The sequence below is a fragment of the Bacillus sp. SDLI1 genome (assembly GCF_001553895.1).
In the GTDB taxonomy this organism is placed as follows: Bacteria; Bacillota; Bacilli; order Bacillales; family Bacillaceae; genus Bacillus; species Bacillus siamensis.
In genome coordinates this window covers 3,037,192-3,152,534 of sequence record NZ_CP013950.1, presented here as the reverse complement: position 1 = coordinate 3,152,534, position 115,343 = coordinate 3,037,192, and the positions used below count along the sequence as shown (strand labels likewise).

At 47.2% G+C, this 115,343-nt stretch carries 106 protein-coding genes and 10 pseudogenes (1 of these 116 running past the window's edge); 31 read left to right on the top strand and 85 right to left on the bottom strand.

Going from position 1 to position 115,343, the window contains the following annotated elements; translation table 11 throughout:
* The 4 genes from AUL54_RS15315 to degQ all read right to left on the bottom strand — a co-directional run.
* A protein-coding gene (locus tag AUL54_RS15315) for a sensor histidine kinase (RefSeq protein ID WP_060964422.1) crosses the window boundary here: on the bottom strand, positions 1-2,048 show its 5' portion. It extends 259 nt beyond the left edge of the window; 2,048 of the gene's 2,307 nt are visible here — the first part of the coding sequence; its start codon is at positions 2,046-2,048; its stop codon lies off the left edge, out of view.
* Positions 2,049-2,066: 18 nt separating this feature from the next.
* Positions 2,067-2,243, bottom strand: coding sequence for a competence pheromone ComX (gene comX / locus AUL54_RS15310; RefSeq protein WP_044052947.1), 177 nt, complete (start codon positions 2,241-2,243; stop codon positions 2,067-2,069).
* 14 nt (positions 2,244-2,257) lie between these two features.
* Positions 2,258-3,133, bottom strand: coding sequence for a polyprenyl synthetase family protein (locus AUL54_RS15305; protein WP_060965112.1), 876 nt, complete (start codon positions 3,131-3,133; stop codon positions 2,258-2,260).
* A 151-nt stretch (positions 3,134-3,284) separates the two neighbouring features.
* Positions 3,285-3,425, bottom strand: coding sequence for a degradation enzyme regulation protein DegQ (gene degQ, locus AUL54_RS15300; protein WP_013353398.1), 141 nt, complete (start codon positions 3,423-3,425; stop codon positions 3,285-3,287).
* A 465-nt stretch (positions 3,426-3,890) separates the two neighbouring features.
* Between degQ and AUL54_RS15295 the strand changes: the two genes are divergently transcribed.
* On the top strand, positions 3,891-4,232 hold the full coding sequence (locus tag AUL54_RS15295; RefSeq protein WP_060964421.1) for a YuzC family spore coat inner layer protein: 342 nt from the start codon (positions 3,891-3,893) through the stop codon (positions 4,230-4,232).
* A gap of 4 nt (positions 4,233-4,236) precedes the next feature.
* Here AUL54_RS15295 and AUL54_RS15290 read toward each other — a convergent pair whose 3' ends face one another.
* From AUL54_RS15290 to AUL54_RS15215, 16 genes are all read right to left on the bottom strand, one after another.
* Entirely contained in the window at positions 4,237-5,460 is a 1,224-nt protein-coding gene (locus AUL54_RS15290) for an EAL and HDOD domain-containing protein (RefSeq protein ID WP_060964420.1), read from the bottom strand.
* Positions 5,461-5,589: 129 nt separating this feature from the next.
* Positions 5,590-7,056 carry a nicotinate phosphoribosyltransferase gene (locus AUL54_RS15285; RefSeq protein ID WP_101605399.1) on the bottom strand — a complete coding sequence of 489 codons (1,467 nt, stop codon included), beginning with the start codon at positions 7,054-7,056 and terminating at the stop codon, positions 5,590-5,592.
* A gap of 17 nt (positions 7,057-7,073) precedes the next feature.
* Positions 7,074-7,625 (bottom strand): cysteine hydrolase family protein, encoded by a 552-nt coding sequence (locus AUL54_RS15280; protein WP_060964419.1) that lies wholly within the window; start codon positions 7,623-7,625, stop codon positions 7,074-7,076.
* Between the two features lie 88 nt (positions 7,626-7,713).
* Complete coding sequence (locus tag AUL54_RS15275) at positions 7,714-8,112, bottom strand: YueI family protein (RefSeq protein ID WP_060964418.1); 399 nt, start codon at positions 8,110-8,112, stop codon at positions 7,714-7,716.
* Between the two features lie 65 nt (positions 8,113-8,177).
* Entirely contained in the window at positions 8,178-8,426 is a 249-nt protein-coding gene (locus AUL54_RS15270; RefSeq protein WP_047476977.1) for a YueH family protein, read from the bottom strand.
* Positions 8,427-8,498: 72 nt separating this feature from the next.
* Positions 8,499-8,720, bottom strand: a complete 222-nt coding sequence (locus AUL54_RS15265; protein WP_060964417.1) for a spore germination protein — start codon at positions 8,718-8,720, stop codon at positions 8,499-8,501.
* A 61-nt stretch (positions 8,721-8,781) separates the two neighbouring features.
* Entirely contained in the window at positions 8,782-9,888 is a 1,107-nt protein-coding gene (locus AUL54_RS15260) for an AI-2E family transporter (protein WP_060964416.1), read from the bottom strand.
* A gap of 136 nt (positions 9,889-10,024) precedes the next feature.
* A complete protein-coding gene (locus AUL54_RS15255) occupies positions 10,025-10,261 on the bottom strand; it encodes a DUF2642 domain-containing protein (RefSeq protein WP_060964415.1) in 237 nt (78 codons plus the stop codon).
* Positions 10,262-10,398: 137 nt separating this feature from the next.
* Complete coding sequence (locus AUL54_RS15250; protein ID WP_007613450.1) at positions 10,399-10,929, bottom strand: HD domain-containing protein; 531 nt, start codon at positions 10,927-10,929, stop codon at positions 10,399-10,401.
* Between the two features lie 165 nt (positions 10,930-11,094).
* Complete coding sequence (locus AUL54_RS15245; protein ID WP_060964414.1) at positions 11,095-11,826, bottom strand: (S)-benzoin forming benzil reductase; 732 nt, start codon at positions 11,824-11,826, stop codon at positions 11,095-11,097.
* A gap of 60 nt (positions 11,827-11,886) precedes the next feature.
* Complete coding sequence (gene essA / locus AUL54_RS15240) at positions 11,887-12,360, bottom strand: type VII secretion protein EssA (protein ID WP_082761682.1); 474 nt, start codon at positions 12,358-12,360, stop codon at positions 11,887-11,889.
* A 7-nt stretch (positions 12,361-12,367) separates the two neighbouring features.
* Positions 12,368-15,427 (bottom strand): type VII secretion protein EsaA, encoded by a 3,060-nt coding sequence (gene esaA / locus AUL54_RS15235; protein ID WP_060964412.1) that lies wholly within the window; start codon positions 15,425-15,427, stop codon positions 12,368-12,370.
* Positions 15,424-19,899 carry a type VII secretion protein EssC gene (gene essC, locus AUL54_RS15230; RefSeq protein WP_060964411.1) on the bottom strand — a complete coding sequence of 1,492 codons (4,476 nt, stop codon included), beginning with the start codon at positions 19,897-19,899 and terminating at the stop codon, positions 15,424-15,426. Before essC ends, esaA begins: the two co-directional genes overlap by 4 nt.
* Positions 19,900-19,953: 54 nt before the next feature.
* The gene (essB, locus tag AUL54_RS15225; protein WP_060964410.1) at positions 19,954-21,237 is read right to left on the bottom strand and encodes a type VII secretion protein EssB; all 1,284 of its coding nucleotides are present in this window, start codon (positions 21,235-21,237) and stop codon (positions 19,954-19,956) included.
* A gap of 14 nt (positions 21,238-21,251) precedes the next feature.
* A complete protein-coding gene (locus tag AUL54_RS15220; protein ID WP_016938101.1) occupies positions 21,252-21,491 on the bottom strand; it encodes an ESX secretion system protein YukD in 240 nt (79 codons plus the stop codon).
* Between the two features lie 74 nt (positions 21,492-21,565).
* Positions 21,566-21,859: a WXG100 family type VII secretion target gene (locus tag AUL54_RS15215; RefSeq protein WP_003152013.1), complete on the bottom strand. Its 294-nt coding sequence runs from the start codon at positions 21,857-21,859 to the stop codon at positions 21,566-21,568.
* A gap of 315 nt (positions 21,860-22,174) precedes the next feature.
* On the opposite strand from AUL54_RS15215, the gene AUL54_RS15210 reads away from it, so the two are divergent.
* From AUL54_RS15210 to AUL54_RS15200, 3 genes are all read left to right on the top strand, one after another.
* Entirely contained in the window at positions 22,175-23,404 is a 1,230-nt protein-coding gene (locus AUL54_RS15210) for a sporulation transcriptional activator AdeR (protein ID WP_060964409.1), read from the top strand.
* A gap of 103 nt (positions 23,405-23,507) precedes the next feature.
* A complete protein-coding gene (ald, locus tag AUL54_RS15205; RefSeq protein WP_060964408.1) occupies positions 23,508-24,638 on the top strand; it encodes an alanine dehydrogenase in 1,131 nt (376 codons plus the stop codon).
* Positions 24,639-24,754: 116 nt separating this feature from the next.
* Entirely contained in the window at positions 24,755-25,432 is a 678-nt protein-coding gene (locus AUL54_RS15200) for a YukJ family protein (RefSeq protein WP_060964407.1), read from the top strand.
* 51 nt (positions 25,433-25,483) lie between these two features.
* Here AUL54_RS15200 and AUL54_RS15195 read toward each other — a convergent pair whose 3' ends face one another.
* The 8 genes from AUL54_RS15195 to AUL54_RS15160 form a co-directional block, all read right to left on the bottom strand.
* Positions 25,484-25,699, bottom strand: a complete 216-nt coding sequence (locus AUL54_RS15195) for an MbtH family protein (protein ID WP_060964406.1) — start codon at positions 25,697-25,699, stop codon at positions 25,484-25,486.
* Between the two features lie 18 nt (positions 25,700-25,717).
* Positions 25,718-32,842 carry an amino acid adenylation domain-containing protein gene (locus AUL54_RS15190; protein WP_060964405.1) on the bottom strand — a complete coding sequence of 2,375 codons (7,125 nt, stop codon included), beginning with the start codon at positions 32,840-32,842 and terminating at the stop codon, positions 25,718-25,720.
* A gap of 13 nt (positions 32,843-32,855) precedes the next feature.
* On the bottom strand, positions 32,856-33,782 hold the full coding sequence (locus AUL54_RS15185) for an isochorismatase (RefSeq protein ID WP_060964404.1): 927 nt from the start codon (positions 33,780-33,782) through the stop codon (positions 32,856-32,858).
* Between the two features lie 18 nt (positions 33,783-33,800).
* On the bottom strand, positions 33,801-35,426 hold the full coding sequence (locus AUL54_RS15180) for a (2,3-dihydroxybenzoyl)adenylate synthase (RefSeq protein WP_060964403.1): 1,626 nt from the start codon (positions 35,424-35,426) through the stop codon (positions 33,801-33,803).
* 18 nt (positions 35,427-35,444) lie between these two features.
* Positions 35,445-36,641, bottom strand: coding sequence for an isochorismate synthase DhbC (dhbC, locus tag AUL54_RS15175; RefSeq protein ID WP_060964402.1), 1,197 nt, complete (start codon positions 36,639-36,641; stop codon positions 35,445-35,447).
* Between the two features lie 23 nt (positions 36,642-36,664).
* Positions 36,665-37,450, bottom strand: a complete 786-nt coding sequence (locus AUL54_RS15170; protein ID WP_060964401.1) for a 2,3-dihydro-2,3-dihydroxybenzoate dehydrogenase — start codon at positions 37,448-37,450, stop codon at positions 36,665-36,667.
* Between the two features lie 134 nt (positions 37,451-37,584).
* The gene (locus tag AUL54_RS15165) at positions 37,585-38,454 is read right to left on the bottom strand and encodes an alpha/beta hydrolase (RefSeq protein ID WP_060964400.1); all 870 of its coding nucleotides are present in this window, start codon (positions 38,452-38,454) and stop codon (positions 37,585-37,587) included.
* A 168-nt stretch (positions 38,455-38,622) separates the two neighbouring features.
* Positions 38,623-39,219, bottom strand: coding sequence for a sulfite oxidase-like oxidoreductase (locus AUL54_RS15160; protein ID WP_060964399.1), 597 nt, complete (start codon positions 39,217-39,219; stop codon positions 38,623-38,625).
* A gap of 98 nt (positions 39,220-39,317) precedes the next feature.
* Here AUL54_RS15160 and AUL54_RS15155 point away from each other — a divergent pair, with 98 nt between their 5' ends.
* Positions 39,318-39,911, top strand: coding sequence for a biotin transporter BioY (locus tag AUL54_RS15155; protein ID WP_060964398.1), 594 nt, complete (start codon positions 39,318-39,320; stop codon positions 39,909-39,911).
* 46 nt (positions 39,912-39,957) lie between these two features.
* On the opposite strand, the gene AUL54_RS15150 is transcribed toward AUL54_RS15155, so the two are convergent.
* The gene (locus AUL54_RS15150; protein ID WP_060964397.1) at positions 39,958-41,286 is read right to left on the bottom strand and encodes a Na+/H+ antiporter NhaC family protein; all 1,329 of its coding nucleotides are present in this window, start codon (positions 41,284-41,286) and stop codon (positions 39,958-39,960) included.
* A 132-nt stretch (positions 41,287-41,418) separates the two neighbouring features.
* Entirely contained in the window at positions 41,419-42,909 is a 1,491-nt protein-coding gene (locus tag AUL54_RS15145; protein ID WP_060964396.1) for a leucyl aminopeptidase, read from the bottom strand.
* A 149-nt stretch (positions 42,910-43,058) separates the two neighbouring features.
* On the opposite strand from AUL54_RS15145, the gene AUL54_RS15140 reads away from it, so the two are divergent.
* Positions 43,059-43,535: a divergent PAP2 family protein gene (locus AUL54_RS15140; RefSeq protein ID WP_060964395.1), complete on the top strand. Its 477-nt coding sequence runs from the start codon at positions 43,059-43,061 to the stop codon at positions 43,533-43,535.
* Between the two features lie 28 nt (positions 43,536-43,563).
* Here the strand turns inward: AUL54_RS15140 and AUL54_RS15135 are convergent, their stop codons facing one another.
* From AUL54_RS15135 to AUL54_RS15125, 4 genes are all read right to left on the bottom strand, one after another.
* On the bottom strand, positions 43,564-44,205 hold the full coding sequence (locus AUL54_RS15135) for a 3D domain-containing protein (protein ID WP_082761644.1): 642 nt from the start codon (positions 44,203-44,205) through the stop codon (positions 43,564-43,566).
* Between the two features lie 100 nt (positions 44,206-44,305).
* On the bottom strand, positions 44,306-44,626 hold the full coding sequence (locus AUL54_RS15130) for a YuiB family protein (protein ID WP_060965109.1): 321 nt from the start codon (positions 44,624-44,626) through the stop codon (positions 44,306-44,308).
* A gap of 68 nt (positions 44,627-44,694) precedes the next feature.
* Positions 44,695-44,820, bottom strand: coding sequence for a YuiA family protein (locus AUL54_RS21260; protein ID WP_007408708.1), 126 nt, complete (start codon positions 44,818-44,820; stop codon positions 44,695-44,697).
* Between the two features lie 174 nt (positions 44,821-44,994).
* Positions 44,995-46,215 carry an NAD(P)/FAD-dependent oxidoreductase gene (locus AUL54_RS15125; protein WP_060964394.1) on the bottom strand — a complete coding sequence of 407 codons (1,221 nt, stop codon included), beginning with the start codon at positions 46,213-46,215 and terminating at the stop codon, positions 44,995-44,997.
* Between the two features lie 310 nt (positions 46,216-46,525).
* Here AUL54_RS15125 and yumC point away from each other — a divergent pair, with 310 nt between their 5' ends.
* Complete coding sequence (gene yumC, locus AUL54_RS15115) at positions 46,526-47,521, top strand: ferredoxin--NADP reductase 2 (RefSeq protein ID WP_003151984.1); 996 nt, start codon at positions 46,526-46,528, stop codon at positions 47,519-47,521.
* A 40-nt stretch (positions 47,522-47,561) separates the two neighbouring features.
* Here yumC and AUL54_RS21745 read toward each other — a convergent pair whose 3' ends face one another.
* Positions 47,562-47,663 (bottom strand): hypothetical protein, encoded by a 102-nt coding sequence (locus AUL54_RS21745; RefSeq protein WP_439648248.1) that lies wholly within the window; start codon positions 47,661-47,663, stop codon positions 47,562-47,564.
* 259 nt (positions 47,664-47,922) lie between these two features.
* Here AUL54_RS21745 and guaC point away from each other — a divergent pair, with 259 nt between their 5' ends.
* Complete coding sequence (gene guaC, locus AUL54_RS15110; RefSeq protein ID WP_060964393.1) at positions 47,923-48,903, top strand: GMP reductase; 981 nt, start codon at positions 47,923-47,925, stop codon at positions 48,901-48,903.
* A gap of 58 nt (positions 48,904-48,961) precedes the next feature.
* Here guaC and AUL54_RS15105 read toward each other — a convergent pair whose 3' ends face one another.
* The 7 genes and pseudogenes from AUL54_RS15105 to AUL54_RS15075 all read right to left on the bottom strand — a co-directional run bounded on the left by AUL54_RS15105 (position 48,962) and on the right by AUL54_RS15075 (position 53,932).
* Positions 48,962-49,183, bottom strand: coding sequence for a DUF5970 family protein (locus AUL54_RS15105; RefSeq protein WP_045926054.1), 222 nt, complete (start codon positions 49,181-49,183; stop codon positions 48,962-48,964).
* A gap of 16 nt (positions 49,184-49,199) precedes the next feature.
* The gene (locus tag AUL54_RS15100) at positions 49,200-49,727 is read right to left on the bottom strand and encodes a stage II sporulation protein M (RefSeq protein WP_060964392.1); all 528 of its coding nucleotides are present in this window, start codon (positions 49,725-49,727) and stop codon (positions 49,200-49,202) included.
* Positions 49,724-50,428, bottom strand: coding sequence for an ABC transporter ATP-binding protein (locus tag AUL54_RS15095; protein ID WP_060964391.1), 705 nt, complete (start codon positions 50,426-50,428; stop codon positions 49,724-49,726). Before AUL54_RS15095 ends, AUL54_RS15100 begins: the two co-directional genes overlap by 4 nt.
* Positions 50,421-52,075: pseudogene (locus AUL54_RS15090) on the bottom strand (hypothetical protein). The gene AUL54_RS15095 and the pseudogene AUL54_RS15090 overlap by 8 nt, the downstream one beginning before the upstream one ends.
* An 82-nt stretch (positions 52,076-52,157) precedes the next feature.
* Entirely contained in the window at positions 52,158-52,493 is a 336-nt protein-coding gene (locus AUL54_RS15085) for an uberolysin/carnocyclin family circular bacteriocin (RefSeq protein ID WP_003151973.1), read from the bottom strand.
* Between the two features lie 65 nt (positions 52,494-52,558).
* Positions 52,559-53,131 (bottom strand): hypothetical protein, encoded by a 573-nt coding sequence (locus AUL54_RS15080; RefSeq protein ID WP_060964390.1) that lies wholly within the window; start codon positions 53,129-53,131, stop codon positions 52,559-52,561.
* Between the two features lie 262 nt (positions 53,132-53,393).
* Positions 53,394-53,932: pseudogene (locus AUL54_RS15075) on the bottom strand (GNAT family N-acetyltransferase).
* Positions 53,933-54,180: 248 nt separating this feature from the next.
* On the opposite strand from AUL54_RS15075, the gene AUL54_RS15070 reads away from it, so the two are divergent.
* The gene (locus AUL54_RS15070) at positions 54,181-54,942 is read left to right on the top strand and encodes an SDR family oxidoreductase (protein ID WP_060964389.1); all 762 of its coding nucleotides are present in this window, start codon (positions 54,181-54,183) and stop codon (positions 54,940-54,942) included.
* A gap of 113 nt (positions 54,943-55,055) precedes the next feature.
* Here AUL54_RS15070 and AUL54_RS15065 read toward each other — a convergent pair whose 3' ends face one another.
* The 4 genes from AUL54_RS15065 to AUL54_RS15050 form a co-directional block, all read right to left on the bottom strand.
* Positions 55,056-55,418: a HesB/IscA family protein gene (locus tag AUL54_RS15065; protein WP_060964388.1), complete on the bottom strand. Its 363-nt coding sequence runs from the start codon at positions 55,416-55,418 to the stop codon at positions 55,056-55,058.
* A 77-nt stretch (positions 55,419-55,495) separates the two neighbouring features.
* Complete coding sequence (gene dapF / locus AUL54_RS15060; RefSeq protein WP_047476942.1) at positions 55,496-56,350, bottom strand: diaminopimelate epimerase; 855 nt, start codon at positions 56,348-56,350, stop codon at positions 55,496-55,498.
* Between the two features lie 123 nt (positions 56,351-56,473).
* Positions 56,474-57,691 carry a NupC/NupG family nucleoside CNT transporter gene (locus AUL54_RS15055; RefSeq protein WP_060964387.1) on the bottom strand — a complete coding sequence of 406 codons (1,218 nt, stop codon included), beginning with the start codon at positions 57,689-57,691 and terminating at the stop codon, positions 56,474-56,476.
* A 133-nt stretch (positions 57,692-57,824) separates the two neighbouring features.
* The gene (locus tag AUL54_RS15050) at positions 57,825-58,061 is read right to left on the bottom strand and encodes a YuzB family protein (RefSeq protein WP_007408721.1); all 237 of its coding nucleotides are present in this window, start codon (positions 58,059-58,061) and stop codon (positions 57,825-57,827) included.
* Between the two features lie 266 nt (positions 58,062-58,327).
* On the opposite strand from AUL54_RS15050, the gene AUL54_RS15045 reads away from it, so the two are divergent.
* Positions 58,328-59,395: an NAD(P)/FAD-dependent oxidoreductase gene (locus AUL54_RS15045; protein WP_060964386.1), complete on the top strand. Its 1,068-nt coding sequence runs from the start codon at positions 58,328-58,330 to the stop codon at positions 59,393-59,395.
* A 37-nt stretch (positions 59,396-59,432) separates the two neighbouring features.
* Here the strand turns inward: AUL54_RS15045 and AUL54_RS15040 are convergent, their stop codons facing one another.
* Positions 59,433-59,759: a YuzD family protein gene (locus AUL54_RS15040; RefSeq protein ID WP_060964385.1), complete on the bottom strand. Its 327-nt coding sequence runs from the start codon at positions 59,757-59,759 to the stop codon at positions 59,433-59,435.
* Between the two features lie 79 nt (positions 59,760-59,838).
* Here AUL54_RS15040 and AUL54_RS15035 point away from each other — a divergent pair.
* Positions 59,839-60,174: pseudogene (locus AUL54_RS15035) on the top strand (NifU family protein).
* Positions 60,175-60,211: 37 nt separating this feature from the next.
* Here AUL54_RS15035 and AUL54_RS15030 read toward each other — a convergent pair.
* The 5 genes from AUL54_RS15030 to yutH all read right to left on the bottom strand — a co-directional run bounded on the left by AUL54_RS15030 (position 60,212) and on the right by yutH (position 66,799).
* Positions 60,212-62,194, bottom strand: a complete 1,983-nt coding sequence (locus AUL54_RS15030) for a S9 family peptidase (protein WP_060965108.1) — start codon at positions 62,192-62,194, stop codon at positions 60,212-60,214.
* Positions 62,195-62,295: 101 nt separating this feature from the next.
* The gene (gene thrB / locus AUL54_RS15025; RefSeq protein ID WP_060964384.1) at positions 62,296-63,225 is read right to left on the bottom strand and encodes a homoserine kinase; all 930 of its coding nucleotides are present in this window, start codon (positions 63,223-63,225) and stop codon (positions 62,296-62,298) included.
* Positions 63,222-64,280 (bottom strand): threonine synthase, encoded by a 1,059-nt coding sequence (thrC, locus tag AUL54_RS15020; protein ID WP_060964383.1) that lies wholly within the window; start codon positions 64,278-64,280, stop codon positions 63,222-63,224. The genes thrB and thrC overlap by 4 nt, the downstream gene beginning before the upstream one ends.
* Complete coding sequence (locus AUL54_RS15015) at positions 64,280-65,581, bottom strand: homoserine dehydrogenase (RefSeq protein ID WP_060964382.1); 1,302 nt, start codon at positions 65,579-65,581, stop codon at positions 64,280-64,282. The genes thrC and AUL54_RS15015 overlap by 1 nt, the downstream gene beginning before the upstream one ends.
* 201 nt (positions 65,582-65,782) lie before the next feature.
* A complete protein-coding gene (yutH, locus tag AUL54_RS15010; protein ID WP_101605378.1) occupies positions 65,783-66,799 on the bottom strand; it encodes a spore coat-associated protein CotNH in 1,017 nt (338 codons plus the stop codon).
* 154 nt (positions 66,800-66,953) lie between these two features.
* Here yutH and AUL54_RS15005 point away from each other — a divergent pair, with 154 nt between their 5' ends.
* Complete coding sequence (locus AUL54_RS15005; protein ID WP_029575315.1) at positions 66,954-67,454, top strand: phosphatidylglycerophosphatase A family protein; 501 nt, start codon at positions 66,954-66,956, stop codon at positions 67,452-67,454.
* Between the two features lie 27 nt (positions 67,455-67,481).
* On the opposite strand, the gene AUL54_RS15000 is transcribed toward AUL54_RS15005, so the two are convergent.
* The 4 genes from AUL54_RS15000 to lipA form a co-directional block, all read right to left on the bottom strand.
* Positions 67,482-68,252, bottom strand: coding sequence for a TIGR01457 family HAD-type hydrolase (locus tag AUL54_RS15000; RefSeq protein ID WP_013353455.1), 771 nt, complete (start codon positions 68,250-68,252; stop codon positions 67,482-67,484).
* Positions 68,253-68,285: 33 nt separating this feature from the next.
* Positions 68,286-68,720 (bottom strand): DUF86 domain-containing protein, encoded by a 435-nt coding sequence (locus AUL54_RS14995; RefSeq protein ID WP_045926045.1) that lies wholly within the window; start codon positions 68,718-68,720, stop codon positions 68,286-68,288.
* A gap of 25 nt (positions 68,721-68,745) precedes the next feature.
* On the bottom strand, positions 68,746-69,021 hold the full coding sequence (locus AUL54_RS14990) for a YutD family protein (RefSeq protein WP_060964380.1): 276 nt from the start codon (positions 69,019-69,021) through the stop codon (positions 68,746-68,748).
* A 218-nt stretch (positions 69,022-69,239) separates the two neighbouring features.
* On the bottom strand, positions 69,240-70,136 hold the full coding sequence (gene lipA, locus AUL54_RS14985) for a lipoyl synthase (RefSeq protein ID WP_003151923.1): 897 nt from the start codon (positions 70,134-70,136) through the stop codon (positions 69,240-69,242).
* A 202-nt stretch (positions 70,137-70,338) separates the two neighbouring features.
* On the opposite strand from lipA, the gene lytH reads away from it, so the two are divergent.
* Positions 70,339-71,316 (top strand): L-Ala--D-Glu endopeptidase, encoded by a 978-nt coding sequence (gene lytH / locus AUL54_RS14980; RefSeq protein WP_060964379.1) that lies wholly within the window; start codon positions 70,339-70,341, stop codon positions 71,314-71,316.
* A 37-nt stretch (positions 71,317-71,353) separates the two neighbouring features.
* On the opposite strand, the gene yunB is transcribed toward lytH, so the two are convergent.
* From yunB to AUL54_RS14950, 6 genes are all read right to left on the bottom strand, one after another.
* Positions 71,354-72,112, bottom strand: a complete 759-nt coding sequence (yunB, locus tag AUL54_RS14975; protein ID WP_076982791.1) for a sporulation protein YunB — start codon at positions 72,110-72,112, stop codon at positions 71,354-71,356.
* A gap of 138 nt (positions 72,113-72,250) precedes the next feature.
* On the bottom strand, positions 72,251-73,645 hold the full coding sequence (locus tag AUL54_RS14970; RefSeq protein ID WP_060964378.1) for a bifunctional metallophosphatase/5'-nucleotidase: 1,395 nt from the start codon (positions 73,643-73,645) through the stop codon (positions 72,251-72,253).
* 17 nt (positions 73,646-73,662) lie between these two features.
* Positions 73,663-74,484: a sulfite exporter TauE/SafE family protein gene (locus AUL54_RS14965; protein ID WP_016938058.1), complete on the bottom strand. Its 822-nt coding sequence runs from the start codon at positions 74,482-74,484 to the stop codon at positions 73,663-73,665.
* Between the two features lie 19 nt (positions 74,485-74,503).
* Positions 74,504-75,355 (bottom strand): DUF72 domain-containing protein, encoded by an 852-nt coding sequence (locus AUL54_RS14960; RefSeq protein WP_060964377.1) that lies wholly within the window; start codon positions 75,353-75,355, stop codon positions 74,504-74,506.
* 26 nt (positions 75,356-75,381) lie between these two features.
* Positions 75,382-75,735 carry a YunG family protein gene (locus AUL54_RS14955; protein WP_060964376.1) on the bottom strand — a complete coding sequence of 118 codons (354 nt, stop codon included), beginning with the start codon at positions 75,733-75,735 and terminating at the stop codon, positions 75,382-75,384.
* A 99-nt stretch (positions 75,736-75,834) separates the two neighbouring features.
* Positions 75,835-77,178: an allantoinase gene (locus tag AUL54_RS14950; protein WP_060964375.1), complete on the bottom strand. Its 1,344-nt coding sequence runs from the start codon at positions 77,176-77,178 to the stop codon at positions 75,835-75,837.
* Between the two features lie 174 nt (positions 77,179-77,352).
* Between AUL54_RS14950 and pucR the strand changes: the two genes are divergently transcribed.
* The 5 genes from pucR (at position 77,353) to uraH (ending at position 83,584) form a co-directional block, all read left to right on the top strand.
* Positions 77,353-78,948 carry a purine catabolism transcriptional regulator PucR gene (pucR, locus tag AUL54_RS14945; RefSeq protein ID WP_060964374.1) on the top strand — a complete coding sequence of 532 codons (1,596 nt, stop codon included), beginning with the start codon at positions 77,353-77,355 and terminating at the stop codon, positions 78,946-78,948.
* Between the two features lie 144 nt (positions 78,949-79,092).
* Positions 79,093-80,442 (top strand): nucleobase:cation symporter-2 family protein, encoded by a 1,350-nt coding sequence (locus AUL54_RS14940; protein ID WP_060964373.1) that lies wholly within the window; start codon positions 79,093-79,095, stop codon positions 80,440-80,442.
* A gap of 5 nt (positions 80,443-80,447) precedes the next feature.
* Positions 80,448-81,740 carry a nucleobase:cation symporter-2 family protein gene (locus AUL54_RS14935; protein WP_060964372.1) on the top strand — a complete coding sequence of 431 codons (1,293 nt, stop codon included), beginning with the start codon at positions 80,448-80,450 and terminating at the stop codon, positions 81,738-81,740.
* Between the two features lie 12 nt (positions 81,741-81,752).
* The gene (gene pucL / locus AUL54_RS14930) at positions 81,753-83,237 is read left to right on the top strand and encodes a factor-independent urate hydroxylase (RefSeq protein ID WP_060964371.1); all 1,485 of its coding nucleotides are present in this window, start codon (positions 81,753-81,755) and stop codon (positions 83,235-83,237) included.
* Positions 83,237-83,584 carry a hydroxyisourate hydrolase gene (gene uraH, locus AUL54_RS14925; protein WP_060964370.1) on the top strand — a complete coding sequence of 116 codons (348 nt, stop codon included), beginning with the start codon at positions 83,237-83,239 and terminating at the stop codon, positions 83,582-83,584. The genes pucL and uraH overlap by 1 nt, the downstream gene beginning before the upstream one ends.
* Before the next feature lie 48 nt (positions 83,585-83,632).
* Here uraH and AUL54_RS14920 read toward each other — a convergent pair whose 3' ends face one another.
* The 8 genes and pseudogenes from AUL54_RS14920 to allC form a co-directional block, all read right to left on the bottom strand.
* The gene (locus AUL54_RS14920) at positions 83,633-84,325 is read right to left on the bottom strand and encodes an aspartate/glutamate racemase family protein (protein WP_060964369.1); all 693 of its coding nucleotides are present in this window, start codon (positions 84,323-84,325) and stop codon (positions 83,633-83,635) included.
* Positions 84,326-84,457: 132 nt separating this feature from the next.
* Positions 84,458-84,979: a xanthine dehydrogenase subunit E gene (pucE, locus tag AUL54_RS14915; RefSeq protein WP_060964368.1), complete on the bottom strand. Its 522-nt coding sequence runs from the start codon at positions 84,977-84,979 to the stop codon at positions 84,458-84,460.
* Positions 84,970-87,207 carry a xanthine dehydrogenase subunit D gene (pucD, locus tag AUL54_RS14910; RefSeq protein ID WP_060964367.1) on the bottom strand — a complete coding sequence of 746 codons (2,238 nt, stop codon included), beginning with the start codon at positions 87,205-87,207 and terminating at the stop codon, positions 84,970-84,972. Before pucD ends, pucE begins: the two co-directional genes overlap by 10 nt.
* Positions 87,208-88,040, bottom strand: a pseudogene (pucC, locus tag AUL54_RS14905) (xanthine dehydrogenase subunit C).
* Positions 88,010-88,654, bottom strand: a complete 645-nt coding sequence (pucB, locus tag AUL54_RS14900) for a xanthine dehydrogenase accessory protein PucB (RefSeq protein ID WP_060964366.1) — start codon at positions 88,652-88,654, stop codon at positions 88,010-88,012. Before pucB ends, pucC begins: the two are co-directional and overlap by 31 nt.
* Positions 88,651-89,643, bottom strand: coding sequence for an XdhC family protein (locus AUL54_RS14895; RefSeq protein ID WP_060964365.1), 993 nt, complete (start codon positions 89,641-89,643; stop codon positions 88,651-88,653). Before AUL54_RS14895 ends, pucB begins: the two co-directional genes overlap by 4 nt.
* Positions 89,644-89,872: 229 nt before the next feature.
* Entirely contained in the window at positions 89,873-91,123 is a 1,251-nt protein-coding gene (pucG, locus tag AUL54_RS14890) for a (S)-ureidoglycine--glyoxylate transaminase (protein ID WP_101605375.1), read from the bottom strand.
* Positions 91,124-91,139: 16 nt separating this feature from the next.
* Positions 91,140-92,378, bottom strand: coding sequence for an allantoate deiminase (gene allC / locus AUL54_RS14885; protein ID WP_060964363.1), 1,239 nt, complete (start codon positions 92,376-92,378; stop codon positions 91,140-91,142).
* Positions 92,379-92,795: 417 nt separating this feature from the next.
* Between allC and AUL54_RS14880 the strand changes: the two genes are divergently transcribed.
* The 5 genes and pseudogenes from AUL54_RS14880 (at position 92,796) to AUL54_RS14860 (ending at position 96,720) form a co-directional block, all read left to right on the top strand.
* Entirely contained in the window at positions 92,796-93,662 is an 867-nt protein-coding gene (locus tag AUL54_RS14880; protein WP_060964362.1) for an endonuclease I family protein, read from the top strand.
* Positions 93,663-93,699: 37 nt separating this feature from the next.
* Positions 93,700-93,912, top strand: a pseudogene (locus tag AUL54_RS21740) (aldo/keto reductase); the annotation flags it as partial.
* A 296-nt stretch (positions 93,913-94,208) separates the two neighbouring features.
* Complete coding sequence (locus AUL54_RS14870) at positions 94,209-95,192, top strand: aliphatic sulfonate ABC transporter substrate-binding protein (protein ID WP_060964360.1); 984 nt, start codon at positions 94,209-94,211, stop codon at positions 95,190-95,192.
* Positions 95,192-95,956 (top strand): ABC transporter permease subunit, encoded by a 765-nt coding sequence (locus AUL54_RS14865; RefSeq protein ID WP_060964359.1) that lies wholly within the window; start codon positions 95,192-95,194, stop codon positions 95,954-95,956. The genes AUL54_RS14870 and AUL54_RS14865 overlap by 1 nt, the downstream gene beginning before the upstream one ends.
* 11 nt (positions 95,957-95,967) lie before the next feature.
* Positions 95,968-96,720 carry an ABC transporter ATP-binding protein gene (locus AUL54_RS14860; protein WP_060964358.1) on the top strand — a complete coding sequence of 251 codons (753 nt, stop codon included), beginning with the start codon at positions 95,968-95,970 and terminating at the stop codon, positions 96,718-96,720.
* A 68-nt stretch (positions 96,721-96,788) separates the two neighbouring features.
* Here AUL54_RS14860 and AUL54_RS21520 read toward each other — a convergent pair.
* A pseudogene (locus tag AUL54_RS21520) lies at positions 96,789-96,977 on the bottom strand (two-component sensor histidine kinase); the annotation flags it as partial.
* 15 nt (positions 96,978-96,992) lie between these two features.
* On the bottom strand, positions 96,993-98,096 hold the full coding sequence (locus AUL54_RS14855; protein WP_060964357.1) for an ABC transporter ATP-binding protein: 1,104 nt from the start codon (positions 98,094-98,096) through the stop codon (positions 96,993-96,995).
* A 180-nt stretch (positions 98,097-98,276) separates the two neighbouring features.
* On the opposite strand from AUL54_RS14855, the gene frlR reads away from it, so the two are divergent.
* Positions 98,277-99,005 (top strand): transcriptional regulator FrlR, encoded by a 729-nt coding sequence (gene frlR / locus AUL54_RS14850; RefSeq protein ID WP_060964356.1) that lies wholly within the window; start codon positions 98,277-98,279, stop codon positions 99,003-99,005.
* 24 nt (positions 99,006-99,029) lie between these two features.
* Here frlR and AUL54_RS14845 read toward each other — a convergent pair whose 3' ends face one another.
* The 5 genes from AUL54_RS14845 to frlB all read right to left on the bottom strand — a co-directional run bounded on the left by AUL54_RS14845 (position 99,030) and on the right by frlB (position 104,078).
* The gene (locus AUL54_RS14845) at positions 99,030-99,887 is read right to left on the bottom strand and encodes a fructoselysine 6-kinase (protein WP_060964355.1); all 858 of its coding nucleotides are present in this window, start codon (positions 99,885-99,887) and stop codon (positions 99,030-99,032) included.
* Positions 99,888-99,900: 13 nt separating this feature from the next.
* Complete coding sequence (locus AUL54_RS14840; RefSeq protein WP_060964354.1) at positions 99,901-100,803, bottom strand: carbohydrate ABC transporter permease; 903 nt, start codon at positions 100,801-100,803, stop codon at positions 99,901-99,903.
* Between the two features lie 3 nt (positions 100,804-100,806).
* Positions 100,807-101,685 carry a carbohydrate ABC transporter permease gene (locus AUL54_RS14835; protein ID WP_060964353.1) on the bottom strand — a complete coding sequence of 293 codons (879 nt, stop codon included), beginning with the start codon at positions 101,683-101,685 and terminating at the stop codon, positions 100,807-100,809.
* 57 nt (positions 101,686-101,742) lie between these two features.
* Positions 101,743-103,011: an ABC transporter substrate-binding protein gene (locus AUL54_RS14830; protein ID WP_060964352.1), complete on the bottom strand. Its 1,269-nt coding sequence runs from the start codon at positions 103,009-103,011 to the stop codon at positions 101,743-101,745.
* An 80-nt stretch (positions 103,012-103,091) separates the two neighbouring features.
* Entirely contained in the window at positions 103,092-104,078 is a 987-nt protein-coding gene (gene frlB, locus AUL54_RS14825; RefSeq protein ID WP_016938024.1) for a fructosamine deglycase FrlB, read from the bottom strand.
* Between the two features lie 193 nt (positions 104,079-104,271).
* On the opposite strand from frlB, the gene AUL54_RS14820 reads away from it, so the two are divergent.
* Complete coding sequence (locus tag AUL54_RS14820; protein WP_060964351.1) at positions 104,272-105,198, top strand: MerR family transcriptional regulator; 927 nt, start codon at positions 104,272-104,274, stop codon at positions 105,196-105,198.
* Positions 105,199-105,230: 32 nt separating this feature from the next.
* Here AUL54_RS14820 and AUL54_RS14815 read toward each other — a convergent pair whose 3' ends face one another.
* From AUL54_RS14815 to AUL54_RS14805, 3 genes and pseudogenes are all read right to left on the bottom strand, one after another.
* A complete protein-coding gene (locus tag AUL54_RS14815) occupies positions 105,231-105,821 on the bottom strand; it encodes a sporulation delaying protein family toxin (protein ID WP_060964350.1) in 591 nt (196 codons plus the stop codon).
* 84 nt (positions 105,822-105,905) lie between these two features.
* Positions 105,906-106,722, bottom strand: a pseudogene (locus tag AUL54_RS14810) (sporulation-delaying protein SdpB family protein); the annotation flags it as partial.
* A gap of 32 nt (positions 106,723-106,754) precedes the next feature.
* Positions 106,755-107,285, bottom strand: a complete 531-nt coding sequence (locus AUL54_RS14805; protein WP_060964348.1) for an SdpA family antimicrobial peptide system protein — start codon at positions 107,283-107,285, stop codon at positions 106,755-106,757.
* A 123-nt stretch (positions 107,286-107,408) separates the two neighbouring features.
* Between AUL54_RS14805 and AUL54_RS14800 the strand changes: the two genes are divergently transcribed.
* The gene (locus AUL54_RS14800) at positions 107,409-107,681 is read left to right on the top strand and encodes a DUF1648 domain-containing protein (RefSeq protein WP_060964347.1); all 273 of its coding nucleotides are present in this window, start codon (positions 107,409-107,411) and stop codon (positions 107,679-107,681) included.
* Positions 107,682-107,720: 39 nt separating this feature from the next.
* Here the strand turns inward: AUL54_RS14800 and AUL54_RS14795 are convergent, their stop codons facing one another.
* From AUL54_RS14795 to AUL54_RS14785, 3 genes and pseudogenes are all read right to left on the bottom strand, one after another.
* The gene (locus tag AUL54_RS14795) at positions 107,721-108,095 is read right to left on the bottom strand and encodes a nucleotide excision repair endonuclease (RefSeq protein WP_003151888.1); all 375 of its coding nucleotides are present in this window, start codon (positions 108,093-108,095) and stop codon (positions 107,721-107,723) included.
* Between the two features lie 66 nt (positions 108,096-108,161).
* A complete protein-coding gene (locus AUL54_RS14790; RefSeq protein WP_060964346.1) occupies positions 108,162-109,277 on the bottom strand; it encodes an NAD(P)/FAD-dependent oxidoreductase in 1,116 nt (371 codons plus the stop codon).
* 37 nt (positions 109,278-109,314) lie between these two features.
* Positions 109,315-110,003: pseudogene (locus tag AUL54_RS14785) on the bottom strand (class I SAM-dependent methyltransferase).
* Between the two features lie 75 nt (positions 110,004-110,078).
* Here AUL54_RS14785 and AUL54_RS14780 point away from each other — a divergent pair.
* Positions 110,079-110,540, top strand: a complete 462-nt coding sequence (locus tag AUL54_RS14780; protein WP_060964345.1) for a DUF2691 family protein — start codon at positions 110,079-110,081, stop codon at positions 110,538-110,540.
* A 134-nt stretch (positions 110,541-110,674) separates the two neighbouring features.
* Positions 110,675-111,507 (top strand): annotated as a pseudogene (csn, locus tag AUL54_RS14775) (chitosanase).
* 133 nt (positions 111,508-111,640) lie between these two features.
* On the opposite strand, the gene AUL54_RS14770 reads toward csn, so the two are convergent.
* Positions 111,641-112,993 carry an IS1182 family transposase gene (locus AUL54_RS14770; protein ID WP_060964344.1) on the bottom strand — a complete coding sequence of 451 codons (1,353 nt, stop codon included), beginning with the start codon at positions 112,991-112,993 and terminating at the stop codon, positions 111,641-111,643.
* Between the two features lie 395 nt (positions 112,994-113,388).
* Here AUL54_RS14770 and AUL54_RS21410 point away from each other — a divergent pair, with 395 nt between their 5' ends.
* The 3 genes and pseudogenes from AUL54_RS21410 (at position 113,389) to AUL54_RS21975 (ending at position 114,184) form a co-directional block, all read left to right on the top strand.
* Positions 113,389-113,556 carry a hypothetical protein gene (locus tag AUL54_RS21410; protein ID WP_162492438.1) on the top strand — a complete coding sequence of 56 codons (168 nt, stop codon included), beginning with the start codon at positions 113,389-113,391 and terminating at the stop codon, positions 113,554-113,556.
* Positions 113,549-114,011, top strand: a pseudogene (locus tag AUL54_RS20810) (HNH/ENDO VII family nuclease); the annotation flags it as partial. The gene AUL54_RS21410 and the pseudogene AUL54_RS20810, both read left to right, overlap by 8 nt.
* Before the next feature lie 29 nt (positions 114,012-114,040).
* Positions 114,041-114,184 (top strand): SMI1/KNR4 family protein, encoded by a 144-nt coding sequence (locus AUL54_RS21975; RefSeq protein ID WP_235588375.1) that lies wholly within the window; start codon positions 114,041-114,043, stop codon positions 114,182-114,184.
* 278 nt (positions 114,185-114,462) lie between these two features.
* Here AUL54_RS21975 and AUL54_RS14760 read toward each other — a convergent pair whose 3' ends face one another.
* On the bottom strand, positions 114,463-115,323 hold the full coding sequence (locus AUL54_RS14760; protein ID WP_060964342.1) for a DUF421 domain-containing protein: 861 nt from the start codon (positions 115,321-115,323) through the stop codon (positions 114,463-114,465).
* Between the last annotated feature and the right edge of the window lie 20 nt (positions 115,324-115,343).

The following is a 115,343-nucleotide window of genomic DNA, read 5'->3' as shown; positions in this document are numbered from 1 at the left end:
ATGCGGTACAAATTCAGCTGCGTATCCAAATCCAGCGCCGCCGTAAACCGTCCCGTATTCAGACGGATATGAAACGGCGCACGCTCCTGCTGCTGCGCGGCAAGCTTGGATACCGCCTTGACCAGACCCAAATCATACAGCAGCTGAGGCCGAAGCTCATGGCACGTCTCCCGGGTCATCAAAATGACATCCGACATCTGCTCATTCATCTGATGAAGCTTGTCCTGCACCTCTAACTGGCAAGGCTCTTCTCTTTTAAAATCAGCCAGAAACAGCTCACACTGACGCTTCAAAGAAATCAAATCCTGCAGCACCGAATCATGCAGATCACGGGCCAGATCCGACCGCTGCTTTTCCTCGATCGTAAACATCAGCTTTTTGAGCCAGACCGGGTTTGAGCCTTGTTGTTTCAGGTCTTGTAAATGATTCATGAGTTCTTCGATCTGCAATATGTTTTCCATCGAAACACTTGTATAAAAAGACAATGTCTTTAACCAAGATATCTCATCTCTTGTCAGCCTCGGGGTATTAATGCTGGATAAACAGAGCAGAATGTATGAATTGGCGCCTCTTTCTCCGATCTTCATCAGAAAACCTTGATTTACTTCAATAATCTTCCCAATCTCTGATGTAACTTTATCAAATTCTTTTTTATACGGCTGCCAGTTCGGTTCGCTGTTCTGTTTATCAAAATACAGAATATCTCCGTCAGAACTGATTTCAAAGATATATGCCTTACTGACAGGCAACACATCTAATATCGTCTTTTTAAGATTCATAAACACTTGGTTTAAAGCTGACACACTTTTAAGAAGCTGTGTATATTTATAAATGCTGTCTTGATAATTATATTTTTCTGAAAAACGTTTCAGGCGGAATTTGTAGTCTAATACCTCCTTAATATAAAATACCGCCAAGAAAATTAAAAAAACAAATACAGTGATCTGAATAATATTGAAGTTATTTCCCTTGCTGTCGAATAATATATTCAGCCATACAACTCCAATAGTCGGAATAATGGAAAGGAAACCATAGTATCTAATTCTGCCCAACAGGAAGTCTATATCGTAGATTTTGTTGACCACGAATTGATAGACTAAAGCTAATGGAATAATTATTAAAAATGGTGCCGTAACTATAGCAGAATAAATATACTGTCCGAACAACACCTCAGGTATAATATAAAATACTGTAAACGGAAAAAAGGCTATGGTATTAGATATAAGTAACACTTTCAGCAAATAAAAGTGATCCTTTTTTCGGTAGACTAGTCCATAAAAAATAATGGCTGTATAGACGACCATCATTTCCAAGAAAAATGTTACTAAATTAATATTCGTAACAAGTTGGAATGCAAAATGCTTCTGGAATATCTCGATTATTATATTAATAACCGGCAATATATAGAGAGTAGACACAACATAACCAGCTGAAAATTTCAATTTTAATTCTTTAAAGTATTGATACAAAAAGTGAAAGTATAATACAGGTACGTTCAAAAATGTAAAAAGGTTAATATATCTGTTTATTTCATATCCTCTAGTTACTCCACCTGCGCTTAAATATGCAATGGATGTACACAATAAAAAAATAATCAAAATATAGGCTGAATAAGTATCTTTTACTCTGTTAACTTTATAAATATAAAAAATGCATAACATGCTTAAAGCAAATAATATGCATGGGATAATATAGATAAAAAAACTATAAGAGCTATTTAAGGAAATAAACTCAGTATTATGTAGGTCTATTTTACGATTACCCCTTATTATTTTCATATGTTCAGCTTTCGCTAGATATTGACCTCTTATATTCTCTTCTGTCGGTGTTTTTCCGCTTATTTCAATTATCCTGTCTCCCTCTTTTAAGCCCATATATTTACCATACGTAGACTTGGAGAGTTTTACAACCTGCAATTCATGGTTATTGTTTTCAACCACATAGGTTCCTACCAAAATTCCGTTTTGAGTAAAATATATAATATGAGCGACGTAAAAGAGACTGACGAATAACAATACAATCGAAAAATTTCTAATGAATTTTTTCAATAGATCTCACTCTCTCAATCATTGTTCCCAAAAAATTCCCCTGCATTTTTTTGATTGACTTAAGTCTCTTTCAAAAATCTCAACAATGGCAGGTAACAGTTTATCCGGAACTCCTATTAAACTAGCTTCCCCACACGCTAACTTTGTAAGTACAAGTGGATTTTCCATAAGATAATGTACGATATCTTGCTTCACTGTAATTTCCTCCATTAAAGTTCTAACATTATATTTAAATCTTTTATACTTGTCGTAATTTCTTCCTCGTACATTTTAATTAACATTGAAACATACTGGCTAACTCCTGCATCAAATAGCAGGTCTTCAAAGCTTTTTTTATTATCAATGAGGAATGAATGATAACTTGCTTCTGCATTCATTAAATCCAAGATTTTTTCTGAAGCAGCATTAAATCTTCGTTTTAGATACAACAGAATTAATGTTTTTCTTCCCTTTCTGATATCACTACGATTTTTATTAAAAAGACCATAATAATCATTTTCAATCTGTTTAACAATTCCAATTTTATAGGAATAATTCTCAATTTCTTCGTTAAACTCCCCATTTGCAAGCATTGTTCCTAATACAGCTGACATTGCAGTAAGCGAGCCTGATTTTTGTTTAATCATTTGAAGACATTCGTCTTCAGTTTCGGGGAAATTTTCGAGGTCATTATGCTGACCTTGCATTGCATTTAAAGCATATTTCATAGCGAGCCGGGGAAAATCGGAGTTCGTTTTAAGCTCACAAATAACTTGAAGACTTATTGAATAAAGAGAAGTGGCTGCATTTAAAGAGATAGATTGATCTATCTTCATCCATTCCTTATCCAAGTTATCTTCATCCTCTATATCGTCAAGAATATCAAAAGCTAAAATTAACAATTCAATTCCTGAAGCTAATAACGTAATATCCGAATAATGTTTACCATCGAAAGCCACATAATGCTTAAATGCAAGAGCGCCAAAAGCAAAATGATTTTTTTCATTTATAAAAGTCTGAAGGGTGTCTTTTAAATGTGGATTATTTATTTTCTCCTCCACAATCCCCTTCATCTTCTCTTTAATCGTTTCGGCATCTAAACACATTTGCTCAATAATTGTCTTCACCCTCCCATTCTATTTTACTAAATGCAGGTGATGAAAGACAGCAGGTTTTTCGTTTTTTAACAATCGTATAATACTTTATCCATGAAATGGGTGAAAAATGCACAAAAAAAAGACTTGTTTCCAAGTCTTTTTAAGAAATTTTCATTGCATATGAGAATTTATCGAGCTGATCAATGCTTTTGTTAATGTTTCGTAAAGAGTCGGTTGTTTCTCTGATATCATTTTCAAGTCGGAATAATAATTGCTTTACTTCTTCTAATTTCTTTTCCACCGTTTCCACACTCCTTTTTTTGAAAGATCAATGAATTGTGTATGGTGAACGAGTCCTAGGTATTTGATCTGTTACTAATAGTGTAAACGTTTTTGCGGGATTTTTCACCGAAAAGTATGTGTAAAAGTATCTGCGTGACACCGCAAACCTCGATAATCCTATAGTCCCGAACAGAGCGTTTAACGAACAGGACTATATAACTACGATAAAGGCAGACGTTTGGGATGAAGCAGATCAATTTTGTGGTTCTGCTGTGTTTTTAACGGTTTTCCGACAAACCGACAAGGACTATAGTCCCCGTCGTCGCAATTTCAAAACAGAATGGGCGAACAGCGTCGCATATCCACCGACAAACACCGAAAAGACCGCAACCCCCGCATTGTGGTTTTTTTGCATGTCATAACTCGTTATCACGCGGCCTATACTCATATATAACGAATGTGATCTCAGGAAGGAGGCCGCCGCATGCATTATGTGTATCTATGCTGCCCTGTTTTCGCCGCGCCGTACCGCAATCCTGCGCCTAGCCCCCAGGCTTCCGCAAATATTTTGACAACGTCCGCAAAAGACGCTGCGGGCATGCTGGAGGATGCCCGTCTGCTTCTTGCGCGGCTGTCGGCGTCAAAAGAGCTTGCGCGCCGCATCCTCACCGCAGCGGAATCATCTGACGCCGCAGCGGTCAAGCGGCTCATTAAGCAGACCGGCATCAAAAATGACTTTGACGTGACATTTAATCCCGACGGCATCCGCGTCAGTCTGATCAGGGAGCAAAGCCGGTTCATCATCGCCCTCAGGTGGTCAGCTTAAAGCATCAATCCACGATCAGCTGCCGGCACCATTCAATTGCCTGCAAGTAACATTCATACGCTGCTTCTTTGTCCAGTTCTTTTCTCCATTCGTCACAGTCCCAATTGTTGCATTCAATGGCTTTGACGAGCCCGAGCACCTTATAATAATCGTTTTCATAACCGAGCAGCGCCTGTCCGACTTCATCAATTAAAGGCAGTTCTTTAACGATATCCTCCAGCTCCCTGTGGAGAAGCGTATCGATAAGTGAAAACATGCCGATCAGCATGTAGGAAGCGGGCTGCGGTCTTCCGGTCCTTTTCGCAAGCAGTTCGCACAGCTTGGCCCTGATTAAGGAAATCTTAATGATTTCTTTTTGGCTTGAGTGGCTTTTCGCCGTTAAATCTCTGAATGAAAGAATGTAAATCAAGCGCTTAATCTCATTCAGCCCAAGCATCATGATGGCCTGCCGGATGCTGTCTATCTTTTTTTTCAGCCTTGTCTGCGATCCGTTTAAAAAACGCAGAATCTGATACGATAATGTAACGTCCCGTTCTATGTATTCCGTCACGCGCTCTATATTGGGCTGGTCTTGGTTTAATTCGTTTAATAACTGGTAGTAAGAATGAAAATGAAACGTCAGATCATTCCCGCTGATGACACGCGGTTCACTGAAAAAATATCCTTGAAACAGGTGAAAGCCGTCTATGGCCGCCTGTTTGTAATCTTTTCTTGTCTCCACTTTTTCCGCTAAATAAATCAGGCTTTTGCAGCTGTACGTCTGAATGATTTTTTTGCGTTCCAGACGCGAGGATTGCAAAAAGTCGATTTTTAAAATATCAATATATTTCATCAGCTGTTCCAATAATTCTTCATTTTCCTGATTGATGGCGTAAAAATCATCAAGTGCTAATGTATATCCTAATTTCTTCAGCTGTCTGCATCTTGAGATCAGAGCCGGAGTGATCGGTATGTCCTCAAGAATTTCGATAATGAGCTGGTCAGGATCAAAGGAGGTAGGGAGATCTGAAAACATCAGGCTTTCTGTAAAATTCACAAAGCAGCGTTTTCCCTCAGTCAGCTTTTCGATTCCGATGTTGATAAAGCTGTTAATAATGAGATCAGTCGTAGCTTTATCTCCGTCTGCGGCCGAATAACGGTTCTCTTCGCTCTCCCGGTAAAGAAGTTCATAAGCAACAACCTGTTCATTCCTGTTGAAGATAGGCTGTCTCGCAACAAACACCTTCATTCATTTACCCCCTTAGATGCGGCCTTCGAACATAAGTATATCAAATAATTTGACGAAATTTGTCTAAATGTGAAAAATATTATCGCAAACAAAAAGCCTTTCCAGAGAAAGGAAAGGCTGCTTTGTCTTCTATTCAAGCTCCCGTTTCAGCTTGCTTTTGATCTCATGAATCCGCTGCATCTTGTTGCTCCAGCAGTCTTCGCTTAAATCAACCGGATATTCTTCCGGCTTGCTGATCCGTTTGTATTCCTCCCACAAAAGTTTGAGGTTATCCTGCACGTATTGCTGGATGTCGGTAATTTCGGGATTATCATAGCATAAAACGCCGTTTTCAAAAATCGGCTCATGCAGATCTTTCGCATAGAAATCAGTGACGAATTTGCTGACGAACGTGTGAACGGGATGGAACATTTTTAACCGTTTCTGGTCATTTACCCGCTCGTCATAAAGAGCGATATAATCCCCTTCCGAGTGGTGGTTCAGCTTGTTGATAATCCGGTATACTTTCTTTCTTCCCGGTGTTGTCACTTTTTCAGGGTTCGACGAAATCTTGATGGTGTCGGTCAGTTTGCCGTCCTCTTCAATGGCGACAAGCTTGTAAACCGCGCCGAGGGCCGGCTGATCGTATGCGGTAATCAGCTTTGTGCCGATTCCCCATGTATCGATTTTCGCTCCCTGCGATTTCAGATTTAATATCGTGTGCTCATCAAGGTCGCTTGAAGCAATGACCTTCGCGTCTTTGAAACCCGCTTCATCAAGCATTTCACGCGCTTTTTTTGACAGGTACGCCAAGTCCCCGCTGTCTAAGCGGATGCCGATGAAGTTGATCCGGTCGCCGAATTCTTTTGCGACTTTAATTGCATTCGGCATGCCTGAACGGATCGTATCGTACGTATCGACGAGGAACACGCAGTCTCTGTGCGTCTCCGCATATTTCTTAAAAGCCGTGTACTCATCGCGGTACGCTTGCACGAGTGCATGAGCGTGCGTGCCGGATACCGGTATATTAAAACGCTTTCCGGCTCTTACATTACTCGTCGCGCTGAAGCCGCCGATCAGAGCCGCTCTCGCTCCCCACATAGCCGCATCCATTTCATGGGCGCGCCGCGTTCCGAATTCAAGGGCGTCTTCATCACCGACTACGCCTTTAATGCGGGCCGCTTTCGTGGCGATTAATGTTTGGTAATTCACAATGTTAAGCAGAGCCGTCTCAATCAGCTGCGCTTCAATGAGAGGCGCTTCGACCCGCATAATCGGTTCGTTGTTAAAGACGAGCTCTCCTTCTTTCATGCTGTAAAGAGATCCGGTAAATGACAGATTTCGCAAATAATCAATGAAATCATCAGCATAGTGCAATTCCGTTTTTAAATAGTTCAGATCGCTGTCAGTAAACTTGAAGTTCTCCAAGTATTCGATTGCTTTTTCTAAGCCCGCAAATACCGCATAGCCGTTTTCAAAAGGAAGCTTTCTGAAAAAAAGCTCAAAAATCGCTTTTTTCTCATGAATGCCGTCTCTCCAGTACGTTTCGGCCATATTAATTTGATAAAGATCTGTATGTAAAGACAAACTGTCGTCTTTAAAACCATGCTCCACCAAAATTGTTTTCCCCTTCCTTACTCTGCCACTTGCGCTCCGATGCTGTTCTTAAAATGGGACAGCGCCCATTCATGCCCTTCCGGATTAAAGCTTGCCACAGCGTTTTGATGAATGACGATCTGAAAGCCCTTGTTGTAGGCGTCAACCGCCGTGTGAAGAACGCAGATGTCGGTGCACAGGCCTGCAAGATGCAGTTCAGTGATCTGCCGTTCCCGCAGTTTCAGCTCTAAATCCGTTCCAGCAAAAGCAGAATATCTCGATTTTTCCATGTAGCTTACGTTTTTTGCGTGTTTATGTTTCTCATAAAGAGGCGAGAGCTTTCCGTAAAGCTCTTTGCCCTCCGTGCCGTTGATATTATGCGGAGGAAACAGGCGTGTTTCCGGATGAAAGTCATCGTTTTCATCATGTGAATCTACCGCAAAGACAACGTAATCACCATTTTCTATAAATGCTTGCGTCAAACTGACAATCTTATCCTCAATTTGCCTTGCGGGTTCTCCGCAGGTTAAGGCTCCGTTCTCTGCTGCAAAATCATTCGTATAATCAATGCAAATAAATGCTTTTTTCATAGCCGGCCTCCCCGCCATTCATATGAAAACCATTATAACCTATCTCCACCTGTAAGTGAATTGGCAATATAAAATGACACTTGCTCTACTAAGATTTCAGGAGTGAGCGCTTGAAAATGTCATCCTGAACGTAAATGCCTTTAAGGTTCACGGCATAATCGGCGGCAAATACCAGGCCGAGCGGCGTTTCGAATTGAAGATCCGAGATCACGGAGCTTCGGACACCTTCCAGTGCGGCAAGCTTCATATAGGGTGAATAAGCATGATACGGGAGCCTTCCGTTTATATAGAGCACCGCGTCTTTTCGTTTTTTCAGCGCCTGTTTCACTTCTTCATACGGCTTCTTTTGCAGCACCTGCCCTTTCGTCAGGGCAATGATGACCCGTTCACGCAGCGAGCCTAAAAATAAATGCCGTTCATCCGGTTTCGTCTGCAGAGGGCCGTACATACCCTGCTGTAAATAAAGGTCAACCGTTTTGTCGCTCATCGGCCTTCCCTCCTCAGCTTGTTTTACAATTATCGCCCCGGACGGGACGCGGTAAACCGTCTTCGTTACATTTCAGCCGCCCAATGGGAGATCTTGCCTGCGAGCTCTCCGGCGGGCTCTTCATCCATCAGCTTGCTGAATGATTGTAAAAGCCGCTGCGCCAGCGCCTTTTTCTCTTCCTCATAGGAAATGATCGTGCTCCACTCAAGTTCAGGAACGGCTACGAGGGTATGCTGTTCTTTTTTATTTTCATGCAGATACACGTCGCCGATCATTCCGGACTGAACGGTAATATTCGCTTTTCTGATTTTCATAAAAATTCCCCTTTTATAAAAGACTGATTCTATTATACTACAAAAAAGCGACAGCCTCCTAAAAGGAGGCTGTCACGCGTTAAACCAATCAGGTTCGTCAAACAGATCGATGTCTTCAAAGAGCGTTTTGCTGTATTTATTATTGATTTTGGTAAAATCTCCGGAATGAAACGCCCCTGCCCCCGCGCCTGAGTGGTCAACGGCTTTGGGAGAAATGGCGAACACGTCACCGAAGCTCGCCGCAGCGTCTCCGGCTAAGCTCATAATATAAATCGGTCCCACAATTGCAGGCATACCCACACCTCCGCTTTTCTTTACAGCAGTTTATGCGCTGCGTCTGGAGTTGTGCCCGTTTTTATTTCGGCTTGCGGCTGTCTTCGTGCTTTAACCGCTGACGAAGTTTGATAAGCCGGACGATATTTAAGACGAAGGCTTTTAAGACCGCGTACACCGGCACGGCCAGAATCATTGCGAGAATGCCTCCAAAACTGCCCGCTCCGATAAGCAGAAGAATAATGGTGAGCGGATGGGTATTGAGCCGCTTCCCGATAACAAGCGGAGAAAGCAGGTTTCCGTCAAGCTGCTGGACGACAACGACAACAATCACGGCAAACAGCGCCTTAGCCGGAGAATCCATAAACGCGATAATGACCGCGGGCGCCGCCCCGAGAAACGGTCCCAGGTACGGAATGATATTGGTGACGGCGATCACCATCCCGAGAATTAACGCATACGGCAGGCCTATGATCCAATAACCGATAAAGCATGCCGTTCCGACAAAGAGACAAATCAGCAGCTGGCCTTGGAAATATGCGGCCAATGTGACGTATAAGTCGTTAAATATTTTCCGGCCCTCCGCCCGGTAGGAAGAAGGCAGAATTTTAACCGCCAAAAGCGGAAAACGCCGGCCGTCCTTCAGCATATAAAACAGAATGAACGGAACGGTGATGACGACAAGCGTAATATTCGTAACGACGCCGAACACGGCCGACAGGCTTGCGGTAATATTTCGCGGAAGACTTTGTAAAAACCCCGTCAGAGACTGCCGGATTTTTTCTATCGACACATAATCCTGCGTCATCATCCACGTGAACCATTTGGAATGGGATAATTGTGTAATCAAGCTTTGAATCTGATTAATGTAATCAGGGAAATTGTTAATCAGCCCCGTGACCTGAGAAGCCACGATCGGTCCGATTGCGGTGAACATAAAGGCGATCAGCCCGATGAAAACGAGATAAATGAGCAGGATCGCCAATGTCCGGGGGATTTTTTTCTCAAGCAGGCGGACGATCGGATTAAAAATGAAAAACAAAATGCCTGAGATCAAAATCGGAAAAAACAGAGTGGTGATGAAACCGAAAAACGGCTGAAAAATAAACGAGACTTTCGTTGATACGTAAATAATGAGCAAAACGAGCAAAATTTGCAGCGTCCAAAAATGGACCTTTGATTTCAACAAGCGGTTTCCTCCTATTGTCATGTGAACTTGTACTGTGATTGTACCAAAAAAAGCCGCCGTGCATCTATGTATCTCAAAAAGAAGACGCACCGGGGTTCTGTAAGGGCCGCCTCCGGTCTGCGCCTTATATGGGCTGTTACACACGTTCGGTATAATCAGGCATGACAGAAACCACATGGCGGTTCCTGATATATAATACGCGGTCATGGGTTTCTTCAATAGCGATATGATCCGGAGCGGCATCAATCAGCCGTCCCCTGACAATCCGTCTGACGGTTTGAATGATAAACCTTGAGCCGATAAGCTTATGGATGGTCTGATAAACGTAAGGATCTACTAACGAGACGAGTTGCGTGCTTCCTTGATGGGCCATTTTCGCTGATCCCCTTTACTATGTTTTCCTTCAACATATGCGGCGGACAAAGGCTTTGACACAGTACGTCTATCGGAGCGGAAAAGGAGTTAGTGAGATGCGGGGTTATGTAAAGCGGAAAAGGCCGCATGAGTGGCCTAGACTGAGCTTCTTATGGGATATTGGGCTTGGTCAATTAACTGATCAAGCTTTTGGATTTGTTTGAGCGCGGCCGTGTGATCCATTTGGCGGTAATGATGATGTCCGCCAGGTTCTTCATCGAGTTCGTCCGCTTGTTTCACGATTTGCTGGAGCGTATTCTTGTCCAGTTCACCTTCAGGCAGATAGGAATCGGTGTGGAGCAGAATCGCCAGCGCAATGTCTTTCGCCGCTTTCGGTTCTTCACCGAGCCGGATGAGCAGCTTATGCGCCCGTTCCGCGCCTTTTATGGCATGGATATCGTTTCTTCTGTACTTTTCATAATCCCATTTGCCGTCTGTGTACCATTCGTAATGGCCGACATCATGCAGTAAAGCCGCTTTCGCCGCAAGATCGGGGCTGACACCCGCTTTTACGGCAAGACGGTATGCATGAAACGCGCAGGCAATCGCATGGGCGACACCGGAACGCTGTAAATACTTTTGTGCGATTGGATGGGTGAAGACATCCATTAACGTTACATTTCTCATGGAAACCCCTCCTTAATTATATTTTTAGAATCCTAACATAAATCGAGAAGAAACTCAATTCATCTGATACATTTCTTATACCCCTTACACGGTGTTTCATTCATGATATGCCGCCGGGCGCCGAAGTGATTGTACAAACAAAAAAAGAGCAGCGTAAAAGCTGCTCTACAAAAACTCTTTGATATCGTATATCCGTCCGTTTTCCGGCTCGCCCGCGATCAGTGAGTGAATGACGCCGGCGATGTATTCAGGACTTCTGAGGTTTTTCGTTTCTTTCAGATTGCGGAACCGCTCGATGTCATGGAAATCTTCTTTTGACGAAGAACGGATGACGGCCTGCATGTCTGTATCCATCACTCCCGGCGAGAATGATATCATGCGGACCGGCAGCTCTTCATCTTCCTGTTCAAATCCGAATGTTCTCGTAAACATATCAAGGCCCGCTTTTGAGCTGCAATACGCACTCCATCCTTTATAGGCATTTTTCGCAGCGCCAGATGTGATGTTGACAATTGTTTTGCTGCCGCTGAACGCTTCGAAACGCTTTGTGAACATTTGGCTGAGCAAAACGGGCGCCGTCAGATTAAGGGTGTAGTGGCGGTTCAATTCTTCCGCGGAAGCCTCTTTCGCCCGCTTGATCGGTTCCACCATGCCGGCATTATTGATCAGTGTGACGGCGGAATACCGCTTCTTCTCAGCTTGATCTAGAATCGCCTTCATCTGCCGCTCTGTATCTGCCAGATCGGTTAAATCAACACTGTATTCTGTCAGTCCCTCACGCTTTTCCCCGCTTATCGTTCTTGAAAGCGCGGCGACTTCGGCTCCTTCTTGCAGCGCCTGTTCCGTCAGCGCCCGTCCCAATCCTTTTGACGCGCCTGTTATAAGAAAAAACTGCATGAAACTCCTCCTTTTTTTCTTATTTTACGGGCTGTCTTCCCGCAAACACAAGCGATCCGTTTACCGCTTTGCCTTTTCCTGCGCCGTGACCTTCGGAATCAGATAGATCATTGCCGCGATGCCGAGGAGGATCAAGACGGCATAAATGACAGGCAGCAGAAAGGAAGTCTTTTTCTCATCCGTTTCCATGTCTGCTGAGGTATGCCGCACCGCAGGCTCGGCAAATGTGATACCCAGTTTTTTCGATTGCGCTTTGATCGTATTCGGCTCCGTTTCTGACGATGTAAACAAATTTGATATCAGTTTTTCATCCGGGTTTTCTGCCGGCTGATCGAACGTGATGTCCTTCTGCTCTTTCGGAAGCGCCGTTTTTTCCTCGGAATAGGCATCGTCATGAAGATAATCTGTACGAATTTCAATGTCTTTCTTTTCATATTCATTCGGCTTGACATCAGTATTGTCCTCATTCGCGGCTGCGGCTTGCGGAAGGAAAAGGAAAAAGGAGAGAGCAAACAGCAAAACGCCTTTTTCCACGATTGTGTTACGCCTCATAAGACTGATCACTTTCCTCCGTTTTTTCCGCAAGCAGCCGAATGATGAGCGGAAGCGCCGCCGCAATCAGCGTAATGATCGCAAGAACCGTTATCCCCATCGCAAACAGATGGCCCGTTCCGTATTGAATATCGATATACACTTTCGATACCGGGCTGTCAAAGCTGAAGTTCGGCATAATCAGGTCGATCAAAGGCGCCACATAAAAGAGAATGAGCGCTGATGAAGCGATCCATCCGGTGATTGAGCCAAAGACAAAGGCTGCCCGGATGAAAGCTGAACTCGCCGCAAGCAGGAGAATCGTAAAGACTGACCATTTAATCGTCTGATCGTCCGGAAGCGAGTAGATATTCAGACCGAACAGACTGATCATCAGTCCGACCATTATGTTTAAAATCCCAAAGAGCGCGCCTTTGACAAGAAGCGGCGCCTGCTGATAATACGAGCTGAAATAGCCGATCAGAAGACTGCTGATCAGAACGATTACCAAAATGACGACCGGCGGAACATTCTGAGCCCGGTCTTCCGGCACCTCTCCGCTGATTTTAAGCGGATTGGCAAGATAATCATAAACATATCCGTTTTCCTGTCCGTCAACGAGCGCGTTCCCTAAAATGCCGTACACGTCATTTCTGATCAATTTCGTGGAATCGACGTTTTTGCCCCAGTTGCTGTTCAGGGTGTCCGCTTTATGCTGGACGTCATTTACGCTTTGCTGCATATTGTCGGTATAGCTGATGATGCCGGACTGGCGTTCTGACAGATGGCCCATCGTGTCAGACATTTGCAGCACTTCGCGGCCGACGGTATCCTGAGCGCCGAGCGCCATCGTTCCGGTTAATCCGTCTCCGCTGAATGCGGCCGCTTCCTGCACAGCGCCTTCAGCCAGCTGATCGGATGCTTTAGCCGCGCTGTCTGAAATGCTGGCGAGCTCATTGAGCACTTCGGCTTGTTCATCTCTGATATACGAGCTGTAGTTATCCGAGAATTCGGTCATGCCTTTAATGAAATGGCTGATGTCTTCATCTGTCTGCATCTTATTGTTTTTCAGGTTTTCCCAGCTTGCCGTTTCTTCCGGTTTGATGGCGAGAACGGTTTGGACTTCGCCTTGCTTGCCGGTAATTGCCTTACTTTTAGCTTCACTATCAATCGTACCAAATAGAGTAGAATCATATGCAGATAAATATCTGTAATAATTCAGTAAATCATTGATATCGAATGTATTGATGTCTTTCACAAATTGCAATTGGTCTTTATTTTCCAACCTTATAATAGCTTCCTTTATGCCATTAAAATCCTCTTTCCTTTTTGCCTTTAGCGTCTTTAAATCTTTATTAAGATCTTTTACTTGATTAATCAGTTCCTCAATTTGACTATTGAGTTTATCTATCTGTATTTGAATTTCTTTAAGCTTGTTTTCCAACTTTTCGTTATGCGTATTTTCTTTTTCTCTCAGTTCCTCTTCAATTTGTTGAATACGTTGTGAGACTTGAATAAGCTGCTCTTTAGCTCTTTTAATATCTGAATCCTCTGCAGGCTGTTCCTCATTTTTGTCTTCAGTTTCACTCTCATTAGCCGGTTTGGCCAACTCAATTGATTGAGAAGCTACAGTTTTTTCAGCACCCGAGCTATCTATATGCTCCATTTCAGTATCTTCGGGATGCTCCTGAGTTTGACCATCTGACTGACCATCACCATTTTGTCCGTCACCATCAGTTTGATTTCCAGAGTTTGTTTCTTCCTCTTCATCTTCTTTAGGAGTATCTGGATCGGCCTCTTCTTTAAGGGTATCCGAAATGTTTTTAACTTGCGCTGCAATTTCTTTTAACTCATCACGCTGGTCTTGTAATTCTAATTTAAGATTATCTTTATCTTCTTGATCCTGATCTTTATTTTTATCTTGATCTTGATTACTATCCTCAGGACTTTCCGTCTCAGGCCTTTCTGCAACAGTTAATTTTTCACGAGCCGGTATTAAATCCATAAGAAGGCTGTTTAATTTATTTAGTTTAGCCTCGTTTTGGTAGTCATTAATTAAGTTGCTTTGTATAAGACCCATCCCGTGTTCCTGATCAGGCACCTGTGCTTCTCTCACCTGCTGGGCGGCAAACAGAGCCGCTCCTGTCTGGTCGAGCTGTGTCTGCGCCTGGTTTATGCCTGAAGACAGCCCGCTCATCATGGCGCTGAACTGATTGGCGGCCTGCTGTGCTTTAATGGCGTTCAGACCTGTTGTGATTTGCTTTTGATTTTGTTCCTGCGCGGCCATCAGCAGTTTTTTCTGATTTTCCTGATATTGTTTATAGCGTTCAACCGTATCGGCAAAGTCTTTGAGCGTGTTTTTGGCTTCATCTGCCGAAGTCAATTTTTCTTTTGCCGCGCCTTGTGCTTCATTCATTGATTTTTTCAGTTCGTCAATCAGGTCTTTTTGCCGTTTGATTTCACCCGCCAAGTCATTTGAGCTCGGCTTGTAAAAGTTGTACATGACGTTTTGAAATTCTGATTCTTTATTGACGATCTTGTCAAAATCGCCTCTGACATTGTTCACTTTTTGTGAGACGAAATTCCAATACAATGCCGACATTTTTTTATTCATTGATTTTTGGGCGTCTTCAAGCTCACGCTGCACTTTTTCTTTGTTGACGGCGTTCAGGCTGCTTTGAATATTGAATGTCAGCGTGGCTTTTTGCGGACGCTCTTTGTCATAGCTTAAAATGTCTTTTGAAAAATCGGATGGAATGTAAACGACGGCGTCATACTTCTTAGCCGCCAGACCGTTTTCAGCCGCGCTCCTGTTGACAACCGTCCAGGAATAATCCGGACGGCCGCCGAGAGCCGCCGCCACTTCTTTTCCGAAATGGACGGATTCCTGCCCCTCATTTTCATCTGTTTGTAAGCCCATGTCTTCATTCACGACTGCGATTTGGCGGGTGGCATTGATTTTTTGTTTTCCCGGGTCATCGCCGATAAATCGGAAAAACAGCACCGGCAGCACCAGAATGATAACGACCGCGGCTATTAATTTGATCAGGCTTTTTCGTTGTTCTGTCATCTGACGGCCTCCCTTTCCGCTGAACATAGAGGTATTTGGATTTTTTGTTCCTTCCCGTTTTCAACCAAATAGCCGAAGCCCGGCTGAATATCCGGTTCCTGCCTTTGGTAAGGCAGCGGAATGACGTTTTGTTCGGATTTTTTCACAAGCAGCATCGCGTGGCGGATCTGTTTCATTTCCGTCGTTAAGGAATCATAGCCTTTTGAGAATTCGCTGTGATTGCCCGCCGGGATGAAACTGAAGCCGACATGCGCGTAAGATTTCATAAACATCGCCAGCTTGTCCTGAATGGCGGTGTCGATTGTCTGCTGGAATCTTGTAATGCCGTCGGCCATTAACACGATCGGAGAGAAACTGAGTTTGTGCACATCACCATTTTTAACGGCCTGTGCATACTGGGCTTCACGCTCCGTGAATATGGCTTCAGCCGATTCGATCCACTGCTGTATGTCTTCTTTTGTGTCCAGATAACTGACCTTTGTTTCCTGCGCATATTGCGACAGTCCGCGGTCAATTGAGTCAAATAGTCCGATCTGTTCCGTTCCTTCACGCAGCAGGTGATTCAGCATGACTTTCAGGATATTTGTTTTTCCACGCTGTGTCTGTCCTAAAATGAGGCAATGTTTATATTTACCCAGATCAAAGTACACGGGGCTGACCTTTTCCTCATGCAGCCCGACAGGAATTCGGAACGGTTCCTGACCCGGTTCGAGACGGAGCGAAAATTCGCCGGCCGTCAGCATGTCCGGGAGCATCGGAATCGGTTTTGGACCGGCCGTTCCGGCATGGCGAACAGCTAAAGCTTTGACATCGTCTTTCAGCGCTTGGAACATCTCGAGGTCATTTTCCGCTTCTGCCGGAAGAAACATTTGCGCGAAATAGAGTTCTTCTTTTTGGATCATGACGCGGCCCGGAATCGGTTCGAGACTGAACGGCGGACGCCCGTAAATGGAGTATCCTTCTGACTGATCCATTAAATAATGAACGACTTTCGTTTTTAAGTTGTTTAACAGCGACTGGCGGACGGCGTTTACCCTCGTTGCGGTCAGCAGGAAGTAAATGCCTAAGCTTTGCCCGTCGCGTGAAATCTGGATGAACTCCGTTTCCAATTCATGCATTTCGTCTTTGACGATATCGAAATTATCAATTGTGATAAAAATGAACGGCAGCTCTTCTTCACTGAGTGAATTGTACATTTTAATATGGCTGACTTCTTTTTCTCTGAACAGCCGTTTCCGCCGCTCGATTTCTTCCTTGATGCGGATCATGAATTTTTCAATCTTTCTCATTTGATCCATTAAGAAATAATCTGCGGTGTGCGGAAGCTTTGCCAATGGCAGAAGCGTTCCGTTGCCGAAATCAAAGATATACATGTGAAGCTCTTGTGGCGTGTACCCTTCCGCGAAGTTCATCAGGAACGTGATGGCAGAAACTGACTTTCCGTAGCCGGATGAGCCGAAAATACCGATGTTGCCGTCATCCATCATCGTATAAGCGAGAGGCGCCTGTCTTTGCTGATCAGGCTCATCCACGCAGGCGATGAAGAAGCGGTCTTTTTCCTTCGCAGGATAAAGCGTGCGCGGAATACGTTCGGCAAGCGGCGGCAGCCAAGGGCTCGGCAGCTTTTCAATGCCCATTTCTTTTTGAATCCGCTCGATTTCTTCGACTACGGCCTCTATTTCTGCCGGGGCGTCTTTTTTCGCCGCATCATCCGCATCGACCTCAGACAGCGGAATTAGGCCGGTATCGGTAACAATGGCAATGTCATCCTCGGTGCCGTATACATCTTCCATGTAAGGGGCGCCGCTCCAGGCAGACTGGAACTGCTCATACACTTCATTATTTCCGACTTGCAAATAGCCGCGTCCGGTGACGGTAATATTCGCCGCATCACTGTTTTTCAGGATTTCTTTACTGTCGCTTGCATCCTGCACTTTCAGCGCGACCTTAAAGCGTGAGTTGCTCCATATCTGGTCGTCAATGATGCCGCCCGGCTTTTGCGTGGCGAGGATTAAATGCACACCGAGGCTCCGCCCGATGCGCGCCGCGCTGACAAGCTCCCTGATAAAGTCAGGCTCTTCGCTTTTGAGCTCGGCGAATTCATCTGAAATCAAAAACAGGTGCGGCATCGGAATATCCGTTTCTCCCTGTTTATACAGTTTTGTATAGTCATTGATGTGATTGACGCGGTATTGATCAAACAGCCGCTGCCGTTTTTTCAGCTCGCTTTTGATGGAGGCAAGCGCCCTGATACTGAAGTTTCTGCTTCCTTCGATGTTCGTGATGGTTCCGAGAAGGTGCGGCATCTTGCGGAACGGCTGCGCCATTCCTCCGCCCTTATAGTCAATCAGCAAAAACGCCGCTTCATGCGGGTGGAAATGAACGGCCAATGACAGAATATAAGTTTGCAGAAATTCACTTTTCCCGGAGCCGGTCGTTCCCGCCAGCAATCCGTGCGGCCCGTGGGCTTTTTCATGCAGGTTTAAATACACGATATCGTCTTTTCCCTTGTAGCCGATCGGAACAGCCAGCGATTTAGCAGACTCACTTGTCTCCCACTTCTGCCTGATGCCGATTTCTTTTACTTCCTTCGCATGAAACAGTTCCAAAAATGAGACCGTTTCAGGAATGGAATTCGTCATCCCGACCTGATGGTGCAATGTCCGAAGCGTCCGGGAAAACCGCTCGTTGTCTGTCCGTTCATGCCTGTCCAGCTTAAACGGGATCTGCACCGCTTTTTTCTTCTGAATGAGAATGTCGCCCTCATCCTCATTAATGTAGCGGACGAGGGTGTGAATGTTTTCTGCCAGGCTTTCCTTCGTTTCCGCGGCGATGATCGCCGAGATGCCGAGATGCTCATGCCGGCCTTCGATATATTCTAAAATGACGTGCTCTGCAATCTGCTGCTGATTTGTGATGACAAAAACAAAATGCGGCTGGAAGATCTTTTTTTCTTTCTCGTCTTCCAAATCCCGCTCCCGCAGCAGCTCATAAATGGACGATAACAATTGATCGCGCGTCTGTTCATTGTAAATAAACCCTTTCGCATACATATGAGGCAGCTGAAATTGCGGCAGCCACTTCATCCATTCCCAATCCTTATATTCCTCTTCATGAAAGATAAAGACAAACCGCAGGTCATGGTAGCTGTTGAAGAAAGCGAGCTGGCCGATCAGCTGATGAATTTCATTTTTGACGATCTGGGGTTTCCCGACGAGCCCCATCGGCCCTTCTTGTAAATCAACGGTCACGGGCGCATGGCGGATATCTTTATACACACGCTGCATGTGCTGCGACTGCTCCATCAAATCATCGACATCCCGGTTCGCCAGGTCTCCGCCGCTCATCGAAATCTCGTAGCTTGCCGGAACCGTGCCCGTTCCGAGCCGGAGCATCAGGAAATCTCTGCTTTCCAGCGATTTCTCCCAAATGCGGCCGCTGATTTCAGAGGTTAAATACTTCATTTTTTCAAACGGGGGAAAGTGATGCGTCAGCACTTGCAATTGCTTTTCCGAAAGCGTCTGAAGCTCTTTCCGTTTGTTTTCTAAATACTGCTTATACACACGCTCCCGCTTTTCCTCCCGTTTTTTCCGCTGCGTTTTTTCTCGGAAATACTGCACGGTGGACGTAATGAGCGTCATCATAAACATCGCCAAAGAGACGAGGATGAAAATGCCCCTCGGCTGTATAATGGCGACAACCCCCATTACAATCAGCATGACCACAGGAGGCAGAATGACGAGCCACAGCCCCCGGTTATTCTGTTCGCTTTCCTGCGAAGGGAAACTGAATGACACGCGGTCTTCGGGAAGATCGTAGACCATCCGCGGCGTTCTTCGATATTGCGGGTATTTCTTTTTCATTTCGGTGCTTGGCTTTATCGTTTTGATTAAGCTGCTTTGAAACGGTTCGTGATGAATGACTTCTAAAAGGTCGTCCTCGGTCAGCCTCACACGCAGAAAATTCCACAGCAGCTCATCTCCCGTCCGAAGCTTTTCAGGAGCTTTTGTGAGCTCTCCGTTCAGATAAATTTCCCGGCCGCCAGGAACAACAGACCAGCTTCCTCCCGCTTTTCGCAGATAAAAATCGCCTGTTTGAGCGGACGACGGCTCTTTGTATATATCCGCTTCCTCTGTTTCTGATGAGAAAACGATCTCGTCCTTCCCGCCGATAAAGTAAACGGAGGATTCTTCCTGATCAGGAGTGAGAAGAAGCCGCAGCGTCTCTTCTTCAATCCGGCAGGACATTTCATTTCCTATTGTCAATTCGCCGGCACAGTTATTTCCCAGGAAAACTTCGTAACGATCTGTTTCCTTACGATAAAGGGTTGCGGCAGGTTGCCGTAACGGCAGTGTGCCGAACGTGATCGTATCCTTCATTTCCGGGCCGATCGTAATCGGCTGAGACTGCGGGAGTTCAGACAGCTGAATCTTTTGTACGTGCTCCCGGTAAAAGACCCATAACAGACTCATATGGCGAACCTCCTGACTGCCTGATCGTTACCTGCGGCCTGTTGATATACGCGGTTATTTTTTTTCATCTTTTTTCTCATCTTTCTTATCGCTCTCTTTGTTATCCTTTGCTTCGTCCTTTTTGCCGTCTTTATCCTGTCCTGCGGAAGCTTCAGCGGTGTTTTCGTCCGCTTCTTTTTTCTGCTCCTCCGCCTCTTTTTTCGCCTTCTCCAGCTCGCTTTCCACGGCGTCCAGTTCTTTCTGCTTTTCGTCGTCTTTCATACTGTCATCCGCCAATAATTGCTGCTTATATTTTGTAAGCCCCAGCCAGATATACGGGTTGTACTCAAGATTCCGGCCGATATTGATGGCTTCTTCATTTTCCCCTCGCCCGATATCGATCCAATAAAGGAAGTGCTTCGGATCTGATTGCAGGGTGACCAGATTTCCGATGTTTTTCCGCTGTTCTTCCCTCAGATTTTCAACTGCCACATAAGAAGAAGCAAGCTCGTACTGCACCGATTCAGGAAGGCTTTCCGCATCGTATTTGGCGAGTGTGTCAATAACTTTGCTGTACTGCTGATTTAAAAAATAGCGGTTGCTTTCGGTGATTGCCTCTTGCTTCGGCTGGGCGAAAAACAGTGCGTACAAGGAATACAGAAGTGCCGGCACAAGGAGGACGGCTAGCGCCAGTCCGGCGTATCTTTGGATTTTCCATTTCTTTTTCGGCAGTTTTATGTATGTCTTGTCCCTTGCTTCGAGGGAATCAATTACGGTTAGAATGGTTTCTTCCAGTTCTTCAAACGTTTCCGCTTCTAACACGCTTTTTACCTCGGGAGAGAATTGAAGCGTCTCCTTGTACTTCAAATATTCTTCGAAGGTGAAAGCCCCGTCAGCCGCAAGCGCCGCACATGCTTTGAGCTCTTTTAACACCCTTTCTCTGTCTTCTTCATAAGGCGGGAGGCTCTCCTTTACGCCGTAATGAAGAAAGTAAGGTGTCAGCGCTTTATCAAACACGATATTTTCCGGGGCGGCAATCAGATTGAGCCGTTTCAGCTTATGCTGTTTCACGGCTTGAACGAGACGGTAGGCAAATTGCCACCTGCTTTTTTTATCTTTTCCTTTTATATAGCGGAAAGCCTGGTAAGAAGAAGGGGGTCTGATCGTTATGGTTACTTCGTCTTCTGAGACTGAAACCTCTTTTTGAAAAAAAGGATCAGCCTCTTTAATCACGTTTGCTTCCAGCCCGTCAAGAAGCTTGACTTTTTCCCGCTGGAAGGTGAACGTGAAGCCTGATTCGGTTTCTTCCCGGACGGCGTCCAGTTCTGTTTCTAAATAAGATCTGTTATGACCTGTCATTCCACCATGTCCTCTCATAAAATTTCAAGGCGGTCTCCGTTCGTAATGCCGCAGTCAGATAATTTTTGCTCTCCGGAAAAAACCGTTTCTTTATTGACCACTCTGATCCAATAGCCTTCACGCGGCGGAACGGATACTTGCTGAGCCTGCCGGGCAATATCAATGACTTTTTTCACAGAATGGTAATCTGACAATCTGAGATCGAAGACGCTGCCGTTATAATGTGTTAAATCTATTGTAATATCGATATACATATTCATATCACCCTTACATAGAAAGAGCGCCGTCTTCTTGATTGAATCAGGCGCTCCGTTCTTCATTCATCTTATTATCCGCGAATTTGGTTAGCGATATCTTGGTCAGTAGACTCAAGCGTATTTGCCGTTTGATCGAGCTGATGATTCACATCTTGAAGCAATTCAGACATTTTAATAAATGAAGGTTTCAGCTGCTCATATTGATCCGCGAATGCTTCACTTGAAGCACCTTCCCACATGCCTTTCAAATCAGAAATCATGCGGTTCAGGCGGTCAACCTGATTCATGACTTCCTGACTTTCAACGCCATATTGCTTAGCCATCGCTCTTAGCTCTTCGGGTGTGACACGAATTAATCCAGACATATTCCTTATACCCTCCTGTGTCATCAGCCTAAATATGGGCTAATTCACTTATTTTTTGAACGTCATTATTATAAAAACAACAATTCGGCACAGTCAAACAAATCTGTTTTAATTTTACAAAATGAGTCTTATGATATATTGGATTTTTCATCATATTTACACATTTTGTAAATAAAATAGTATGATTATCTTATTCTTTTCCATTTTTTCAAATGATCCTATTTTCCTATTTCATTTCCGTTCAAAGATGCCTTTCAGTCTGAAAAACAAGATGGTAAGATCAAGATATGAAGCTATGAAAAAGTAGGGATACAGATGACCAATCCAAAAGATCCATTTAAGTACAGTTTCGACAGGCTTGAAGATGTAGCCGACCATATCAGCGAGGTCCTTCAATGCCCCATTACAATAGAAGACGTTAATCATAAACTGCTTGCATACAGCACGCACAGCGATTGTACAGATCCGGCCCGGACGTCAACGATTATCGGGCGGAGGGTGCCTGAAAAAGTCATCAATAAACTGTGGAAAGACGGAACCATTCCGGCCCTTTTAAAAACGGACCAGCCGATCAAAGTGAAAGAAATTGACGAGGTGGGCCTGAGCAACCGCGTGGCGATTTCCATCTGGAAAAACAGTCAGGTTCTCGGATTTATTTGGGCGCTTGAGATCAAAAAAAAGCTCAATGACGAGGATCTGAAGACGCTTCAGCTGGCAGCCAAAGCGGTGCGGAACAAGCTTTTGCATCTGCAGATCCGCAAAACGAAAATCGAAGAGCGGGGCCAGGAGTTTTTTTGGAAAATGCTGACCGGCCATATTTATCAGGAAGCCGAAATGGCCGAAGGATTTCATAAGCTCGGAATGGCGCTGCCGTCCGTGTTCAGCGTCATGATCATCCGTTTGCATGAGGAGCTGACTGAAAAGACGGAACAGCAGCTGCAATATTTGCAGGAAACGACACAGCAGATTCATGTCATGCTGGCGACTGTCGATTCAAATGAATTAATCCTATTAACCGCGCCGAAAACCGATCAGCCTTTTAAAGATTTAAAGCAATTCGCCCTCCATGTTCAAAAACAGCTGAAAGAACGATATAAAATTGAGGATGCGTCGATTGCTATCGGCGGTATTTACGAATCAATTTCTTACGTTTACCGCTCCTACCAGGAAGCGCTCTCCGTGTTAAAAGCGAAAGAACGGTTTGTGAGAGAAACCAAACACCTTTTCAGCTTTTCTGAACTCGGCATTTATCAGTACCTTGATGTGTTGGATGAAAAACGTAAGCACAGCGGCTATATGAACTATTCCCTGTCAAAGCTTGAGCAGTATGACAGAGAGCATCAGGCCGATATGGTAAAAACGCTCGAACATTTCATTGATGCCGACAGCAACGTCAACACCGCCGCTAAAGCGCTTAACATTCATGTCAATACATTGAATTACAGGCTGAAGAGAATCAGCCAGATCGCAGAAATCGACTTAAAAAACGTGAATGAAAAGTTTACGATTTACCTTGATATCAAGCTTCGCAGCATGGGTTCGTGAAATTTCACAAATCCGTGTTTTTTTATTTTCTGTTTCAAACAAAGAATTTTCGAAAAAATCGCGCTACACTTGAAGCATCACACAAACATTGGGGGAAACAGACATGATTATCGGGGTTCCAAAAGAAATCAAAAACAATGAAAATCGAGTGGCATTAACACCTGGAGGCGTTTCACAGCTTATCGGAAACGGCCATCGGGTTCTTGTGGAATCCGGAGCGGGACTCGGAAGCGGTTTTATTAATGAAGATTATGTATCTGCAGGCGCGGAAATTCTGGAAGACAGAAAGCAAGTATGGGATGCGGAAATGGTCATGAAGGTAAAAGAACCGCTGGCTGAGGAGTATGCGTATTTCCGTCAGGGCCTGATCTTATTCACTTACCTTCATTTAGCCGCAGAGCCGGAATTAGCTAAAGCGCTTACAGAAAAAGGCGTGACAGCTATTGCGTACGAAACGGTAACGGACGGACGTTCACTTCCGCTGCTTACGCCGATGTCTGAAGTGGCCGGAAGAATGGCCGCTCAGATCGGTGCTCAGTTCCTTGAAAAACCAAAGGGCGGAAAAGGAATTTTATTAGCCGGCGTACCGGGTGTATCCCGCGGGAAAGTCACGATCATCGGAGGGGGCGGCGTCGGAACAAATGCCGCGAAAATGGCTGTCGGACTCGGTGCCGATGTGACGATGATCGATTTGAACGCAGACCGCCTGCGTCAGCTTGATGATATTTTCGGGCATCAGATTAAAACACTGATCTCAAACCCTGTAAATATTGCAGACTCTGTCGCGGAAGCGGATCTTCTGATCTGTGCCGTACTCATCCCGGGAGCCAAAGCGCCGACTCTCGTTACCGAAGAAATGGTCAAACAGATGAAACCGGGTTCCGTCATTGTTGATGTTGCCATTGATCAGGGCGGCATTGTGGAAACCGTTGATCATATTACAACACACGATAATCCGACTTACGAAAAACACGGCGTCGTTCATTACGCTGTCGCCAATATGCCGGGCGCCGTACCGCGTACATCTACGCTCGCATTAACGAATGTGACCGTTCCTTACGCGCTTGAAATCGCCAATAAAGGCGCGGCGAAAGCCATTGCCGAGAGCCCGGCGCTTAAAGCGGGGCTGAATACGGCTAACGGACATGTCACGTATGAAGCGGTAGCCAAAGACTTAGGCTATGACTACGTGCCTGCTGAAAAAGCGATGCAAGGTTCAGCTGCAAAAGCTTAATAGATATGAAGAGGACAGCCTGATCAGCGGGCTGTCCTTTTTTCTTTCTCATAAAAGGAAAAACGGACACCTGTCTCGAATATCAATTCATATCCGGAAGAAAAAGGAGGATTCATATGGCTGTTCAGCAATATGGTGTATTAAAAGGCATTGTGTTAGATATGAGAAGGGAAACAGATGATGATTCTCCGCATTTTCAAGTCGAGGTGTTAGGCGAGCCTGATACGCACTATCGCTGTGCGATCAATGTCATGTCAAGTTCAAAAGAATCAGAGGTTCTGTATGCGGCGCGCGATCATTTTGACGCAAGCGCGATCACCCTGCTGCCGAACATACCGTATGGGTACACCCCAATTGATGAAACGAGCCGTGAGCTGGCGCTGGATTATGTCCGCGGCGGATTATTTGATCCCCGGAACATGGTGCCGCTCCCGCATGAAGTCACCGGGCCTGATAATGACTTAAATGATTTTATTGAGACGTATATGCAAAAAGCCAAAGCAGAAAAAGCCGTTGTCTATATTTACGGCTCTAAATTCGGACCGGAGCCGGGCGCTGACAAGATTTTCGGGTTCAAACCGACAAACGGCATGCATAATATTCATATGAATCAGGGAAATCCAATTGACACACGCTGGAAGAAGGATAACGGAACGTGGCACGACGGCGGTATTTTAATCCAGTTTGCAGACCAGTGGGCCGCGGTCTTTTTGGCTTTTCTGTCTCAGTCATGGTGCACGAATGAAGAAGGCCACCCTTATACATTTTGTGATCATACACAGCTTAACAGCTGATGTCCGTATAAAATATAAAAAGCCTGCCGAAATAGCGGCAGGCTTTTTTTATTACATCTTAGCGGCTTCGGCCTGTTTCAGGCTTTCCGGCCTCATATCACGCCAGTTTGTTTCAATATATTCGAGACAAACGGAGCGGTTTTCATTCATCAGGCGGGTTTCCCAGCCGTCCGGCACATCCAGATAGGCCGGCCACAGTGAGTACTGGCCTTCAGCATTGACTAGGACATGATATAAGCTGTCTTCCCGTTCAAATGGATTTGTCATAGCAGATTGATCCTTTCTTTACCGGACTGTACGCCGTCCGTTTAATTTCTCTGCCAGAATCGCGCCGATGTCGGCAAGCGGTCCCGGCTGGCACATATCCTTATGGCGGCAGTCTAAATCATACCGCTCGATTTTTCCCGTAATATACGGTTTCCAAGTATCCGGCTCAATCGGGTCAAACCACTCCGGAATAATCGTGGATCTGAAGAACAGTACATCTCCATGGAACGGCTTCGGCTTGTATGTTCCTAACAGCCCGACAGAATTAATGTACGTGTCTTTCAGGTTCATCATCACCGACTCGTCCAGACTGGCTAATGCGCTTCCCTCACGGCGGAGAATGGTCAGCGCGGTGTCAAAATCAAGCGGCTGATCCCCGAGGCTGTCCGGGTCGTACCCTCCCAGGGCAAGCAGCGCAATGACGGCTTCCTCGTCATCAGGCGCATTTTTTATCGGCAGAAAATGATTCGGGTACGCGTCAAGCATTACCAAAAGCGAAACCTCCTCGCCCCGGCTCTGTAATTGTGTCGCCATGGCCTGAATGACATTTCCCCCGAGAGACCAGCCGAGCAGACGGTACGGCCCTTTCGGCTGCACGGTGCGGATCTTTTCAATATAATCCGCCGCCATGTCATCAAGGCTTGCGGGAAGCGGTTCTTTTTTTCCGATGCCTCTCGCCTGTAAACCGTATATCGGATAATCGGCTTCTAAAGAAGACATCAGCCCGGCATAACACCAGCTGAGACCGCCGGCAGGATGGACACAAAACAGCGGTGTTTCTTCTCCGGCTGTTCTGAGCGGCAGAAGAACATCAAGCGCGCTTGTCCCTGTGCCCGTCTCAAGCCTTTCAGCAAGACTTGCCACCGTAGGAGCTTCGAATAATGTTCCGATACTGAGCTCGGCTCCCATCGCTTCCCGAATACGGCTCATTAAATGGACCGCAAGCAAAGAATGGCCGCCTAAATCAAAGAATCTGTCATCAATACCGACACGCGGCAGGTGCAGCACCTCTGCGAACAGCTCACACAGCATTTCTTCCTGAGGTGTTCTCGGTCCCCGGCCGGAGACCTCCATTTGGAAGTCAGGCGCAGGGAGCGCTTTTCGGTCAAGCTTTCCATTCGGTGTCAGCGGCAGTTCATCCATTTGGACAAAAGCAGACGGAACCATATAATCCGGCAGGCTTTCTCCGGCAAACCGGCGAATCTCTCCCGTATCTAAGCTGCTGTCAGAGCGGACAAGGTAAGCGGCGATCCGTTTGTCTCCCGGCCGGTCTTCACGGACGACTGCGGCCGCGTCCTCAACTCCCGGATGTTTGACGAGAACCGCCTCGATTTCTCCCAGTTCAATCCGGAATCCGCGGATTTTTATCTGATGATCCGCCCTTCCCATATAATCAAGAGAACCGTCCGTCCGCAGGCGGGCTAAGTCCCCCGTCCGGTACATTCTCGTTCCCGGCGGGCCGTACGGATCAGCCACAAAGCGTTCCGCGGTCAGGCTTTGCCGCCCTAAGTAACCGCGTGCCACCCCTTCCCCTGCAACATACATTTCGCCTGTTATGCCCGGAGGCACAGGCTCAAGCCGGTCATCAAGCACATATACGTTCAGATCAGGAATGCCGCAGCCGATGAGGCTGTTTGCCTTCAGTTCCGCAATATTTTTGTCTAATTCAAGATAACTGACGTGCACCGTCGTTTCCGTAATGCCGTACATATTTATGAGCACCGGCTTATCATCCGGATGGCGGCTGTACCAATCTTCAAGCCGGCCCAGCTCAAGCGCCTCGCCGCCGAAGATGATATATCGAAGTGCAAGCTTGCGCCCCAGCTCTTCGTTTTCTTTTTCCGCATGCATCAACTGGTAAAACGCTGACGGCGTTTGGTTAAGCACGGTCACCCGCTCTTTCACGAGAAGATCCAGAAACGCTTCCGGCGATCTGCTGATGTCATGCGGCACGACAATGAGACGACCTCCGTGAAGCAAAGGCCCCCACATTTCCCAGACAGAGAAATCGAATGCGTAAGAGTGAAACATCGTCCATACATCATCAGAATTAAAGCGGTACCAGTGCTGTGTCGACTCAAACAGCCGGATGACATTGCTGTGCGGGATGATGACCCCTTTCGGCACACCGGTCGATCCCGACGTGTAAATGACGTAAGCCGGATGAAGCGGTGACAGCGGACAAATCCTGTCTGCGTCAGTCGGATTCGTGACGGCATATTGCTCAAGTGTTTCTTTTTTCTGCGGGTCATCCAAAATGAAGGACGGCATACCGCTATCGGCAGGAAACTTACTTGCGCCTTCACAATTGGTAAGCATAAATACAGGCTTGGCATCCTGTAACATAAAAGCGATGCGGTCCGACGGATAATCGGGATCAAGCGGCAAATACGCAGCTCCCGTTTTCAGGACGGCTAACAGCCCGACAATCGTATCTAAAGAGCGCGGCAGGGCCAGCGCGACAAACTGCTCCGGGCCGACGCCGCGGGCGAGCATCATATGTGCGAGCTGATTGGCTTTTTGATTCAGCTCTTTATAAGTGAGCCGGCTCTCTTTATATACGGCCGCCGTTTCATCCGGTTTTTCGGCGGCCTGTCTTTCAAACAGTTCAGGCAGTGTCTTTCGAGGCTGAGTGTGCTGTTTATTCCGTTTAACCGGCAATAGCTTTCGGCGCTCTTCATCAGAAAGAATCGTTAAGCTTCTGATCGGCTTTTCCGGATGCGATGCGGCATCTTCGAGCAGAAGAAGCAGACGTCCCGCAAGTGCTTCAGCCGTTTCTTTTTTAAATAGGTCCGTGCTGAATTCCAAAAGACCTTCAATACCGGCAGGCGTCCCGTCGTCATGGCGCTGCTCGGCCAATTCCAGTGTCAAATCAAATTTGGACGCTCCGACGCTGCTGATTTGCAGGCTTGTTTCCATGTCCGGAAGGCTGAGTACAGGATCAGGCGTATTTTGGAATGCGAGCATCACTTGGAACAGCGGATGTCTTGACCGGGAACGAACCGGATTCAATTCCTCCACGAGACGTTCAAACGGCACGTCCTGATGTTCATATGCGGCGAGATTTATCGTCCGGACCCTTTCAAGAAGCTCACAAAAGCTTGGATCGCCTGAGGTATCGGTTCTCAGCACGAGAGTATTAATGAACATGCCCACAAGGTCGCCCAGTGCGTCATCACTGCGGCCGGCTATCGGGCTGCCGATCGGAATATCGGTTCCGGCCCCGAGCCGAGTCAGCAGTGCGGAAAGCCCTGATTGAAGCGCCATAAACAGGCTTACGCGCTGATTTCTGGCAAGTGAGAGAAGACGGGTATGAAGCTCTTGGCCGATTTTGACCGGAATGACGCCCCCTCTGTAGCTTGATTCGGCGGGTCGCGGAAAATCAGACGGCAGCTCCAGCTGATCCGGTACATTTTCAAGTGTTTTCTTCCAGAAATTCAGCTGGCGCGCTATTAAGCTCTCAGAATCAGATACGCTTCCTAAAAGCTGCTGCTGCCAAAGCGCATAATCCGCATATTGAACCGCTAGCGGCGGCCATTCTGCTTTTTTGCCTGTTTGGCGGGCGATATAGGCCGCGGATAAGTCACGCATAAGCGGATTCAAGGACCAGCCGTCACCTGCGATGTGATGCAGAAGAACCATCAGCGCATATTCGCCGTCACCAAGATCAAACAGCTCAGCCCGTACGGCCGGCTCTTTTGCGAGATCAAACCGGTAGCGTGCCGCAGCGGCAAGCATGTCTCGAAGCTCGTTTTCGTCTGCATGTGTCACTGTAAACACGGGACGGGCTTCTTCAGCAGGCAAAATGAGCTGATGAGCCGAGCCCTTATTTTCCGGAAAAACGGTGCGCAGGCTTTCATGGCGGCTGACAACATCGTAAAAGGCGTGTTTCAACGCTGTTTGGTTAAGCTTTCCTGACATACGGACAATCACCGGAATGTTGTAAGTCGGGCTCGGACCTTCAAGGCAGTAGAGAAACCACAGACGCAGCTGCGCGAATGACAGCGGGATATGCTGCGGCCGGGCAAACGGCTTGAGCTTTGGCCGCGCGTTCTTTGCAGTGTCCAGCTGTGCGGCGAGCCCGGCAACCGTCGGCGTATCAAACAGACGGCCGATGCCCAGCTCTGCGCCCATCGTCTCCCGGATCCGGCTCATCAGGCGTCCCGCTAAGAGTGAATGGCCGCCCAGTTCAAAGAATCCGTCATCAATTCCGACCCGTGCGAGACCGAGAACCTCGGCAAACAGATCGCATAATATTTCTTCCTGCGGCGTCCGCGGCCCCCTGTCACTCAGGACAGCGGAAAAATCAGGTGCAGGCAGAGCATTGCGGTCGAGCTTCTTATTCGGTGTCAGCGGCAGTTCCTCCAGCTGTACAAATGCGCCCGGCACCATATAATCCGGCAGGCTTTCGCCCATATATGCACGAAGGCCGCCGATATCAAGGGGGTGATCCGCGACAGCATAAGCCGCCAGCCGCTTGTCTCCCGGCTGATCTTCACGGACAATGACAGCGGCCTGCGAAATACCCGGATAGTTCGACAGCACCGTCTCAATTTCCCCTAATTCTATCCTGAACCCGCGGATTTTAATTTGATGATCGGCTCTGCTGATATAATCAAGTGAACCGTCCTCACGCCAGCGTACGAGATCCCCCGTCCGGTACATTCTCGCACCTGCGGGGCCGTACGGGTCGGCAATGAATCTTTCAGCTGTTAAATCTGGCCTGTTAAAATAGCCTCTGGCAAGCCCCTCGCCCGCGATATAAAGCTCACCCGCAACTCCCGGCGGGACGGGCTGCAATGCGGCATCCAGCACATATACCCGCGTGTTCCAAATCGGCGTTCCGATCGGGGGCGCCCCTGTATAGCCTTTTGCAAGCGGCTGTGCGGCCGACCAGATTGTTGTTTCAGTCGGCCCGTACAGATTCGTCACCGTACAGCCTAATTCAAGCAGGGCATGCATTAACGCTTTCGGGAGCGCCTCACCTCCGACAAGCACCTGCAGCGACCTAAGTGAATCCGGTTCATTTGTGACTAATGAATGCCATAATGTCGGCGTTGCCTGCATAATTGAAATACCGTATGAGTGAATCATGTGTGCAAGCGCCTGCGGCTCCTGAATCGTCTCTTTTCGGGCAATGACGCACCCCGCCCCGCTGATGAGCGGAAGGAAGAGCTCAAGTCCTGAAATATCAAACGCCGCAGTCGTAACGGCGAGCAGGCGGTCTTGTCCGCCGAGCGGGAACATTTCCCGCATGGATAAGAGAAAATTGCTTACGCTTTTTAATGTCACGACAACGCCTTTCGGTCTGCCCGTTGAGCCCGAAGTATAAATGATATAAGCAGGGTTTAAAGGTGAACATTCCGCCTGAACAGGACCGTCAGCATTTTGACCGGCAATGTTTTTTACCGTATCCGGGTCATCGAGAATGATCGTTTTTGCATCACTGTCTTCCGGCATGCGGCCCAATAATTCCATCGTTGTAATCAGACAGACAGGCTGTGCATCTTTGAGCATGTATGTGATCCGCTCAGAAGGAAAATCAGGATCAAGCGGCAGGTACGCGGCTCCCGTTTTCAAAACGGCAAGCATGCTCACGGCCAAATCCTGTGACCGCGGAAGCAGTAAAGCGGCAAATTGTTCCGGCCCGAGCCCTTTTTGCTTTAACATGCCGGCAAGCTGGTTCGCGCGCTTGTTCAATTCGGCATAGGTGAGCTCTTCGTTTTCCGTGATGATTGCCGGGCGGTGCGGTGTTTTTACGGCCTGGTCGTAAAACAGCTCCGGGAGACTTTTCTGCCTTTCAGGTCTGCACTTGTCATTCCAGCTTTTCAGCACGCGGAGACGTTCGTTTTCAAGCAGAAGATTGAGTGTGCCGATTTTTTGTGTCTGGTCTTTCACAGCTGATTCCAGCAGCAGCAGGAAGCGTTTTTGATGGTTTTCAATATCTTCGGCGCTGTACACTTCCGGATTCGCATCAAAGTCCACACGCAATCCGCTGCCGTCGGCTCTGTCGTAAACGTTAATTGACAAATCATCAACGGGCCCTGCTGATAAGTTATGAACGGCTCCCCGCGCTCCGGCGAAATCAAGCGCGTAATCAAACGGCATCACATTGACTTGCGGACCGAACAGCCTGCGGTTTTCTCCTAATAATTTAAGATCGCGGCGCAGGTCTTCATGGCGATATTTCTGATGACGCCGGATGCTTCGGATTTCTTTTGCCACTTGGCTGACCGTCTCGTGAAAACTCATATCCGGGCGGAGAGAAAGCCGCAAAGGCAGCAGATTCATCACCATACTCGGAATATTCAGTGAAATCGAGCCGATCCGTCCCATCATCGGCAAACCGAGCACGATATCCCCGGCGCTTGTCATCCGATGAACATATACAGCTACCGCGGCCGTGATCGCCTCATGCCAGTTCGGAATCGATTTCACATGCTGTAAAGCCGTTTCAGAAAGATAAGCCGTGCTCCTGTGAAAGCTTGCTGACGTTCTCGGCGCTCTTTCTGCCAAACTGACGACATCAGGTTCATCTGCAAATTTCCCCATCCAAAATTCCCGATCTTTCAGGAATTGATCAGACGCGCGGTACTCTTGATCTTCTTTTACCAGATCCTCCAAAGAACCGAAGGAGCGCCCGTTATCCGGACGTCCCTCCCGTATTGCGGTGTACAACTGCGCCGTACGCCGTGCCAGCAGTGAAAAACCGTAGCCGTCTATCGCGATGTGGTGAATGCGCTGATACCAGAAAAAGCGTTCCAGTCCGGCTTGGAATAAAATGTCGCGGTACAAGGGCCCGGCCGCCATATCAACAGGCTCAGCCAAATCAGTCTGCATGATTCTGAGTGCGGCCTGCTTCGGATCAGCCGCTGCACTCACATCTATGACATCAATCGTTGCCTCACAAGTTTGAACGATCGTCTGTCTCGGTCCGTCTGTTCCCTCTGTGAAGCGGGCGTGTAATGATCCAGCTTCAGTCAGCACACGTTCAAGAGCCGTTTTAAATATGTTCACATCGAGCGCGCCATTTATCTCAACATACTCGCCTGTATTGTAAATCGGATTATCAGGATCAAGCTGCTGCGCAAACCAGATACCGGCCTGTGCGCCTGTCAGAGGCAGCTGTTGTGTATCATGCATTCTATTCTCTCCCTTATAAATAATCTGCATTCGGCAAGACTTTTTGAGATCGGGAAGAAAGCAGTCTCCACCACTCTTCAAGCGTCGGATTCTCCGCCAGTTCCACAAACGTCACTTCAGCTCCGTCACGGCGCCATTGTTCGACAAGGCTCATGATTCTGACGGAGTCAAGGCCTCTGTCCAGCAGGTCTTCCTGATCCGGAATATCGGACGGGGATTCTTGAAGAATCGCCGCAATTTGCTCCCGCACCCGTTCTTTTGTCAATGCGGCGGGAGTCTTCTCTTTTCCGTCAGAAACCGGCGAGCCGCCCAGCACTTCCAGTACTTCGTTTGTCAGAGCCGTGTAAGCGCAGCGCTGGGACGCATATTCGATGGCCATCTTATGTTTTTCTGAAGAAAAGTCAGCTACGGCGTCTCCGATAAAGAAGCTTTGAATATCATCCATAAAAGCTTCACAGGCTGTGACGAGGCAGCCGATGTGTGCGTAAATTCCCGTAATAACGAGCTGATCTCTGCCCTTTTCACGCATGATATCAAGGAGATTCGTCCGTTTAAACGCGCTGTATCTCCACTTTGTGAGGACAATGTCCTGATCTTCGGGGGCAAGCTCCGGAATGACCTTTTCTTCATAAGGACCGCTTTTAAGTCCCGGCCCCCAAAAATCCGTCAGCAGGGCGCGGTCTGCCGGGTCTTGGCTGCCCGGCTGCGCGGTGTACACCACCGGAATGCCGAGCGCTTTGCATTGCTCTTTTATTTTCTTGATATTCTGAGCCGCCTCCGTGATCGGAGCCTTCCCTTTCTCAAAAGCATCGACGAAATAATTCTGCATGTCATGGATTAAAAGCACCGCGCGTTTCGGGTTCAGCGTCCACGATACTTTATTTTCAGGCATATCTGACGCTGTCGGCAGCGCATATGCGGGAATAGCCGGTATAGCCAATATAAACACTTCCTTTTTTTATGATGGTTTGATTTCAGCAGGCTTTACTTTTTGGGCGATCGTTTCGCGAAGGTCCTTTTTGCTGACCTTGCCGACGCCGGTTTTTGGGAAAGAAGCGATAAATTCAACCCGGTCGGGAATTTTATATGCCGCCAGCCCGCGCTCCCGTAAAAACGCTTTCAGCTCTCCCGGTTTCGGCGCTTCTCCTTTCGGAATGACGAACACACAGGACCGCTCTCCGAGAAAATCATCCGGCATTGAAACCATGGCCGCATCATGAACGGCAGGGTGAGCCAGAAGGTGATTTTCCACCTCTTCAGCGGCAATCTTTTCGCCGCCCCGGTTGATTTGATCTTTCGCGCGTCCTTCGACGACGATATAACCGTCCGCCGTCAGTTTGACGAGATCGCCGGTCTGATAAAAACCGTCGTCTGTGAATGATCTTTTATTATGTTCAGGCGCTTTATAATATCCGCGAATCGTGTAAGGGCCGCGTGTAAACAAATGTCCGGTTTCCCCGGGGGCCACGTCCCGTCCGTCATCATCTAAAACCCGCACCTCATCAAATGGTGACATCGGTCTGCCTTGCGTATTGACAATGATCTCCTCGGGATCATCCAGTCTCGTATAATTCACCAATCCTTCCGCCATTCCGAAAACCTGCTGAAGAGTGCATCCGAAAGCGCTTTTCACACGGCGGGCCGCTTCAGCGCTGAATTTGGCACCTCCTACCTGAAGGACTTGAAGGCTTGATAAATCATCACGTCGCGAAGCAGATGCTTCCATCCACACCATCGCAAGCGGCGGGACGAGCGCTGTAATCGTGACACGCTCTTTTTCAATTAACGGGAAGCAGTCATCCGGAGTCGGCGCAGGTGACAGAACAACCCGGCCCCCGGCATATAAAGTTCCCAGCACACCTGGCGAGCTGAGCGGATAGTTATGCGCTGTCGGCAGAGCGGCCAAATAAACGCTGTGATGATCCAAGCCGCATATTTCCGCACTGAGGCGCAGACTGTATATGTAATCATCGTGTGTCCTCGGAATCAGCTTGGACAGCCCCGTACTGCCTCCTGAAAGCTGTAAAAAGGCGACTTCCGCCGGGCTGACGTCTTCCAGCTGGACGGGCTCTCTATGCAGGCTGCTCAGTTCCTGAAATTCCTCAGCCTCGCCGGCCACAATGACATGCGCCAAAGCCGGAAGTTTGTCTTTCACCTGTCTGGCAAGCGTTCTGTAATCAAAGCCTGAATGCGAATCAGGAATGATGTATGCTTTCGCCTCTGCAAACTCGCAGAAATACGTAATCTCACTGCTTCTGTGAGAAGGCAGCGCGAAAACAGGCAGCGCCCCGAGCCGGAACAGCGCAAAAATCACTTCAAAAAACTCAGCGATATTCGGCAGCTGAACGACAACGCGGTCTTCCTTTTGAATACCGAGCTTGTGCAGTCCCGCCGCCAAACGGTCAGCCCTTTCATCCAATTCTTTGTAGGTCCAATGTACATCTTTACACGTCACGGCAGTTTGATCTCCGTATAAAGCCGCACGCTCTTTCAGCATCCCTCCGAAAGTTTCACCCTTCCAGCAGCCGTCTTTGCGATATTTGTCAGCCCATTCTTCCGGCCATGGCGTAAATCCAGTCAGCACGATCCGTTTCCTCCTTTTTTACATCTCATCTTGATAAAGCCCCATCGCCCGGAGCATGGTGCGGAATTTCGCCGATGTCTCGTCCAATTCGTCCTGCGGCTTTGATCCGGCGACAATCCCGGCACCCGCAAAGAGCCGGAGAGACCTTGTTTCCGCTTCGGCGCAGCGGAGTGCGATAATCCATTCTCCGTCACCTTCAGCATCACACCAGCCTGCCATTCCCGTGTAGAAATTGCGGTCAAACGGCTCAATATTCTGAATCGCTTCTCTCGCCGCATCCGTCGGCGTTCCGCATACAGCGGGCGTCGGATGAAGAGCGATGGCCAGCTCAAGCGATGTCGTTGACGGATCACTAAGCTCCCCCTTCACCACGGTGGACAAGTGCCACATCGCTTCAGTTTTAATGAGTGACGGTTTTTCCGGCACATCAAGCACACGGCAGAACGGTTTAAGTGCGGCGGCAACTGCGGCAACAACTACGGCATGTTCATGCAGGTCTTTAGCTGATTGCAGGAGTTCCTCCGCTCTTCTCTGATCCTCAGCCGGATCTGTGCTTCGCGGTCTGGAACCTGCCAGCGGATTGGACAGAATCGATGTTCCGTTTTTCGACAGAAGCAGTTCAGGACTCGCGCCGAAAAGCGTTTTTCTTGTTTCTGACGTTCCCGTCACATCTGCAGCGAATGTATAGCCGCGCGGGTTGTGCTGCGCCAAATGCTTGACGGCCTGGGGAATGTCGATATCTCTTTCAGCGGTCAGATGCAGCGTCCTTGACAGTACAATTTTGCTGAGCGGACCGTCCGTAATGTTTAAAACGCCTTGTTCCACACCGCTCATAAAGCCCTCAGGGTCAGGAACGGGCCGGATGTCATATGTATTCGCTTGGGGTTTTTCTGCGGAAGCTTCCGTAAACGAAAGCGGACCTGCCGTAAGGACGGCTTTCGGTACAAAAAGCCGCGAAGCTTTTCTGCCGTCAAACGGAATGGCGCCGGCCGCAATCGGATGTTTGATGCCGGCTTGCTTTGCCTCAAGAAGCGTCTGTCTCACACGTTCAGGCAGTGAGTCCAGCTGATTCTCCGCGTCTGTATCCGGCACTTTTGCAAACACACCTTCTGCAAGGAGCGTACTTTTCGGGGAAGCTAAAAAGAACGCCCCGGGCTTGTAAGCGTCCAGCACCTCTTTTGCAGACACTTCCGTCAATAAATGTTGATTTGTCATGATTGTCCCTCCTTCTCGTTACATCAAATGCCTAAAGTAGCGCCGCCGTCCACGCATAAATCATGCATCGTGATATGGCTTGCCTGTTCAGAGGCCAGAAACAAAACAGCATTTGCAATATCAGAAGGCTTTGCCAGCTTTTGAAGCGGAATTCCCGTTTTATATGTATCAAGCGAACCTCTGATAACGTCCTGTGCTCCGTTTTCATCCCGCCACAGCGCCCGCTGCATGTCGGTTTCCGTTGAACCGGGAGATACGATGTTGCAGCGGATATGATAGGCCGCAAGCTCCAGTCCGAGGCATTTCGTAAACATGACGGCAGCCGCTTTCGACGCCGCATAAGCCGCCATGGAAGCACGCGGAACTCCGGCTGCATTTGAACCGACCGTTACGATGGCGCCTTTTTTCCGCTCCATCATGTATCGGCTGACAGCCCGTGACACATGAAATACACCGGTCGTATTAACTGAAAATGTTTGATCCCACTCTTCATCACTGAGGGAATGCACCGGACCCGGCCGCAGCACGCCCGCAACGTTCGCCAATATTTCAATAGGACCCATGTCGCGTTCAACGGCGGCGATGATATCATTGACAGCGGCACTGTCTGATACATCTGCTGCGAAAGCCTGTGCCTGCACGCCTTTTTCCCGGAGTCTCTCAGTAAGCCCCCGAAGCAGGCCTTCGTTCTTATCTATAGCAGCCACATTTACGCCTTGTTCAGCAAGGGCGAGCGCTGTTGCTTCTCCGATGCCTTGAGCGGCGCCGGTGACAACCGCCGTTTTCCCTCTCATTCCCAATGCGTCCATATTATCATTCCCTTTCTATATTGATAATGATTATCATTATCAATTATGATTCAAGACAATCATATCCAAATCAAAACACTCCGTCAATTAGAAAATTAGAATCAGCCGCATTTAGTTCGAAGGGCCTGTTTTTTTCAGGCAGGAGAATACGGGGTATGCGGCCCTCCCGGATTCAGGCAGAAACGCAGGGCCCTGCTGATTAAAACGGGCAGGACAGAGATATGGCCCTCTCCTTCAAACTCGCGGTATTCAGCGCGGACTCCGACACCTTCAAACTCAGATAGTACAGAATACAGCGCCTCTGCGTGCTGCGGAATTCTGCTTTTATGTGTCTTTTCAATTTCTCCCGCCGCCAGCAGTACGCTGACTTGAAGATTGTCCTCAGAGAGCCGGTCTGATAAACGCTCCGCTTCTTCCTGAATAAAACGTTTGTTCCAGTGAATGGACGGACTCCCGGCAACATAGATCTGGAACATATCCGGTCTCGTCAAAAGCACTTGCAGCACAAAAAGACCGCCCAGCGAATGGCCGAAAATCGTCTGTCTGTCTCTGTCGATCGGATAATCCCGCTCCACCGCGGGCTTTACTGCTTCTTCTATAAATGCCAGAAATGCTTCCGCTCCTCCCTGTTCGGGCCACGCCGCGCCGCGCGGATGCACCGGCAGTTCTGATTCAGAGAGCGGCATCGTAAAATCACTATGGCGTTCGGCGGAAAACGGCTGATCAGTCGGGTAGCCGATTCCGACAATCACCGCCGGGACAACGCCTGTTTTTTCCGGCCGGCGGCTTTGCACCCGCAACGCTTCGGCCATTGTACCGAACACGGAATTCGCATCAAGCAGATAGATGACGGGAAAGCCGGATGGAGGCGGTTCTTCCTGAGGAAAAGAGACAAAGATACGATACGTACGGCCTCCTTTTGAACGCATTTCTCTTACTTCTGTACCCGGAATCGCGTATCGTCCGGCCTGCGCGAGACCCCGCTTTGTTTGTTTTCCGTCCATTATGAGTTCATCCCCTCTATGACATTCGCTCCGCTTATTGATAATGATTTTCAATATCAAAAGACACCTCAAATAATAGATTTTTTGCCAAACAAAGTCAATGGATTTTGGATATAAAAAAGCACCTTATTTCAATAAGGTACCTAAGAACTATATGATGATATGTGTTTAATCCCATGTAAAGCGCTGATTTTTCCATGGATCTCCCCTCATATGGTAGCCGTTTTTCTCCCAAAAGCCGGGGTGGTTTTCCTTTGTGAACTGAATGCCGCGCAGCCATTTGGCGCTTTTCCAAAAATAAAGATGGGGGAAAACGCCTCTGAGCGGATAGCCGTGCTCGGGCGTTAACGGCTCGCCGTTATGCGCATATGCCAGCAGGGATGTCTCCCGCGTAAAATCAGAAAGCGGCAGATTGGCCGTCCAGCCCTCTTCAGCGTGCAACATGACGAAACCGGCTTCTTTGTGCACGCCCGCTTTCTCAGCGATGTCTTTCGCGCGTATGCCCTGCCAGACGTTATCAAGACGGGACCAGCCCGTGACGCAATGAATATCATTTTTCAATTCGGCTTTCGGTAAGGCTTTAATATCGTCAAAGCTTAACAGCATAGGACGATCGACAAGCCCGTACACCTGCAGGTTCCATTTTGACATATCTTCATAATAAGGAACATTTCCGGCGTGAAGCACGGGAAACTTCGTTGTGACATTTTGGTTTGGCGGAATCCGATCCGACTGTCCTGTTTGTTTCGTTTTCCCGAAAAACATAGGGCTCCCTCCATTTAGTAAACCTATATAAAATTCGTGTTGACAATTAATTATCCTTCGATTACGCTAATCTGGTACAAGTGTAAGGGGGAAAACAAATGAAACAACGCAACCTTCGCGCGGGCGATATGGCGCTTATCGGCATGTTTGCCGCACTGATGGCCATCGGCGCCAACATTACATCAATGGCTCCCTTTTTGCAAGTTGCGGGAATTCCGCTATCGCTGCAGCCTTTCTTTTGTCTGTTAGCCGCGATGCTTCTCGGCGCCAGACGGTCAGCCATTGCAATGACGGTATACGCATTGGCCGGACTCGCGGGTGCTCCCATCTTCGCCCAATTCTCAGCAGGCTTTGCGCCGTTTATCGGAAAGAGCGGGGGATTTATTCTCGCTTACATCCCGGCGGCATTTGCAGCCGGCTGGCTGCTGGAAAAGACAAAAGAACCCGGCCGTCTGCATTATGCATGGGCCTCTTTGATCGGAACCGCGGTCATTTATCTCATTGGCACGACCTATACGTATATTGCGCTGAAATTATGGCTTCATGCTCCGATCAGCTACGGAATGGCCTGGTTTTATATGATTTGGTTTTTCATAAAAGATATCATTTTAGCACTGTTATTGGCATCTATCGCGCCTGCCATTTACAGGTCCATTCATAAAGCGACGGGCTTCAATCGAAATCCGGCGTAAGTTTTTTCAAGCATTCAAAAAGGCTCCCCTTTCCGGGAGCCTTTTTTCACAGGACAACTGCGGCAATCCAGCCGAATATTACAAGCGGAATGTTATAGAAAATAAATGTCGGGACGCACGTATCCCAAATATGGTGGTGCTGTCCGTCAGCGCTGAGGCCTGACGTCGGCCCGAGCGTACTGTCACTTGCAGGAGAACCCGCATCACCGACCGCAGCAGCCGCTCCGATGACGGCGATCGTCGCCATCGGGCTGAATCCGAGCTGAGCGCACAGCGGGACAAATATGGTCGTAATGACGGGTACGGTTGCAAATGACGATCCGATTCCCATCGTGATTAATAAACCGACGATCAGCATCAGGAGCGCGCCTAACGATTGGCTGTGGCCGATAAAGCCTGTTGATGCTTTGACCAAGGAAGCCACATCGCCCGTTTTGTTCAATACATTTGAAAAACCGGCCGCAACAAGCATGACAAACCCGATAAAGGCCATCAGAATCATGCCGTCTGTGATCAGCTTATCCGCTTCATTGCGCTTCATGACTCCGCTGATAAACAGCGTAAACAAGCCGGCGAGCGCGCCCATGATCATGCCTTCCACGCCGAGCACCTGTGACAGATAGAGCTGAACGGCAAGCGACACGGCAATGGAGAACAGGGCGATGGCAATGCTTTTCTTCGTATAAGGAGAAGACGATAATCCGGCAATCTCCTTCGTCTCATATTTCTTCGGTTTCCGGAAGAAGATGACGGCTAAAATTAAACCGACTGCCATCCCCGCCGTCGGGATAATTAAAGCATACGGGATATCACTGAGCGGCACCTTTAAACCGGCTGACGCCATATTATCTCTCAGCATCCCTTGGAAGATCTGTCCGAAACCGATCGGCAGAACGATGTACGGCGCAGTCAGTCCGAATGTCATCACACACGCGACCAGCCTGCGGTCCATTTCAAGTTCGTTAAATATTTTTAAAAGCGGCGGAATTAATACCGGAATAAACGCAATGTGAACAGGCACCACGTTTTGCGAGAAACAGGATATGATTAAAATAATCAGTACGATCAACACTTTAGACAGTGCTTTTTTCCGCGAATCTTCCTTTTTACCGATTAGTTTGACAGACGCTTCGACCATTGCATCGGGAAGCCCCGTCTTTGTCAGCGCCGCGGCAAATGCTCCGAGCAGCGCGTAGCTGACCGCGACGGTGGCATTTCCGCCGAGACCGTCCGTAAAAGCCTTCACCGTCTCTCCGAGGCCTAAGCCGCCTGTCAGTCCGCCGGCAAGCGCTCCGATCATTAAAGCTATAATAATATTGACACGCAGCAGGCTTAAGACGAGCATAAGCAATACTGCGACAACAACAGCATTCATTGATGAGTCCCTCCAAAAATCCTTTAGTTTGCTAATGTAGTAGATAATTAAAGTTAACATACATTCCGCGCTTTAGTCAACTAAAGATTTTGGAGATCAAAAAAACCCGCTGCATCAAGGCAGCGGGTGCTGTTATCTTTCAGGCGTAAACCGCTCAGTTAAAACGGCCAGCGTCCTTGCCATGACGCCTGTTGCGCCGGCAGGGCCGAAGCATGTCGCTTTATTCGCCGTCGCGGTTCCCGCAATATCGAGATGAACCCACGGGGTGTTTTCCGCGAATTCACCAATGAATGTGCCCGCCATAATCGCGTGGCCTTCTCTTCCCGGAGAATTGTTCAAATCAGCCATCTGACTGTTTCTCACGCGTTTTTTATCCTTTTCTGTAATCGGAAGCTGCCAGATAGGCTCTCCGGATTCCTTCGCCGATTCTGCCACCTGCTTATAAAACCCGGCGTGATTGGTCATGGCGCCCGTCATTTCGTTTCCTAAGGCGACAATGACACCGCCCGTTAACGTTGCGACGTCTACGAGGACAGAGGCTCCGTGCTGCTTGGCATATGTGATGCCGTCGGCAAGCACGAGGCGGCCTTCCGCATCGGTGTTCAGAATCTCAATGGTTTTTCCGCTGAGCGAGACGATGACGTCATCCGGCTTCATCGCATCAGACGAGATCATGTTGTCCGTAGACGGAATAACGGCGAGCACATTTTGTTCAGGCCGCAGTTCGCCGATAATTTCCATTGCGCCCAATACCGAAGCCGCCCCTCCCATATCGCTTTTCATGCCGACGATGCCGGTTTTCGGCTTAATTGAATATCCGCCGGTATCAAAGGTAATTCCTTTTCCGACCAGGCCGATGACATCTTCCCATTCATCTTTGCCCTGATACTTCAGAACGATCATTTTCGGCGGTTCGGATGAGCCTTTGTTAACGGCTAGCAGCCCGCCCATTCCGAGCTCTTCCATTTCTTCTTTTTCTAAAATTTCACACTCAAAATCATATTTTGCCGCAAGCTCAGCGGCATATGACGCCAAATCGGTGGCCGTCAGCATATTTCCCGGCATGTTCACAAGCGTGCGGGCTGAATTCGTCCCTTGGCCGTATGCCGCGCCGACGTTCAGGCCGGCCTGCACTTCCCTCAGGTCTTCTTCGGTCACGGCGCAGACGGAAGTCAGTTCCTGATCCGGTTCATTCGATTTATGTTTATAATCCTGCACCTCATAAACCGCAAGCAGACAGCTTTCCGAAAGCGCATGAGCGGCATCGGCGGCAGGCACTTCACCGGAGACGAACGTATCAAGCAGAACGGATACTTCTTGTTTTTTATCTTGGTGAATCTGCTGAAACACGCGTGCGAAGCATTCTTTCGCATCTTCAAACGAATAATCCGCTTCCCTTCCCAAGCCGATAAAGTAAATACGTTTCATACCCGTCGCAGCCGGAGGGTATACTTTTGATACACGATTGCGTTTGGCAGACACATCACCGTCCTTTAACAGCTGTGTCAAATGTCCGTCCAGTTTATCATCCAATTCCTTCGTAAATCCGCTCAGCGTGCTTTTTTGAAAAAGACCGATGACAAGGGTTTCGGGATGCCGCAATTGATCAGATGCATAAAACATGAGTACACACTCCTTATGTGGGTATTTGTTATGTAAAGTGGTATAATGAAAAAACATTTTTCCATTGATTTTATTTTACCAAACTAAGGGCGTTTTCTGCAGTTTTTCGATATGATCGGACTTTCGCAGATACAGAAAGGATGTCGCATATGGATGTACTTATGAATTTTCCTTTACTGGCGAGTTTTGCTGCCATTATTTTTGCCCAAGTTGTAAAAGTGCCTATTCAATTTATCGTATCCAAAAAACTTGACTGGTCTCTTGTGACGAGCACCGGCGGCATGCCGAGCTCCCATTCCGCCGCCGTCACTGCGCTGTCAACCGGAATCGCTTTGGAACAGGGACTGGACTCGCCTCTGTTTGCAGTCGCCGCGATTTTCGCCGTCATTACGATGTTTGACGCTACCGGTGTCAGGCGGCATGCGGGTGAACAGGCGACGGTCATTAATAAACTGGTCATCGACTTTAATCGGTTTGTCAGCGAAGCGAAGGACTTTCAGAAAGCGGAAGAGAAAGAAAAACAGAAGAAACTGAAAGAACTGCTCGGCCATCAGCCGATCGAAGTGTTCTTCGGCGGCATCACCGGCATTGTACTGACACTGATTTTAGATTATTTCTTTATGTAAAAACGCTTCAGCGGATGCTGAAGCGTTTTTATTCTTTTACCGTTTTGTATTGATTTCTGAAGACTTGAAGTGACTTTTTTTCGTTCAGCTTTACAAGTTCGTCCTCGGTCACTTTGCCGTTCCCTTTTTTGACAATGTAGACATCAAGTGTTTTTTTGCCCCAGTTGTTATAGACGTCCTTTACGGTGTCAAAGTAGAGATCCAGGCGGCTGCCTTTAATTTTCGAGCCGGTATCGGCGACAACCCCGTATCCGTAATTCGGTATAAACAGTATCGTCCCGATCGGGAAAACAGACGGATCGGCCGCCACAGTTGAATATAAATCGCGTTTGACCTTCACGCCTGAATATGTAATTCCATACTGCGGATGGCCCGGAGATTTCCCCGTAGATTCCGCTCCTGCGGTATAACCGGTGGCCGTCACCTTTTTTGACGGATAGCGTTCCCAGTCAAAAGCTTCTTCCAGCGGTTTTACCTTGCCTGATGCCTTCTCTTCCGGCTGATTCTGTAAGGACTGAAACGGAGTGCCGATGTTTTTCAAAACGGCGCCGCGATGTTCCGTCATCCAATTTGTCAGATCCTTTGCTTCAACACCCGTTATGGAAAAGTATGTCGCATGGCATGCGCCCAAAAAAAGCGCGATCATGAATACGCGTCTGATTATCGTCAATCTGATATCACTCTCCTCCGAGTCAGTGTTCCCAACCCGGTGAGGTGCTATACAAAAAGCGCCGAGGCACAAAAAAAGCTTTCTCGAATAAGAAAGCGGGTTAAAACATTTGATATCCTCTTTTTCTCAGCGCCTTTATGGCAATGCCTGACATGATCGCTCCCGCCAGTCCGCCTGTCAAAATCACGACATCCGCAGCCGCTAATGACATGATCCGCTGAAACAGGCTTTGAAATGATTCCCCCGGCGCCTGCACGTAACTGATCATCTTTTTATTGCTGATAATGAAAAGGCATACAATCGGATAGACAACAGCCATAATCCACGACATTCTCAGCAGCATGTTCAACAGAAAGCCAATGCCGAAAAACAGTACGAAAAATAGTACGATTGAGATCAGGACCACCGGCAAACTAATCACAAACATCCACCCCCTAGAGCACTTTCAGTGTACCTCGGGGGCGGTAAAAAAGTCAACGTCTGGAAAAATCAGCGTCTCTCTTTGCCGCTTCCCTGGCAGGAGGGACATGTTTCGGAGCCGCCAAGAAGCAATTGAAAATACCCTTTACCTGAGCAGAACGGACACGCCGCCGTGCTTTTTGCTGTCGTTTTCATGCGGATCACCCTTTTTCTTAATTTTCTGATAATATATCATATTTACTTGTCAAGCACCAAGTCAGAATATGTAACAAATCATTTCATGTAAGCGGAAACATTCATTTTTTTCTCTTACATGCTTTATATAACGCTCTTTTTTGAAAGAAGAAAAAACCCGCGACTGCGGGTTTTTCAGAAGAATTTAAACTTCCCTTTTTTCAGTGTCAGGCCGAGTCCGCCGATCATAAATAACGAGCGGTTGTCAATGACCTTTTTCATAAAGGACGCCGGCGTGCCTTTGAGCTTCCTGCCGTATACGACACCGACCGCGTTATGCTCACCGAGGGAGGCGACGGTTCCTTTAATGTCCGGCTTGAACTCTTCAAGCTGGCCTCCTTTAATCAGACGGCCCAGGTTTTTAGCCGCGGTTTCTCCTTGCTGCATCGCGATCTGAGCAGTCGGCGGGTACGGCCGTTCCGTCTCTTCATTAATAAAGAGCGAGCTGTCGCCGAGAATAAAGACGTTATCATGGCCGGGCGCCCGAAGATCGGGATTGACTTTGACGCGGCCGCGCATATTTTCAAAGCCCGCTTCCTCCACGATCGGATGTCCGCGTACGCCTGCGGCCCAGACAACGGTCTGCGATTTGATTTCTTCCGGCTCTTCATCCTTCTTGCCGACTGTGACACCGTCCGCGCGGCATTCTTGAACCGCGGTGCCGATTTTAAACTCAACTCCCTTGCTCTCAAGGTATTGAACGGCGTAATCGACAAGCTCCGGATCAAATCCCGGCAGAACCGTCGGAGCGGCTTCGACGCAGACGATCCGGACGAGACTTTCATCTATATCATAATTTCTGCATAACTCCGGCTTGCGGTTCGCAAGTTCACCGAGAAATTCAATTCCCGTAAAGCCCGCTCCGCCGACGACGATGGTTAAGCGGTCGGGGCGTTTTTCGGCCTCCGTATTGTATGTCGCAAATTGGAGCTCAATATGGTCTTTCAGCTGACGTGACGTATTAATATTCGCGATCGGAAAGGCGAACTCTTTTAATCCTTTAATCCCGAATGTTTCAGGGACGGCGCCAAGCCCGATAACGAGATAATCATAAGGGATGTCCCCTTGTGAAAGCGTCACCTTTTTATTTTGCACATCTATTGCTTTTACGGTATCCTGCACAAATTTGACCCGTGATTCATTAATTACATCTTTCACTTGATATCTGCAGCGGTCATGGTGCAGCGTTCCTGCGCTCGCTTCATGCATCCATGTCGTTTCATAATGATAATTGTGTTTATTAACCAAAGTGATTTCGGCGTCATTTGCCCCGATATGCTTCGGAAGCCTTGTTACTGTCATTAATCCACCATAACCTGCACCTAGAACCACGATTTTGGGTTTATTCAATGCCATCACATCCACCTTCTTTTTTTTGCTGTTAGACGCATAATCAAATCAACATTTGTATTAGCTTCAGCTTATTGGCGGGATTTTATGAAATGAATTATAAATTTTTTAGAAAACCGCACATGTCTGCATATCACCATACTATCCGGAAGCATCGGAAAACATTCAGGAAAAAACAGATTGGAATTTGTCCCCATATTAGCGGCAGGCGCAATTTTTTTCAAGAATGAAGCGGCCGGGCGGTTTTCGGCACTCGTCATCCTTTCAAATTCTATGTTATAATTAATAACAATTTTCAATTAGGAGGCAATTTGGTATGCAAGAGGATTCAAAGGTTTATGATATTACGGTCATCGGCGGCGGCCCGGTCGGCCTGTTTACCGCTTTTTACGGGGGAATGAGACAGGCGAGCGTCAAAATCATTGAGAGCCTGCCTCAGCTTGGCGGCCAGCTCAGCGCGCTGTACCCTGAAAAATATATTTATGATGTAGCCGGATTCCCGAAAATCCGCGCCCAAGAACTTGTGAACAACTTAAAAGAGCAAATGGCAAAGTTCGATCAGACCATCTGCTTAGAGCAGGCCGTTGAATCTGTTGAAAAACAGGCTGACGGTGTGTTTAAGCTTGTCACGAATTCAGAAACGCATTATTCAAAAACAGTCATTATCACCGCAGGAAACGGCGCGTTTAAGCCGAGAAAGCTTGAGCTGGAATCAGCGGAACAATATGAAGGCAAAAACCTGCACTACTTCATTGACGACCTCAATCAATTCGCAGGCAGACGCGTTGCCGTTCTGGGCGGCGGCGATTCCGCCGTTGACTGGGCGCTTATGCTTGAGCCGATCGCCAAAGAAGTCAGCATCATCCACCGCCGTGATAAATTCCGCGCGCATGAGCACAGTGTCGAAAACCTGCACAATTCTAAAGTCAACGTGCTGACACCGTTTGTTCCGGCTGAACTTGTCGGTGAAGACCGGATCGAACAGCTCGTTCTTGAAGAAGTGAAAGGCGACCGCAAAGAAATCATTGAGATTGATGACCTGATCGTAAACTACGGCTTTGTTTCTTCTCTCGGCCCGATTAAAAACTGGGGCCTTGACATCGAGAAAAATTCCATCGTCGTCAAAAGCACGATGGAAACGAATATTGAAGGCTTCTTTGCCGCCGGAGATATCTGCACATATGAAGGCAAAGTCAAGCTGATCGCGAGCGGTTTCGGCGAAGCTCCGACAGCCGTGAACAACGCGAAGGCTTACATGGACCCGAAAGCGCGCGTCCAGCCTCTGCATTCTACAAGCATGTTTGAAAAATAATATAAAAAAGAGTCTGTGTCATACCGGCACAGACTCTTTTTTATTTAAACATCCACATATAATTCATGACGGTTCCGACAACGAGCGCAATGACAAGCGCCGACACGACCCAAATCGTGCCTAAAATAATCCGGTCCTGAATTTTCTGGGCTTACGGGCTGTGCCCGGGCTGTTTTTGTTCCACACCGGCCCCTCCCTTCTTCTGCAACCAATCTATTGTAACAAATGTCTTACAAGAACCAATACTACTATGATAACCAAACTGCAAATGGATGACAAGCTGACCGCATATGAGGCAGCATGAAATCATTTGACATTCCTGACAAAACAAAGTACATTATAAAAAGACGAACATTTTAATTTAATTATAATTTTATCATTCGCTTTTAGGGGTGTTATTTATGGAAAATGTATTTGATTACGAAGATATTCAGCTGATTCCTGCAAAATGCGTTGTAAACAGCCGATCTGAATGTGATACATCAGTTACATTGGGCGGACACACATTTAAACTTCCGGTCGTACCGGCCAACATGCAGACGATTATAGATGAAAACATCGCAGCCTGGCTCGCGGAAAACGGTTATTTTTATATCATGCACCGCTTCGAGCCGGAAAAACGCCTGGCCTTTGTCCGGGATATGAAAGCACGCGGACTGATTTCCTCGATCAGTGTCGGCGTGAAAGACAACGATTATGAATTCATCCGCGAGCTGAAAGCACAGGAGCTTGTACCGGATTATATTACCATTGATATCGCGCACGGCCATTCCAATGCCGTAATCAGCATGATCCAATTTATTAAAGAACATGTGCCGAAAAGCTTTGTCATTGCAGGGAATGTCGGGACGCCTGAAGCTGTACGGGAACTGGAACGCGCGGGTGCTGACGCGACAAAAGTGGGTATCGGACCCGGGAAAGTATGCATCACAAAAATTAAAACCGGCTTCGGAACCGGCGGATGGCAATTAGCCGCGCTTCGCTGGTGTGCAAAAGCGGCAAGCAAACCGATCATTGCTGACGGCGGCATCCGCACGCACGGCGATATTGCGAAGTCCATCCGTTTCGGCGCGTCTATGGTCATGATCGGATCATTATTCGCCGGCCACGAAGAATCACCGGGGCAAACGATCGAAATCGACGGCAAGCTGTACAAAGAATATTTCGGCTCCGCTTCCGAATTTCAAAAAGGCGAAAAGAAAAACGTCGAGGGCAAAAAAATGCATGTCGAGCATAAAGGATCTCTGCAGGATACGCTGATTGAAATGGAGCAGGATCTGCAGTCTTCCATTTCTTACGCCGGCGGCAATAAACTCGAAGCCATCCGCAATGTCGACTACGTGATCGTAAAAAACTCAATTTTCAACGGCGACAGATTTTAACCCACAGCAGAGCCGCTCGGAAATAAAAAATGACATTCAACATGAATGTCATTTTTTATTAAATACCAAAATAAAGAGCCGCACTGGCCAACAGATTAATTACAAAAATAAACAAAAAGATGTAACGGATGAATTTGTTTTGCACCGGGGCAAATAAAAAGAGATACAGCCCCGCTGCCCCAAAAGTAAGAACAGGAAACAGCCATTCAAAGGATAAAGAAATGATATAACCGATAATCATAACAATCGGCACACCGATTAATGATAATTTACTTCTCATATGATTTCTGCCCCTTTTACTTAAAAATTGGTGTGATATAAGTTTCAATGATGGCGGCGGCGATCAGCAGACAAATAATAAACAGCACCAATATTCCGATATGCCTGAACATTGAGGCTATTATCCTTCTTTCTTTAGAAAAACACAGCCTAGTGACCAATTCAACGCCCTTAAAGCCAATGGCGCCACTTAATAATAACGCAGGAACTTCAAATATACCATGAGGAATTAGCAGTAAAATAATCTGATATAAAGGGATCCCGCCCTGCAGATTTTCGATAATAGAGCCGCTTAAAATAAATCCGTTGGTGAATAAATAAAAGATTGAGGTCAACCCAAAAGTAAAAAAACCTGCCGCTAAAAACAGACAAGCGATCGCATTATTCTTTAACAATTCAACTGCGCCTGACGAGCCATTATAAGACGCTGATGATACAAAGTGATCGGTAAAAACCGCAGCGATTGCACCGCCTGAAAAAAACAGCAATGACGCGGTTAACGGAATGGCGGACGTTCTGATTGCCGGCAAAATGCGGTTCATCATGTATAGATACGCTCAGCCATTTCTTCGATTTCTTCTAATGAATGCTCGGATGACTGATACTCCGCCGCAAAAACGCCGTCATGGATAATACCGATCGTATCGCACAACGAATGCGCCAGTTCCAGCAGGTGAGTCGATAACAGGACCGTATTTCCCTGTTTGACGTACTCCTTCAATAACGTCCGTATCGTTTTGCCGCTGATTAAATCAATGCCCGTCAGCGGCTCATCAAGGATTAAGATCTTAGGCTGATGAATGAGCGCGGCAGCGATTGATAATTTTTGTTTCATTCCGTGTGAATAGGTTTTAATCAGCTGATTTCCGTCTTGTGAAAGCTTCAGCGTCTCTAACATATTCTTTATATAATCATTTGTCCGCTGAGACGGCACTTGAAACATCTCCGCTGTAAAACGCAAGTATTCGACTCCCGTTAAATAATCATATAAAAAGGCATGGTCGGGCACAAAACCGATATCAGCCGATATTTGCCCTCCCTCTTCTGAATCTATTTCTTTGCCGTCAATCTCGACGAAGCCTGACGTCGGTTTAAGCAGGCCCGAAATGATTTTCAAAGTCGTTGTTTTCCCGACTCCATTGGTCCCGAGCAAAGCATAGATTGAGCCTTTTTTCACCTCAAAAGAAATATCCTTTAACACCTGTTTTTCACTATAGTTTTTTTGTATATTCACTAATTTAATCATTGTTCGCAAACCTTTCCGCCATATTAATTCTGCGAAGAAACAGAAACATGACTCCATAGTTTAATAGTGTGAACAGGACAAATATACCTGATGCAGAATGAATAAGCAGCGTTTCAAGTTCCGGCTTTTTATAAATAAAATATGACGTGATCGCAGCAATTTGAAGCGACACAATGAAAATCAAAGAGCCGTATAAATTGTTGTACGTCTTTGCTTTCCCGGCTTCTCCGATTTCGTACAGATGCTCCCAGTTTTTTTTAGGGTACAAGGCGGTGCTTGAAATCTGGACAAGACTGTATAAAAAACCCGAACATAAAAATACAATAAACAGGTAGACCGTCAGCGCAGCGGAGGACGGAAAAAACACCGTAATCAAAATGGTCATGATGAATGAATAGATAAGAGCCGCAAGATTATAAATACATACTTTCGGAAACACGAGCTGCCACGCATGTTTGATATTCCGGTGAAACAGATGCTGATTTTTTATTTCTCCGTCAACGGATAATACGGTTTTGAGCGCGTCCCCGACGAGCTGATACGAAAAGTTCGCAATGATAACCGCCGCGGATACGATGGCAGCTGCCGAATACCCGGTAAAATGATGAGAAAGCAACGGAACACAAAAACCTAAAAACAGCATGAACAAATAAAGCATACTGCCGAAATTCCTGATAAAAAACCCGTCAATTCTCGTTAAAAACAGAAGGTCCTTTTGAAAAACGGCATGAAATATTTTGTTATTCCTATATAATTTAAGCTTTGGTGCAAAAGCCGCGTTTGTCAAAAACATATAAGGAATAAGATCCATTTTCTTCAGGGTAGCCGCCCACAGCTTAAACAGTCCAGCCGTAAAAAGGACGGCGGCTGCAAATACTGCTGCGAAAACGAGCACTGAATCTGAGCGGAATACCAGCCATACATACGGTGTATTCATGAGGATGTTCCGGAAAGCCGGCGACTCCGTAAATCCGGAAATGTCCTTTACCGTATACTCCCCAAACACGAGAAGATAAACGGCATACCCCACTGCCAGCGGCACCAGCAAGCTGACGCTGAATAAAATGCCCTTCATGATTTTCAAGTAAAACCATTTGCTCCACATATTCGTAAGAAGATAAACAACGTAAGAAAACAGCATAGACAAAAATAAATTGAGAAGAAAATAAACGAAGCCCAGGAAAAATACGATGACCGCTGCAGATCCAGTCATGCCTGCGCCGGTTAAAAACAAAAAGACCGGAAAAACAAAAAGATACCATACGAAAATGGTTTTTTTGATCGCCTGGCCGGTAAAAACTGAAAACAGCTGTAAAAAACGAACCTTTTTTAATTGATGAATGACCTTGCGCGTATCCAGCAGAAAAGCATTTTGATGTTCTTTAAAGAAGCCGGCAGCCCAAAAAAGCTGCTCCAATGAAACGGCGATTAAAACAAATCGCCCCACGCGCTGACAGGAAGCTTAATCAGTTTTGTCCCGAATACAACGCCGCATCCCAGTAAAATAAGATAAACACCTAACAGAGAAATGATAATGGCAGACAGCAGTTTGCCGTTGAGTTGAGGAATTCCCCAATCTTCCTTTCTTTTGCGAAACGACGACAGAGTATTATATTTGATAAGAGCTGTAATTTGTCTGACTATCATACTTTCAATCCTTACATATGTATTTGGGAGAGAGGCTCTTTTTGCAGCTTGTACAAAAAGAGCAATTATTTATCGATCGATTTTACCAAGCAGCTGCGTATTTTTTGCCGTATTTCTTAATCATTGTTTTTGCTGTTGCAACGATTGCATAAGAAATCGCGCCTGCGCCTGTAACGATACCGATGAGAGAAATGATAGAAGCAATTGTTGATGCCGCATCAATGATATCAATTGCTTTTTTAGCTGCTGCTGTAGAGATACCGAGAGTCGAAGCTAATTCAGCATTGGCTGAGAATGCATGAGCCGCCGCCACATTTAATTCAGTTCCGGTTAATAAAAGTGCATAAACCAACGTCGCTGCAGCAAGAGCCGCGCCAAACAAAATGAAAGATTTTTTATTAGATTTTACTAAGTTCATCTTAACATCTCCCTGCTCTGTTTTTAATATATAATAAAATTCAGCTTAATTGACTCTCTCCCGAGCTAAATTTTACCCGCCATAAAATAATTAAAGAAGATAGTGAAGAGTTTTAATAAAACAAAACATCCAGTTAAAATGATTCTCTTTCCTTTGCTGAGATCGGTAAGTTTTCCTGCGGCAGTATAAAGAGCCGCGATTGACAGAAGCAGAAATGGATCCAGCAGCTGTAAACTCAGTTTGGTGCCGCCGGCAGAATATATAAGTGAGGAATCAGCCGTTAAGTAGTTAACAACTGACAGAATCAACATTTTAAATGCCGAGATTAAAGAAGTCAGCGTATATAGAAGCAAATATATTTTTTTCGGTTTTTTTGTACCGAGAATAAAAGCGGCAACGAATAACAGAAACCCGCCTATCAAAATTTCCACAAAAGTGGTGAAGATCATGAACCCTTGCAGAAACATGACAATCGTACGAACACTTTTTTCCCCGATATCGTAGGTATTTTCTCCGACAGAAGAGTAATAAGACTGCAGCACTTTATCTGAAATACTGAATTGGAAGAGTAATGAACAGATCAAAATGATGAAAAAAGAACTTAAAAATATTTTTTTATTGCTCAATTGACCTATCATATTATCATCCTTTTCTTACAAAATAAATGAACTATTCTATACTTTTACAATTTAGTTTATTCCTATCAAAAAATCAATATCCTTTCGAAAAATATGACTTTAGAACGTGTTGACAAAGAGCATATTTTTCATAGTTTTTGATGCTATATACCCTTTATTTTTTTCTGAATTTGCAAATAGTACGATTTGGACAATGGATTTGAGATATTAGAGAAGAATGACCTGCGGAATGAGACGCAGGATATAAAAAAGGAGGATATCGTTATGTATCCTCCGGTTGTATGATCGCCAGCACCTGATGATCTTCCCATTTTCCATTTATTTTTGCATTTTTTCTCGCAATGCCTTCTTTATGAAAGCCGGCTTTTTCGAGCACCCGGATTGACGCCTTATTGTGCGGCATGACTCCGGCTTCTATCCGATGCAGTTTCAGCTCATTGAATGCATATCGACTGCCAGCTTGACAGCCTTTGTCGCATAGCCTTTTCCGTTATGTTTGCCATCTAAAAAGCAACCCATGAAAGCGCTTTAGATCTTGCCCCGAACCACCTGAAAAAGGCTGATCGTGCCAATCAGGATCTGATCCTGAAGAAAAAGGCCGAAGCTGTATTCTTTGTCATTTTCCGCATTCTTCAGTGATTGTTCAATTCGTTTTTTCCAGCCTTCCAGCGTATAAAAATCCTCTTGTCTCGACATGGCAAACCGTTCAAAAAACATGCGGTTTTCCGTCTGCAAAACCAGTTCCTGCTCTGCATCATTCAGGCTGAGCGGCCTGAATCGCCGTCCTTTTGTTTTAATCAGAAACGTTTTTTAATTGCCTTTTTCCCATGTTGTACGGTACGCTTTACCGCATCAAGAAAAAGGTCCCAGAATTTGATCGGAAAAGGTTCTTTTGTTGACTTAAACCGCACTTTAAGCCGTATCATCATATTGTGACAAGGAAAGAATAGTTTTGGCGGGTTTCCCGATGATCCCAAAAAATATATTGATTGGATTGCAGCTGAAATGTTATCAAAAAAATGCAAAACAATTGGAAAAGAGGAGTTCATATGAAACTGACGGGAAATACAATACTGATTACAGGCGGAAATGCCGGAATAGGATTAGCTTTCGCAGAACGATTTTTAAAAGCGGGAAATAAAGTCATCGTGACCGGACGGCGTGAACATGCTCTTCAAAAGGCAAAGGAAAGATTTCCGGATCTTATTACCTATGTCAGTGATCTGAGCATCCCATCTGAACGTGTATCACTGTTTGATTGGGTGACAGAGAACTATCCGGAAGTGAATGTGTTAGTCAATAACGCGGGGATTCAACAACGTTTTCATGTGCTGAAAGCGGATGCGAAGGACAATTGGGACTATTTCAATAAAGAAATCACAACGAACATTGAAGCTCCCTTCCACCTGTCAATGCTGTTCGCTCCGGTGTTTGCCGGAAAAGAAGATGCGGCTGTCATTAACGTCACTTCGGGATTGGCTTTTACACCGCTTGCCATTGCTCCGATCTATTCAGCAACGAAAGCGGCGCTTCATTCATTTACAATGAGTCTGAGACACCAGCTTTCTGATTCAGCTGTAGAAGTGATTGAAGTTGCACCTCCGGCAGTCAATACAGATCTTGGCGGTGCAGGACTGCATACGCAAGGAGAACCGCTGGATGAATTCGCTGATGGGATTTTTAAAGGACTTAAAGAGGGCAAACTAGAAATCGGATATGGTTCTTCAGCGGAACGGCTGCGCATGTCCCGGGATAAAGCCGATGAACACACGGCAAATATGTACAATGCAATGAAACATACAATTGAATAACATTTTTGAAAAAGAAAACCCGCTTCTGTTGAGCGGGTTTTGCTTTTATTAAACAAACGCCATCGTTAAGAAAGACGTCATATTTTTTCATCCTAAGGATGGCGGGTTGAGCCCTAGCACTCTTCCGGCGAACCGGCGTTTTTGGCCGTGCGGAAAGAAGATCCGCAGCCGCAGGAAGCGATGGCATTCGGGTTGTCAATGGTGAAACCGCCGCCCATCATGGACTGCTTGAAGTCAATGATCGTGCCGTTCATAATATCAAGACTTTCGCTGTCAACCAAAACGGTAATTCCGTGCTGTTCAAACATGCGGTCTTTTTCGCCTTTTTCATGCTCAAATCCCATTCCGTAAGACAGGCCGCTGCAGCCGCCGCCTTTAACGCCCACACGGAGGAACGCGTTTTCTTCTTCATGCTCTTTCATCATATCTTTTATATGCAAAGCTGCTGCTTCAGTGATGGTTACTGGAACACTCATAGGTAGACCTCCTTTTTTAAAAACGAATACTGGTATCTATTATAAACCTTGAGAAGCGTATTTCTCAAACGAGCTGTTTACAAATAATAGACGCCGCTGCATACGGTTTCGGCGGGACCTGTCATCAGCACGTGCCCATTGTCCTGCCAATTAATCACAAGATCGCCTCCCGCCAAATGAACAGTGATATCCCGGTTTCGTTCAGAGACACCGTTCAATACGGATGCGACAGCCGCCGCACAGGCGCCTGTTCCGCAAGCCTGTGTAATGCCGGAGCCGCGTTCCCATACACGGAAATGAAGTTCATCCGCGCTGACGGTTTCCACAAACTCGACATTGACGCCTTCCGGGAATCTCGGGTCTTTTTCAATGATGGGGCCGAGCGTTGTAAGAGGCGCTTGACTGATATCTTCAACCGGAAAGACAATATGGGGGTTTCCCATTGATACGGCAGTTCCTGAAAGCTCCGTCTCTCCGAAGACAAAGGTCTCATCGATCGTCCGTTCATCTTCATTGCCGAGCATCGGCAGCTCTTTTTTGGTCAGGCGGGGTTCGCCCATATCAACGGCGACTTCACGCACAATCCCGTTGTCCTCCGTAATGTCTGCTTTTACAAGACCTGAGAGCGTTTCAATGAAAAAGGACGTTTCTTCTGTCAGCTTATGTTCGTATGCGTACTTTGCCACACAGCGAAGGCCGTTGCCGCAATTTTTCCCTTCTGAACCGTCATTATTAAAAATCCGCATTTTGACGGGCGCTTTTTCTGACGGACAGATGAGGATCATGCCGTCAGAGCCGATGCCCGTGTGAATGCTGGACACTTTAACGGCAATCTCAGCCAGCCGTTCTTCCGGCAGCTTTTCTTCGAATTGATTTACATATATATAACTGTTTCCAAGACCGTGCATCTTGGTGAAACGGAATGAATTCATATCGGCCTCCAACTTTTTTTCTTTTACTTAGTATAAAAGCTCTTCCCCTCGGACACAATACAAATATCCCCCGTTTTTCATACATAAAAGCTCCCTGCATATGCAGGGAGCTTTTATCGTTTACTAAATAAACATGCCGGCAATCGCCGCGCTGAGAAGGTTAGCGAGTGTTCCCGCAATAACCGCTCTTAATCCGAGGCGCGCGATGTCCGAACGGCGGCTTGGGGCCAAACCGCCCAATGTGCCGAGCATGATCGCAATGGAAGAGAAGTTGGCGAATCCGCACAGCGCAAAGCTGATAATCCTAGACGTTTTTTTAGAAAAGTCCGCAATATGGGGACCGAAATTGGAATAAGCGACAAACTCATTCAGCACAAGCTTTTGTCCGATATAGCTTCCCGCTCCGAGCGCTTCATGCCAAGGAACTCCGATAACAAATGCGATCGGTGAAAACACGTAACCGAGAATGGATTCTAATGTAATATGTTTGAAACCGAACCAGCCGCCGATTCCGCCGAGAATTCCGTTCACTACGGCGATGAGCGCGACAAACGCAAGCAGCATGGCGCCGACGTTTAACGCAATTTGAAGGCCGGTGGACGCGCCTTTTGCCGCAGCATCAATCACATTAGCGGCGCCTTCGCCTTCTTCGTCCATATTAAAGTCACCTTTAACCGTCTGCGTTTTTTCTGTTTCCGGTATTAATATTTTTCCGAACACGAGACCCGCAGGAGCCGCCATGAAGCTGGCCGCCAGCAAGTACTCGATCGGAATGCCTAACAGGGCGTATCCGAAAAGCGTCGAACCCGCTACAGCCGAAAGGCCGCTCGTCATAATCGTAAACAGCTCGGAACGGGTCAATCCCGCAATCAGCGGTTTAATAGCAAGCGGTGATTCAGACTGTCCGACAAAAATATTCGCAGCCGCCGCAAGCGATTCTGTTCTGCTTGTCCCAAGAAGCTTTGACAGTCCGCCTCCGATGACGCGAAAAATAAGCTGCATGATTTTCAGGTGATACAAAACGGCAATCAGCGCTGAGAAAAAGATAATGACCGGCAGAACACTCAGCGCGAAAGCCGGGCTGCTGCCCACTTTTAACAGCGGGCCAAAAATAAAGCTGATGCCTTCGTTCGCATAATCAATGAGAAGCTGCACACGGCTTGAGAACCATAAAAATACGGCCCGGCCGGCGTCCCACTTTAATACGATGAATCCGAAGGCCATTTGTAAACATAAACCGACAATGACGGTTCGCAGTTTAATTTTGCTTTTCTTCTCTGATAACAAAAAAGCAATGGCTAATATAGCAACTGCCCCGAGCAGCCCCCAAACGATATTCAATGAATCCACCTCTAAAATTTTATTTAAAAAAAGTCTTTATTAAGATAACAATATTTATTTTTGCTGTCTACAAATTTTTTATTTTGCCAAATCCCGGGGCGCATAAAAAAAGAGGCCCGTTCGGAGCCTCTGATTAAAACATCGGATTTTCTTCTATGAATGTATATATGTTGTCAACCAGTTCAGCAGGCGTGCCTCCCGTGACCACTTCGCCGTTAACCAGGGCGAACAGGGACTCCATGCATTTCCCGCAATAGCTTAAACAGCCGTATTCAAGCACGTCCAAGTTCGGATCCTTCTCTAAGATCTCAAGTGCTTCCTGGGAACCGCGCGCTAAATTGCTGACACAGAATTCAATCATCGGATTCATGCGGTTTCACCTCACATATGTACCTTATCCTAACGGAATTTCCTCTATTCGTCAAAGATCCGGTTTCACGCTCAATGTTATCGTAACATATTAATTCAGGTTAAAGGTTTTACTATTACGCGTTTTCTGGTCAATTTGTAGGTTATTTTAAAACTATTATTGTGGTTTTAGATCAAATTCGATATAATTCTAGATGTTATTTTACATAGTTCGTTATTTTGTAACAACATTGACTACCATATTTTTCGGGCAAAAGGGGAATCATTATGAAAAAATTGGTCTTGATCGGCGGGGGTTACGGAAACATGCGGGTGCTGCACCGCTTATTGCCGAACCAGCTTCCGTCAGATACATCCATCACGCTGATTGACAGAAACCCGTATCACTGCTTAAAAACAGAGTATTATGCGCTCGCTGCCGGCACGATTTCTGATCATCATATCAGAGTGTCCTTTCCAGAGCATCCGAATCTGGATGTTCAATACGGTGAGGTGGCTTCCATCGACACGAAAAACAAACAAGTTCTGTTTCATGACCGCGAACCGATTTCTTACGATGACGCGGTGATCGGACTGGGCTGCGAGGATAAGTATCATAACGTGCCCGGCGCGCCGGAACATACTTACAGCATTCAAACCATTGATCAGTCACGCGAAGCCTATCAAAAGCTGAACAACCTCGGCGCCAATGCATCTGTCGCTATCGTCGGAGCGGGATTAAGCGGCGTGGAGCTTGCCAGTGAATTAAGAGAGAGCCGTGACGATCTGAAGATTATATTATTTGACCGGGGCGATCTGATTTTATCAAGCTTTCCGAAAAGGCTCAGCAAATACGTTCAAAAATGGTTTGAAGAGCACGGCGTCACCATTATCAATAATGCGAATATTACAAAAGTGGAAGACGGTATTGTTTATAATCATGATGAAGCAATACCGGCCGATGCCATCGTGTGGACGGCGGGAATTCAGCCGAATAGAGCCGTCAGAGAACTGGACGCTGAAAAAGATCCGCAAGGCCGCATCGTTTTGACACCGCACCATAACCTTCCGGGCGATGAGCATGTTTACGTCGTTGGTGATTGCGCGTCCCTTCCTCATGCGCCGAGCGCTCAGCTTGCTGAAGCGCAGGCGGAGCAAATTGTGCAGGTTCTTTTGAAACGCTGGAACAATGAAGAGCTGCCGGAAACAATGCCGCAATTTAAGCTGAAAGGCGTCCTCGGCTCGCTCGGAAAAAAAGCGGGTTTCGGTCTTGTCAACGACCGTCCGCTGATCGGGCGTGTGCCGCGCCTGTTAAAATCAGGCCTTTTATGGATGTACAAGCATCATAACGGCTGATAATGGAAAAGCCGCTGATTGCGATCAGCGGCCGTTTTTATGAGCCCGCCACATAGCCGCGCTTTTCCATTTCTTCATATATATCTTTTAAATGCGGATTCCCTTCTCCTACAATCACATCTTCCACCAGCACAAGCGGATAGAAATATTCATCGTTTCTGATTCGCTCCGCAAGCTCCTTTGTCTCCTTTTGCTGAGGCGGTGTGTCAATATCAATATACTGCATATTAAAAGGCTGCTCCGGATATTTCCGTTTCAGCGCCGCCTCCAGCCATTCAAATGTATCTTTGGCGCTCGGCATATTTACGCAGCTTGCGCAGAGCGTTTCAGCTCCGTAAACACTGAGCGTCACCGGCTTTGTCATGTTTATCATCCCCTTTCCACCAGTATACAAAGGACGGGGCAGCTTTTGTATAAAAAACGGTTTTTATGTTCAAGTTTAAATATGCTATAATGAAGAAAGCAGCATTGCAAACTAAACATTAGATTTTTACCGTTACTGTGAATATAATGGTTTTATGCATATGAAAGGAGCGAATCTCATGACTGAGGTTGAAATGAAAGAGCAAGTACAGGAAGTATTGGATAAATTACGCCCGTTTCTGCTTCGTGACGGCGGTGACTGTGAGCTTGTCGACGTTGACGAAGGCATTGTAAAGCTTCGTCTCCTTGGCGCATGCGGCAGCTGCCCAAGTTCAACGATTACGCTGAAAGCCGGAATCGAACGCGCCCTTCTTGAAGAAGTGCCGGGTGTCGTTGAAGTAGAACAAGTATTTTAATAACAGAACCAGGCTGATGACAGCCTGGTTTTTTATTTTATTTTTGCAGATAGTCATTAAACCATGAACAAATATAACGGATGCGCTTGATCCGCTGTTCCGGATGGCCGCTTCTCGACAGCTCATGCGTGGCTTTCGGAAATCGGATGAACGCCGTCGTTTTGTTCAGCTTCTTCAATGCGATAAAGAGCTGCTCAGCCTGTTCTATCGGACAGCGGTCATCACGCTCGCCGTGCAGGATGAGAAGCGGCGTTGAAACGCGGGACGCATATTTTACAGGTGAACGGTCCCAAAGCTTATCCGCTTCCTCAAACAGAACATGCCCAAGCTGCCAGTCGGTAAAAAAGAAGCCGATATCGCTGACACCATGGAAACTGAACCAATTTGAAATGGAGCGCTGCGTGACGGCTGCTTTAAAACGGCCGGTCTGCCCGACAATCCAATTCGTCATAAACCCTCCGTAGCTTCCGCCCGTCACGCCGAGACGGCCGCTGTCAATAAACGGATACGCCTGAATGGCTTCATCCACCGCCTGCATAACATCACGGTAATCGCCGCCTCCGTAATCGCCTCTGACACGATTGACGAAATCCTGTCCATAGCCGTGGCTTCCCCTCGGGTTGACATAGACGACAGCATATCCTTGCGCGGCCAGCACTTGGAATTCATGAAAATACGTATGCCCGTACATCATGTGAGGCCCGCCGTGTATGTATAGAATGAGCGGATAAGTTTGATCTTCTTCAAAAGCCGCGGGCTTTAAAAACCAGCCGTGCACCGTCAGTCCGTCTTTCGTTTCATATTGCAGCTTCTCCGGCACGGATATGATGCGTTCCTCTACAAAACAATCATTGTTGTTTGTCAATTGCTTCTCTTTACCGTTTTCAAATGAAATGCTGTAAAGCTCAGAAGGCCGGGCGGGTTTGGCAATTACGGCGATACAGCTTTTCTGATCGGGATGAAAAGCAAAACCGTTCACATACTCTTCTTCTAATCGGATCGGATATACGAGGCCGTCAATCGAGATATAATAAATGCCGGTGCTTCCCTGCTCGCTCCCGGGGACGTAAAATCCCTGCCCGTCATTTGTCCAAACCGGCCGGGGCGTCACTCCTCCTATGAGAGAATCGGCAATAAGCGCATCGCTCAAATGAACATCCAGCATGTCGGTCAGGCAGGACAGCCGCTCATTTTTCACATCGTACAGCCACGCCTTTTCTAAGGTTGCGTTGCGAAATTCATTCTCATGGCCCAGCATCGCGATATAAGAACCATCCGGTGAAAACACGCAGGAGCCGAAAGAACCGCTGTGCGGCGTAATTTGTTTGAGATTGCCGTCTGCGAGATTCATCAGGTAGACATCGCTCGGCTTTCCGGCGTCACCCGGCTCACATAAATTGGCGGTAAACGCAATCTGCTTGCCATCCGGTGAAAATGCCGCATCATCATGATCCGCTTCATGGTCTGTCAGCTGCTGAACCTCCCCCGTTTCAAGATGAATCAGCACAAGCTGTGTCCGGCTTCCGTTGAGCAGGCCCTTCCCGTCGCGTTTATATGTTAATGACTGAATGTCAATTGGCTCATATTCGTCATGCTTCTTTTTTTCTTTCTCATCGGCGCGCTCCGCTGATGTCAGGCTGACGGACACAAGCACGGATCTGCCGTCGGGGGCCCATATTGGATCTGACACGCCCCACGGGATATCAGATGCCTTTTCCGCCTCTCCCCCGGCAGTGTCTACGATGTACAGCTGAGGGACACCATCCTCCCTGTCAGAAATAAAAGCAAGGCGCCGTCCGTCAGGCGACCACCGCGGGCTTGTATTTTTACCGCTTCCGAATGTCCACGGTTTTGAGGTGCCGGATTCTGTGTCGTATACCATAATAGCTGAGGAATAAGAGTCCCGTTTATCATTGACTGTTGTCCGGACGTATGCGGCCCGTCTGCCGTCAGGGGCGTATTGGGGATCTGCCACGGATACGAGAGACGCAATGTCCTCCTCGGTTATAAGTTTTTTCAATCGTTTCTCCTCCTTTTCTCTTTTATTTCGCTTCCCTAAATAAAAATCCTTCTCCAGAAAAAGAAAGCGTCCTTCTCTGATGGGAAGCACGCTTTTTACCATTATACACTTTTCATTTGTTTTAAAGGATTCCGTTCGATTACGCTTCCTTCTGACGGGACGGTAAGCGACGCAATCTCACAGTGCGGAAAATGCTGAGAAAGGTGGCTTCTCAGCTCTTCTCCTTTTCCTTTTGCAGTCAGGACAAGAATCGTCGGGCCCGCTCCGCTTAGCGCCGTCCCATAAGCGCCTTTCATTTCTGCCGCATGCTCCACCTTCGAAAGCTCAGGAACAAGCATGGCGCGGTACGGCTGATGCAGCATGTCTTTTCTCATCATTTTCCCGGCGAGCGCCCAGTCATTTGACATGATCGCAGCAACAAGAAGGTTGCTGACGGCGCTTGCTTTAACGGCGCCGCGGTACGGCAGTTCTTTCGGGAGCACGTCTCTTGCGTCCCTGGTCAGCACTTCGTAAAACGGAATAACCGCAACAACGTCGATATCCGCTTCGGCAGTACGCACGATATGTGTTTCATCTTCTTCATGAAGGCCGATCACAAGCCCTCCTGCGAGAGAAGCGGCGGCATTATCAGGGTGCCCCTCTTCAAGACTGGCTAAGTGCAGCTTGTCGCTTTCCGGCAGCTGCAGGCCGCATAACTCATCTGCAAGCTCAATGGCGGCGACAATAGCGGCTGCGCTGCTGCCGAGGCCCCGCGCAAGGGGGATGTCACTCCACACCTTGACATGCGCGGGCGGCAGCTCTTTCTGGTAGCGGTCAGCCGTCCGTTTGGCGACTTGATAGATGAGGTTGTCCGTTCCTTGAGGGATGCCCGCGACAGTTTCCGTCTCCGCCGAAAACGTCCATTCATCATTTCGGAAAACCGAAAGCTTCAAATATCTGCTGAGCGCCATCCCGACGGAATCAAAGCCCGGTCCTAAGTTGGCGGTGCTTCCCGGAACCGTAATGGAAAACAGCATCTCCGCCTCATTCATACACGCGCCGCTCCATTTAAGTATTCGAGAATACTGTCTTCATCTGTCGGCAGCGTGATCGGTTTTATCTCAGATACGTCTACAGCCGTGTTCGGATCTTTCAGGCCGTTTCCGGTCAAGACTGCGACAACCTTGCTTCCTTTTGGAATTTCACCGGATTTCACCTGTTTTAAAACACCGGCGATGGATGCACAGGAGCCTGGCTCGGCAAATACGCCTTCTTCACGGGCAATCAGCTGATAAGCGTGAAGGATTTCTCCATCTGTGACTTCATCAATTTTTCCGGCTGATTCTTTCGCTGCAAGCACGGCTTTGTCCCAGCTGGCAGGGTTCCCGATCCGGATTGCCGTCGCAACGGTTTCGGGATTTTTAATGACCTCGCCGCGAACGATTGCCGCAGAACCTTCCGCCTCAAAACCGCGCATCTTCGGAAGTCCGGTGCCGTTTTTCTCATGGTATTCTTTGAACCCTTTCCAGTAGGCCGTAATATTCCCGGCGTTTCCTACCGGGATCGCCAGAATGTCCGGCGCTCCGCCGAGCTGTTCGCATACTTCAAAGGCCGCTGTTTTCTGTCCTTCAATCCGGTAAGGGTTTACCGAATTCACTAATGCAATCGGAGATTTTTCACAAATCGACCGGACGATGGCCAGCGCGTCGTCAAAGTTTCCGTCAATCGCGATGATTTCCGCTCCGTACATGACGGCCTGCGCAAGCTTTCCGAAGGCGATTTTTCCGTCCGGAATGATGACGATGCATTTCATGCCTGCTCTCGCCGCGTATGCCGCAGCCGCCGCGGATGTGTTGCCTGTTGAAGCGCACATGATGGTATCATTGCCTTCTTCTTTCGCTTTGGCGACCGCCATGACCATGCCGCGATCTTTAAAAGATCCCGTCGGATTAATGCCCTCCGTTTTCACATGCAGCTCAATTCCGAGCTTTTCGGAAAGCTTCGGAAGATGAATCAGCGGCGTATTTCCTTCATGCAATGTCAGGGCCGGCGTTTGTTCCGTCACCGGCAGAAATTCTTTATATTGATGGATGAGTCCTTTCCACATTAGCTCCAACCGTTCCCTTCTACGCGATATGTGCTTTTTACTTCCTGTACGACTTCGAGATCATTTAAGTTTTGGAGAATGTCGCTGAAATCTTCTTCTGATGTATGATGCGTGACAATTACGATTTCCGCAAGATCATCGTGGCCTTTGATCGGCAGCTGCAGAATTTTTTCAAAGCTTACGCCGCGCTCTGAGAAAGCGGATGTGATTATTGAAAAAGAGCCGACCTGGTCTTTGACGTGAATTCTTAAAAACTGCTGGGCGTAAATATCTGACGGCTGCTTCAGATTTCTTTCATACTGCGGGGCGACAAAGCTGTTTCCGTTTACGCCGAGACGCATGTTTTTCATAACCGCGACCAGATCAGAAACAACTGATGTCGCAGTCGGCATGCTTCCGGCGCCGGGGCCGTAAAACATCGTTTCTCCGACAGCTTCTCCGTATACGTAAACGGCATTAAACTCGTTATGCACCGCAGCGAGCGGATGATGATCAGGGAGCAGTGTCGGCTGAACGCTGACCTCGATTTTATTGTCATCACGCTGGGCGATGCCGATCAGCTTCATTGTGTAGCCGAGCCGTTTGCTGAAGCTGATGTCTTCATCCGTAATGCGGGAAATCCCTTTTACTTTGACATCGTCCAAGTCGACATTCATAGAGAAACCGAGACGGGCTAAAATCGCCATCTTGCGTGCGGCATCGAGTCCTTCTACATCGGCAGTCGGATCCGCTTCCGCGAATCCGAGATCCTGCGCTTCCTTCAGCACTTCTTCATACGGGCTTTTTTCTTTAATCATTTTCGTTAAGATAAAGTTCGTCGTTCCGTTGACGATTCCCATCATTTTTGTGATCCGGTCAGAGGAAAGCCCGTCTTCGAGTGTACGTAAAATCGGAATTCCGCCGGCGACACTCGCTTCATAATACAAGTCACAGCCATTTTCATTTGCGGCGGCTAAAAGCTCTGAGCCGTACACAGCGATCAGATCTTTATTTGCCGTCACGACATGTTTTTTCGCTTTCAAGGCGTCGAGCAGGTATTGCTTCGTCTGTTCGACACCGCCGATGACTTCAATAATCACGTCGACCTCAGGGTCATCGATCACATCATAGACCTCCGTCGTCAGCACTTCTTTCGGCAGGTCTGCATCTCGTTTTTTATCAATATCTTTAACTAGCACTTTTTTGATCGTCACCGGACAGCCGACCTGGTGCATAAGCTTATCCTGATGATCTTGTATAATTTTGACGACACCGCTTCCCACGGTCCCCAGTCCTAACAGTCCAATACGAATTGCTTCCAAAGAGAAACTCCACCTTTCTTCCTTTTGTCCACTTGAAAAGGACAATTGTTAACCCTTCACAGACATTTAAGTTACAAATATTATATAAGCCCGCTTTTGTTTTGACAAGCGGCTGAATATTGATTTCACGGTCATGAAAACGCTTAACACACTGATATGACAAGATTCTCTATTTTCTAAATATTTTTGCGTTATATTTTCTTACGACATGCTTCCTTTTCCGAGCCAGGCGACAGGCGGGACAAAAACCTGCGCCGCTCTGACATTCAGCATGTCGTGACATGTCTGCAAAAACTGTTCATAACGGGTGCAGTCGGCAAGAATGTAGTCCAGCTGCTCTTCATAAAAATGCTTTTCAGACTCATGGGAGATGTAATAGCTCTCCACCGTCTCGAAAAAATGGAGCGGAAACAGCAGGCGGCTGTAAAACAGGCGTTTAGAAAAGGAGGATAACGGCGTAACTTGCTCATATTCCTGCAAAAACAAAAACCCGTCATTGAGCAAGTCGTCACGATGATACAAATACGTACTGCGCATAAATTCCGCAATATCACGGGCTGCATGATCGAATACCCAATCTCCCGGAATGCGGATCAATGAATCAGCCGACCAGGTATCCCGCTCCATCCGCTGATGGCAGATCGTCCCCGAGTCTTCAGCGCCGGGATTGTCATCCAGCTCCGTATCCACTAAATATTGAATGGCATTTTCCGCTAAGCCTGAATAATAAGGAAATGCTTCGATCATTTTCTTTTCGAACGGTTCAAGCGGAGACATATGAATTTTCTGCATCCAAAATGATTCCAGCTGATCCACCCGTTTTCCCCATAAGTCCTTCCATTGGCCGATTCTGCCCGCTTCTTTCACTTCGTAAGGAAAGCCCCGCCCTTTTCTGTGGAATTCAGCAAGCTCCCCACCGACAGAAAACGACCGGTTTGAGACGGGAATCGGCGCTTTTAAGAGTGCATATGTTTTGCCTTCGTCCTCAAAGGTCAGTTCTCCTTCCTTCGTAAAGATAAACACTGAAACGTATGGGTCACTTTGTTCTTGTAAATACTGACTCATGTAATAAAGCTCCGTCAGCTCTGATTGCGAAAAGCCGGAGACGGGAATAATAAGAAAGAAGGAATTAGGCGTCTGGAAGCATTCGTATTTCTGATAAACGGAAAGCTGTCTGACATGGATGCCGTATTTTTCTTTAATGATGCTTTTCATCATAATCACCTGCCTGAAAAATTAGAGCTATTCACATCGTAGTCATACGCCGGCGGAATTATGAATACATATTGTATTCCTTTGAATGAAGAGGAGAAACATCGTACACATCGGAAGGATGTTGTATAAACTAGTAAAAAAAGATTGGGTGAAGCAAATGTCAGAAAAGGAACAACTGAATCAGGTGGAAGCTGTCGCCAGAGCGCGTTTACAAGAACGGGGAGTTGAGACGGACGATATTGCCGAGCTTGTGTATTTCCTTCAGAAAAAATATCATCCTGATTTGACGATGGAGGTATGCAGGCTCAATGTGGACCGCGTCATCGCGAAACGCGAGGTGCAAAACGCGATTTTAACGGGAATCGAATTAGATGTGCTCGCCGAACAAAAAAAGCTGTCTGAACCGCTTCAGACCATTTTGGCGATTGATGAATCACTGTATGGGGTTGACGAGGTGCTCGCCTTCTCTATCGTGAATATATACGGCTCGATCGGCTTTACGAATTACGGTTATATTGACAAAGAAAAACCCGGCATTCTCGGGCGGTTAAATGATAAATCAACGGGTGAATGCCATACGTTTCTTGATGATATCGTCGGCGCAATCGCAGCAGCGGCTTCAAGCAGGCTTGCCCACAGCGCCAGAAATACAGAATAAGGACGGCCGTCATGGCCGTCCCTTTTTTTATAGATGTTCAATCCATTCAGTTAAAGAGTCAATCGCATATGTCGGCTTCTGATCGTAACCGGCCATATGCTCACGCTTTGTCACTCCGGTATGAACGAGCAGCGTATCCATGCCCGCATTGATGCCGGCCATAATATCCGTTGCATAGTTATCGCCGACCATGAGTGTTTCGGAAATATCCGTTCCGAGCACCCGCATCGCCTGTTCCATAATAATGGATTCCGGCTTGCCGATAAAGACAGGCTCGACGCCTGTGGACACCGTCAAAACGGATGTCAGTGAGCCGTTCCCCGGCAAAAGTCCTCTTTCAGTCGGAATAGCGACGTCGCCGTTTGTTGAAATAAACCGGGCGCCGTTTCTGATCGCAAGACATCCCGTGGCCAATTTTTCATATGTAATGCCGCGGTCAATTCCCACAACGACAAAGTCCGCGTTTTCTTCTCCGAAGCTCAGCCCGTTTTCTTCGATGGCCTGGCGGATGCCTTCTTCGCCGATCACATACACCGACGCATCTTTTTTCTGCTGGGCGATATGCTGCGCAGTCGCCATGCTTGTTGTGAAGACCTGTTCTTCAGAAGCCGGAATGTCAAAGCTCATCAGCTTGTCCGCCACCTGCTTCGGCGTCCGGGAGGAATTGTTTGTCACGAATAAATACGGAATGCCGCGCGCTTTAAGCGTTCTCACGAATTCACACGCTTCTTCGATTTTTTCCGTCCCGTTGTACATTGTGCCGTCCAAATCAATCAAATATCCTTTATAATCCTTCATACTCAACACTCCTGTGGATTTTCTCACTTGTTGTTATTTAAATGCGGAAACAGGGCCTAACTCTGTTTCAAGGTAGGTTCTTACGCGGGCCGGAAAGGCTTTCAGCACGTCTCTGTTTGACGAAATCAGTGTAAACAGCTCCTGATGATCGGCATGCTGATATTCCTGAACAAGCTGCTTTCTGGAAGAGATCAATTGCTTCAGCTTATTTCCTTCTTCCTCAGCTACCACCTTTTCGTCCGTCAGTATATCCATGATGTCGTCATAACTTCCCGGATCGCGCATGATAAAGCCGTCAATCATATCATTTCCGACATCGAGAATGCATTCGATCATAAGATGGCTGATCCGCTCAAGCGCTCTTTTTTCGATCTCGCTCTGCCAAGCCGGCGTGCTGTCAAACAGCGCCAGCTGATTCTCAAAAAAACGGAGTGTTTGTTCGATATTATTTCTGTCAACAAAATACACGTGACAGCATCCCCTTCTGCATCAATTATTTTCTGATTCGTTTAAGAACAAAATACGAGCAGCCGAAATTGCAGTATTCGTAAATGTATTCGTCCAATGTGCTGATTTTCGTTTCAAAGGTTGCTTTTTGATTCTGGTCATCAAAGAAGCCTTTGAGCCGCAGCTGACTGTATCCCCAGTCCCCCACAATGTAATCATATTTATTTAATATGTCCGAATAGCGGGCTTTGAACGCTTCTTCATTAAAGCCGTTTTTAAAATCATGTACGAGTTCAAACTCGGCATTTTGAATAAGAATCATGTCTTCACCTCTTTTATCACTCTTTACTATCATAATTCATTGACTTCTGTGCATCAATTGCAAAATGAGACGCTTCGGATTGCGGAGAAGATTTTTCCCTTTTATATCCAGTTTAGCGGTTCAGACGGTCCTTATTCAAGAATGACTTTTTTTCGGCTCAAACGGCTCCATCACAAAAAACCCAAAACCTGCGGCGTTTTGGGTTTTTTCGGCTTATATTATGCTTGGGCCTGGCGTTTTTTAGACGCTTCGTTTACTTGTTCATCCGCATGATAGGAAGAACGGACAAGCGGGCCTGCTTCACAGTGGCTGAAGCCTTTTTGCATCGCGATTTCTTTCAGTTCGGCAAATTCGTCCGGATGATAATATTTTTGAACCTTTAAATGTTTTTTGGATGGCTGTAAGTATTGGCCGATCGCCATGATGTCGACATTATTCGCAAGCAGGTCGTCCATCACTTCAATAATCTCTTCCTTCGTTTCGCCGAGACCGATCATAATGCTTGATTTCGTCGGGATGTCAGGCTGCATTTCTTTCGCACGTCGCAAGAATTCTAAAGAACGGTCATATGTTGCACGGGCGCGGACTCTCGGTGTCAGGCGGCGCACGGTTTCAATGTTGTGGTTCAGAATATCAGGACGGGTATCCATTAATGTTTTCAGGTTGTCGTAATTTCCGCCCATATCGGATGGCAGCACTTCAATCGTCGTGAACGGGCTTTTTCTGCGGATCGCCCGGACCGTTTCCGCAAAGACGCCTGCTCCGCCGTCTTTCTGATCATCACGCGCCACGGCCGTGATAACGGCGTGCTTTAAGTTCATCAGCGCAACCGAATCAGCTACGCGTTCCGGCTCCTGCAGATCCAGCTCAGTCGGCAGACCCGTTTTGACAGCGCAGAAGCGGCATGCTCTCGTACAGACGGAACCGAGAATCATGAATGTCGCCGTACGTCTGACAGCCCAGCATTCATGGATGTTCGGGCATTTTGCTTCTTCACATACGGTATGCAGATTATTTTCACGCATTAATTTTTTGAGACCCGTATAGTTTTCATTCGTGTTCAGCTTTATTTTGAGCCATTCCGGCTTTCTCAGATGCTCGTCTTTCTTTGCCATTTCCCCATCATCTCCATTATCCCTTTATTCATGTTTGTGTGCGAAAAATTTCTATTTCACGATGGATATAAAACTCGCGGATTTCTATTCATAAGTCACTTTAACATAGGAAAAATTTCTCGACAAGGGAAGAGAATTACTTACATTTTCTCGGATTGTTGCCGCAAACTATTTGTATTCAATCCTGAAAGGAGATCATGTTGTGAAAGTTCTGTTATCTGCTCTTCTCCTTTTATCCGTTTTCTGTCCGGCTGCAAGCGGAAAAGAACAATCGGCTTCTGTCTACGACGGACGGATGCAATTGTACCGCAAAGCCGAGGCGGTCACACAAATTCCTTGGTATGTGCTTGCAGCGGTTGATCAATATGAAGAAAATGTCCGCTCGAACCGAAAGGATCTGCCTGAAAAAGCGGGAATCATCAGCATTTATATTCCGGATCATTTGTGGAGCGGGCCTGAAAATCCAAATCCTAAGGACGATGCGCCCCTCAGTATTAAAGTATTTGACGGCATCGGCCTGGACGGCGACGGCGACGGAAAAGCCGAGGTAAGCAATGATGAGGATATCCTTTATACATTTGCACAGTACTTAGCGGGATTCGGAACGGATCTTGACCATATCCGCATCGGCCTCTGGAATTATTACCGCCGTGATCAGACGGTCGGCATTATCACCGAATTCATGACACTGTTCAAGACATTCGGCCGCCTTGACCTCGGAGAGCACGCCTTTCCGCTTCCCGTAAAGACGGATTACAGCTACCGCAGCACTTGGGGAGCCGCGCGGGGGTTCGGCGGGCGCCGGATTCACGAAGGAACGGATCTGTTCGCTCATTACGGGCTCCCCGTCAGATCGACCTGCTACGGGATTGTCGAAATGAAGGGCTGGAACCGCTTCGGCGGCTGGAGAATCGGCATCAGGGATATCAATAACACGTATCACTACTTCGCTCACCTGAACGGCTTTGCAAAAGGCATTCATAAAGGCCAGATCGTCAAACCCGGTGAGGTGATCGGTTCTGTCGGCAGTTCCGGATACGGACCGCCGGGCACCGCAGGAAAATTTCCGCCGCATCTTCACTACGGGATGTATAAAGATAACGGCAGATCGGAATGGTCTTTTGACCCGTATCCTCATTTAAGGGCATGGGAACGGAAAGAAATCCGCAGGAAAAAGTAAACACACAGCCGCCAGAAGAGAATGCGGCTGTGTGTCTTTATTTGTCTTTCTCCTTTTTTTCATTCGGCAGCTGAACGGAAGGCGTCACACCTGATCCGCCACTTCCGTTATAAAACTGCGGCACCTCTCCTTGAATGGCTTTAATGGAGACCGGAATATTATTTGTCACGACTGATGTCTTGCTGGCAAACGGGATAATCACCTTCACTTTAATCTCCACGAAAATACTGATATCAATCAGGGCATTGTTGATGCCGTACGGCTTTATTTTTGTTTTCACGTCAGTTAACGCATCGCCGATCAGGTTAAAGCGCACGGGGATTTTCGGCCCGAGATTCCCAAGAATGCTGTTACCCGTGACCTGCCCTAAAGGGATGTTAATCATAATTGCATCGGCCGTTTTGGCGCCTTTTTCTGTTTCATGCTGCTTATTGTTCGACTCCGCTTCCTTCAGATGAGCCTGAAGCTGCTTTGTCACTTTCGCCTTCATGCTGTTGACCACTTGTGTATTAAAATCCATCGTTGTGACTTTTCCGTTTTCATCCGTTTTCATATCGACCATATCTTTCACATTGTCGCTGTGAGACATGTATTCTTCAATGGATTCTGTAATGACCTCTGTCGCCACCCGTTTTGTTTCCATTTCTCCGATGTTCATCAGCACCGGTTTGATTGAGGAGTTGATCATCCAAAGGCTGATGACCGTCGATATGATAAAAAAAGCAAACGACAGAAGAAGCACATACCGAAAAGGCAAAGGCCCTCTCTTGCGAAGAGTGCTCCGGTATCTAGGCAAGAAAAATCCCCCCTTACATATCACAATGTATGCTTGTAAGAGGGGACATAGTAATTTATTTTTACTCTTAAAAAGTCACGCTTTCCTTCATTCAAGTGCCCGCGGCAGAAATGGACCGGCGAACGAACACATCTGACATTACGGCTGCTGCGCAAGCTTCCAGGCGAGCAGATCTCTTAAAAACTCCGGCATAAAGTATTGTTTTTCTTTCGAATCACGGATCTCAGGGAACAGCTTGCCTAGTGTGAACATGTCGAGAACGGCAACCGAGTATATCCGGTCCGGATCAAGCTCTTCTCCGTTCACTTTCACATCGATGAGGTGCGTCACACCGTCTTCAAGGATGTCAGTCTGCACCTCTGCTCCGCCATATACCATCCTGCCCATGACTTCTCCGCGGAAGCCGAGGCCTTTAATCCGCAGCTGCTCCATTTTTTCAGAGGCAGCCTGGCTGATTGTTTCTTGAAGTTCCCTGCCTGAAAGACGCACGGCGACCGGATTGATCGGATGCGGGCAGATGCGGTGCAGATCAAGCTTTGTGACAGGCCCCTTTCTTAAAGGCCCCAAAATGACACCTGAATTCACCATGCTGACTTCACAGCCGCACCAGCTTTTCAGCGCTTCAGCTAAAAGAAGCGGAAGGGGCGATTCTTCAAACCACTTCACGCCGGCTTCTTCATTCAGATCGGCGACTTGTACAGAGAGCAGGTTTTCCGCTTCCCGTTCTTTTTCTTTCAGATAAGCCGCCGTATCTTCAGATTCACCGTGCCAATCAGCCATTTTCTGCACAGATGCCTGTTTGCTGACGATGGTTCTTGATTCACTTTCAATCGTCAGCTCGACACAGCCGACATAGTTCCCGTATTTCTCCGCACAGGCAAGCAGTACGCCGTTTATGTCCTGGCCGTCCTCAAGAAGGTGGTGCGTATGCGATTCAAGAATGACATCAATATCGGGGAATTTTTCCGCTGCGGCCCGGTCATCGATCAAGCCTAAATGCGAAAGCAGAATGATGATATCCGCTTTTCCCTTGATATCGTCAAGCGATTCTTGAATGCTTTTTTCCGCATCCGTCACCGTCCAGCCAAGCTTTTGATAGACGGGATAATACGGCACTGTGACGCCGAGTATGCCTGCGGTCATCCCGTTTTTCAGCGTTTTGATCACGTATGGCTCGGCCCATTCCGGCCGCTGTCCGTCCGCGTCAAACAGGTTGGACACGATGACGGGAAACGCGGCATGATTATATAAATCCGCCAGTTCATCGTGAGGCAGCGTAATTCCTTCATTATTCCCGACGGCGGCCGCATCAATCTCAAGACGGTTTAACAAGTCGACATTCGCTTTGCCGAAGGTCGCTTCCGTTATCATTTGAAATCGGTCCATATGGTCGCCGATGTCGAAAACGAGTGTTTCCTCCCCGTCTTTTTCATGCTCATTTTTCTTCTGCTCAATATAATGTACGATTTTCGGCCAATTTTCGAAATGGCTGTGCAAATCATTCGTATGATATAAACGGAGCTTCTCTAACATACCATCTCTCCTACCTTTTAGCTGAATATCCCTTGATAAATCAATTCACAGCCGATCAAAATCAAGACGATCCGCATGAAAAGCACGATTGTTTTCGTCTGCACCCGCTTGTTGACCCACGCGCCCATTTTACCGCCGAACCAAGCGCCCGGAATAAGGCACAGCGCATACAGCCAATTGACATGGCCCTCTGCGATATGTGACACGGAACCCGTCACGGAGGATAAGAAAATAATGAGCATTGACGTCGCCACAGCCACTTTCGGCGGGAACAAAAATAACAGCATCATGGCCGGAACCATAAGAGAGCCGCCGCCAATGCCGAAAAGACCGCCCAATAAGCCGACGAAAAAGGCAATCGCGATACCGGTAAACATACGGTACGAATATGTATAAAGCTCACCCGATTCATCCTCAAATGTCCGGATCATGCCTTTATGCGCTTTATTGACCGGTTTTGCTTTCGCCTTCAGCATTAATGTAATAGAAATCAAGATCATAAAAAGTCCGAACCAGACGGAAAACGTATGCGCATTAAAGAGTTTAGACAAATACGCGCCGATGATGCTTCCCGGGCCGGAACCGATAAAAAAGATCAGCCCGCTTTTGTAATCAACGGTTTTGTATTTCATATAGGCCAGAGTTGATGACAGACCGGTAAATATAATCACTAAAAGGGACGTGCCGATGGCAGTCTGCGGTGTTACGTCATGGAAAAACGGAGTCATCGTGCTTAAATAAAGCATTGCGGGCACAATAATAATTCCTCCCCCAAGCCCGATCAGGCTGCCGACCGTTCCCGCGATAAATCCTAATATAATTAAAATAAGATAAGACATGTGTCTTGAAACCTCTTTTCTAGCTGAATAGGTCAAGCTGCTTCGGAGCAAGCCCGGTATATTGTATATCTAGCATTTCAAGCATCTCAAGGCCGTTGTCGGCGGCGTCTCCGCCTGAGTTATTATTGAAGAGCACGTACAGATTGCGCGACTGCTTTTTCAGCTCCTGAAGATTGTTTTTCCAATCTTTGAGCTCCTGTTTATTATAGCGGTATAAATATCTGACCTCACGCCAGTTTTGCCCGCCGTCAGGTTTGACCCAGCCCTGCTTGTTCCGTCCGTGAAAACGGACAAGCGTTTTTTCTTCATCCGTTGCTTTCAGGACGGCCGGAATGCTGCCCTCGCCGATTTGCGGCTCGTCACATATGGTGTGAATCCAGCCTTCCGACTTCATAAAGGAAAGCGTCTGCTCGTAAAACGGCGGGGAAAACCATGACCTGTTGCGGAATTCAAGCGCGCACGGGATATCACCCATCTGCCGCCTGCACCATCTCAAATATGCGACGTTTTCTTTCTTGCAGTCAAACCACGGCGGGAATTGGAACAGCACCATGGCAAGCTTTCCATGCTCTATATACGGCGTCAATGACAGCTTAAACGCTTCAAACATCTCTTCCTTCGTTTCAAAAGGAATATCGCCGCGCTGATGGCCCGTCATCCCTTGATATGCTTTGATGATAAATTGAAAAGTTTCCGGCGTCTCTTTGACCCACCTCTCGTTATTGCGGGCGGGCTGTATCGCGTAAAAGCTCGCGTCCAGCTCAACGATGGGAAAATGGGAGGAATACGCCTGCAGTTTTTGCGGTCCCGCCGTTTTAGGCGGATAGATGCTGTCATGATCCCCCCAACCCGTCAGTCCGATATAAATCACATTCCTTCACCTCTCACTCTAGTTTATCACAGGTGTTTTTCTCTTTCCGTCTCCATGTTTTGTCTGAATGCACTTTTCAGATACCGGTATTGATGTTCATTGGTGTCCGAAAATGCCTCACTTCTGGAAGAAGAGATATGCTGATAGACGACCGGCTCCGAAAACTGTCCCCTCGTGAAATCATATATCTCCCCTTCTATTCGGTTATAAAAATGCCAGCTTGTGCCGGTTTTTGTTTTGAGAATGTCACCGCCGTAAACATCTTGGATGACTAAAGCCGTCACGCCGCACTGGCCTTTGGCCGGGCATTCTTCCGTCCATTTTGTACTGGACTTGCGCGACCAGGATGCCATTAATAGGTTCAAGATTTGATCATACAATGTGTTTTACTCCTTTTTATAAAAAGATACCACGTTGATGAAATTTTAAAAACAAGCAGGGCGGAAATCAAAAAAACCCGGCGGTAAAATCCGCCGGGCTTACGAAGGAACGACCAGCGCTCCGTCAATGCCTTCTTCTGCTTTCTTCCCGTCACTGTACACGCACCGGCCTTTGCTGTATGTAGCCGAAATGCGGGAGGGAAAGGTATGTCCTTCGTAAAGGCTTAGCTTATGCTTTTGAAACATCGATTCTCTTGTGACAGTGTACGGCTCCATGCTGACGAGCACAAAATCCGCATCACACCCCTCCTCAAGGCGCCCTTTTTTCTGAAGGCCGAATCGCCGCGCAGGTGCCGCCGCTGTCCATTCAGCGATGGTTTCAAACGGAATCTGATGCTCAAGGGCGAGTTCCAGCATCCCTAATAAAGTAAACTGCCCGCCGCTGATTCCGCCCCATGATAAAAACAGATTATCCTCCCGCTTCAAGGATGGACGGCAAGGGGAGTGGTCTGAGGAAACCATGTCAATGTGCCCCGCAATGAGCGCCTCGATCAGCGCTTCCTGCGACTCCCGCGGCCGGAGCGGAGGCGCGCATTTTGCGACAGAGCCCTTTTCCCGTAAATCGTCATGGCTGAACAAGACATAATGCGGGCATGTTTCGACTGAAACATCGAGCCCTTCCCGTTTCGCCTTTCTGATCAGCCGAACCGCTTTCGCCGTGCTGATATGAACAAAATGAACCGGGCAGCCTGTCACCCTCGCATACTGAATGGTGCGATATACCGCTTCAGCTTCAGCTTCCTCCGGGCGGGAGGCGGCATACGCATCCGCATCCACCTTTCCTTCATTGGCCAAAACCATCTGCAAATAACTTGTGATCGCGTCGCTTTCCGCGTGAAGAGCGAGGATTTTCCCTGTTGCCGCGATTTCTGCCATGCCTTTGAGCAATGTCCGTTCATCAACATAGCGGAACTCATCTGTGCCTGATCTTGATAAAAATGCTTTAAATCCGATCGCTCCCGCTTCAGCCATCGGGCGGATGTCCTCGATATGGCCGGGCACCAGGCCGCCCCATAACGCAAAATCCACGGCTGATTTTTGCCTGCCGAGTTCAGCTTTTGCGTGTAGATGCTCTGCCGTCACGGTTGATGGGATGCAATTGAGCGGCATATCAAAATAGGTGGTGCAGCCGCCTGCCGCCATCATTTGAGAACCTGTTTCAATCCCCTCCCAGTCCTCTCTGCCCGGTTCATTGAAATGAACATGGCAGTCTATCGCACCGGGAAAAACGTACTTTCCGTCTGCTTGGATGATTTCTGCCCCGCTTGTTTCAATGACAGAACCCACCTCGGCAATGATACCGTTTTGAACTGCGATATCAACTTCCTTCACACCATCTGGCGTAACTGCCTTCGCACCTTTTATTACCATATCGTAAGCCATACCGAACCCCCCATGTCAGGTTGACGATTTTTCATGTCAGTTTATGTAACACAATCCATTCTATTTTCAACAGTTTACTGCTACTATAATCGTATTACATCAGCAAAACCGCTAGAATTCCTATTGAAAATTATTCATCTTAACCAATCTTTTTATAGAAAAGGAGAATGCGCTATGAATATTTTTGATGTGATGAGAATACCGGCTTTTGAAAACGCCCATTTAATCGCTGGAAAAGCAGGAGGGGAAAGAGAGGTTCAGCATGTCAATATGATGGACGCACCCGATATCGCAGACTTCCTGCATAAGAATGAATTGCTCGTCACCACCGCGTATCACCTGAAGGATCACCCCGACCAGTTATCTGAATTGATTCGGCAAATGGCAAAACGCGGCTGCGCGGGTCTCGGCATTAAAACAAAGCGCTACTTGGAGGATATCCCGAAAGAAATCATCGAACTGGCCGATTCATACGCGTTTCCGATCATTGAGCTTCCGGAACACATCCGTCTCGGCGATATTGTGAATGCAACACTCAGCCGTATTCTCGATATGCGTTCCAGCGAGCTTCAGCAAGCCATTTACGCGCACAAAAAATTCACAAACCACATTATGAGCGGAAAAGGGCTGCAATCTCTCCTCAAAAAGGTCTCAGACCTGCTTCAGATACCCGTGCTGCTTCTGGACCAGCATGCCAAAATGCTGTCTGCGTCCCATCAGATCTCAATTGAGACCGAAAAGCTAAAAAGAGTCCTGAACACCGTATCCGGGCCGTTTTTCACTTGTTTTTCCGCAATCTCCGATCAGAAAACATATTCCGTCCTTCCTATTTATAATCATGAAAAAAACTGCGGCTTCCTGCTGATACCGGACATGGTGCAGGCCGGCGACAAAGGATTGATTCTCACCATTGAGCAAGCGGCCAACGTGATATCCTTTGAACTGCTGAAGGAAAATGCGCTGAAGCAATTCAGCCGGCGTGCGCGCAATGAGTTTTTCAGCAATTTTATTGAGCGCACATTTTCTTCAGACGATGAAATCAAAAACCGGGCGAAGGAATTCAAGCTGCGCTGGGATCAAAAATACATGTGCATCGCCGGCAAACTCGACCGGAATAACGATTCGATCAGCTTCACAGAAAATCAGCTCGCCTCCGACGGTGTCTTCGACTTTCTTGAAGGTGAATTATCAGCCTTCCCGTTTCCGCCCCACCTTTTTATAAAAGGAAATGTCGGCATTATTCTGATAGAAGCGACAGACAGCTGGAATGAAATGCACGCTTCGGTGATCAGCTTTTTAGAGCAGTTTCAAACACAGGTCAGAGCTCAGTTTAAGCGGACGGTTTCCTTTGGCATCAGCAATATATGCCAAAAGCTCATTGACGTTCCCGACGCTTTCACAGAGGCTTCTGATGCTCTGCACTCTGGGCATTTGTCAAGAAGCACGGAGTTTATCCAGGTGTATCACGCGAAAGATGTGCCCGAGCTTCTCCGCCTGCTCCCGGTTGAGGATTTGAAGAAGTTTTACCACTCCACACTTCAAAGCCTCGCTGAAAAACAGCAGGAGGATCAAAGCCTGCTTCATACGCTGTCCGTCTATTTAGAAACACACTGCCAAATCTCCGAGACGGCAAAGCGCCTGTACGTTCATCGCAATACGGTCATCTACCGCCTTGAAAAATGTGAGGATCTGCTGGGCAAAAGCTTAAAAGATCCTGAAACGACGATGCGTTTGCGGCTGGCCTTACGGATGCAGCGGCTGATCAGCTAGCATCCGTCACATAATCTTACAAACTAAATCGTTTTTCGTCACTTCCAGCAATAATGCCTGTCTTTTTCAGCTACTGTACCCAATGACACCCAAAAATCAGCACGCTATCATGTTACTAAAGTTTACATACAGGGAGGGACTATGTTGAAACAAAGATCGTTTGCGGTGTTTTCTCTTGGCCTTCAGCATGTGCTGGCCATGTATGCAGGTGCGATTTTAGTGCCCCTGCTTGTCGGCAGGGCGCTGAATGTAACCTCTGAACAGCTGTCATACCTGCTAGCGATTGACCTGTTAACGTGCGGCATCGCGACGCTTTTGCAAACCTTGCGCGGCGCACACATCGGGATCGGGCTTCCCGTCATGCTGGGCAGTTCCTTTGTAGCCGTCACCCCGATGATCGCAATCGGCGCCAATTACGGCATTCACGCGGTTTACGGTTCCATCATTACAGCCGGTGTGTTCATCTTTTTGTTTGCGCGTTTTTTCGGCAAGCTGACCGTGTTATTCCCTCCTGTCGTAACAGGAACCGTTGTGACCTTAATCGGGCTTTCACTTGTTCCGGCAGGTGTGAAAAATATGGCTGGCGGCGAAAAAATAAACGGCAGCGCCAACCCCGAATACGGTTCGCTCGAAAACCTTCTTCTCTCTGTCGGCGTCCTTGTCCTGATCTTAGTCCTCAACCGCTTTCTCAAAGGATTTGCCCGAACGCTGTCCGTTCTGATCGGAATCGCCGCCGGGACAGCGGCAGCAGCGATCATGGGAAAAGTCAGTTTTTCTGCTGTCGCTGAAGCCCCGTTCTTCCAAATCCCGAGGCCGTTTTACTTCGGAGCCCCTTCATTTGAAATCGGCCCGATCTTAACGATGCTGATCGTCGGAATGGTCATTATCGTTGAATCAACCGGCGTTTTCTACGCAATCGGCAAGATATGCGGCAGATCTTTAATCGAAAAAGATCTTGTCAAAGGCTATCGGGCGGAAGGAATCGCTATTCTTATCGGCGGGCTGTTCAACGCCTTTCCTTATAACACCTTTGCGCAAAACGCCGGCTTATTGCAGCTGACGAAAGTCAAAACAAGAAATATCGTCGTTACAGCAGGCTGTATCCTTGTCTGTCTCGGGCTGATACCGAAGATTGCCGCCCTTGCTTCTGCCGTTCCTGCTGCTGTACTTGGCGGCGCAACCGTTGTCATGTTCGGCATGGTGATTGCCTCAGGCGTTAAAATGCTCAGCACAGCGGATCTCAAAAACCAATACCACCTCTTGACCATCGCCTGCTCAATCGCACTCGGCATCGGCGCCAGCACGGTCCCCGGGATTTTTGCTGAATTCCCCGCTCCAATCAGAATTCTGGTCAGTGACGGCACCATCACCGGCAGCCTGACCGCCATCTTTTTGAATCTATTTTTCAGCCTGCGCGGCAAAAAAGAAAAAACAACACAAAAAACTGAACTTCCGGCATTAGATCATACACTCGCATTAGAAAAAGAGGTGTAAAAAAGATGAAGAAACAGCAAAATGCCTTTCAGCTGGCGGTGCTCGGACTTCAGCATATGCTTGCCATGTATGCGGGAGCGATTCTCGTTCCGCTGATCGTCGGAGCGGCGATCGGGCTGAGTCCGGGTCAGCTCACGTATTTAATCGCGATCGATTTGTTCATGTGCGGGGCGGCGACTCTTTTGCAGTTGTGGAAAAACCGGCTTTTCGGCATCGGCCTCCCCGTTGTGCTCGGATGTACGTTTACCGCGGTCGGCCCGATGATTTCCATCGGCAGCACATACGGTGTCTCAGCAATCTATGGCGCCATTATCGCCGCAGGGCTGATTATCGTCCTAGCCGCGGGCTTCTTCGGAAAGCTTGTCCGTTTTTTTCCGCCTGTCGTGACCGGCTCAGTCGTCATGATCATCGGCATCAGCCTGATTCCGACAGCAATGAATAATCTGGCCGGAGGTGAAGGAAGCAAAGACTTCGGCTCATTGGACAACGTGCTTCTCGGGTTTAGCGTTACGGCTTTTATCTTATTGCTGTTTTATTTCTTTAAAGGCTTTATCCGCTCCATTTCGGTTTTGCTCGGCCTTATCGCAGGTACAGCGGCCGCATTCTTCATGGGAAAGGTCGATTTTTCTGATGTCATGGAGGCGTCCTGGCTTCATATTCCGTCTCTGTTTTATTTCGGCATGCCGACCATTGAGCTGCCGGCTGTTGTGACGATGCTTCTCGTTGCGATTGTCAGTCTGGTCGAATCGACAGGTGTTTACTTTGCGCTTGCCGATATCACAAACCGCAGGCTGTCAGAGAAGGATCTGGAAAAGGGCTACCGGGCGGAAGGCCTTGCAATCGTACTTGGCGGCTTATTTAACGCATTTCCTTATACAGCTTTCTCGCAAAATGTCGGTATTGTCCAGCTGTCAAAAATGAAAAGTGTCAACGTCATCGCCGTCACGGGAATGATGCTGATGGCAATCGGACTGGTTCCAAAAGCAGCTGCACTGACAACAGTGATTCCAACCCCAGTTCTCGGCGGTGCGATGACCGTCATGTTCGGCATGGTCATTTCTTACGGGATCAAAATGCTTTCCAGCGTTGATCTCGACTCGCAAGGCAATCTGCTGATTATTGCCGCTTCCGTCAGCTTAGGGCTTGGCGCAACGACAGTTCCCGCGTTGTTTTCATCACTTCCGGGAGCGGCTTCAGTTTTAGCAGGAAGCGGAATTGTGATCGGCAGTTTGACGGCCATTGCATTGCACGCTTTTTTTCATACCAAACAGCCGGATCACGCTGAAATAAAAACGTAAAGGAAGATGCCAATGTTCACTATGGATGACCTGAATCAAATGGAAAGACACACACTGACAGACACGCTGGGATCTATTTTCGAACACTCTTCATGGATTGCGGAGGAAGCTGCGGAATTACGCCCGTTTTCTTCCCTTTCTGACCTTCACCGCAAAATGGCCGGCATTGTAAGAGCCGCGGACCGCCAGACGCAGCTTGATTTAATCAACAAGCATCCCAGACTCGGAACAAAGAACATAATGAGTGATGCCTCAGTAAGCGAGCAGCGAAACGCAGGGCTCAGCAAACTTGAACAAGAGGAATACGAGGAATTTCTCAAGCTGAATGAACATTATGATGAGCGCTTCGGCTTTCCTTTTATTTTAGCGGTAAAGGGAAAGACGAAACAGGACATTCACCGGGCCCTAGTGAAAAGGCTCGAGAACGAACAGGAAACCGAGTTCCAGCAAGCCCTTATCGAAATTTACCGCATCGCCCGCTTTCGGCTGGCGGATATCATAACTGAAAAAGGAGAGACGCAAATGAAAAGAACCATGTCTTACGGCAAAGGAAATGTATTTGCCTACCGAACGTTTTTAAAGCCGCTCACTGGAGTCAAACAAATCCCAGAGTCATCTTTTTCAGGGAGAGACAATACCGTTGTCGGCGTTGATGTGACATGTGAAATTGGCGGAGACGCCTTCCTGCCGTCATTTATAGACGGGGATAACACCCTCGTTGTGGCTACAGACTCAATGAAAAACTTTATTCAGCGCCATCTCGCTTCCTATGAAGGGACAACAATTGAGGGGTTCTTACACGATGTGGCTCACCGATTTTTAAATACGTATTCTCATATGGACACGATTACTCTGACAGGCGAAGAAATTCCATTTGAAGCAATGCCCGCATACGAGGCGCAAGAGCTCCGCACAAGCCAGCTCGTTTTCAGAAGATCGCGCAATGAACGGGCTCGGTCTGTGCTGAAAGCGGAACGAACCGGGGATACCATAACGATTAAGGAGCAATACAGTGAAATCATAGATCTTCAGCTCGTCAAGGTGAGCGGCAACTCCTTCGTCGGCTTTATTCGCGACGAATATACGACTCTCCCCGAAGACGGCAACCGCCCGCTGTTTGTCCATCTAAACATCGGCTGGCATTATGAAAACACAAATGACGCATACGCTTCTGATCCAGCCCGCTACGTCGCCGCTGAACAAGTCCGCGACTTGGCGAGCGCCGTATTTCACGAGCTTGAAACCCCTTCAATCCAAAATTTAATTTATCATATCGGCTGCAGAATTTTAACGAGATTCCCGCAGCTCACTGATGTCAGCTTCCAATCTCAAAATCACACATGGGACACAGTCGTGGAAGAAATTCCGGGGTCCAAAGGAAAAGTCTACACCGAACCGCGCCCGCCATTCGGCTTCCAGCGCTTTACCGTGACAAGAGAAGACGCCGAGAAAGAAAAACAGAAAGCCGATGAAGCCTTAGGGAGCCTGAAAGCCTGATGGGAAAGCTGACGACCCATATCTTGGATTTAACCTGCGGCAAACCCGCGGCGAACGTAAAAATTGAATTGAAGCGGCTGGGCGGCGGAGGCTTTAGGAAAGAGGCATACACCAACGCTGACGGCAGAGTCGATGCCCCGCTTCTCGCAGGTGAAGAGCTGGTGTCCGGAGATTATGTGATGGAGTTTCATGCAGGGGACTATTTCGCGAGTAAAAACGTGAACGCAGCCGCTCAGCCGTTTTTAACCATCGTCACCGTCAGGTTTCACATTGCAGAGTCAGATGCGCATTATCATATCCCGCTTTTGCTGTCACCGTTTGGTTATCAGGTGTATAGGGGAAGTTAAAAAGGAAGCCCACCGGTGAGGCGGGCTTCTCCATGGCAGCATTCACAGCTACAAGGAAAGAGATGTATTCACTGCTGTTTGTGCATGAATGAAAGCCGTATCAAATAATGGCACTTCAGAATCCTCGGCTTTTACTAATAATCCAATTTCAGTACATCCGAGAATAATCCCTTCCGCACCTCGATCCACCAAATGATTGATAATCTTCTTATACATGGTTTTAGACGACTGTTTGATTTCGCCTAAACACAGCTCCTGATAAATAATATGATTGATTACTTCTCTTTCCACATCAGCAGGCACAATGACATTGATATTGTGAGACTCAATACGTGATTTATAAAAATCTTGTTCCATCGTATACTTCGTTCCAAGTAAACCTACTGAACGAATACCTTGTCTCGTGATTTGATCGGCAGTTGCATCTGCAATATGTAAAATAGGGATGGTGATCATTTTCTGAATATAGCCAATCACTTTATGCATGGTATTTGTACATATGACGATAAAATCTGCACCGGCTTTTTCTAATGATCTCGCAGCTTCCCCTAAAGCTGCACCCGCCTTATCCCAAGCCCCTTCAGACTGATAGTGTTCAATCTCCTTAAAATCGACACTGTACAAAACGCATTTTGCAGAATGCAGCCCTCCTAGTTTCTTTTTTATCTCCTCATTGATCATTCGATAATATTCAGCCGAAGATTCCCAGCTCATTCCGCCAATAAGGCCGATCGTTTTCATATCACCACTCCTGAATTTTTTCAGAATATAATCAATTATTCTAAAGTATTGATTAGTCTTATACAATTATTTATTTTTCAGAAAATGGCCTGCGGAGAAAATATCCCGAAGTTAGATACTAAAAGTCCGCCCTTAACAGCCGAACTCCCTTTTCCCTCTGTTCAGCTCTCTTCTAATCCTCCAAGCCGACCGCATAATTCCGCCGTACCCAGTACATCGGCACAAATTCCCCGCCAATCCTTCTTCTATGTCTTCATCTGTGGGATGCGGGTTTTCTTCGAACAATGCTTTAAGCGCAATGATCATTCCGGGCGTACAGTAGCCGCATTGGAAGCCGCCTTCTTCCAGGAAAGCGGTTTGGCACATATCCAATTCTTCTATTTGGAGTCCTTCGATGGTTGTGATGGAGTGGCCGTCTGCTTGATAGGCCATCGTCATGCACGCATTGGCCAGCTTCCCGTCAATTAAAATGGAGCATGCTCCGCAGCGGCCGATTCCGCAGGACACCTTTGTCCCGGTCAGCTGAAATTCCTTTCTAAGCAGGTCGCTTAGACGAGCCGTGGGAATGGCTGCCGCCTCGCGCTCCTGCCCATTTACGGTCATTCGGTACTGTCCCTTTTTTACAGGAAGTGATCCAGCCTCTTTTACGTCCATTGCTTCAGCCCCTTTCTGTCTATCGCTTCAAGCAGCTCTTCTCTTGAAATCGGCAGCTTGTTTATCCAGCAGCCGACCGCATCATGTACAGCCTTTACAATAGCGGGAGTGATAGCGATCGTTCCGATTTCGCCGACTCCCCGCGGTCCGTATGTGTCTCCCTTCATCAGTTCTTCTATTGCAATCACCTTCATGCAAGGAACATCTTTGACGACTGGGATCAAATAGTGATCGAGATTTTCTGCAGCATAACGGCCGTCCGTCATTTTCGCTTCCTCCATCAGCGTATAGCCGAGCGCCATGGCGGCGCCGCCTTCAATTTGGCCCCGATAACCTTGCGGACTGACAACCGGCCCTGCCGCAATGGCGTGCTCACAATCTATCACTTTGACATCACCCGTTAACAGATCCACTTCTACCTCAACAGCCGCCGCTCCAAATGAGTAAAGGAAATGGCCGCCGTCCACGGGATCAGGCGTTGTCGGAAAGTCAAATGCCGTTTCCTCTGCCAAAGGGCCTTTTTCAGCCAGCTCTTTATATGTCACCATGAGCTCCTCTGTGTTTTTATCACGCAAGCCTTTAGCGCCGGGAATAAGGGTTTCCGCTGAACAGCCGCTCCATTGTGCCGCCCGTTTTTTCAAGCGAGAAAGAAACGGCTTTTTCAAACGGTGAATTGCGTGCCATACCATGCTTGTGCCGCGGGATGCCGTGGAGGAGCCTGACTTCGGCACTTTTGCGGTATCCCCAATGACAATGGTAATATCCTCTGCGGCACAGCCAAGCTCCTCTGTGACGATATGTTCAATCGCCGACAGAATGCCCTGTCCGCATTCTTCAAATCCGAACGAAGCTGTGATTTTTCCGTCACCTGAAAGGGACAAACGGCCTCCCGCCGCATCCATTCGGCCATAGCCCAGCCCGCCGCCGTGCATCGTTATTGCCGCTCCGGTGCCGCTCCGTATATCCCCGGAGTTCCGGCGTCTTCTTGTGAGAATGGAAGATTCAGAAATGGCATTCAACACCTGTGCCGCTCCGTCAGTCGGTGCAATCCGATGCTCCAGCGGCCCTAAGTCATACGGTTTTCTGATATTTTTTCTTCTCAGCTCCAGCGGGTCGATACCGAGCCTATCACTGAGACGGTCGAGATGGGTTTCAAGGGCAAATGTGATTTGATTGCCGCCAAAGCCCCGGAATTCTCCCGCCACCCCGTTGTTCGTAAACACAGATATCCCTTCCGTCCGGATATTCGGAATACGGTACGGCCCTGCGGCATGCTCGACTGAAAAATCAAGAACGGCGGGTCCAAGTGTGGCGTAAGCGCCTGTGTCCGCCACAATTTTCACATCATGAGCCAAAAGCTTTCCTGTTTGATCAGCTCCCGTTTTTATTGTCACCTTCATCGGATGGCGCTTAATGCCAGAACGTACAGATTCCTTTCTCGTCTGATGGATTTTGACAGGGCGTCCGCTTTTCAGGGCCAAAAGCGCGGCATACGGCTGGATATTCAGCTCATCCTTTCCTCCGAACGAGCCGCCCATCGGACTCGACACCACCCTGATCTTCTCTTCAGGAATGTCAAAAATACGAGCAAGCTGGAAACGGTCTTTATAGCCGTGCTGTGTTCCTGCATACATCGTAAAGCCCCCATCATCCTCCGGAACGGCTGTGCCTCCTTCCGTTTCCATATACGTATGCATCTGCCGGGGCAGCTCATAGGTTTCTTCAAGGACTGTGTCACACACCCGAAACCCTTTCTCAACATCGCCGTTTGAAAAAAACGCACGGTGCAGAATGTTGCCGTCCTCGTGCAGTCTATGCGCGTCCGGAAGAAGCGCTTTTTCCGGTGAATCAATGATCTCAAGCTCTCTATACTCAACACGAATCAGCTCCAGCGCAGCCTCCGCGATTTCCTCCGTTTCCGCAGCCACGGCGGCAATCGCATCCCCGACATACCGTACTCTGTCCTCGCATAAAACCGGCTGATCAGGGATGACGATGCCAAATCGGTTTAATCCGGGAACATCTTTATGAGTGACGACAGCCCGCACACCTTCCATTTCTTCAGCTTTCATGGTGCAAATCGACACAATCTCCGCATGAGGATAAGCGCTTCTTAACACCTTGCCATACAGCATTCCGCGAAAGCTGAGATCGGTCATATATTTCAGTTCCCCTGTGACCTTTTCTCTTCCATCCGGCCTGACTCTTGACGGTTTGTTGATCATCATTTATTCCCCTCCCTCCGCCATCAGCTCTGACATAATGACGTTGGCAGCCGCTTTTTTTCTGTATGCCGCTGACATAAAAGCATCTGCGGAAAATGGCAGCTCATGGATAAGCGTTTCGTACAGCTCGTGCGGATCACACCCTGACACCATCCGCTTCGCTTCACTTTCCAATAATCTTTCAGGTGTAATATCGGCATGGCCGGCGGCGAGACGAATGCCGCCGTCTTTCAAAAAACGTCCGGCCGCAACAGCAGCCGCTCCTGTAAAAGCCTGACGCCTCCCAAGCTTGCGGTAAAACACACGCTCCCCTCCGCACGCGGGATGATGACACGCGTGACGATAGCGGCTCCATCGTTTTCATCTGCGAGCCAATCGCCAAGCGGCAGTCTGATCAGCTCCTTTTTGTACACAATCAGCTCCGCATCAAGTACGAGCAAGAGCGGAATCAAATCGCCGATTTTACTCGCGATATTTCCGCCAATTGTGGCCCGGCTGCGGACACCCGGTGCGGCGACGGCGGAAGCAGCGTCGCTGAAACAGCGAAGCATACTCTTGATGAAAGGATTCTTTCTGCATTCATTCAGTGTCGTAAGCGCTCCGATCGACACGTGGGTGTCACTGACGCTGATCCCCCTCATCTCTTTTATTCCTTCCAGACTGACAAGGTGCTGTTTCGGAAGAATTCCCTTATCCCACTGAAGCTGAAGCAGTGTACTGCCCGATGCGGCACACACATCCGGGGCAAACTGCTCTAGAAGCGAATAGGCTTCATCGAGCGCTGCCGGTTTCCATAATTGAATATTCATCCTCGCTTTTGGCACTTGCCCATGCATACCATCGCCCTCCTCACCATCTCATATTCTTCCGGTGTATCAATATCGTTCAGCTCCGCGCTTTCCTTTGCCTCCAAAACGGCTCCCCTTCCAAGCTGCCCGTTTTTCAGAAGTCTGCGGGCCCCCTCATCCCCCTTTAACTTCTTTATATAAGGAAAACACGATGCTGAGAAATAGATTGGCGGGGCAGGAGCGCCTAAAGATGAAGACACGGCAAACGACTCAGGTGCCATCGCCACAAGGGCATTGAGATGATCAACGGAAAGCTGCGGCTGGTCGGCTAACAAAATGACAACGCCGTCCGCTCCCATGCTTTCCGCTTTTCTCACCCCGCTGCTGACTGAATGCCCTTGACCTTTTTCTGCGTCTCGACAAACGTGCAGACTCCAGCGTTTTCGAAAAGGCGGAGCGTGATAGGGCGTTCCCATCCATTCAAGGGAAGCTTGTTTTGTCCGCTCGACGATCAGCACGTGATCAAGGCCGGACAGCAGAGCTGTTTTCAAGGAAAGCGATCCGATGGTTTCTCCTTTTAGCGGCAAAGCCAGCTTGTTTTGGCCCATCCTTTCGCTTTTGCCGGCAGCGAGAAACACGCCGATCATATAGGGGACTCTCATACAACCGCCAGCCGTTTTCTTGTTTGAATGATTTCCGCAACAACGCTGACGGCGATTTCCTCGGGGCCTTCCGCACCGATTGACAGCCCGACCGGACTGTAAAAGTGAGCCGGCGGCTGTTTTCCGTTCAGCAGCCGCTTCGTGCGGTTCGCCGAACCCAACAAACCGATATAATGAAGCTGTTGAGAAAATAAAAAGTCGATGATCGCTTGATCGTGCTGAAAATGGTGGGTTGCCACAACAGCTGCATCCTGCGGCAAAAACTGAAATTCGCTGAGCATTTGTTCCGGAAAAGCGGTGATCAGCCGATCCGCTTTTGGGAATAGGGAGGATGTGCAATAAGCGGGACGCCAATCTGTCACGATCACAGAAAATCCTGTATCAGCCGCCAAATTGGCAAGCGGCACAATATCCGGTCCCGCTCCGAACAGAATGAGGCGCGGCTTCGGTTCAATCCGATGAATAAACAGGTTGGCAGATGGATCAAAATGCGGTAAATGAAGCGCAGAAACGGTACGTTGTATGTCTTGCAGAGGCGCGCCCGGCCAATTCCCGAAATGCCCGTTTTCCGTCAGAAATAAAGAACGGGAGGAGTCAATCTGCGTAACGGCTGTTACTGCTTTGCCAGCATGAAGGCAGTCTCGCACTCTTTCATAGTGCCGTCTTTTTTCCTGAGTGATTGCTTCCGCATGAATATGAATCATGCCGTTGCAGCCTGCTCCCATGCCCCAGGAAAGATCGTCCTCCGCCCGCATATCATAAGAAATCAGCGCTGACGTCAGCTGATCACCCAGCTCACTGATTCTGCGGAATAAATCTTCTTCCACACATCCGCCGCTCAGCAGGCCGACCCTTTCCCCATTTTTCTTAAAGAGCATAGAGGCGCCTGCTTTTCGATATGCGGAGCCTTCTACTTGAACAATTGTCGCCAGCACAGCCACTTCCTGATCTTCCAGAAGCGCATCTATCATCATGTGCAAATTTGCCATTGCTGTATCCCCCTCTCTTACATTGCTGTGAGAATCAACAAGTTCAGCGTGATTTTATAGGTAACTTGTATAAAGAATAGATGATGGAAGAAAAATTGACTCATGCTTCGTCAGAAAATACAACACGGAGAAAGAAGATTTGTAAAAAGAGTCAAACGGAGAAAAACGGATTGGAGAAATAGCACATCATATGACTAAAAAAGCTTGCGGAGGTTCCGCAAGCTTTTCTTTATACCGCCGCCTGACGGCCGACGTTTTCATACACGTCAAGCGCCGATTGGAGCGCTTTTCCGGCTTCAATCGCCGCACCATGTCTGAGCAGCACAGCCTCCAGCCCGGCAAGGACGAACAGCACGTTTTCTTTTCTGCAGCTGTAGCCCATCGTGCCGATTCTCCAGATCTTCCCCGCCAGCGGACCGAATGAGCTGGCAATTTCGATGCCGAATTGCGCCAGCAGCATGCGGCGGACAGACTCGCCGTCAATGCCGTCCGGAATTTCTACACAGGTGACAACAGGCATTTTACAGCTGTCATCTCCAAACGGATTCAGCCCCATGGCCTGAATCCCTGCCGCTAATGCGTTCTCATGGCGGCGATGACGTTCAAAGCGGGCTTCCAGACCTTCTTCAAGAACCAGCCTGACACCCTCACGCAAGGCATAGAGCATCGTCGTCGCTTCTGTATGATGATTAAGCCGTCTTTCGCTCCAATAATCCTCAAGCTGGCTCAAATCAAAATAATTGCTTGTGATCGGCCGGTTTCCTGAAAGCGCTGCCCTGTCCGCTTGTGTCGCAATCCCGCGCTCCACCTTTTTACGAGCCGCAATCACATCCGCCACCCGCTCATTATATGTAATCGGCGCCATCCCCGACGGGACAGACAAGCATTTTTGCGTGCCGCCGATGGCCGCGTCAATCTTCCATTCATCCACCTTTACCTCGCAGCCGCCGATCGTCGCGACTGCGTCGACGACAAACAATACATTGTGTGCGCGGCAGGCTTCGCCGATTGCTTTCAGCGGGTGAATCCGCCCTGTCGAAGTTTCGCCGTGCACCATCGCCACGATTTTCGGCTTCACTTTTGTCATTTCCCGTATGATGTCCTCCGGGTCAAAAACCGTTCCCCATTCGCACTCAAGCGTATGAACATTTGCCCCGTACCGCTCGGCGATTTCAGTCAGCAAATAACCAAAGCGCCCGTAAATGGGGATGAGCACATCATCTTCAGGTTCAATGATACTCGCCAGCACCGCTTCGATTCCCGCCCGTGACGTGCCGTCAATCGGGTATGCCCAGCGGTTTTTTGTTTGAAACAGCTCCCGAAGCATTTCCATCGTTTCATTCATGATATCCGTAAACGCCGGATCAAATTGCCCGACAACAGGGGTGCTCATCACTCTTAATACACGCGGATCAACCTCAACAGGGCCCGGCGTCATAATCGTTCTTAACGGCGTGCATAATTCTTTTCTGCCTGACACAGCCATTCCTCCTTTATCAGTAAGCCAGTTTGTATAATAAATCAGTCAGTGCGCGGATGCCGATCTCAAGCTGTCTGGCTGAGGTATATTCCTTCGGTGAGTGGCTGATGCCGCTTCGGCTAGGCACAAACAGCATACAAGCCGGATGGCGCCGTCCGATCATTTGCGCGTCATGCCCTGCTCCGCTCACCATTTCCTCACAGCTGATGCCGTTTTCTGCCGCCGTTTCAAAAGCCGCATCCTTCAGCCTTTTATCCATCGGCACAGGTTCTATCCGCATATATTCATCAATCACGGCGTGAATTCCTTTTTGATGGCAAATTCGGTTGATCAAAACAGCCATATCTTCATGAAATTGCTTCAGCACGCGCTGGTTTTGATGGCGTATATCGATTGAAAACTGCACCCGCCCCGGAATGACATTGGCTACATTGGGTTCGGCCGTTATTTTTCCGCATGTCAGACGGAGCTCATCCGGCTGCTCTTCTGCGCGCAGCAGCAGTTCATGAATGATGCGGCTGCCGGCTGCGAGCGGGTCCTTGCGCCATTTCATGGAGGTGGTTCCTGCGTGATTGCATTCTCCTTCGAGCGTGACGAGATATCGTCTCTGCCCCGCAATACTGGTCACGATGCCGAGATCCCGGCCTGACATTTCCAACGTCTGCCCCTGTTCAATATGCAACTCAACAAACGCGCTGATATCTGTCCTATATGCTGACTGAAACACACCTTTGCCAAAACCGCTCTCATACATCGCTGTTTGGAGGGAGACTCCCGACTCGTCTCTTGGCTCTTTTGCATCTTGTTCTGAAAAAACACCCGTCATATTCCCCGACCCCCAATAGGTCATTGGAAAACGGCTGCCTTCCTCCTCACATAAGGAGACCGCCTCGAGTGTTTTTTTCGGCGCTCCGTATGTTTCCTTGAGCTGCTTTAGCGCAAGCATTGCCGCCAGAACGCCATAGGCACCGTCATACTTTCCCCCATTGATGACAGTATCAATGTGCGAACCGGTTACAATTACTTCATCCGGAGACTGGGTGCCCGAAAGCCTGCCGAAAACATTGCCGACGTCATCGAATCTTGTTTCAAGCCCGAATGAGGACATTTCCGTCTTCACTGCAAGCTGTGCGTCCATCCACTCTTTTGTGTACAAAAGCCTCGTTACACCGCCGCCTGCTGATGCGCCGTATTGGGCGAGCCATTCAATATAATCTGTGATGCTGTTTTTGACTGAAAGCTTCTGCTTTTCCATGTACTCCCCCCTCTGGCCATTATGGTGACTTCATTATAGAAGGAGGAACACGACAGTTCATTGACAGATTAACCAAAAAAACGTTTATTTTTTGGTCACAGTATCTCATGTAAAACCCACAGAAAACACAATAATCAGCCGCAATGGATGAAGGAACCAGCGAGAGGAAAAAGGAGGACAAAAAACCTTTCATATGAACAAGCCAAGCTTGCGGAGAAGCGTTGCGGGGATCGCGGGACGGATGAAAACAGAAATGCCGGCAGCTTGACTCCTCCTAACTGAAGCAAAAACCGGGGTCTCAGGATATCCCCCAAAGGAACCAATTTACAATTTTAATGAAAAATATACAAAATGACACTTCTATCCTTTATATCAATTTTAGATAATAGATATGATCTGATAAAAGGAGGGCAAGCGATGACAAAAAAAGCATGGTTTCTGCCGTTCGTCTGTGTATTACTGATTTCCGGATGGTTTGCGCCGGCAGCTTCAGCAAGCGCGCAAACCGCATTAAGCCTGAATGACCGATTGGCGTCTTCCCCTTCAGGAAAAGTGAGCCTTCTCTCATTAGCCGCACCCGCAGCACCTTATACCGACATTGACACCTATTATGAAGGGGCTGACGGAAAAACAGGGAAATCGCTAAAAAGCGCCCTGCACCGCATCATCAGCGGACACACGATGCTGTCCTACAGCGAAGTGTGGAACGCGCTGAAAGAAACCGATGAAGATCCGGCAAATCCGAATAACGTCATCCTGCTCTATACGAATGAATCTCGGTCCAAAAACTTGAACGGCGGCAATGTCGGCGATTGGAACCGCGAGCACGTCTGGGCGAAATCCCATGGCAATTTTGGTACGGGCAAGGGACCCGGAACTGATATTCACCATTTGCGCCCGGCTGATGTCCAAGTTAACAGCGCCAGAGGAAATATGGATTTTGACAATGGCGGCACTGAATATAAGAAAGCACCCGGAAATTATTATGATGGCGATTCATGGGAACCCCGCGATGATGTGAAAGGCGATATTGCCCGCATGCTGTTTTACATGGCTGTCCGTTACGAAGGTGATGACGGCTACCCTGACCTTGAGCTTAATCATAAGACAGGCAACGGCTCGGCTCCTTATATCGGCAAACAATCTGTCCTGCTCGACTGGAATAAACAGGACCCGGTTGACGACCGTGAGCGAAAAAGAAATGAAATCATTTATGAGAAATACCAGCACAACCGCAATCCATTTATCGACCACCCTGAATGGGCCGGCGACATCTGGCCGTAAGTAAAAGGTGCTCCTGAAAAGACATCTTCAGCATGAGCAAATTGCAGAAAAGCATAAAACAATCTCTAAATGATCTTACGCTGGCATATTCAGCTCGGCGCTGTCCCGATTCCAAAATCAGCATCGCTAAAAATATCTCTGTTTTTGATTTCTCCCTTGAAGAAAACGACATGAAGATCATCGATTCGTTTACCCGCCCGGACGTACCCATAAACGGTTAAGATCCCGCGCGGAGTATGAGGAGTTTTAAGAGAAGAAATACTCAATAAAGAACGTGGTATAGCGGCCGTCCTTTTCAGCGAATTAATTATCCCGTAATCACAGCTGCCCTGCTGATTTTAAGTCTTTCACTTGCCGTTACATTAAACGGAGGGACGCGGTTTCACCATCCTTATAGAGTCAGACTGTTTTAAAAAAGACCCCATCGGGTCTTTTTTTGTGTTTTTTCAAATCATTTCCTTTACAGGATTGACATTACACCTTCAAATACATATAATCCTATAAAAATAGTAAGGAATGAATCTATGAAGGAAGGTGGCCATTCTGATGAAGCGAAAAAGGGTCTGCACTCTCATAATCATAGCTGCTTTTTTAAGCCTCACTGCATGTACAGCCAATGAAACAAATGGAAAGCAGCCCATTCGAATCGGATTCCAAAAAGGAAATACGCTGCACCTTTTAAAAGAAAGCCGCTATTTAGAAAAACGATTACCGCACGAGAAAATTGAATGGATTGAATTTGAAGGCGGCGGGGCTTTATTGGAGGCGCTGGCTGCCGGAAAGATTGATTACGGCAATGCCGCTGACGGATCAGGTATTTTTGCGCAAAGCTCCGGCAAACACATTGTCTACGTGGGTGCGAGTCCGCCAAATTTATCAGGTGTCGGTGTCGTCGTAAAAGAGAATAGCCCCATTCAATCCTTTGCTGATTTAAAAGGGAAAATGATAGCCGCGAATAAAGGGGGAAATCACCATTATCTCGCTCTCTTGGCTTTGAAAGCCGCCGGGTTAACCCAGCACGATGTCAAATGGGCTTTCGTATCGGATGCCGCCCAAGGCAGGGCTGCTCTGGAATCGGGTGAAGTCGATGCTTTTGCAACGTACGATCCGTTCCTCGCCGGAGTCGAAGAAAATGGACATGTGAGAACTCTCTCCCATCATGTTACGGCTTATCCGAATCGAACGTTTTACTATGCTGCACCGCAATTCGTACGCGAACACCCCGATCTGGTCAAATCTATATTAGAGGAGACTGACCGCTCAGACCGATATGCCAGCACGCATCAAAACGAAATCGCCAGCCGTATCGCGACTCTGACCGGTATTCAGTCTAATATCTTGAAACGGGCGACAAAGCGAAAAAACTACGGCGTGAATACGCTGACGAAAGACATCATATCCGCCCAGCAGCAGCAGGCAGATGACTACTATCAGCTCGGATTAATAAAAGACCCGATCCGCGTTTCTGACATCATGCCTCTCGATCCTTTGCGGAAGCCTGTTTTAAAAGAAAGTAAAGGAGACGAATGATGATGAGAAAAAGTGTACTTCCCTGGCTGGTGCCGATTTTTATTCTAATCGTTTGGCAATTATTTTCTTCCTCACATGTATTATCAGAGGGTCTTTTTCCTTCTCCGCTATCTGTTTTAAAAGCATTGTGGGAGCTCATCACAAATGGAGCGCTTGCTCTGCATTTACAAATCAGTTTAGCGCGTGCACTGAGCGGATTATTGATTGGCGGACTGATCGGCTTTGTCCTCGGTATTATCAACGGCTGGTCAGCGCTTTCCTTCCGTCTGCTAGATACAACCATCCAAATGATCCGGAACATTCCGCACTTTGCCCTTTTGCCGCTTGTCATTGTCTGGCTTGGAATCGGCGAAGCTCCGAAAGTATTTCTCGTCGCGCTTGGCGTCATGTTTCCCGTCTATATTAATACGCTCCATGGCATTCGGAACGTGAACCGCGAACATATTGAAATGGGGAAAATGTACGGCTTACGCGGTTTTCAATTATTCAAACAAATTTATTTCCCTTCCGCTCTTCCTTCTATATTCGTCGGCTTTCGTTATGCGCTCGGCGTTATGTGGCTGACCTTAATCGTTTCTGAAACAATCGCAACAAGCAACGGAATTGGCTACCTTGCCATGAATGCACGTCAATTTATGCAGACGGATGTCATTATCGTCAGCATTTTAGTCTACGCCTTATTAGGAAAAGCCGCCGACATCATTGCTCATATCGGTGAGCGCTATGCGCTTAAATGGCATCCTAATTATCAAAAGCAAGGATAGGAGTGAAAAAAATGGCACAGCCCTCTCAGAAAATAGAGTTGTATAATCAAGCAAATGAGCAAGCGGCCCAAATTAAATTGGACCATGTCAGCAAACAATTCGGCGGCACACAAGTCTTAAAAGACATTTCTTTGACAATTGAACAAGGCAGATTCACGGCCATCGTCGGAAAAAGCGGGAGCGGAAAAAGCACATTGCTCCGCATTCTGGCCCAGTTAGAACAAACGAGCTCAGGCCAACTGACATTCAGCGGCACAGATGAGAACAGCACCACAATGATGTATCAGGATTCACGGCTGCTGCCATGGAAAAAGGTCATCGATAATGTATTAATCGGGCTGCCGAAAGAGCGGACAGAAAAAGCAGAGGAAGTGCTGAAAGCAGTCGGATTGTGGAATTACCGCCACGCATGGCCGTATAAGCTGTCAGGCGGACAGCAGCAAAGGGTTGCCCTTGCTCGTGCTCTCATCAGAAAGCCGTCCCTTCTGCTGCTGGATGAACCGCTCAGCGCATTGGATGCCCTCACCCGTCTCGACATGCAGCAATTGATAGAAAAGCTATGGAAACAAAATGGATTTACAGCTGTGCTCGTCACACACGATGTGCAGGAAGCGGTCCGCCTTTCTGACCGCGTCATCATGATCGAAGACGGAGAAATCAGTTTCGACATCCCGATCCGCGCCAAACGCCCTCGCTCCTTGTCCGACAGCACACTCATTCAGATTGAACATGAGATCTTGCATCGAATTCTTCAGCGGACATGACAACGGGATGATGCAGCCTGACATTCAAGAGAAAGCTGACGGAATCACTTGTCAGCTTTTTCTGCCTTTACAATATATGAATGCGCAAACTCTTCTAAGCAAAATAAGTGCAGTCTGACAGCAGTTAAAGGTGTATTCATATCATGCTTTACTTTATGCAGGAGTTCCTTTTGCTGTTTGAGTTCCAGTTCGCGGTATGTTGTTCTTTTAATTAACATTACCGACTTGATCAGTTCCCCAATCTGAGGTGCTCCTTTTCAAGAGCACCTTTCCTAATACACAGCCTCTTCCGTCTCCGCATCGAAAAAGACGGCGTGATCCATTTTCACTGCCAGCTGAATCGAATCGCCTGCGGCAATTCGCGTGTTCCCATCCAGGCGCACCGTCAGCCGCTCGTCCCCGCTTGTGACATGGACAATCAGCTCCGATCCCAGATTTTCATTCACTTCCACCTTCGCTTTACACACTGAATCAAACAGCTGTTCATTCCCTGTCATGTGTGTGATATGCTCCGGCCGGATGCCGGCAATCATCTGTTCTCCGGCGTAACCCTTTTGTCTAAGCCGCTTCGCTTTTTCTTCAGGAATGTGAAGCCGGATCGAAGGATTTGTGAAAAACAGCTCGCCATGCCGCTCTTCTATGACGCCTTTCAAAAAGTTCATTCCGGGAGAGCCGATGAAACCTGCGACAAACAGATTTGCCGGATAATGATAAATGTCATGAGGTTTCGCCACCTGCTGGATTTCTCCTTCATTCATCACGACAATCCGATCGCCCATTGTCATCGCTTCGGTCTGGTCATGTGTGACATAAATGATGGTGGCCTCTAAACGCTGGTGCAGCTTGCTGATTTCTGTACGCATCGTCACTCTCAGCTTCGCATCCAAATTGGAAAGCGGCTCGTCCATTAAAAAGACCTTCGGCTCCCTCACAATCGATCTGCCCAGCGCCACCCTTTGCCGCTGCCCGCCGGAGAGCGCCTTCGGTTTTCTCTTCAGCAAATGCTCAATCTCTAAAATTTGAGCTGCGGCATGAACCCGCTCGGTGATTTCCTGTTTGGACATCTTTCTGAGCTTTAATCCGAACGCCATATTATCAAAAACCGTCATATGCGGATAAAGCGCATAGTTTTGGAATACCATCGCGATATCACGTTCTTTCGGGGGGAGATCATTGACCCGCTCCCCATCAATGAGAAGGTTTCCTTCAGAGATGCTTTCCAGTCCCGCCACCATCCGCAGCGTGGTCGATTTTCCGCATCCTGACGGCCCCACCAGCACCAAAAGCTCCTTATCCTTTACATTTAAATCAAAGTCCTTCACCGTTAATTGTGAGTGATATGATTTTTTGACATGTTCAAATGTTAATGAAGCCATCAGACATTCCCCCTATCTTTTCATCTGTTATTTCGTCACTGGAAACAACTCGGTCTTTCTGTTATTTTTAAAATAATCAATTCCTATTTTTGCTATATTCCTAAAATAATAAATGCGAATTTGTATTATAACGTCATATTACATTATAATATGAATAACAGGTTAAAAGGAGGCTACCTTTTGTTAAACAATGGAAGTTCTACACCTTTATACATTCAGCTGAAACAAATCATCACTGATGATATCAAAAAGGGCGTGTATTCTCCCGCTGCCAAGCTGCCTACTGAAAACGAGCTTTGCAGCAAGTATAATGTCAGCCGCATTACCGTCAGGAAAGCCATTCTCGATTTAGTCGAAGAAGGCTATCTGATCAGGCAGCAGGGAAAAGGAACGTTCGTTAAAAGCCCTAAATTAAAACGGGAGCTGATTGCAGTAAACGGCTACTCGGAATTTATGGAATCAACCGGAAAAAAACCGAAGCACCATGTGCTGTCCCATGAGATCATTCCGGCGGCAAACCTCATTGCTGAGAAGCTTCAAATCAATCCCGAGAGCCCTGTCGTTGAACTAAAACGGATTTTATATAACGATGACCAGCCGCTCACCTTTGAAGTGACACATTATCCGCTGGATCTGTTTCCCACTATTGATACGTTTATTGCTGACGGCGTATCCATGCATGATATTTTGAAACAGCAATACCAAGTTGTTCCGACTCACAATACGAAGCTATTAAATGTCGTATATGCCCAGCAGGAGGAAAGCAAATACCTGGATTGCGATATCGGCGATGCGCTGTTTGAAATTGATAAAACGGCTTTTACATCAAATGACCAGCCAATCTACTGCTCATTGTTTTTGATGCACACAAACCGTGTCACCTTTACCATCAACAGCCCCTACACTTAATAGGCATAAAAAACGAGACACTGCTTACAGTATTCTCGTTTTTTCACTGCTTCCCCCGTCATCCTCCAAGCGATAAGGATGGCCATAGCCGAAAGCCCCGTACACGCTGCAAGTTTTCGCAGCCGTTTCCGCCGCTTGGCGCAAAGCAGGCGTTATGTCCTGCTTCTCACAAAAGGCAGTCAAAAAACCAGCGATAAAAGAATCTCCCGCTCCAAGTGTATCTATTATATCAATTTCCACAATCGGCTGATGATAGATTCGGTCTCCCGCAGACAGGATCGCTCCCTGGCTCCCGCGGGTCAGACAAACGAATTTGGCTCCGTACCCATGTGCTTTTTCAATAAGCGCACCGCACTCTGACTCACTCAAATCGCTTCCTGAAAAAAACGCATACGTCACATAAGGACAGACCTTTCTCAAATAATCATCCTCCCGATTGGTTGAAAAATCAAAAGAGACCGGGATCAGCCCGCACAGCTGCGGAAGATCGTTCTCAAGCCGGCTGTACACACTGGTATGCAGCAGATCATGACTGCTGATAAAGGCGAGATCTTTCTCCTGGAACACGAGCCGGAGCCGGGACTGAATGCCGCCTTTATTTGACCTGACAAAAATCCGATCCCCCTGTTCATCAAGGGTGACAATGGCCATTCCGTTTTCTCCATGCGCTTGGCGGATGTAATCCGCATTAACCTTCTCTAAATTCAGTACGTTCAAAAGATGTGCCGCAGCTTCGTCATTGCCGACAATTCCGATATAAGAAGCCTCGTGCCCGAGCCGTTTGGCAAGCACAGCGACGTTCAAGGCATTTCCTCCCGGGTAGAACGTTTCTTGATCCTTATAGTAATCGACAACGTTATCTCCGACCGCAATCAATTTCATTTCTCTTCCCCCTTTAACCTTTTACACTTCCGCTTGCAATCCCGCGGACAAAATATTTCTGCATCAATAAAAATAGAATGATAATCGGCGCTGCTGAAATCGTTAACCCTGCCAGCAGGACGCCCCAATCTGTCTGCAGCGCGTCTCTGAACTGCATCAGCCCGGCTGGAATGGTCCGCAAATTTTCATCATCTATGAAAATAATCGCAAACATAAACTCGTTCCACGTATGATAAGCCGTCAAAATGCCGGAGGTGACCAGGATCGGCACACTCATTGGTAAGAAAATTCTGAAAAATACTCCGAAACTCGAACACCCATCTAAATAAGCCGCCTCCTCCAATTCTTTTGAAATAGAAAGAAAATAAGAGCGGATCAAAATGATGGTGAATGGAATCCGGTAAGCCGCATACGGGAGGATCAACGCCCAATACGTATTGTACAGGCCAAGCGACTGAATAATAGAATAAAGCGGCACAAGACTGACCTGCGGCGTCAGCATCAATCCGCCAAGACACAGCACCAAAAAGAATCCTTTTCCTTTAAACTCAAAACGGGAAAGTCCATACGCCGCCCATGCACTGATAAAGACAGTGATCACACACGTCAGCGCCGTGACAATGACACTGTTCATAAAATAAGAAGAAATCCCCTGATTCCAGGCCGACACAAAGTTCTCCGGATGCCACGAAGACGGCAGCGACCAGCTGTGCTCAAAAATATCGTCCGAGTTTTTAAAAGCGCTCATCACCATCCATAGAAGCGGGTAGGCGATCGCAATCAGATAAAGAAACAGAAAAACCCACACAGACGTTTCTCCGATGTACCATTTTCGTCTAGGCTTTCTTTTCTCCTCAATGCGCCGGTCAGGCACAGGCTCCAATCTGAACAAATCTGTCTTCTTCTGGGGCAGCATCTGTTAATCCTCCTTTCCGGTTTTAAAGAACTTCATTTGCATGAGCGACAATGCGAGGGTAATGATTAACACAACGGTGGCAATCGCTGAGGCATAGCCCATCATATCCTTTGTAAAGGCGCTTTTATATAAAAACGTGCTTAAAACTTCTGAAGCGTTGCCCGGCCCGCCGCCTGTCAAGATGTACGGTTCATTAAATACCGTAAAAGCCCCGGTCAGCGTCATGACGACCGCCACAAAAGACATCTCTTTCGTCTGGGGAACGGTAATGTGAAAAAACTGCTGAATTTTTCCCGCCCCGTCAAGCCGGGCCGCTTCATACAGTTCATCCGGTATTTTTTGGATCGACACAATGTACAGCATCGCAATATAACCGACAGATTGCCATTGAGACACGAAAATAACAGAAAGCATAGCCGTGCTGTCCTCCCCAAGCCAAGCCCTCGTCAGCTGATCAAGACCTGCCGCCTGAAGCAGCTGATTCAAAAGCCCCGTCTCAGGGTTGTAAATAAAATCAAACAAAAGCGCGATCACCGTCATAGAGATGACGACCGGCAAAAAGAAAACGGTGCGAAAAAACGGCGACCACTTTCTGACCAGCTTATCCTCAAGCACCGCCGCCAAAATCAAACCGCCAAATACCTGGCATACAATGGAGATCACGGCGTAAAGCACATTATTGGAAAGTGCCTGGTAGAAGACAGGATCATGAAACAGTTCCACATAGTTTTTCAAGCCGATAAACGTTTTTTCCGGAGAAAAAGAGCTCCACTGAAACAAGCTGAGGAAGACATTCTCAAAAATCGGGATATAAACGAAAAGTAAAAAAACGAGAGCGGGCACCAAAAACAAATAGGGGATTATTTTATTCTGATTGACCAAGGATATCTCATCTCCTTTATAAAAAGAAAAGGTGCAAAGCTTCACCTTTTCTTTGATTTATTCAGCTTGCGCCCTCACTTGCTTCGCTGCTTTTTGAACGGTCTGCATCACCTGCTCCGGTGTCATGTCGCCGCCAAGCATTTGCTGGACGCTCGTTAGGTACGCATCTGCGACTTCAACATCGACATCCATATCAAACCATGGAACCATTGATTTGGCATCAACAATATGCTGAACGGCTTCACGCTGGACGGCTGTAGAATTTTCTTCAGTTGCCGTTCCTTGCACCGCACTGTATTTTCCGACATCTTTGACGAGCTTTTCCCCCATTTTCTTCGACGTCAGAAACTGCAAAAATTCCACCGCTTCCTTCGGATGTTTTGTTTTTGAGGAAATCATGAATCCTTCCGGCGCTCCCGTTAACGCTTCTGAAGATCCTTTTTGCCCGCTGATTTCAGGGAATGGGAACATCCCCAGATTCACCGGTTCAACCAGCTTGATCTCCGCTGTTTCCGCATATATCATCGCCGACTTTCCGCTCTTAAATTGCTGCCTTACATATTCGTGGTCGACGGAGTTTACATGTTTATTGAAGTAAGGCATCAGCTCCTGAAGCTTTTCAAGTGCTTTTACATAGCCTTCATCGGTAAATTCACCTGTTTTGGCGTTATAGTCCTTTTCCCGGGTTTTTTCATCGACCATCCGCTGATTGAGCGTGCCGATATAGTGGGAGATTGTCCAAGTTGCCTTTGTGCCGAAGCTGATCGGTGTGTAGCCATGTGCTTTCAGCTTCTTTGACACATCGATTAATTCATCCCATGTCTTCGGCGGATTAAGGTTCAGTTTTTGAAAAATGTCTTTATTATAGAAGAATGATTTAGCGTCCATTTGCCACGGCACGCCATATTGCTTGTTTTCATAAGTAAATGGTGTAATTTGCGATTGAACGAGCTGTGATGACCAATCGGTATCATTTTTGTAGTAGGACGAGAGATCAAGTGCTTTATTGCCTTTGATGAATTTAAAAGCAAACTCGTCGCTCCAAGAGAAGTAAATGTCTGGAGGACTGGTGGTTCCCAGCATAACCTTAATTTTGTCTTTATAGGAGTCATTCAAAACGGATTCAATTTGAATGTCGATATCCGGGTGCTTTTTTTCAAATTCCTTTACAACCTCTTGAAAGTAACTTTTTTCCGGCTCCTTCGGCCATCTGTGGAAAAATTTCAATGTCACCTTTCCGTCCGCTGAACTGCTCTGACTCGAACAGCCTGCAATGGTGAGCAAACTGACAGCTGCAATGATCAAGAACAACAACATTTTCTTCAAAGGGTTGGCCTCCTCTGGACACTAGACTATAATGTTATATAACATTATAGTCTAGTGCATAATGGTTCCTCATTTTCAGATCAATACTCAACTTTCCACATGTATCTTCTATGAGATAAAGGATGATTTCTCGCCTCTGCCAGTTCGTCTGCGTAGCTTCTCAGCACACGGTTGAGGACGAGCGGGGCAAGATAGCCTTTAACTGAATCGTCAATTGCAGTGAAATCGTAAGATGCGGCATCAAGCACAGTGAGCTTTCTGCCATACTTTTTCGAGAAGGAAAGCGCCCGCTCTTCAAGAGGTCTTGTTTCGTCTAAGCCGAGCAGGATAATAAATGGAACGGATTCATCAATGATTTCAAATGGTCCGTGAAAATATTCTCCGGCATGAATGGCGTGGGAATGAATCCATTGCATTTCCATGAGAATGCAGATGCTGTAGGAGTAAGCGACACCGTAGTTTGCACCGCTTGCCATTGTGTAAATGATGCTTTCTTTTTCATGAGCCTTTGCGAATTGCTGTGCGTTGTCAGCTTCCTGCTTAAGGGCTCCTTCATACACAGCCTGTAATTGGTCTAAGCCTTCAATTGCCTGCTCAAATTTCGTGTTTTTTTCTAACACTTGCAGGGTTCCGAAAACGATTTGATACAAAACGCCATAGTTCGTATTGATCGCAAGCGCCTCATCACCCCAATCGTACTGGGCAACATATTGCGCTTCCTGTGCTAAAGGAGACTCCGGTTTATACGTCATCGCAATCGTAAGTGCGCCTTTGCCCCTTGCAAACGCGGCAGCTTTAACTGTTTCCGGGGTATTCCCCGAATGCGAGCACAAAATAACAAGAGACTTTTCACCAAGCTGAACAGGGTTGCGCTGAATAAATTCGTTTGAGCTGTAAAGGTCTGAGCTGATTGATTTTGACTCCCTGTCAAACACATATTTACTCGGATACATAATGGCCGAAGACCCTCCGCAAGCGACAAAGAAGACATGGTCAATGGTTTTCCCTTTCAAATCCTGCAAGAAAGCTTGAACCTCACGATTTACTTTTGCTGTGGCCTGACTCAAATCCTTCACTCCTTATTCTTATTATATAACGTTATATAACATTATATATTGTTATATTAATCGCAATAAAGGTGTGTTGTCAATTATATTTTCTGAAATTTCTAAAATATAAAGCGAGATTGTCTTTATTCCCGCACTCTCTTGACCTGACCCTTAGAGACACGTTTAGAATAAAAGCAGGGAGTGATGCAGAATGAATATAAAAGAAGCCGCCCGGCAGACGGGTCTCACGAAAAAAGCCATCAAATATTACGAGCAGGAAGGTTTAATCACCGTCAGCAAAAACCCTGATAACGGATACCGTGAGTATTCCGCAAAGGATGTAAATACACTGAAAATGATTGCCGCCCTCCGAATGCTGGCACTGTCCGTAAGCGATATTAAAGCGTTCCTCTTAGAGGGCAGCAGCCTGCATGAGATACTGCAGCAGCAGCATCAAAAGCTCAGCCGGCAGATTGAAGGGCTTGAGCAGGAACGGAAACTCACCGAACTGCTGCTCAAACGCGTGGAGGGTGCAGAAAATGTCGATTCCATTTTACATGACATCGGCGAAGTCCAAATAGACGAACCGAAGTATATGGGGCTTCAGCTGAAAAAACTGTTCCCGGGAGATTTCGGAAAATTTATCGCCGCGCTGTTTGAACCGTTCCTCGACTTTTCTATTGATACAGATGAGAAAAAAACGACATGGGCAGAGCTTATTAAAGTATTGGATGATATGGAAGAAGTGCCGGCCGCACACCCGATGATGCAACTGGTCGGCAGCGAGGATCCGGCTCAGCTCCAGCAGCACAAAGTCCAGCATGACCAATTCATCGAGCGGATTTTGGAGAGAGACCCCGCTACTTGGGACACTCATAAAAACACAATCATTCAGCTCGTAAAAAGAGTGCAGACAGATGAAGAATACAGAGAAAACCTGATCAAGGTCGGTGAATCCGCTTCGGATCTGCCGGCACTTAAGGCAGGTTCGCCTTTCAGCAATCTCCTTCAAAAGCTCAGTCCGACCTATGACAAATACGTGCGCCTTCAGCTTGAACTGAAAAAAGAAGCCGACGAGGAGCTCGGCTTTGATTCAGAGGCATATTTAAAAAAGATGCTGCAAATAAAAAAACGCTAAGGCCGATTTCCTTAGCGTTTCTTTCTTCAGCTTCAGTGCTGCGCATTAATGCGGTCCACGACATTAGCGATGAGCTGCTCTTTGCCTAAGTCGGAATCTTCGTCAACGCTTGCTACGGTCAAAATGATGGCCGCTACCGCAAGAGCGATCGTCTCAATGGCGGCTGCCGCGTTTAAAAACACCCAAACTGCCGTTGCGCATTGGCCGATGGCCGTTGATTTTCCTTTGTCCATGCTTTTTTTGTCAAATTCTTCTTTCAGCACTTTCGCCATAATCTGCGAACCTTGATCAATGACGCTGTTCACTTTCTCATAATCGCCGCTGTAGACAGCCGTTTTTAACTTTTTAAAATAATCCGGCGATGACTTTTTAATATCAGCGATCACCTGATCGGAAACTTGCTTTAATTCGTCCTGATTAATCTTTTTGACAGCTTTGGTATCCCACACCTCGGGAAGAAGCTTTGCGACCTCACCTTGTCCAAAAAAGATGCCGGAAAAAATGTCTTCACCCGAATAAGAGACGGCTGGCTTCGTTTGCGCTGTGGCATGCGGGCCGACTAATGCGACCATTAAAACAAACACCAACAGCATGGCGGCTGCTGACCTTTTACTTTTAACCATATAATTTCCTCCTTTTCCTTTTATTGAGAAAATTGTATCTGATAAAATAGGGATTGTAATGGTTCAAAGCTACTGTTTTCTCTGCCGGCACCAAAAACAGGACCAAAATACCAGACACTGTAATGGAAAATGAGGTAAGTCCAAGCATGACAGCAAAAATTTCATGCATAAAAATGGATATAAACAAGATCAGGCGCCAATATTTTTTCGGAGCGAACAAAGCGCAGAACATAATAGTTTGCACAATGAGCGTGCCCCAAGTCGGGATGATGACAAGCTTTGACTGCAACATAAAGTCAAACAGACTGTGAAGCGCATCCGGCAGCCCCAGCATCGGATCGTTCAAATAGTAATAAACGGCGGTGCCGTTCTGCCACTCTTCTTCCATCAGTTTGGCAATGACGGAGTTAAAGTACAGCATCGCGACCTGTATTCTGATGATTGTCAGTGTCGCCCAGCATAAGGAACGGTAATAAGGCTCAAGCGGCCTTTTCTCAAAAGACGCTTCGTACGGAGACCAGTGCCATTTCCGCGGATCAGTTAATGTCAAGGGGAGCAGCAGCAGCGTAAAGACGGCAGCCACCTGATCTCCCCCGTCAAGGGTAACGGCAGAGTTTTGGAAGCTGTATGAAATCCACCAGTGAAAAAAACCGGTTAGGCGGGGCCGCCAGCCAATGACAACCAGAATTAAAATACAGATACAAACGGCTTTGACGACCTCAATGTAACGGAAATCGGGAAACAGCAAGAACAGGCTGAACGTATCGGAAAAGCTGAGCATTTGATTTTGCGTTTTAAAGAAGACAGATGCCGGATTGAACAGCAATGTCAGAAGCGTGCCGAGCGCGATTAAACTTCTGGCAAGACCATACACATTTGTCCAAGGCGGATTCTTCATCATCCATAAGGTGAGCTGCTTTTTTGCATCCTGAATCAATTGACATCCACTCCGATGTATTTTTTGATGGTTCGTTTCGTTTCAGTATGGCTGCTCCATGCCCATGGGGTAATGCGTTCATATGTAATGATCATTTTTCCTTTCAGCCTTGGGGAGGGAGACTCATTTTTCATCTTCAAAAATGTGGTATTCTTAAAGTCTTGGCCGGCCGTGAAGTCGTTCCACTTTTCTTTGGAAGGCAGCTTTTCCAGCATAAGGCCGAGTTCTATCCCTTGCGTCCGTCCGTGCCGATTTAAACCGATCACGTTTTTCAGAGAATTATTCGGCCATCTGAGCTCCTCCCCGGCATCAAGAAGATAGATATTCAGGCTGTCTTCTCTCGGATCCTTACTGAAAAACCCCCAGCTTTGCGGATAAATCATAGAAACGGTTTTGGATTGATGTTTGGTTAATTGGATGGCGGAGCTTGGCAGTGCCGCGATAACGGTTAAAAACAAAACGATGATCCAGGCGGCCATGATAAAAAGAAAGAATGAAAACATGCCGGTTTGCTTCTTGTCAGTCAATCGAAACCCTCCTATTGTTTGGAAATTTCATTGACATGATTATACACCATTCAACAGGTAAAATATTGATAAATTAGATTTTTCGGACTAATATACTATTATATGTAAAAAAGGAGTGTTCATATGTTTTTGATGAATGATAAGGTGCTGTGGGGAGCTGTGGCTCTCGCCTTTATTCTGTCGATTGTGTTTTATCCGTTGCTTCCTGCTGATATGGCCATTCACTATGACGTGTCGAACCGTCCGAATACAGCTATTAATAAAACGGCCGGCGTTCTGATTTTACCCGTGCTTATGGTTGTCTGTATGTTATTCAGAAAACGGATCGTCCAGTTATTCCTCGTCGTATACTTTCTGCTGATCGTCCACATCGCGGTGCTGTGGCTGGCACTGTAACAACAATAAAACCGGAGCCTTGAAGGGCTCCGGTTTTCCTTATTTATAAAATACTTTCTCAATGTTGTATTTCGACTGAAGGGTATTGATCGCGTACGTTTCGTAAATTTCCCTTTCCATCGGATCATTGACGACACATACTTCAATTTTATACACTTCGTCCCTGTGATGTTTAACAGGCGACACATTGTCTTCAAAATGCTTTTTGATTCTTTGTCTTAATTTACGGGCTTTCCCGACAAACAGCAGCTCATCATGAATGTTATAAAACATAAATATGCCGCCTTTGTCTCTCGGAATTCGGTGAAAATCAATGAAACCGTAAATCGCTTTAATCGCCGGTTCATTTTCCGACGGTGACTGCTGCCGTTCCGTAATGGTTACATCAGGAGCAGGAAGGTTTATTTTTATCAAAATGGGTCACGTCCTCTTATTCATTAAAGCTCCATCCTATCATAAGAATGCGCTAAAAGCTATTTTTTATTCAAGCGCCCCGGCCGGATCATAAAGGCTCAAATCAATTTCTGTCTGCTGATCGAGCGCGAGTTTCGCCAGTTCAGCCCCCAGATACGGCCCGCTCGTCAGCCCTGAGGCGCCCAGCCCGTTGGCAACGAGAAGTCCGCTGATATTCGGCAGTCTGCCGATGACGGGTAGAAAACCGGGAGTAAACGGCCGGAAACCGACTCTTGTCTCCATCAAAGTACTATCTGAAAGCCCCGGCGCCACGGTTAATGCTTTATCAAAAATCTCGCGGAGACCGCCGGCCGTCACCCGCAAATCCATGCCGGTATCGTTTTCATGAGTCGCGCCCGCTACAATCCGGCCGTTTGCAAACGCGAGGATGTATTGATCATTTGGAGGCATGACGACCGGCCAGCCGCCCGTATCCTCATCCTGAAGCTCTAAATGAACGATTTGCGCCTTTTGGTACGATACTGAAAAGCGGATGCCGAGCGGCTCAAGCAGCTCTCTCGCCCAAGCGCCGGCCGTTACGAGAACCTGATCGGCCAAAAGCGTGCGTTCTGCGGTTTTCACACCGATGACGGCACCGTCCTCTGTCAATATTGACGCCTCTTCATTGTAAACAGCCGCGCCGTGCTTAACGGCAGCGTTTAACAACGCCTTACGAAGCGCCCTGCCGTTCACCCGGGCCGCACCGCTGATATAAACCGCTCCGTATTCCTCCGACAGCGCAGGAAACAATGCCTTCGTTTCTTCCGGAGTCAGCCTTGTAATGTCACCGATTTCAGGAGCGTCCTCTCTTCTTTTATAAGCTCTTTCCTCCATTTGGCTGAGCTTTTTTTCATCCGTATGGAGACTGACGGCACCGACCTTTTGATAACCGGTGTCCGTTTCTCCGTCGGCTTCAAGCTGCTGTATCAATTGGTTATAATAACGGGCTCCGCCTTTTGCGATCGCATACCATGCCTGATTGCGGCGCTGTGACAGCCATGGGCAGACGATCCCCGCCGCAGCGTCAGTCGCCTGCCCCTTGTGTTTCCGGTCAATGACCGTTACATCCGCACCGGCCTTTGCGAGATGATAAGCCGCTGACGCACCGAGAATGCCGGCCCCGATAATGATATAAGACTTCATGTGTAACACCTTTTCTATCTGTTTTGTCTTATTTATTTTAACAAATGGAGCGCCCGGTTCCTACCGGAGTCCTGACGGCAATGATGAGTTTCGAAAACGGAAACGTATAATAAAAGGAATAGGTCCTTGTCTGGAAGCCGTTTTCCTCAAGAAGCTTTCTGTATTGAGACGTATTTTTAATATCTGACACAGCCAATGTGCCGCCAGGTTTCAGCACTCGCGCCATTTCCGCGATCGCCCGTTCCCTCTCTTTTCTGCCTGAAATGTTGTGTACGACAAAATGCGAAATGACATATCAGGAAACGGCATGTCTTGCGCGAGTCCGTCATACAAATCGATTTCCGGCGCTCCTTCTGCCCGTCTGTTCTTTTCAAATGCGTCTCTCCCGTTTCCGGCCAGATCCCAGCCTGACCATTTGTCAATCGCTGAGACGCCAGCGCCTTTTTGAGCCGCGGCGATGGCTAACAGCCCCCGTCCCGTCCCAATATCAAGCACCTTCATGTCCGGCTTTAAACCGGAAAGCGCCAGAATGCGATGGCGGTGTAAAAGTTTAATGGCCGTTGAATACAAGAGCATCCAAAGTCCGAGCACTAAAAACAAGGCGCCCGTCAGCCAGCCCCAGAAAAGAGGAATCATGCCGCATAACGTGCCTGCGGCATAAAGGATCGCAAGTAAAATAAACCCAAAAGCCCCATAAGGCGCATCAATTCCGTATCGTGTTGTCATACCGTCAAGTCCTTTCAATATTTATCCAACTAGTATACCATAATATTCAAAAGCCAAAAGGAGAGAGGACAAAATATGAAACGCGGCATTACCTTTAACATCCCAAATCAATTCGGACGGTTTGCGGCAGATATATTAAAACCGTTCCCCATCTCTTCCTATACGTGGTTTATCGGTGATGGAGAGGCGTATACTGAGTTCAAAGAAGACACCGATACAGAGCTGTTTCCGCAAAATCAGCGCATCATTGAGGGTCAAGAACTCCGTCAGCGTCTGGAAGGAAACCCTTATTATATGATTTTTGCTGAATTGAAAGCTTTCCCGAGCGGGATGGTAACGGAAATCGATACGTACGCGGAGTATGTGGAGAGTTCCTGTGAACTTGTGCTTCTCATCGCGGATTGCTCGTATGTAACGTTATATTGCAAAGATCCGGACATGCTCGAAGCTCTTTTTCAGCAGGCTGTACAATGCGGGTTTCACCGCGTTGACTATGTTACAGATGAGAATGATGCGAGAACGAGATTGTCTGTCTGATGAAGGTGGTTCTTTTTATGAAGCGCCGGATAGGGCTTATGATTCAAAATATTGACAAATTCGTGTGTTTTCAACAAAAAAACACACCCCTCATGTAAACTGAGTGCGTAACTTACATATGAAAGGGGTATGAAATGAAAATCAGGTTGAAGAAAAAAGCAGTTTTTTGGAAGAAGACGGCGGTTTCATCTCTTATTTTCACCATGTTTTTTACCCTGATGATGAGCGGTACGGTGTTTGCGGCCGGGCTGAATAAGGATCAGAAGCGCCGGGCGGAACAGCTGACCAGCATCTTTGAAAACGGAAAGACGGAAATCCAATACGGCTATGTTGAAGCGTTGGATGACGGAAGAGGTTACACCTGCGGCCGGGCCGGCTATACGACGGCTACCGGAGATGCGCTGGAAGTAGTCGAAGTATACACGAAAGCGGTGCCGAATAACTGAAAAAGTATTTGCCTGAATTACGGCGTCTTGCAAAGGACGAAAGCGATGACATCAGCAATCTGAAAGGATTCGCTTCTGCCTGGCGCTCACTTGGCAATGATAAGGCCTTCCGCGCTGCCCAAGATAAGGTAAATGACAGCTTGTATTATCAGCCGGCGATGAAACGTTCAGAGCAAGCCGGACTGAAAACGGCATTGGCAAAAGCAGTGATGTACGATACGGTGATTCAGCATGGCGACGGCGATGATCCAGACTCCTTTTATGCCCTGATTAAACGCACGAACAAAAAAATGGGCGGGTCACCGAAAGACGGAACGGACGAGAAGAAATGGCTGAATAAATTTTTGGATGTGCGCTATGACGATCTGATGAATCCGTCAGATGAGGATACCCAGGATGAATGGAGAGAATCGGTTGCCCGTGTCGACGTTTTCCGCGATATTGTCAAAGAGAAGAACTACAATTTAAACGGGCCGATTCATGTCCGGTCAAGCGAATACGGAAATTTCACGATTCAATAAACAAAAAAACCCCGCCACATGGCGGGGTCAGCTTGTAGAGAAAACGATGTTTTTTCTACAAGCTTTTTTGTTTTGTGCTGTTTCTTTTAGATATTCATCTGATTTCAGATGCAGAAAAAGAGCTCCCACATACCTAGCCCTGCTTGGCTAGGTATGTGGCAATCTTCTTCATATTCTGGCATGCGGCTGTGAGGAGGACTTGTTCGCTCACATTTCGTTTTCCCCTCAACCTGCAATAGCGAAGCCCATGCAGCTGTTTTGAATCTGCAAAGCTTCGCTCTATTTTTTCTTTTCTTTTTTTATAGAGGTTTTTTCCTGAAACAGACAAGCGATTTTGTCTGACCTTTTCTTTGTGGTCCTCCCATACATGCCGGGTGATGACCTTTTGGCGGTTCTTTGACTTTGTGCATTGTTCAAGCAATGGGCATGCGGAACAGATTTCAGGATTTGATTTATATGACCGGTAGCCTTTTCGGTCAGTTGTTGAATATGTAAGTACCTGCTGGTTCGGGCAAATGTAACTGTCTTTTTCACTGTCATAATGAAACTTCCATTTTGGAAACAAGCCTCTGGCAGGGTGATATCGTCTATGGGCAATAACGCCAAAAATATGGCGGTCAGCTAATCCTTTACAGATCGGAGTCGTTAAATATCCGGAATCAAGGGCGACGGCTTCTACTTGAAAACCAAATCGTGTGATTTGGTGATCCAATCGGTCAAGATAAGGCACAGAATCATGGACATTTCCGGGCGTGACATAGGCGTCGGTGATAATGTTATGTTTCATATCCGTTGTTCGGTGATCTAAATAAAAGAAACCCTCCGGTTTATTTTCACGATACATATATCCACTTTCCGGATCGGTTGTACTGTGGCGGATCTCTTTTTCAGCTTTCACCTCCTCTTTGGCTGTTAGTGGCTTTTTTCCGTGTTCCTCCCGATCCTCTTGTATAGCTTCATTTAAATCCTTGATATAGTTTTGGGTATCCTGCGCAATTGTTTTTCTTGTGTATTTATGCTTGTTGGCATTGGCTTTCAGATGAGTTGAATCAGTGAATAGAACTCGTCCGCCCACCATGTCATGATTGATGGCCTGAAGAACGATCTCATCAAAGATGTCTTGGAAGATGGTTGTATCTTTAAAGCGTGTGCGTCTGTTCCAGCTGATGGTGGAGTGATGCGGAACGGGGTCATTTATGTTCAATCCGAGAAACCATCTGTACGCCATATTGTAGTAAATTTCTTTTTCGAGCTGTCTTTCTGAACGGATACCATAGAGGTATCCGATAAACATCATTTTGAATAAAATCAGCGGATCGAGTGAGGGGCGGCCTTTGTTTTCGCTGTAGTAAGGCTTAACCTTTTCAATGATAAAAGAGAAGTCTATGTGTTTATCAATTTTTCGAAGCAGATGATCTTCTTCGACGAGTTGGTCAAGCAGAACAAATTCGGCTGTGTTTTGAGAAGAATTTCTTGTGTGGAACATGAAAGACACCGTCCTTTTTAGTCTTTCTTTTATTTTATTACAGGAGAATGGATATTTTAAGGAAAAATAAAGGCTGTCGAGATTTTCTCGACAGCCTGACCCCGCCACATGGCGGGGTTTTACTATTAACCGATGGAGCCTTCCATTTAGAACTTGATTATTTTTGAGTATTTTGATATATCATAACCCTTTTCAAGAGTTGATATTTAAACATTTATAATAATTATTGGTCTTATTAAATCATTGATTTTCATAAAATCGTGGGTGTTTTGTGGGTGTACCCACATCTTATTTTGTTGTACTTAAAAGATATACAAATAAAGGAATGATGGTATTGAATATAAATAAAATCAGATCCGCACTATACAAATCGGCCAAGCTTCTTAGAGATGTAAATGCAGCAAAAAAACGGCACATTAGGAAAAAGAGTGGCTCGACGTGCAGCCGGAAAAGCAGCGGTTAAAAAAGGGTCTAAAAAACTGGATGAAACTCCTGATCCACTAACAGCAATTAAACCGTTTGTCATGCGAGAAGATGTAGTTGTAGCAGGTGGCGCCGTATAATGTCATCAACGATGTGAGCGCAAAAGACAGGCTGCTTCAGCTTGCTAAAAAATTAGATGAAAGCAGAAAGCCGTTTACTGTGCAAAAGATAAACCCACCTTGGTTAAATAAAGAGAAGTATGAAGCATATGAAATAAAGGGAAATGTAAAAGCGAAAGGTAAAATTAAAGATGTAAGCCGTAGAGTATATACGATGAAAGATATCGATCTTAATCAATCGTAAAGGCCTTACGAATCTTCACTGATGAAAAATGGTGACGCTCCGTTTGCAAAAGATGGCACACAGATTAATTTACATCACTTGATTCAAGAAGAACCTGGCCCAATGCTTGAAATTCCAAATAGCTTACATACTAAATATAGAATCTGACGGCGAAAGCTTTAGAAACGATCCAGTTTTGGATAATTTCCGAGATAGGTATTGGAAGTGGAGAGCAAAACAATATGAAAAATAAAAAGGAATGGTTTATATGGTATTGATACTTTGGGGTATGACTATGGTGGAGCTTCTGTAGTTGAAACCACAGAAGAATATCGTACTCATTATAATTTATCTGAGGGACTTGTTGTAATAGAAGATATAGATTTTTTTGCATATGCCTTAGATACAAAACAAAATGAACAGTAATAATGAATGTCCGGTTTTTATTTGGGATAGAGTGCTTGGACACCAAAACAAGTTATCCGATAGCTTTATTGAATTTTTCTAAAAAAGATTGCTTTTAAAAAAAGAAAACTGGGAAGAGGATGAAGATTGGGACGATTAAGCAAAAGCATTTAATTTAGAGTTGAAAACTGGTTAATGAATGAACTAAGGCAAAAAAGATATTTTACGCCTCTGTCAGAGATATTGATCATTCATTAACCATAAAAATATTAGAGATCGAGGTTCAAAGATAGCATACATCAGTCATGTAAGGAAGGCTCAAGTTTTTGTATCATATCTTTTAGTTTATTTGCATTTTTGGCGTACATGGCTTTAGCCGATTTTGAGTCAGTCGCAAGAGCAAACAATTCCAAATCGGCCTGACATTTTTTTAACGTTGCCAATAATAGAGGTTTTTCCTGAGGAGTCGGAATTTTAATTTTATCATCATACAGATCCACAGTTAATTGTCCATCTGAGTCAACTTGTCCAAGAAAAACGTTTTCTTTTGTAACACCTAATTTTTCAAGCTCTTCGTGCAGCCAGCGCCGATTTAATCCACCTATAGTCAATGCTTCGTCTAAAATTACTCCGTCCATGATTACGGTTTGAGGCTCTTTCTTTGACTGATAAGGCATCTGTAAATCTTTGATTGTGACCGGTCTGTGTTCTTTTTTTAACAGCACACTCAAATCACCGGTTTGTTCTAGCATGGCAAATTGAACATCAGAAATATTAAATACATTCTTTTTGCGTAAAAGTTCCAACAGCTCATCAGCTGAGTATTTTTCTTTTTTTAAATTATCTTCCATAATTTTTCCATCTTTAATAAAAACTGTTCCGGTTCCTTCAAGAAAATCACGAATTTTTTTATTTTTTAATGAGATCCACTCTACCAAGAAAGAAACGGATGAGAAAATAAAAATGGCGATAATAGCATTAATGATGTTTCTTTCAAGACCCATTACCACCTCGGATGTAATGCCCCCGATTGTAATTCCCGAGATATATTCAAAAACTGAAAGCTCTGCCAATTGTCTTTTGCCCAGCATTTTCGTCATGACAAACAGAACGACTACAAAAATAAAAGAGCGCATGACAATATCTAACCAATCAGGCACATTGATCCCTCCTCCATTAT

Excerpts from the sequence above, each read along its gene's own strand:
- AUL54_RS15305 (WP_060965112.1), bottom strand. The coding sequence starts at position 3,133 with ATGTGTTTAGATGCCGAAACGATTAAAGAGAAGATGAAGGGGATTGTG.
- AUL54_RS15295 (WP_060964421.1), top strand. The coding sequence starts at position 3,891 with ATGCATTATGTGTATCTATGCTGCCCTGTTTTCGCCGCGCCGTACCGC.
- AUL54_RS15290 (WP_060964420.1), bottom strand. The coding sequence starts at position 5,460 with ATGAAGGTGTTTGTTGCGAGACAGCCTATCTTCAACAGGAATGAACAG.
- AUL54_RS15280 (WP_060964419.1), bottom strand. The coding sequence starts at position 7,625 with ATGAAAAAAGCATTTATTTGCATTGATTATACGAATGATTTTGCAGCA.
- AUL54_RS15275 (WP_060964418.1), bottom strand. The coding sequence starts at position 8,112 with ATGAGCGACAAAACGGTTGACCTTTATTTACAGCAGGGTATGTACGGC.
- AUL54_RS15270 (WP_047476977.1), bottom strand. The coding sequence starts at position 8,426 with ATGAAAATCAGAAAAGCGAATATTACCGTTCAGTCCGGAATGATCGGC.
- AUL54_RS15265 (WP_060964417.1), bottom strand. The coding sequence starts at position 8,720 with ATGCCTGCAATTGTGGGACCGATTTATATTATGAGCTTAGCCGGAGAC.
- AUL54_RS15255 (WP_060964415.1), bottom strand. The coding sequence starts at position 10,261 with ATGGCCCATCAAGGAAGCACGCAACTCGTCTCGTTAGTAGATCCTTAC.
- AUL54_RS15250 (WP_007613450.1), bottom strand. The coding sequence starts at position 10,929 with ATGAGAAATGTAACGTTAATGGATGTCTTCACCCATCCAATCGCACAA.
- AUL54_RS15245 (WP_060964414.1), bottom strand. The coding sequence starts at position 11,826 with ATGCAGTTTTTTCTTATAACAGGCGCGTCAAAAGGATTGGGACGGGCG.
- esaA (WP_060964412.1), bottom strand. The coding sequence starts at position 15,427 with ATGACAGAACAACGAAAAAGCCTGATCAAATTAATAGCCGCGGTCGTT.
- essC (WP_060964411.1), bottom strand. The coding sequence starts at position 19,899 with ATGAGTCTGTTATGGGTCTTTTACCGGGAGCACGTACAAAAGATTCAG.
- essB (WP_060964410.1), bottom strand. The coding sequence starts at position 21,237 with ATGACAGGTCATAACAGATCTTATTTAGAAACAGAACTGGACGCCGTC.
- AUL54_RS15220 (WP_016938101.1), bottom strand. The coding sequence starts at position 21,491 with ATGTATATCGATATTACAATAGATTTAACACATTATAACGGCAGCGTC.
- AUL54_RS15215 (WP_003152013.1), bottom strand. The coding sequence starts at position 21,859 with ATGTCTGGATTAATTCGTGTCACACCCGAAGAGCTAAGAGCGATGGCT.
- AUL54_RS15210 (WP_060964409.1), top strand. The coding sequence starts at position 22,175 with ATGACCAATCCAAAAGATCCATTTAAGTACAGTTTCGACAGGCTTGAA.
- ald (WP_060964408.1), top strand. The coding sequence starts at position 23,508 with ATGATTATCGGGGTTCCAAAAGAAATCAAAAACAATGAAAATCGAGTG.
- AUL54_RS15200 (WP_060964407.1), top strand. The coding sequence starts at position 24,755 with ATGGCTGTTCAGCAATATGGTGTATTAAAAGGCATTGTGTTAGATATG.
- AUL54_RS15195 (WP_060964406.1), bottom strand. The coding sequence starts at position 25,699 with ATGACAAATCCATTTGAACGGGAAGACAGCTTATATCATGTCCTAGTC.
- AUL54_RS15190 (WP_060964405.1), bottom strand. The coding sequence starts at position 32,842 with ATGCATGATACACAACAGCTGCCTCTGACAGGCGCACAGGCCGGTATC.
- dhbC (WP_060964402.1), bottom strand. The coding sequence starts at position 36,641 with ATGACAAATCAACATTTATTGACGGAAGTGTCTGCAAAAGAGGTGCTG.
- AUL54_RS15170 (WP_060964401.1), bottom strand. The coding sequence starts at position 37,450 with ATGGACGCATTGGGAATGAGAGGGAAAACGGCGGTTGTCACCGGCGCC.
- AUL54_RS15165 (WP_060964400.1), bottom strand. The coding sequence starts at position 38,454 with ATGGACGGAAAACAAACAAAGCGGGGTCTCGCGCAGGCCGGACGATAC.
- AUL54_RS15160 (WP_060964399.1), bottom strand. The coding sequence starts at position 39,219 with ATGTTTTTCGGGAAAACGAAACAAACAGGACAGTCGGATCGGATTCCG.
- AUL54_RS15155 (WP_060964398.1), top strand. The coding sequence starts at position 39,318 with ATGAAACAACGCAACCTTCGCGCGGGCGATATGGCGCTTATCGGCATG.
- AUL54_RS15150 (WP_060964397.1), bottom strand. The coding sequence starts at position 41,286 with ATGAATGCTGTTGTTGTCGCAGTATTGCTTATGCTCGTCTTAAGCCTG.
- AUL54_RS15145 (WP_060964396.1), bottom strand. The coding sequence starts at position 42,909 with ATGTTTTATGCATCTGATCAATTGCGGCATCCCGAAACCCTTGTCATC.
- AUL54_RS15140 (WP_060964395.1), top strand. The coding sequence starts at position 43,059 with ATGGATGTACTTATGAATTTTCCTTTACTGGCGAGTTTTGCTGCCATT.
- AUL54_RS21260 (WP_007408708.1), bottom strand. The coding sequence starts at position 44,820 with ATGAAAACGACAGCAAAAAGCACGGCGGCGTGTCCGTTCTGCTCAGGT.
- AUL54_RS15125 (WP_060964394.1), bottom strand. The coding sequence starts at position 46,215 with ATGGCATTGAATAAACCCAAAATCGTGGTTCTAGGTGCAGGTTATGGT.
- yumC (WP_003151984.1), top strand. The coding sequence starts at position 46,526 with ATGCAAGAGGATTCAAAGGTTTATGATATTACGGTCATCGGCGGCGGC.
- guaC (WP_060964393.1), top strand. The coding sequence starts at position 47,923 with ATGGAAAATGTATTTGATTACGAAGATATTCAGCTGATTCCTGCAAAA.
- AUL54_RS15105 (WP_045926054.1), bottom strand. The coding sequence starts at position 49,183 with ATGAGAAGTAAATTATCATTAATCGGTGTGCCGATTGTTATGATTATC.
- AUL54_RS15100 (WP_060964392.1), bottom strand. The coding sequence starts at position 49,727 with ATGATGAACCGCATTTTGCCGGCAATCAGAACGTCCGCCATTCCGTTA.
- AUL54_RS15095 (WP_060964391.1), bottom strand. The coding sequence starts at position 50,428 with ATGATTAAATTAGTGAATATACAAAAAAACTATAGTGAAAAACAGGTG.
- AUL54_RS15085 (WP_003151973.1), bottom strand. The coding sequence starts at position 52,493 with ATGAACTTAGTAAAATCTAATAAAAAATCTTTCATTTTGTTTGGCGCG.
- AUL54_RS15080 (WP_060964390.1), bottom strand. The coding sequence starts at position 53,131 with ATGATAGGTCAATTGAGCAATAAAAAAATATTTTTAAGTTCTTTTTTC.
- AUL54_RS15070 (WP_060964389.1), top strand. The coding sequence starts at position 54,181 with ATGAAACTGACGGGAAATACAATACTGATTACAGGCGGAAATGCCGGA.
- AUL54_RS15065 (WP_060964388.1), bottom strand. The coding sequence starts at position 55,418 with ATGAGTGTTCCAGTAACCATCACTGAAGCAGCAGCTTTGCATATAAAA.
- dapF (WP_047476942.1), bottom strand. The coding sequence starts at position 56,350 with ATGAATTCATTCCGTTTCACCAAGATGCACGGTCTTGGAAACAGTTAT.
- AUL54_RS15050 (WP_007408721.1), bottom strand. The coding sequence starts at position 58,061 with ATGAATCCGATGATTGAATTCTGTGTCAGCAATTTAGCGCGCGGTTCC.
- AUL54_RS15045 (WP_060964386.1), top strand. The coding sequence starts at position 58,328 with ATGAAAAAATTGGTCTTGATCGGCGGGGGTTACGGAAACATGCGGGTG.
- AUL54_RS15040 (WP_060964385.1), bottom strand. The coding sequence starts at position 59,759 with ATGACAAAGCCGGTGACGCTCAGTGTTTACGGAGCTGAAACGCTCTGC.
- thrB (WP_060964384.1), bottom strand. The coding sequence starts at position 63,225 with ATGAATGAGGCGGAGATGCTGTTTTCCATTACGGTTCCGGGAAGCACC.
- thrC (WP_060964383.1), bottom strand. The coding sequence starts at position 64,280 with ATGTGGAAAGGACTCATCCATCAATATAAAGAATTTCTGCCGGTGACG.
- yutH (WP_101605378.1), bottom strand. The coding sequence starts at position 66,799 with ATGATGAAAAGCATCATTAAAGAAAAATACGGCATCCATGTCAGACAG.
- AUL54_RS15005 (WP_029575315.1), top strand. The coding sequence starts at position 66,954 with ATGTCAGAAAAGGAACAACTGAATCAGGTGGAAGCTGTCGCCAGAGCG.
- AUL54_RS15000 (WP_013353455.1), bottom strand. The coding sequence starts at position 68,252 with ATGAAGGATTATAAAGGATATTTGATTGATTTGGACGGCACAATGTAC.
- AUL54_RS14990 (WP_060964380.1), bottom strand. The coding sequence starts at position 69,021 with ATGATTCTTATTCAAAATGCCGAGTTTGAACTCGTACATGATTTTAAA.
- lipA (WP_003151923.1), bottom strand. The coding sequence starts at position 70,136 with ATGGCAAAGAAAGACGAGCATCTGAGAAAGCCGGAATGGCTCAAAATA.
- AUL54_RS14970 (WP_060964378.1), bottom strand. The coding sequence starts at position 73,645 with ATGTTAGAGAAGCTCCGTTTATATCATACGAATGATTTGCACAGCCAT.
- AUL54_RS14965 (WP_016938058.1), bottom strand. The coding sequence starts at position 74,484 with ATGTCTTATCTTATTTTAATTATATTAGGATTTATCGCGGGAACGGTC.
- AUL54_RS14950 (WP_060964375.1), bottom strand. The coding sequence starts at position 77,178 with ATGGCTTACGATATGGTAATAAAAGGTGCGAAGGCAGTTACGCCAGAT.
- pucR (WP_060964374.1), top strand. The coding sequence starts at position 77,353 with ATGAATATTTTTGATGTGATGAGAATACCGGCTTTTGAAAACGCCCAT.
- AUL54_RS14935 (WP_060964372.1), top strand. The coding sequence starts at position 80,448 with ATGAAGAAACAGCAAAATGCCTTTCAGCTGGCGGTGCTCGGACTTCAG.
- pucL (WP_060964371.1), top strand. The coding sequence starts at position 81,753 with ATGTTCACTATGGATGACCTGAATCAAATGGAAAGACACACACTGACA.
- uraH (WP_060964370.1), top strand. The coding sequence starts at position 83,237 with ATGGGAAAGCTGACGACCCATATCTTGGATTTAACCTGCGGCAAACCC.
- AUL54_RS14920 (WP_060964369.1), bottom strand. The coding sequence starts at position 84,325 with ATGAAAACGATCGGCCTTATTGGCGGAATGAGCTGGGAATCTTCGGCT.
- pucE (WP_060964368.1), bottom strand. The coding sequence starts at position 84,979 with ATGGACGTAAAAGAGGCTGGATCACTTCCTGTAAAAAAGGGACAGTAC.
- pucD (WP_060964367.1), bottom strand. The coding sequence starts at position 87,207 with ATGATGATCAACAAACCGTCAAGAGTCAGGCCGGATGGAAGAGAAAAG.
- pucB (WP_060964366.1), bottom strand. The coding sequence starts at position 88,654 with ATGAGAGTCCCCTATATGATCGGCGTGTTTCTCGCTGCCGGCAAAAGC.
- AUL54_RS14895 (WP_060964365.1), bottom strand. The coding sequence starts at position 89,643 with ATGGCAAATTTGCACATGATGATAGATGCGCTTCTGGAAGATCAGGAA.
- allC (WP_060964363.1), bottom strand. The coding sequence starts at position 92,378 with ATGGAAAAGCAGAAGCTTTCAGTCAAAAACAGCATCACAGATTATATT.
- AUL54_RS14880 (WP_060964362.1), top strand. The coding sequence starts at position 92,796 with ATGACAAAAAAAGCATGGTTTCTGCCGTTCGTCTGTGTATTACTGATT.
- AUL54_RS14870 (WP_060964360.1), top strand. The coding sequence starts at position 94,209 with ATGAAGCGAAAAAGGGTCTGCACTCTCATAATCATAGCTGCTTTTTTA.
- AUL54_RS14865 (WP_060964359.1), top strand. The coding sequence starts at position 95,192 with ATGATGAGAAAAAGTGTACTTCCCTGGCTGGTGCCGATTTTTATTCTA.
- AUL54_RS14860 (WP_060964358.1), top strand. The coding sequence starts at position 95,968 with ATGGCACAGCCCTCTCAGAAAATAGAGTTGTATAATCAAGCAAATGAG.
- AUL54_RS14855 (WP_060964357.1), bottom strand. The coding sequence starts at position 98,096 with ATGGCTTCATTAACATTTGAACATGTCAAAAAATCATATCACTCACAA.
- AUL54_RS14845 (WP_060964355.1), bottom strand. The coding sequence starts at position 99,887 with ATGAAATTGATTGCGGTCGGAGATAACGTTGTCGATTACTATAAGGAT.
- AUL54_RS14840 (WP_060964354.1), bottom strand. The coding sequence starts at position 100,803 with ATGCTGCCCCAGAAGAAGACAGATTTGTTCAGATTGGAGCCTGTGCCT.
- AUL54_RS14820 (WP_060964351.1), top strand. The coding sequence starts at position 104,272 with ATGAATATAAAAGAAGCCGCCCGGCAGACGGGTCTCACGAAAAAAGCC.
- AUL54_RS14815 (WP_060964350.1), bottom strand. The coding sequence starts at position 105,821 with ATGGTTAAAAGTAAAAGGTCAGCAGCCGCCATGCTGTTGGTGTTTGTT.
- AUL54_RS14800 (WP_060964347.1), top strand. The coding sequence starts at position 107,409 with ATGTTTTTGATGAATGATAAGGTGCTGTGGGGAGCTGTGGCTCTCGCC.
- AUL54_RS14790 (WP_060964346.1), bottom strand. The coding sequence starts at position 109,277 with ATGAAGTCTTATATCATTATCGGGGCCGGCATTCTCGGTGCGTCAGCG.
- AUL54_RS14780 (WP_060964345.1), top strand. The coding sequence starts at position 110,079 with ATGAAACGCGGCATTACCTTTAACATCCCAAATCAATTCGGACGGTTT.
- AUL54_RS14770 (WP_060964344.1), bottom strand. The coding sequence starts at position 112,993 with ATGTTCCACACAAGAAATTCTTCTCAAAACACAGCCGAATTTGTTCTG.
- AUL54_RS21410 (WP_162492438.1), top strand. The coding sequence starts at position 113,389 with ATGCAGCAAAAAAACGGCACATTAGGAAAAAGAGTGGCTCGACGTGCA.